This is a genomic window from Streptococcus suis, from assembly GCF_002960625.1.
Classification (GTDB): Bacteria; Bacillota; Bacilli; order Lactobacillales; family Streptococcaceae; genus Streptococcus; species Streptococcus suis_T.
The window spans coordinates 1-115,343 of record NZ_POJH01000030.1 but is presented as its reverse complement, the minus strand read 5'-3'; the positions used below and the strand labels follow the sequence as shown (position 1 = coordinate 115,343).

The 115,343-nt window shown below is 40.8% G+C and carries 112 protein-coding genes, 4 tRNA genes, 1 other RNA gene, 2 pseudogenes and 1 other annotated feature; of the genes and pseudogenes, 38 read left to right on the top strand and 81 right to left on the bottom strand.

What is annotated here, in order from left to right:
• Positions 1–442: 442 nt before the first annotated feature.
• The 11 genes from C1G49_RS11090 to C1G49_RS06500 all read right to left on the bottom strand — a co-directional run bounded on the left by C1G49_RS11090 (position 443) and on the right by C1G49_RS06500 (position 7,649).
• A complete protein-coding gene (locus tag C1G49_RS11090) occupies positions 443–616 on the bottom strand; it encodes a hypothetical protein (protein ID WP_161942096.1) in 174 nt (57 codons plus the stop codon).
• Positions 617–629: 13 nt separating this feature from the next.
• Complete coding sequence (locus tag C1G49_RS11085; RefSeq protein WP_153597537.1) at positions 630–791, bottom strand: hypothetical protein; 162 nt, start codon at positions 789–791, stop codon at positions 630–632.
• A gap of 110 nt (positions 792–901) precedes the next feature.
• Positions 902–1,105: a hypothetical protein gene (locus tag C1G49_RS06540; RefSeq protein ID WP_238595855.1), complete on the bottom strand. Its 204-nt coding sequence runs from the start codon at positions 1,103–1,105 to the stop codon at positions 902–904.
• Positions 1,102–1,269: a hypothetical protein gene (locus C1G49_RS11080; RefSeq protein WP_153309456.1), complete on the bottom strand. Its 168-nt coding sequence runs from the start codon at positions 1,267–1,269 to the stop codon at positions 1,102–1,104. The genes C1G49_RS06540 and C1G49_RS11080 overlap by 4 nt, the downstream gene beginning before the upstream one ends.
• 73 nt (positions 1,270–1,342) lie before the next feature.
• Positions 1,343–1,504: a hypothetical protein gene (locus tag C1G49_RS11075; RefSeq protein WP_002942006.1), complete on the bottom strand. Its 162-nt coding sequence runs from the start codon at positions 1,502–1,504 to the stop codon at positions 1,343–1,345.
• Positions 1,505–1,544: 40 nt separating this feature from the next.
• Positions 1,545–1,703 carry a hypothetical protein gene (locus tag C1G49_RS06535; RefSeq protein ID WP_002942002.1) on the bottom strand — a complete coding sequence of 53 codons (159 nt, stop codon included), beginning with the start codon at positions 1,701–1,703 and terminating at the stop codon, positions 1,545–1,547.
• A 163-nt stretch (positions 1,704–1,866) separates the two neighbouring features.
• Entirely contained in the window at positions 1,867–3,207 is a 1,341-nt protein-coding gene (locus tag C1G49_RS06530; protein ID WP_105125051.1) for a sensor histidine kinase, read from the bottom strand.
• On the bottom strand, positions 3,207–3,944 hold the full coding sequence (locus C1G49_RS06525; protein WP_105125050.1) for a response regulator transcription factor: 738 nt from the start codon (positions 3,942–3,944) through the stop codon (positions 3,207–3,209). Before C1G49_RS06525 ends, C1G49_RS06530 begins: the two co-directional genes overlap by 1 nt.
• Before the next feature lie 811 nt (positions 3,945–4,755).
• Entirely contained in the window at positions 4,756–4,941 is a 186-nt protein-coding gene (locus C1G49_RS06510) for a hypothetical protein (protein ID WP_024379357.1), read from the bottom strand.
• 61 nt (positions 4,942–5,002) lie between these two features.
• Complete coding sequence (gene dtd, locus C1G49_RS06505) at positions 5,003–5,446, bottom strand: D-aminoacyl-tRNA deacylase (RefSeq protein WP_105125049.1); 444 nt, start codon at positions 5,444–5,446, stop codon at positions 5,003–5,005.
• A gap of 1 nt (position 5,447) precedes the next feature.
• Positions 5,448–7,649 (bottom strand): RelA/SpoT family protein, encoded by a 2,202-nt coding sequence (locus tag C1G49_RS06500; RefSeq protein ID WP_105125048.1) that lies wholly within the window; start codon positions 7,647–7,649, stop codon positions 5,448–5,450.
• A gap of 252 nt (positions 7,650–7,901) precedes the next feature.
• Here C1G49_RS06500 and C1G49_RS06495 point away from each other — a divergent pair, with 252 nt between their 5' ends.
• Positions 7,902–10,409 (top strand): bifunctional 2',3'-cyclic-nucleotide 2'-phosphodiesterase/3'-nucleotidase, encoded by a 2,508-nt coding sequence (locus C1G49_RS06495; RefSeq protein ID WP_105125047.1) that lies wholly within the window; start codon positions 7,902–7,904, stop codon positions 10,407–10,409.
• 12 nt (positions 10,410–10,421) lie between these two features.
• Positions 10,422–10,940 carry a GNAT family N-acetyltransferase gene (locus C1G49_RS06490; RefSeq protein ID WP_105125046.1) on the top strand — a complete coding sequence of 173 codons (519 nt, stop codon included), beginning with the start codon at positions 10,422–10,424 and terminating at the stop codon, positions 10,938–10,940.
• A gap of 26 nt (positions 10,941–10,966) precedes the next feature.
• Here C1G49_RS06490 and C1G49_RS06485 read toward each other — a convergent pair whose 3' ends face one another.
• From C1G49_RS06485 to C1G49_RS06455, 7 genes are all read right to left on the bottom strand, one after another.
• The gene (locus tag C1G49_RS06485; protein WP_105125045.1) at positions 10,967–11,683 is read right to left on the bottom strand and encodes a DUF554 domain-containing protein; all 717 of its coding nucleotides are present in this window, start codon (positions 11,681–11,683) and stop codon (positions 10,967–10,969) included.
• Between the two features lie 9 nt (positions 11,684–11,692).
• Positions 11,693–12,955 (bottom strand): hypothetical protein, encoded by a 1,263-nt coding sequence (locus C1G49_RS06480; protein WP_105125044.1) that lies wholly within the window; start codon positions 12,953–12,955, stop codon positions 11,693–11,695.
• A 13-nt stretch (positions 12,956–12,968) separates the two neighbouring features.
• Entirely contained in the window at positions 12,969–13,715 is a 747-nt protein-coding gene (locus tag C1G49_RS06475; RefSeq protein WP_105125043.1) for a 16S rRNA (uracil(1498)-N(3))-methyltransferase, read from the bottom strand.
• Position 13,716: 1 nt separating this feature from the next.
• Positions 13,717–14,670, bottom strand: coding sequence for a 50S ribosomal protein L11 methyltransferase (gene prmA / locus C1G49_RS06470; protein ID WP_105118651.1), 954 nt, complete (start codon positions 14,668–14,670; stop codon positions 13,717–13,719).
• A gap of 50 nt (positions 14,671–14,720) precedes the next feature.
• Positions 14,721–15,080: a VOC family protein gene (locus C1G49_RS06465; RefSeq protein WP_105118652.1), complete on the bottom strand. Its 360-nt coding sequence runs from the start codon at positions 15,078–15,080 to the stop codon at positions 14,721–14,723.
• A gap of 1 nt (position 15,081) precedes the next feature.
• Positions 15,082–15,552, bottom strand: coding sequence for a DUF3013 family protein (locus C1G49_RS06460; protein ID WP_105118653.1), 471 nt, complete (start codon positions 15,550–15,552; stop codon positions 15,082–15,084).
• Between the two features lie 111 nt (positions 15,553–15,663).
• Positions 15,664–15,993: a MazG nucleotide pyrophosphohydrolase domain-containing protein gene (locus tag C1G49_RS06455; protein ID WP_105125042.1), complete on the bottom strand. Its 330-nt coding sequence runs from the start codon at positions 15,991–15,993 to the stop codon at positions 15,664–15,666.
• Positions 15,994–16,062: 69 nt separating this feature from the next.
• Here C1G49_RS06455 and C1G49_RS06450 point away from each other — a divergent pair, with 69 nt between their 5' ends.
• From C1G49_RS06450 to C1G49_RS06440, 3 genes are all read left to right on the top strand, one after another.
• Positions 16,063–17,346: a replication-associated recombination protein A gene (locus C1G49_RS06450; protein WP_105125041.1), complete on the top strand. Its 1,284-nt coding sequence runs from the start codon at positions 16,063–16,065 to the stop codon at positions 17,344–17,346.
• A gap of 71 nt (positions 17,347–17,417) precedes the next feature.
• Positions 17,418–17,611: non-coding RNA, 6S RNA (gene ssrS, locus C1G49_RS06445), on the top strand.
• 7 nt (positions 17,612–17,618) lie between these two features.
• Positions 17,619–17,691: transfer RNA gene (locus C1G49_RS06440), tRNA-Lys, on the top strand.
• 212 nt (positions 17,692–17,903) lie between these two features.
• Here C1G49_RS06440 and C1G49_RS06435 read toward each other — a convergent pair.
• From C1G49_RS06435 to argR, 13 genes are all read right to left on the bottom strand, one after another.
• Positions 17,904–18,986 (bottom strand): hypothetical protein, encoded by a 1,083-nt coding sequence (locus tag C1G49_RS06435; RefSeq protein ID WP_105125040.1) that lies wholly within the window; start codon positions 18,984–18,986, stop codon positions 17,904–17,906.
• Positions 18,977–20,209 (bottom strand): hypothetical protein, encoded by a 1,233-nt coding sequence (locus C1G49_RS06430; RefSeq protein ID WP_153048227.1) that lies wholly within the window; start codon positions 20,207–20,209, stop codon positions 18,977–18,979. Before C1G49_RS06430 ends, C1G49_RS06435 begins: the two co-directional genes overlap by 10 nt.
• Before the next feature lie 2 nt (positions 20,210–20,211).
• Complete coding sequence (locus C1G49_RS06425; RefSeq protein ID WP_105125038.1) at positions 20,212–21,114, bottom strand: ABC transporter ATP-binding protein; 903 nt, start codon at positions 21,112–21,114, stop codon at positions 20,212–20,214.
• A gap of 166 nt (positions 21,115–21,280) precedes the next feature.
• A complete protein-coding gene (gene nrdG, locus C1G49_RS06420) occupies positions 21,281–21,853 on the bottom strand; it encodes an anaerobic ribonucleoside-triphosphate reductase activating protein (RefSeq protein WP_105125037.1) in 573 nt (190 codons plus the stop codon).
• 15 nt (positions 21,854–21,868) lie between these two features.
• Positions 21,869–22,360, bottom strand: a complete 492-nt coding sequence (locus C1G49_RS06415) for a GNAT family N-acetyltransferase (protein ID WP_105125036.1) — start codon at positions 22,358–22,360, stop codon at positions 21,869–21,871.
• Position 22,361: 1 nt separating this feature from the next.
• Positions 22,362–23,708, bottom strand: a complete 1,347-nt coding sequence (locus tag C1G49_RS06410; RefSeq protein WP_105125035.1) for a bifunctional metallophosphatase/5'-nucleotidase — start codon at positions 23,706–23,708, stop codon at positions 22,362–22,364.
• A gap of 1 nt (position 23,709) precedes the next feature.
• The gene (locus C1G49_RS11375) at positions 23,710–23,844 is read right to left on the bottom strand and encodes a hypothetical protein (RefSeq protein WP_014638808.1); all 135 of its coding nucleotides are present in this window, start codon (positions 23,842–23,844) and stop codon (positions 23,710–23,712) included.
• A 102-nt stretch (positions 23,845–23,946) separates the two neighbouring features.
• Positions 23,947–26,118 (bottom strand): anaerobic ribonucleoside-triphosphate reductase, encoded by a 2,172-nt coding sequence (gene nrdD / locus C1G49_RS06400; RefSeq protein WP_105118665.1) that lies wholly within the window; start codon positions 26,116–26,118, stop codon positions 23,947–23,949.
• Positions 26,119–26,258: 140 nt separating this feature from the next.
• The gene (locus C1G49_RS11170) at positions 26,259–26,432 is read right to left on the bottom strand and encodes a hypothetical protein (RefSeq protein ID WP_009910995.1); all 174 of its coding nucleotides are present in this window, start codon (positions 26,430–26,432) and stop codon (positions 26,259–26,261) included.
• A gap of 33 nt (positions 26,433–26,465) precedes the next feature.
• A complete protein-coding gene (locus C1G49_RS06390; RefSeq protein WP_105118666.1) occupies positions 26,466–26,906 on the bottom strand; it encodes a DUF3021 domain-containing protein in 441 nt (146 codons plus the stop codon).
• The gene (locus tag C1G49_RS06385; RefSeq protein WP_044773079.1) at positions 26,903–27,346 is read right to left on the bottom strand and encodes a LytTR family DNA-binding domain-containing protein; all 444 of its coding nucleotides are present in this window, start codon (positions 27,344–27,346) and stop codon (positions 26,903–26,905) included. Before C1G49_RS06385 ends, C1G49_RS06390 begins: the two co-directional genes overlap by 4 nt.
• 283 nt (positions 27,347–27,629) lie before the next feature.
• Positions 27,630–30,170 (bottom strand): DNA mismatch repair protein MutS, encoded by a 2,541-nt coding sequence (gene mutS, locus C1G49_RS06380; protein ID WP_105125034.1) that lies wholly within the window; start codon positions 30,168–30,170, stop codon positions 27,630–27,632.
• Between the two features lie 14 nt (positions 30,171–30,184).
• Entirely contained in the window at positions 30,185–30,625 is a 441-nt protein-coding gene (gene argR, locus C1G49_RS06375; RefSeq protein WP_105125098.1) for an arginine repressor, read from the bottom strand.
• Between the two features lie 106 nt (positions 30,626–30,731).
• Between argR and argS the strand changes: the two genes are divergently transcribed.
• Both argS and C1G49_RS11280 read left to right on the top strand, forming a co-directional pair.
• Positions 30,732–32,420: an arginine--tRNA ligase gene (argS, locus tag C1G49_RS06370; protein ID WP_105125033.1), complete on the top strand. Its 1,689-nt coding sequence runs from the start codon at positions 30,732–30,734 to the stop codon at positions 32,418–32,420.
• Positions 32,421–32,559: 139 nt separating this feature from the next.
• Positions 32,560–34,368 (top strand): SH3 domain-containing protein, encoded by a 1,809-nt coding sequence (locus tag C1G49_RS11280; RefSeq protein WP_105125032.1) that lies wholly within the window; start codon positions 32,560–32,562, stop codon positions 34,366–34,368.
• Between the two features lie 49 nt (positions 34,369–34,417).
• Here the strand turns inward: C1G49_RS11280 and C1G49_RS06360 are convergent, their stop codons facing one another.
• The gene (locus C1G49_RS06360; protein WP_105125031.1) at positions 34,418–34,939 is read right to left on the bottom strand and encodes an MFS transporter; all 522 of its coding nucleotides are present in this window, start codon (positions 34,937–34,939) and stop codon (positions 34,418–34,420) included.
• 128 nt (positions 34,940–35,067) lie between these two features.
• Between C1G49_RS06360 and C1G49_RS06355 the strand changes: the two genes are divergently transcribed.
• A complete protein-coding gene (locus C1G49_RS06355) occupies positions 35,068–35,262 on the top strand; it encodes a hypothetical protein (RefSeq protein ID WP_105125030.1) in 195 nt (64 codons plus the stop codon).
• Positions 35,263–35,409: 147 nt separating this feature from the next.
• Here the strand turns inward: C1G49_RS06355 and malQ are convergent, their stop codons facing one another.
• Positions 35,410–36,948: a 4-alpha-glucanotransferase gene (malQ, locus tag C1G49_RS06350; protein WP_105125029.1), complete on the bottom strand. Its 1,539-nt coding sequence runs from the start codon at positions 36,946–36,948 to the stop codon at positions 35,410–35,412.
• Positions 36,949–37,262: 314 nt separating this feature from the next.
• Here malQ and C1G49_RS06345 point away from each other — a divergent pair, with 314 nt between their 5' ends.
• The 6 genes from C1G49_RS06345 (at position 37,263) to pulA (ending at position 44,661) form a co-directional block, all read left to right on the top strand.
• Complete coding sequence (locus C1G49_RS06345) at positions 37,263–38,519, top strand: extracellular solute-binding protein (RefSeq protein ID WP_105125028.1); 1,257 nt, start codon at positions 37,263–37,265, stop codon at positions 38,517–38,519.
• 101 nt (positions 38,520–38,620) lie between these two features.
• Positions 38,621–39,910, top strand: a complete 1,290-nt coding sequence (locus C1G49_RS06340; protein WP_105125027.1) for a sugar ABC transporter permease — start codon at positions 38,621–38,623, stop codon at positions 39,908–39,910.
• A gap of 1 nt (position 39,911) precedes the next feature.
• Positions 39,912–40,751, top strand: coding sequence for a sugar ABC transporter permease (locus C1G49_RS06335; protein WP_105118824.1), 840 nt, complete (start codon positions 39,912–39,914; stop codon positions 40,749–40,751).
• Positions 40,752–40,882: 131 nt separating this feature from the next.
• Entirely contained in the window at positions 40,883–41,593 is a 711-nt protein-coding gene (locus C1G49_RS06330) for a DUF1189 family protein (RefSeq protein ID WP_238595854.1), read from the top strand.
• Positions 41,594–41,602: 9 nt separating this feature from the next.
• Positions 41,603–42,586 carry a LacI family DNA-binding transcriptional regulator gene (locus C1G49_RS06325; protein ID WP_105125025.1) on the top strand — a complete coding sequence of 328 codons (984 nt, stop codon included), beginning with the start codon at positions 41,603–41,605 and terminating at the stop codon, positions 42,584–42,586.
• Positions 42,587–42,609: 23 nt separating this feature from the next.
• Positions 42,610–44,661: a type I pullulanase gene (gene pulA / locus C1G49_RS06320; protein WP_105125024.1), complete on the top strand. Its 2,052-nt coding sequence runs from the start codon at positions 42,610–42,612 to the stop codon at positions 44,659–44,661.
• Between the two features lie 163 nt (positions 44,662–44,824).
• On the opposite strand, the gene C1G49_RS06315 is transcribed toward pulA, so the two are convergent.
• The gene (locus tag C1G49_RS06315) at positions 44,825–49,795 is read right to left on the bottom strand and encodes a G5 domain-containing protein (RefSeq protein ID WP_105125023.1); all 4,971 of its coding nucleotides are present in this window, start codon (positions 49,793–49,795) and stop codon (positions 44,825–44,827) included.
• A 183-nt stretch (positions 49,796–49,978) separates the two neighbouring features.
• On the opposite strand from C1G49_RS06315, the pseudogene C1G49_RS11460 reads away from it, so the two are divergent.
• Positions 49,979–50,258, top strand: a pseudogene (locus C1G49_RS11460) (type II toxin-antitoxin system RelE/ParE family toxin); the annotation flags it as partial.
• A gap of 64 nt (positions 50,259–50,322) precedes the next feature.
• Here C1G49_RS11460 and nrdI read toward each other — a convergent pair.
• From nrdI to C1G49_RS06185, 24 genes are all read right to left on the bottom strand, one after another.
• Positions 50,323–50,775, bottom strand: coding sequence for a class Ib ribonucleoside-diphosphate reductase assembly flavoprotein NrdI (gene nrdI / locus C1G49_RS06305; RefSeq protein ID WP_105125022.1), 453 nt, complete (start codon positions 50,773–50,775; stop codon positions 50,323–50,325).
• Between the two features lies 1 nt (position 50,776).
• A complete protein-coding gene (locus C1G49_RS06300) occupies positions 50,777–51,715 on the bottom strand; it encodes a YitT family protein (protein WP_105125021.1) in 939 nt (312 codons plus the stop codon).
• Complete coding sequence (gene aspS, locus C1G49_RS06295) at positions 51,702–53,453, bottom strand: aspartate--tRNA ligase (protein ID WP_105125020.1); 1,752 nt, start codon at positions 53,451–53,453, stop codon at positions 51,702–51,704. The genes C1G49_RS06300 and aspS overlap by 14 nt, the downstream gene beginning before the upstream one ends.
• Before the next feature lie 95 nt (positions 53,454–53,548).
• Positions 53,549–54,001, bottom strand: coding sequence for a GNAT family N-acetyltransferase (locus tag C1G49_RS06290; protein WP_105125019.1), 453 nt, complete (start codon positions 53,999–54,001; stop codon positions 53,549–53,551).
• Between the two features lie 9 nt (positions 54,002–54,010).
• Positions 54,011–54,922, bottom strand: coding sequence for an aldo/keto reductase (locus C1G49_RS06285; protein ID WP_105125018.1), 912 nt, complete (start codon positions 54,920–54,922; stop codon positions 54,011–54,013).
• 66 nt (positions 54,923–54,988) lie between these two features.
• Positions 54,989–55,675 (bottom strand): DUF4956 domain-containing protein, encoded by a 687-nt coding sequence (locus C1G49_RS06280; protein WP_238595853.1) that lies wholly within the window; start codon positions 55,673–55,675, stop codon positions 54,989–54,991.
• A complete protein-coding gene (locus tag C1G49_RS06275) occupies positions 55,656–56,399 on the bottom strand; it encodes a polyphosphate polymerase domain-containing protein (protein WP_105125017.1) in 744 nt (247 codons plus the stop codon). Before C1G49_RS06275 ends, C1G49_RS06280 begins: the two co-directional genes overlap by 20 nt.
• A 75-nt stretch (positions 56,400–56,474) precedes the next feature.
• The gene (locus tag C1G49_RS06270; RefSeq protein WP_161942094.1) at positions 56,475–57,281 is read right to left on the bottom strand and encodes a PepSY domain-containing protein; all 807 of its coding nucleotides are present in this window, start codon (positions 57,279–57,281) and stop codon (positions 56,475–56,477) included.
• A 215-nt stretch (positions 57,282–57,496) separates the two neighbouring features.
• On the bottom strand, positions 57,497–59,068 hold the full coding sequence (locus tag C1G49_RS06265) for a M56 family metallopeptidase (RefSeq protein WP_105125015.1): 1,572 nt from the start codon (positions 59,066–59,068) through the stop codon (positions 57,497–57,499).
• Positions 59,069–59,088: 20 nt separating this feature from the next.
• The gene (locus C1G49_RS06260) at positions 59,089–59,457 is read right to left on the bottom strand and encodes a BlaI/MecI/CopY family transcriptional regulator (protein ID WP_105109261.1); all 369 of its coding nucleotides are present in this window, start codon (positions 59,455–59,457) and stop codon (positions 59,089–59,091) included.
• A gap of 120 nt (positions 59,458–59,577) precedes the next feature.
• A complete protein-coding gene (locus C1G49_RS06255) occupies positions 59,578–60,591 on the bottom strand; it encodes a glycosyltransferase family 2 protein (protein WP_161942093.1) in 1,014 nt (337 codons plus the stop codon).
• A 165-nt stretch (positions 60,592–60,756) separates the two neighbouring features.
• Positions 60,757–61,227 (bottom strand): sigma-70 family RNA polymerase sigma factor, encoded by a 471-nt coding sequence (locus C1G49_RS06250; RefSeq protein ID WP_105125096.1) that lies wholly within the window; start codon positions 61,225–61,227, stop codon positions 60,757–60,759.
• Positions 61,228–61,429: 202 nt separating this feature from the next.
• Positions 61,430–62,041 (bottom strand): 30S ribosomal protein S4, encoded by a 612-nt coding sequence (gene rpsD / locus C1G49_RS06245; RefSeq protein WP_024407736.1) that lies wholly within the window; start codon positions 62,039–62,041, stop codon positions 61,430–61,432.
• A 208-nt stretch (positions 62,042–62,249) separates the two neighbouring features.
• Entirely contained in the window at positions 62,250–62,813 is a 564-nt protein-coding gene (locus C1G49_RS06235; protein ID WP_105125012.1) for a TlpA family protein disulfide reductase, read from the bottom strand.
• 18 nt (positions 62,814–62,831) lie between these two features.
• Positions 62,832–63,527 (bottom strand): cytochrome c biogenesis CcdA family protein, encoded by a 696-nt coding sequence (locus C1G49_RS06230; protein WP_105125011.1) that lies wholly within the window; start codon positions 63,525–63,527, stop codon positions 62,832–62,834.
• Positions 63,528–63,666: 139 nt separating this feature from the next.
• Complete coding sequence (locus C1G49_RS06225) at positions 63,667–63,918, bottom strand: Veg family protein (protein WP_105114079.1); 252 nt, start codon at positions 63,916–63,918, stop codon at positions 63,667–63,669.
• A 3-nt stretch (positions 63,919–63,921) separates the two neighbouring features.
• Positions 63,922–65,277 (bottom strand): replicative DNA helicase, encoded by a 1,356-nt coding sequence (gene dnaB / locus C1G49_RS06220; protein WP_105125010.1) that lies wholly within the window; start codon positions 65,275–65,277, stop codon positions 63,922–63,924.
• Between the two features lie 33 nt (positions 65,278–65,310).
• Positions 65,311–65,763, bottom strand: a complete 453-nt coding sequence (rplI, locus tag C1G49_RS06215) for a 50S ribosomal protein L9 (RefSeq protein WP_105125009.1) — start codon at positions 65,761–65,763, stop codon at positions 65,311–65,313.
• Between the two features lie 9 nt (positions 65,764–65,772).
• A complete protein-coding gene (locus tag C1G49_RS06210; RefSeq protein ID WP_105125008.1) occupies positions 65,773–67,734 on the bottom strand; it encodes a DHH family phosphoesterase in 1,962 nt (653 codons plus the stop codon).
• 80 nt (positions 67,735–67,814) lie between these two features.
• On the bottom strand, positions 67,815–69,731 hold the full coding sequence (gene mnmG / locus C1G49_RS06205) for a tRNA uridine-5-carboxymethylaminomethyl(34) synthesis enzyme MnmG (protein ID WP_105125007.1): 1,917 nt from the start codon (positions 69,729–69,731) through the stop codon (positions 67,815–67,817).
• Positions 69,728–70,189 carry an NUDIX hydrolase gene (locus C1G49_RS06200; protein ID WP_105125006.1) on the bottom strand — a complete coding sequence of 154 codons (462 nt, stop codon included), beginning with the start codon at positions 70,187–70,189 and terminating at the stop codon, positions 69,728–69,730. Before C1G49_RS06200 ends, mnmG begins: the two co-directional genes overlap by 4 nt.
• Positions 70,179–70,610 (bottom strand): NUDIX hydrolase, encoded by a 432-nt coding sequence (locus C1G49_RS06195; RefSeq protein ID WP_105125005.1) that lies wholly within the window; start codon positions 70,608–70,610, stop codon positions 70,179–70,181. The genes C1G49_RS06200 and C1G49_RS06195 overlap by 11 nt, the downstream gene beginning before the upstream one ends.
• A gap of 15 nt (positions 70,611–70,625) precedes the next feature.
• Positions 70,626–71,078 carry an NUDIX hydrolase gene (locus tag C1G49_RS06190; RefSeq protein WP_105125004.1) on the bottom strand — a complete coding sequence of 151 codons (453 nt, stop codon included), beginning with the start codon at positions 71,076–71,078 and terminating at the stop codon, positions 70,626–70,628.
• 140 nt (positions 71,079–71,218) lie between these two features.
• Positions 71,219–71,545 (bottom strand): winged helix-turn-helix transcriptional regulator, encoded by a 327-nt coding sequence (locus C1G49_RS06185; RefSeq protein ID WP_002938209.1) that lies wholly within the window; start codon positions 71,543–71,545, stop codon positions 71,219–71,221.
• Between the two features lie 125 nt (positions 71,546–71,670).
• On the opposite strand from C1G49_RS06185, the gene C1G49_RS06180 reads away from it, so the two are divergent.
• Positions 71,671–72,060, top strand: coding sequence for a nuclear transport factor 2 family protein (locus C1G49_RS06180; protein WP_018375151.1), 390 nt, complete (start codon positions 71,671–71,673; stop codon positions 72,058–72,060).
• A gap of 140 nt (positions 72,061–72,200) precedes the next feature.
• Here the strand turns inward: C1G49_RS06180 and C1G49_RS06175 are convergent.
• From C1G49_RS06175 to mnmA, 3 genes and pseudogenes are all read right to left on the bottom strand, one after another.
• Positions 72,201–72,317, bottom strand: a pseudogene (locus C1G49_RS06175) (DNA mismatch repair protein MutT); the annotation flags it as partial.
• 131 nt (positions 72,318–72,448) lie between these two features.
• Complete coding sequence (locus C1G49_RS06170; RefSeq protein ID WP_153048226.1) at positions 72,449–73,288, bottom strand: hypothetical protein; 840 nt, start codon at positions 73,286–73,288, stop codon at positions 72,449–72,451.
• 20 nt (positions 73,289–73,308) lie between these two features.
• On the bottom strand, positions 73,309–74,433 hold the full coding sequence (gene mnmA, locus C1G49_RS06165) for a tRNA 2-thiouridine(34) synthase MnmA (protein ID WP_044753768.1): 1,125 nt from the start codon (positions 74,431–74,433) through the stop codon (positions 73,309–73,311).
• 215 nt (positions 74,434–74,648) lie between these two features.
• Here mnmA and sdaAB point away from each other — a divergent pair, with 215 nt between their 5' ends.
• Positions 74,649–75,320 carry an L-serine ammonia-lyase, iron-sulfur-dependent subunit beta gene (sdaAB, locus tag C1G49_RS06160; protein ID WP_024379555.1) on the top strand — a complete coding sequence of 224 codons (672 nt, stop codon included), beginning with the start codon at positions 74,649–74,651 and terminating at the stop codon, positions 75,318–75,320.
• A gap of 12 nt (positions 75,321–75,332) precedes the next feature.
• Complete coding sequence (sdaAA, locus tag C1G49_RS06155; protein WP_044767841.1) at positions 75,333–76,205, top strand: L-serine ammonia-lyase, iron-sulfur-dependent, subunit alpha; 873 nt, start codon at positions 75,333–75,335, stop codon at positions 76,203–76,205.
• Positions 76,206–76,397: 192 nt separating this feature from the next.
• Here the strand turns inward: sdaAA and C1G49_RS06145 are convergent, their stop codons facing one another.
• The 12 genes from C1G49_RS06145 to yfmF all read right to left on the bottom strand — a co-directional run bounded on the left by C1G49_RS06145 (position 76,398) and on the right by yfmF (position 87,460).
• Positions 76,398–77,063 (bottom strand): DUF3642 domain-containing protein, encoded by a 666-nt coding sequence (locus tag C1G49_RS06145; RefSeq protein WP_105125002.1) that lies wholly within the window; start codon positions 77,061–77,063, stop codon positions 76,398–76,400.
• A 113-nt stretch (positions 77,064–77,176) separates the two neighbouring features.
• Positions 77,177–77,845, bottom strand: a complete 669-nt coding sequence (locus C1G49_RS06140) for a response regulator transcription factor (RefSeq protein ID WP_105125001.1) — start codon at positions 77,843–77,845, stop codon at positions 77,177–77,179.
• Entirely contained in the window at positions 77,842–79,224 is a 1,383-nt protein-coding gene (locus C1G49_RS06135; RefSeq protein WP_105125000.1) for a HAMP domain-containing sensor histidine kinase, read from the bottom strand. Before C1G49_RS06135 ends, C1G49_RS06140 begins: the two co-directional genes overlap by 4 nt.
• A 114-nt stretch (positions 79,225–79,338) precedes the next feature.
• Entirely contained in the window at positions 79,339–79,908 is a 570-nt protein-coding gene (locus C1G49_RS06130) for a LysM peptidoglycan-binding domain-containing protein (protein WP_105124999.1), read from the bottom strand.
• 289 nt (positions 79,909–80,197) lie between these two features.
• Positions 80,198–80,905, bottom strand: a complete 708-nt coding sequence (locus C1G49_RS11275; RefSeq protein WP_238595851.1) for a hypothetical protein — start codon at positions 80,903–80,905, stop codon at positions 80,198–80,200.
• A 106-nt stretch (positions 80,906–81,011) separates the two neighbouring features.
• Positions 81,012–81,809, bottom strand: coding sequence for an energy-coupling factor transporter transmembrane component T family protein (locus C1G49_RS06120; RefSeq protein WP_105124998.1), 798 nt, complete (start codon positions 81,807–81,809; stop codon positions 81,012–81,014).
• Positions 81,802–82,644 (bottom strand): energy-coupling factor transporter ATPase, encoded by an 843-nt coding sequence (locus C1G49_RS06115; protein WP_105124997.1) that lies wholly within the window; start codon positions 82,642–82,644, stop codon positions 81,802–81,804. Before C1G49_RS06115 ends, C1G49_RS06120 begins: the two co-directional genes overlap by 8 nt.
• Positions 82,620–83,456 carry an energy-coupling factor ABC transporter ATP-binding protein gene (locus C1G49_RS06110; protein WP_105124996.1) on the bottom strand — a complete coding sequence of 279 codons (837 nt, stop codon included), beginning with the start codon at positions 83,454–83,456 and terminating at the stop codon, positions 82,620–82,622. The genes C1G49_RS06115 and C1G49_RS06110 overlap by 25 nt, the downstream gene beginning before the upstream one ends.
• A complete protein-coding gene (pgsA, locus tag C1G49_RS06105) occupies positions 83,456–83,995 on the bottom strand; it encodes a CDP-diacylglycerol--glycerol-3-phosphate 3-phosphatidyltransferase (protein WP_105118855.1) in 540 nt (179 codons plus the stop codon). The genes C1G49_RS06110 and pgsA overlap by 1 nt, the downstream gene beginning before the upstream one ends.
• 12 nt (positions 83,996–84,007) lie before the next feature.
• Positions 84,008–84,844 carry a helix-turn-helix domain-containing protein gene (locus tag C1G49_RS06100; RefSeq protein ID WP_105124995.1) on the bottom strand — a complete coding sequence of 279 codons (837 nt, stop codon included), beginning with the start codon at positions 84,842–84,844 and terminating at the stop codon, positions 84,008–84,010.
• Positions 84,845–84,926: 82 nt separating this feature from the next.
• Positions 84,927–86,210, bottom strand: a complete 1,284-nt coding sequence (gene yfmH / locus C1G49_RS06095; RefSeq protein WP_105124994.1) for an EF-P 5-aminopentanol modification-associated protein YfmH — start codon at positions 86,208–86,210, stop codon at positions 84,927–84,929.
• Complete coding sequence (gene yfmF / locus C1G49_RS06090) at positions 86,207–87,460, bottom strand: EF-P 5-aminopentanol modification-associated protein YfmF (RefSeq protein WP_105124993.1); 1,254 nt, start codon at positions 87,458–87,460, stop codon at positions 86,207–86,209. Before yfmF ends, yfmH begins: the two co-directional genes overlap by 4 nt.
• Positions 87,461–87,536: 76 nt before the next feature.
• Here yfmF and yaaA point away from each other — a divergent pair, with 76 nt between their 5' ends.
• Together yaaA and recF are read left to right on the top strand one after the other, a co-directional pair.
• Entirely contained in the window at positions 87,537–87,920 is a 384-nt protein-coding gene (yaaA, locus tag C1G49_RS06085; protein ID WP_105124992.1) for a S4 domain-containing protein YaaA, read from the top strand.
• 2 nt (positions 87,921–87,922) lie between these two features.
• Positions 87,923–89,017, top strand: a complete 1,095-nt coding sequence (gene recF, locus C1G49_RS06080; protein WP_105124991.1) for a DNA replication/repair protein RecF — start codon at positions 87,923–87,925, stop codon at positions 89,015–89,017.
• A 154-nt stretch (positions 89,018–89,171) separates the two neighbouring features.
• Here recF and guaB read toward each other — a convergent pair whose 3' ends face one another.
• Together guaB and trpS are read right to left on the bottom strand one after the other, a co-directional pair.
• Entirely contained in the window at positions 89,172–90,653 is a 1,482-nt protein-coding gene (guaB, locus tag C1G49_RS06075) for an IMP dehydrogenase (protein ID WP_105124990.1), read from the bottom strand.
• 229 nt (positions 90,654–90,882) lie between these two features.
• Complete coding sequence (trpS, locus tag C1G49_RS06070) at positions 90,883–91,908, bottom strand: tryptophan--tRNA ligase (protein WP_105124989.1); 1,026 nt, start codon at positions 91,906–91,908, stop codon at positions 90,883–90,885.
• Positions 91,909–91,962: 54 nt separating this feature from the next.
• Positions 91,963–92,166: a binding site (T-box leader), on the bottom strand.
• 102 nt (positions 92,167–92,268) lie between these two features.
• Between trpS and C1G49_RS06065 the strand changes: the two genes are divergently transcribed.
• From C1G49_RS06065 to C1G49_RS06055, 3 genes are all read left to right on the top strand, one after another.
• A complete protein-coding gene (locus C1G49_RS06065; RefSeq protein ID WP_105124988.1) occupies positions 92,269–93,141 on the top strand; it encodes a YitT family protein in 873 nt (290 codons plus the stop codon).
• A gap of 64 nt (positions 93,142–93,205) precedes the next feature.
• Positions 93,206–94,828, top strand: coding sequence for an ABC-F family ATP-binding cassette domain-containing protein (locus C1G49_RS06060; protein WP_105124987.1), 1,623 nt, complete (start codon positions 93,206–93,208; stop codon positions 94,826–94,828).
• Between the two features lie 36 nt (positions 94,829–94,864).
• Positions 94,865–97,432, top strand: coding sequence for a YfhO family protein (locus tag C1G49_RS06055; protein WP_105124986.1), 2,568 nt, complete (start codon positions 94,865–94,867; stop codon positions 97,430–97,432).
• A gap of 483 nt (positions 97,433–97,915) precedes the next feature.
• On the opposite strand, the gene C1G49_RS06050 is transcribed toward C1G49_RS06055, so the two are convergent.
• Positions 97,916–100,540, bottom strand: coding sequence for an SEC10/PgrA surface exclusion domain-containing protein (locus C1G49_RS06050; RefSeq protein ID WP_105124985.1), 2,625 nt, complete (start codon positions 100,538–100,540; stop codon positions 97,916–97,918).
• 146 nt (positions 100,541–100,686) lie between these two features.
• Between C1G49_RS06050 and C1G49_RS06045 the strand changes: the two genes are divergently transcribed.
• Positions 100,687–101,022 carry a helix-turn-helix transcriptional regulator gene (locus tag C1G49_RS06045; protein WP_330847373.1) on the top strand — a complete coding sequence of 112 codons (336 nt, stop codon included), beginning with the start codon at positions 100,687–100,689 and terminating at the stop codon, positions 101,020–101,022.
• A 66-nt stretch (positions 101,023–101,088) separates the two neighbouring features.
• Here the strand turns inward: C1G49_RS06045 and C1G49_RS06040 are convergent, their stop codons facing one another.
• The gene (locus tag C1G49_RS06040; RefSeq protein WP_105124984.1) at positions 101,089–102,021 is read right to left on the bottom strand and encodes a hypothetical protein; all 933 of its coding nucleotides are present in this window, start codon (positions 102,019–102,021) and stop codon (positions 101,089–101,091) included.
• A gap of 264 nt (positions 102,022–102,285) precedes the next feature.
• On the opposite strand from C1G49_RS06040, the gene C1G49_RS06035 reads away from it, so the two are divergent.
• The 6 genes from C1G49_RS06035 (at position 102,286) to C1G49_RS06010 (ending at position 106,815) form a co-directional block, all read left to right on the top strand.
• Positions 102,286–102,573, top strand: a complete 288-nt coding sequence (locus C1G49_RS06035; RefSeq protein ID WP_105124983.1) for a hypothetical protein — start codon at positions 102,286–102,288, stop codon at positions 102,571–102,573.
• A 50-nt stretch (positions 102,574–102,623) separates the two neighbouring features.
• A complete protein-coding gene (locus tag C1G49_RS06030; protein ID WP_105124982.1) occupies positions 102,624–103,118 on the top strand; it encodes a hypothetical protein in 495 nt (164 codons plus the stop codon).
• Positions 103,115–103,882, top strand: coding sequence for a type IV secretory system conjugative DNA transfer family protein (locus C1G49_RS06025; RefSeq protein WP_105124981.1), 768 nt, complete (start codon positions 103,115–103,117; stop codon positions 103,880–103,882). The genes C1G49_RS06030 and C1G49_RS06025 overlap by 4 nt, the downstream gene beginning before the upstream one ends.
• Before the next feature lie 114 nt (positions 103,883–103,996).
• Complete coding sequence (locus C1G49_RS06020; protein ID WP_105124980.1) at positions 103,997–105,235, top strand: replication initiation factor domain-containing protein; 1,239 nt, start codon at positions 103,997–103,999, stop codon at positions 105,233–105,235.
• Positions 105,236–105,292: 57 nt separating this feature from the next.
• Positions 105,293–105,631 (top strand): DUF771 domain-containing protein, encoded by a 339-nt coding sequence (locus C1G49_RS06015; RefSeq protein ID WP_105124979.1) that lies wholly within the window; start codon positions 105,293–105,295, stop codon positions 105,629–105,631.
• A gap of 62 nt (positions 105,632–105,693) precedes the next feature.
• Positions 105,694–106,815 carry a site-specific integrase gene (locus C1G49_RS06010; RefSeq protein ID WP_105124978.1) on the top strand — a complete coding sequence of 374 codons (1,122 nt, stop codon included), beginning with the start codon at positions 105,694–105,696 and terminating at the stop codon, positions 106,813–106,815.
• 172 nt (positions 106,816–106,987) lie between these two features.
• Here C1G49_RS06010 and C1G49_RS06005 read toward each other — a convergent pair.
• Positions 106,988–107,060: transfer RNA gene (locus C1G49_RS06005), tRNA-Asn, on the bottom strand.
• Positions 107,061–107,065: 5 nt separating this feature from the next.
• Positions 107,066–107,137 (bottom strand) — tRNA-Glu (locus C1G49_RS06000).
• Positions 107,138–107,251: 114 nt separating this feature from the next.
• Between C1G49_RS06000 and C1G49_RS05995 the strand changes: the two genes are divergently transcribed.
• Positions 107,252–107,325 (top strand) — tRNA-Arg (locus tag C1G49_RS05995).
• A gap of 7 nt (positions 107,326–107,332) precedes the next feature.
• On the opposite strand, the gene C1G49_RS05990 is transcribed toward C1G49_RS05995, so the two are convergent.
• Both C1G49_RS05990 and rlmH read right to left on the bottom strand, forming a co-directional pair.
• The gene (locus tag C1G49_RS05990; RefSeq protein ID WP_105124977.1) at positions 107,333–108,007 is read right to left on the bottom strand and encodes a YoaK family protein; all 675 of its coding nucleotides are present in this window, start codon (positions 108,005–108,007) and stop codon (positions 107,333–107,335) included.
• Between the two features lie 24 nt (positions 108,008–108,031).
• Entirely contained in the window at positions 108,032–108,511 is a 480-nt protein-coding gene (gene rlmH, locus C1G49_RS05985; protein WP_105124976.1) for a 23S rRNA (pseudouridine(1915)-N(3))-methyltransferase RlmH, read from the bottom strand.
• A 192-nt stretch (positions 108,512–108,703) separates the two neighbouring features.
• Here rlmH and C1G49_RS05980 point away from each other — a divergent pair, with 192 nt between their 5' ends.
• From C1G49_RS05980 to C1G49_RS05950, 7 genes are all read left to right on the top strand, one after another.
• On the top strand, positions 108,704–109,879 hold the full coding sequence (locus tag C1G49_RS05980) for a S1C family serine protease (RefSeq protein WP_105124975.1): 1,176 nt from the start codon (positions 108,704–108,706) through the stop codon (positions 109,877–109,879).
• Between the two features lie 65 nt (positions 109,880–109,944).
• Positions 109,945–110,703, top strand: coding sequence for a ParB/RepB/Spo0J family partition protein (locus C1G49_RS05975; RefSeq protein ID WP_105124974.1), 759 nt, complete (start codon positions 109,945–109,947; stop codon positions 110,701–110,703).
• A gap of 202 nt (positions 110,704–110,905) precedes the next feature.
• Entirely contained in the window at positions 110,906–112,273 is a 1,368-nt protein-coding gene (gene dnaA / locus C1G49_RS05970; RefSeq protein ID WP_105124973.1) for a chromosomal replication initiator protein DnaA, read from the top strand.
• A 153-nt stretch (positions 112,274–112,426) separates the two neighbouring features.
• Positions 112,427–113,563 carry a DNA polymerase III subunit beta gene (gene dnaN, locus C1G49_RS05965; RefSeq protein ID WP_105124972.1) on the top strand — a complete coding sequence of 379 codons (1,137 nt, stop codon included), beginning with the start codon at positions 112,427–112,429 and terminating at the stop codon, positions 113,561–113,563.
• 69 nt (positions 113,564–113,632) lie between these two features.
• The gene (locus C1G49_RS05960; RefSeq protein ID WP_024387288.1) at positions 113,633–113,836 is read left to right on the top strand and encodes a DUF951 domain-containing protein; all 204 of its coding nucleotides are present in this window, start codon (positions 113,633–113,635) and stop codon (positions 113,834–113,836) included.
• A gap of 103 nt (positions 113,837–113,939) precedes the next feature.
• Positions 113,940–114,290 (top strand): helix-turn-helix domain-containing protein, encoded by a 351-nt coding sequence (locus C1G49_RS05955; protein ID WP_105124971.1) that lies wholly within the window; start codon positions 113,940–113,942, stop codon positions 114,288–114,290.
• Between the two features lie 48 nt (positions 114,291–114,338).
• Positions 114,339–115,136, top strand: a complete 798-nt coding sequence (locus C1G49_RS05950) for a hypothetical protein (protein WP_105124970.1) — start codon at positions 114,339–114,341, stop codon at positions 115,134–115,136.
• Positions 115,137–115,343: the final 207 nt, after the last annotated feature.

The window sequence follows — 115,343 nt, the reverse complement described above, 5'->3', positions numbered from 1 at the left end:
ACACCCCAAATGACTATTCGAGGTGTCATCCTATGAACCTAATTAACAGTAGTATTGTTGACCAATCTCGCAATAGGACAAACCAATACCAGGCATCCATTGATTAGCAAAAGAAATAATCTGCTCACTTCTCCCATTATCATAGACTCCATAAATAGTATAGCAGATGCAAGAGCTACCCCTAAAATGAGGTATCTTTGATGTACAGGCATCCTGTACGACATGCCACGTTTCTTTAAAAAATAGTAGCTTGTCCCTATCACCAAAGCGTGAAGCAATGTTAATATCAGCATGATTGGCAATAAAACCTTTCCGTCAGATCTAACTGAAACCAACTACATCAAAAAAACGAATAGGTCAATTGCAATACTGGCATAATTTCCGATTTTAATTATTTTTAGATCATCCATAACCAGTTTCCTTTCAAGCCAGCCAGTCAACCTCAGTGTACTGGCTTGTGTACCTGATAGTTACGTTTGAGTAACATCACTAGAAGCAAAAAGTTTGGAACGGATAGAGCCCAGTAACCAAGGCTACCAAAGCCAAGCCACTCTCTCATTGCATAGTCTAAACAAAAATAGAATAGTACAGCTAAAATAGTTTTCATCATTTTCATTTTATTTTCCTCCTTATTTTTTAACCACAGAACTCAACCCTCTAATGACAAGGTAACTGAGTAGGTAAATCATTCCATAATACACTCCCCATAGACCAATGATAGCTCCTGCTCCGAGTCCTACAAGTAGGGAGTGGAAATGCCGGTGTTTAGCAATTGTTTTTAAAGTATTCATGTTCGTGTCTCCTTTTTTGTTTTCTTTACACATTCAGTATAAGCTAACTCAGCCCTATTTTCTCATCCATGTCATGAACTGTCGTTATTTTGTAATGAATGACCATTTTTTCATTTAGTCGTTTTCTTACTTCTCTTTTTTTCAATCATCGATAGAACGATGACTGAAAACAGCGGTGGAACCAAATAACTAATTTCGCTAAAATGAATAACAAATCCTATAACAGACAACCATTTAAGAAAAAGCATATTTAAGACAAATAAGGCAAGGAAAAGTGTCCCGAGTTTCAACATCTTTTTCAGCTCTTTACTCATACTTCATCCCCACCTTTCCCATATTTATCCACTAAATGGGACACAATGACGGAAATGACCGCAACCGTGAATCCATTTAAGTAATGGTTGTGAAAAGGCTGTAAAATACTTGTTACAGGAATGGAAATTACAACAACCAATAGAAGTTTAATAAGCCAAATCATAAAATTATTCCTCTTACGATACGCGTATAAAATGCACCAACAAACACATTCCGTAAAATCATCTCATCATTTACTAAAACCAAAGTGCAAGAGCCTGACCAAATTCATAACCAATTTGATATAGGGTATCAATGAGAGATGGAATATCAATCACACTAACCAAAAGTAACAAGAGCAAAACTTTTTCACGCTCTGACCACGGTTGACTATCCTTAACAGTTTTCATTTTTTTCATCGCTTTCTCTCCTTTAAAATTTCCTATCCTATCTACATATTTACGGTAAAACTGCATTCACAAAACTACGCCCAAAATCTCTACCTGCTTGGTAAATGGTTTGAAAAATAGGCGGATAAATGGTCAATAAGCCAACAATAATCAACACCATGTAGATTGTTTTTTTATTTCCTTTGAAGTATGTTTTTAAAGTATTCATGTTCGTGCCTCCTTTTTTGTTTTCTTTACACTCTTAGTATAGACTAATACATCACCATTTTTTCATCCATGTCATGAAATGTCGTTATTTTGTAATGAATGACCATTTTTTCGAGAAGATGCAAAAAAATCCAGCCTTTCGACTGGACTTACATCTATAAATCTTATTCCAAAAACACCAACTCCTGAACAAATCGATGATTGCTACTGTTCGTTGATATAGAAAATTTAGGATAGTTATCTAAAATAGCTTTTATATTGGCCAAGCCAATTCCTCGATTATCTCCTTTTGTAGAATGACCATATTCAAAAATATGACTTGTTAATACTTTATCCTCGACAGTAGTATTTTCTACAACCACAATTTTTCGGTCATATTCCTGGAAGTAGGCAAATACAATATTTCCATTTGTACACTGCTCTGCAGCATCGATAGCATTATCTAATAAAATAGACAGAATCGTTATGAATTCTATCAACTCTAAAGCAGGTGGTTCAATTTCAGCATCTACTTCCACAGAAATTGCAATCCCCTTTTTTTGTGCCTCCAACATCTTAGATGATAGTAAACTCTTCACTGCAGGATTTTGTATATTGGATAATCTAGCTATATCATATTTTCCATCATAGAATTTTCTATCAGAATCTGCAATAACCTCACTATAAATCGTTCGAATCGCAACAATGTCTCCCTCTTTTATAGCCTCATTCAAACTAACGAGAATATTTGTATAGTCATGTCGGAAACTTCGAATTTCTTTATAAAGTGATTCAACATGACGGCTATAACGACCTAAATCAGCTAATTGTTTGTCCTTCAATTCCTGGATTTCTTTTTCTTGCTTTTCTTTCTTCTGATAGTTTAAATACAACATACTAACTGTAAATAGAATAAAGTATAATAGTAGTATATTAGTTCTAATAAAATAAGTATCTATCTTAATATCCACTATTCCTTTATCCATCAATACTTCCAAAAATAAATTACCTCTTATTAAAAGAAAATAAGTAATAAATAGAATATTTAATCCCAAAAATATACCGCTAAATTTTTTGTCCAAAGTATCAACTTGAAGATATTTCGATTCTATTCGTAATCCCTTGAAAAATCCATAATAAAAAGGAATTAATAAAATAGACAATAAGATTTCAAACATAACACTAGCATTTGCATATACAATATCTACATCAAAAATAAAACGTAAATAAAGGCTGATGATACGTTGAAACATATCCCCTATCACAAATGGTAATAATCCATAAAATATTTTTTGAGTTCTATTCCAATTTGTTTTAAAAAATGGTATAACAATCAGAAAAGAAAATGGTTCTAATAGTAAGTAAATATCATAAAGAATTATTTGACAGACAGTTAAGCAAGAAGCTATAAAACATTTTTTCTTCTTGCTTAAAAATAAACCGCTAATTTGTTGAAGAATCATCAAACGAATCAGCATGTCAATAAAGAAAATAGTATCATAAAATGGAGATATAAAAATATTCATCAGTCAATCTCCAGTAAATCTGCAAGCTCCTTCTGCTTCATCCGAGAAACAAAACAAGAATCTCCATTCTCAAAATAGGCAATATGGTTTGTTCTGTCCAATCTCGTTATATTTAATGGATTCACTACACAAGAACGATGTGCCTGGTAAAGTCGTTCATCTGCTTTCGCTATATCGGATACTTTCCCGTAAAACTCAGTCTGACCTGTTTTGGTTTTTAAAATGACTTTATGAATCGTTGATGATGTTTCAAAATAAAGGATGTCACTAAAAGGGACTTGAATATGAGCAGTTTCAGTTTTGTATATAAAAGAATTTTCAGCTATAGTATGATCAATATTTTCAAAAGCATGCACTAACACATCTGATACTGCCTTTTGAAAGTCACTATCCTCCAGGCCTTTATCTATAAAATCTAAAGCAGAAACCCGATAACGATACGTTACCGGCATAAATTCTGAGTGAGTTGTTACAAAGACAATAACAGCATAAGGATCTCGAGCACGGATTTCTTTAGCGATTTCCATGCCTTTCTTTTCTTCGCCTTTAATTTCAATATCTAAAAAGAAAAATTGGTGATTCCCTGCTTCCTCAATTGATTCCAATAACTGATTTGGTTTACCAAAAACTTCTAGGAATTTATATCTTACTGACGTTTCTTCAACACACTGCCTAATAGCATTTTCTAGCCTGCTCTGCTGAAAAAAGTCATCTTCTAATACAAAAATATTAAGCATAGAAATCTCCTACATTTTTTGTAAGTAATAATCATTATTATAGCATATTTAGACAAAAGATAAATGTCCAACTTGACTTGATAGACCTGCCGATGTATAATAAACATAGAAAAAGGTAGTTGCGGGAAACAACTACCCATTGCAGAACCGTTTAAGACGGTGGCTGTTTACAAATTATTTAAAAAATAACCGTGAACTCGCCAAAGTTACAGACGGTTATTTTTTTGTCGATTTTACCAATTCAAGCACTAACATCACGAGAGCGATAAAAGATAATAGTCACCCAGTTTACTTTTAGTACTAGGCAACGAGCTGCAGACAGCTTGTACAGTCGAGTGACTGTACAAGGTTGTAGAAAGCACTTGCGAAAGCAAGTTACCCCTGCAGAGTACGGCAAAGCGAGTTCAAAGACTCCAGTGGTGTCTTTGAAGTTGGAAATAAGGAAACGATGTTTCCTCGCTCGTCGAAGTAATAAAAGAAAAACTGGATGACTGTACCAGCTACAAACATGAGTGTTAGCCTCTCAAAGGTTGACAAGCTAAGACTTTCGACGTGAGAGTTTTGAAACGATATTTTTCAAAACTCGAGCTAGTGCGAGCCCTAGACAAATCTTATAGGATTTGTCGTTGCCAGATGAGTAAGTTCACTTACCAGCTGGCTTGGGCTAGCCCTTCTGTTAGATTTTGATGATTTGCCCATAGGCACCACCTACCTTTCAGAAATTAGAGCCACCGTCTTTACTTTTCTGCAAAAACTATTATAGCATATTTAATAAAGAATTGTAGTCCAATTTATACATCAAAAAACCAGCCTACTTGGGCTGGTCTTCTTGTAGTCGCTCTTTGAGGCGACGACGGTATAAAATCTGCGAGGGAATGAAATAGAGAAAACTTGCTAAGATAATCCAACGTTTATCCAAATCACTGAAATAAATCGCTAAGATTAGTACAAAAGCAAGGATTAAATAAAAGAAATGATTGGTTAATAACTTTTTCATCCGACACCTCCACATTTTCTTGATATTAGTATATCAAATAAACCTATAAAAGTATAGAGGTCTAGCGATTTTTGGTATCTAACACAATGGTCACCGGACCATCATTGACTAGACTGACCGCCATGTCCGCCCCAAAAACGCCCACTTCAACCGGCACAAAGGCCGACAAGGCCTGATTAAAAGCATCATAGAGTTGGCTGGCTAGGGCAGGAGCTGCCGCTCCTGTAAAAGCAGGGCGATTGCCTTTTTTGGTATCCGCAAAAAGGGTAAATTGGGAAATGGATAAAATCTTGCCCGCCACATCTTGGACAGACTTATTCATCTTACCTGCCTCATCTGCAAATATACGCATATTGACAATTTTACGAACAGCATAGTCCAGATCTTCCTGGCTGTCATCTGGCCCCACACCGACTAGGAGCAAAAGCCCCTGTTCAATTTGCCCATGAATGCTTCCTTCGATAGTCACACTGGCCTGCGATACACGTTGTAATACAATTTTCATCTTATCCGTTGGTCCTTTTCACTGAGTAAACTTCTGGCACCGACTTGATCTTATCCACCAGACTGGTCAAGGTTGCCAGGTTGGAAATACCAAAGGAAACATGGATAGTCGCAAACTTCATATCCTTGGTTGGCTGGGCATTGACTGACGAAATATTCTTGCTGGCATTGGTCAAGACCTTGAGGACATCATTGAGGAGACCTGAACGGTTGAGCCCGTAGATGTCAATGTTTGCCATGTATTCCTTGGTCGAATTTTCATCCTCCCAACCGACATCAATTAGGCGAACATCGTAGTTTTCCTGGCTCTTGAGATTCATACAGTCCACACGGTGAACCGCAACCCCACGCCCCTTGGTGATGTAGCCGACAATCTCATCGCCAGGTACTGGATTACAACATTTGGCAATCCGAATCAGCAAACCTGACGCCCCTTCAATGACCACGCCACCTTCGTGACGGATTTTCAAACTATCTTTGTTGTCGTGTTTGACTTCGCCACCGTTGACCAATTCATCCGCGACAGCTTTGGCCTTAGCCCGCTCGGCTTCTCGACGTTCTTTCTCTGTCAGACGATTAAAGACGGACACGGCAGAGATTTCCCCAAAACCAACCGCTGCATAGAGAGCCTCATCGGTTTTATAGCTGGTCTTTTGTAGGACTTCGTCCATGTGGCGACGGTCCAGGTATTGGTTAGGAACGTAGCCGTTTTCTTGGAGGAGATTCTGGAGCATTTCACGCCCTTTGGAAACAGACAATTCCTTGTCCTGGTTTTTGAAGAACTGCTTGATTTTATTGCGAGCCTTGTGGGTCTTTACAAGATTGACCCAGTCACGACTGGGACCGAAAGAGTTGGCAGAGGTGATGATTTCCACCTGGTCGCCCGTCTTGAGCTTGGTCGTCAGAGGCACCATACGGCCGTTGACCTTGGCACCTGTCGCCCGCTCACCGACCTTGGTATGAATTTCATAGGCGAAGTCAATCGGTACGGAGTCCTTAGGCAATTCACGCACCGCACCATCTGGCGTAAAGACGTAAATCCGCTCAGTGAAGATGTCCTCTTTGACCGAATCAACGAAGGATTGGGCATCTCCTGCCCCCTCTTGAAGTTCAATCAGGTTGTTGATCCAACGCAGCTCTTTTTCAGAAGCAGTTGCCTTGCCACCACGCTTGTAGGCCCAGTGAGCCGCCACCCCGTATTCTGCAACCTGATGCATTTCCACCGTCCGAATTTGGAACTCGATTGGACCTTTTGGTCCATAAACTGTCGTATGGATGGACTGGTAGCCATTGGCCTTTGGACTGGCAATGTAATCCTTGAACCGACCTGGCATAGGTTTCCATAGTTCATGGATGTAGCCAAGCATAGCATAGACATCGCTTGGAGTATCCATCAAGCAGCGAATAGCTGTCAGATCATAGAGCTGGTCGAAGCGTTTTTTCTTATCGTGCATCTTCCGATAGATAGAGTAGATATGCTTGGGACGACCATAAATCTGTCCAATCAGATTGCGCTCCTCTGTGTATTCCCTCAACTTGTCGACGACTTCATTGACCAAATCTTCCCGTTCACGACGCTTCTCGCTCATCATGCGAGTAATCTTGTAGAACTCAACTTCATTGAGGTAACGGAAAGACATGTCTTCCAATTCCCACTTGATAGAAGAAATACCTAGACGGTGGGCAAGCGGTGCATAGATTTCCATTGTTTCACGTGAAATACGTTCCTGCTTGTCCTTGCGCAAGTGCTTGAGGGTCCGCATGTTGTGGAGACGGTCTGCCAGCTTCACCAGAATCACCCGCATATCTTGGGACATGGCAATCAGCATGTTGCGGTGGTTTTCAGCCAGCTGCTCCTCATGTGACTTGTACTCGACCTTACCCAGCTTGGTCACACCACCGACAATATGGCGAACCTCTGGTCCAAATTCAGCCTCCATCTCATCCAAGGTAACCTCCGTATCCTCAACCACATCATGCAAGAAGCCACAGGCAACAGTAACAGCATCAAGCTTAAGTCCTGCCAAAATTCCCGCTACTTGAATGGGGTGAACGATATAAGGTTCTCCTGATTTACGAAATTGTGGCTTATGAGCTTCCGTCGCAAAATCCAAGGCCTTCTGAACAAAAGCAACATCTTCGGCTGGAAGGTAAGTGGCAGTCAGCCCAACGACCTCTTCTCCTGTAAAATTGATTTCCTTCATCTGTTTCTCTCCCTAACTATTTCCTATTATTTTACCATTTTCACTGGAAAAGAAAAAGGAAAGCGGTAATTCCTCCCGGCTTCACTTTTAAAAACTATGACAAAACAAGATCGTTCACTCAACCATCGTTCGCTTTTTATGAAATTTTCTGGAATTTTCTCTTTGTTTTTCTTTTTATTTTTACAAAACACCTTGCTGTTTTCGCTTTCAATCGGTATAATATTCTTGAGATTATATCAAATGGAGGTTCTCATGAAATTTCGTTTTAGTAAATGTGCCCTAGCCCTCAGCCTAGCTTTACTGGCTGGCACCAACACCGCCCTTGTCTCCGCTGAAGAAACCAGCACAGAGACCCCTGTCTTAACGACTGAAACAGGACAAACAGAAACAAGTAGCTCCGCAGCCACAACTGGAACTGCTTCTTCTGAAGTAGCTACCTCAACAGTGGCTGAGCCTGTACCTGCTACAGAAACTCCTGCAAGCTCTGAAACAGTAACCGAAGGCACTAGCACCCCAGCTAGTGACACAGCAACTAGCGAGGAGACAATAACCAGCCCTGCAACTGAAACACGCGCAGCAACGACCGAGACAACAACTCCTGTTGAAGGCCAGTCCGTCGACGTCCGTATCCTAGCAACAACAGACCTCCATACCAACCTGGTCAACTATGACTATTACCAAGACAAGCCTGTGGAGACACTCGGTCTGGCTAAAACAGCTGTCCTAATTGAAGAAGCTAAGGCTGAAAACTCAAACGTCGTTCTGGTTGATAATGGCGATACCATCCAAGGAACACCTCTTGGAAACTACAAATCCATCATCGACCCAATCGAAGAAGGCGAGCAGCACCCAATGTACACTGCCTTGGATACACTTGGCTTTGATGCAGGTACCCTCGGCAACCATGAATTCAACTACGGATTAGACTATCTCCGCAAGGTCATTGCTACGGCTGGTATGCCCCTTGTCAATGCCAACGTTCTCAACCCTGTGACCAAAGAATTCGCCTATCAACCCTATACCATCATTGACAAGACCTTTACAGATACAAGCGGTAAAGCTGTCGGCTTGAAGATTGGAATTACTGGTATCGTTCCACCACAAATCCTCAACTGGGACAAGGCCTATTTGGAAGGTAAGGTCATCGTTCGCGATGCGGTCGAAGCAGTCCGTGACATTGTTCCTGTTATTCGCGAAAATGGTGCAGACATCGTTCTAGTTCTTTCTCACTCAGGTATCGGTGATGACCAGTATGAAGTCGGCGAAGAAAATGTCGGTTACCAAATCGCCAGCCTGTCTGGAATTGATGCGGTCATCACAGGTCACTCCCACGCAGAATTCCCAGGAACAGCTGAAAAACCAAGCTCTTACGCTAAATATGCTGGCGTGGACGACACAAATGGTAAAATCAACGGCACTCCTGTCACCATGGCTGGTAAATACGGTGACCACCTTGGGGTGATCGACCTAAACTTGACTTATACTGACGGTAAATGGACCACAACTTCTAGCAAGGCTGCCATCCGCAAGATTAACACGAAATCAACTGTGGCAGACAGCCGTATCGTTGACCTTGCCAAAGAAGCCCATACCGAAACCATCAACTACGTCCGCCAGCAAGTCGGTGAAACAACTGCACCAATCAACAGCTTCTTCGCCTTGGTGCAAGATGACCCATCTGTTCAAATCGTCAACAATGCTCAAATCTGGTATGCCAAACAGCAACTAGCAGGAACGCCTGAAGCTAACCTGCCAATCCTTTCTGCAGCGGCCCCATTCAAGGCTGGAACCCGTGGCGACGCGACTGCCTATACCGATATTCCTGCTGGACCAATCGCTATCAAGAACGTAGCAGACCTCTACCTCTACGATAATGTCGCGGCTATTTTGAAGGTCAACGGTGCCCAACTAAAAGAATGGTTGGAAATGTCTGCAGGTCAGTTCAATCAAGTAGATCCAAACTCTACAGAACCACAAAATCTCATCAATACGGACTATCGTACCTACAACTTCGATGTCATTGACGGCGTAACCTACCAATACGACATCACCCAGCCAAACAAGTATGACCGCAGCGGTAAGGTGGTCAACGAAACAGCCAGCCGTGTCCGCAACCTTCAGTACAATGGACAGGCTGTTACAGATGAGCAAGAATTCATCGTAGTGACCAACAACTACCGTGCTAGCGGTACCTTCCCAGGTGTCAAAGACGCCTCTGTCAACTATTTGCTCAATCTGGAAAACCGTCAAGCTATCATCAACTACATCATCGCTGAAAAGGTCATCAACCCAACTGCAGACAATAACTGGACCTTTACAGATAGCATCAAAGGTCTGGACCTCCGCTTCTTGACAGCTGATCGTGCAAAAGAATTGTTGGCTAATCAAGAAGGTCTGGTTTACCTCCAAGCTTCTACTGCAAGCGAAGGATTTGGCGAGTTCAAGTTTGTCTACACTGAGCCAAAAGTCGTGACACCTCCAACTAACCAAACAGATACCAATACGAACACATCAACTGGTCAAACTGGTGTTCAAATCACACTGCCATCTGGTCAGATCATTACCCTTCCAGCAGACAAGCCAGCGACACCAGCACCAAAACACAAACTTGCTACTACAGCTAAGACAAGCACCTCCTCCTCAACAAATCAAACAGGGCAGAAAACACTCCCTGCAACTGGTGAGGCAAGTTCTATGCTTAGCCTGATTGGCTTTAGTTTGATGGGCCTTGTCGGTGCTTTCCGCAAGAAAAAAGAATAGTAAAAATATGTAATTCAAACCTTCCCTACTCTAAAATCTACCTCCTTCCAACTTCGGAAAATCGAGGAAACAGACCTCGATGACCTGTGGGAAATCTATTCCAATCCCATTCACTTTCAGATGACACCCAACACTTCCACTCAAAACAAAGAAACCCTCCGAAAACGCATTGGGCATTTCCAGAGGGATTTCAATAAGAAGAAATGCTTATTCTTGGGCTTGGAACATCAAGGGAGATTGATTGGCGTTTTGGAAGTTTTCGACCACAAGAAACGGTCTGCGTCGGTAACCATTGGCTATCGGATCCATCATGCCTTCTGGAATCAGGGTCTAGCTAGTCAGGCAGTCAGCCTGCTCTGCCATTTCCTAATAGAAGAATGTCAGATAAAAGCAATCATTGCCTTTGTCCTGCCAGAAAACCGAGCCTCTCAGAAGGTGCTACTGAAAAATGGTTTTCAACAGAGTGGGCAAATCGAGGAGGTCTGGAAGGGCTTGGGGCAAGTCAGTCTGTTAGAATTTGAACGAAAATAGCAAAAACCAGGAAATCCTGGTTTTTCTTATGCAAAGTAGCTCCAAATAACCGCGATAAGAATAGCAGGCAACATATTGGCCACGCGAATCTTTTTGTCCCAGATGATATTGACACCGACGCAGAAGATGAGGGCGGAGCCGATAAAGGAAAGGTTGGCAAGCGCCTGAGCTGTCATCAACGGCTCAATCAAACGTGCCAAGAGGGTAATAAACCCTTGAAAGAGAAAGACTGGCACTGCTGAAAAGCCTGCTCCCTTGCCCAAACTCGAGGTCATAATCAAAATGATAATAAAGTCCAAAATACTCTTAACGGCCAACAAGCGATAATCACCCGTCAATCCATCTTGGATGGCTCCTAGTATGGCCATAGCACCGATACAAACGGTCAAAGAAGCTGTCAGGAAAGCATCTAAGAATCGCCCATCTTGACTGTTTCCTGATTTTTCACGGAGCCAAACACCCAGCCTTTCAAACCAGCCTTCGATATGGAGTACTTCCCCAATCAAAGTCCCCAAGGCTAAACTAAGGACCAAAAGCATGCTATTTTGACTTTTGAGTTGACCGTCAACTACTGTCAGCAGTCCTTCTAAACTACCTGAGATTCCTAGAAATAAGACAGCTAGCCCGCTCGCCACCGTTAAACCTGATTGATGGCGTTCTTTTAGTAAATGCCCAAACCAAGACCCTAGTACACCTGCTAGGGCAATGGCCACCGTATTGATAATGGTTCCTAATGCGAACATGATCCTCCTTTATGATTCACTATCATCTGGCAATAGATAATAAACTTTTCCATCTTCAACCAACAATTTCACATTCTCCCCATAATTGTTAACAGACAATCGCTTACTAGATTGATAGGAAACAGTTTCTTGTTCTGAAATTAGCTTAACTGTCCGTTTTCGAACATCAATGTAACGAATGGCCTTATTTAGCTCTCCAGCCGCTTTACCAATTCCAAAACCTGCTGCTGCACCGACAAGGCCTCCAAGAAAGCCTACTCCAGCAGCAACATGGGCATTCTTATCCAACTCTTTTGCAATATCTGCAACTACTTTCATAGGACCCTCTTGGGTACGTCTATTGCGCTTAGTGTCAATTTGGAAAAATTTTATCTTATCTTTGTGCCAATTGGCTATCTTTTCACCTAGACTATTACAATTGTTTAGATAGTACTCATACACATAGTAACTACTATCCTCTGACGCCACTCCTTGCGAGAAGACTAGATCTAGCTTACTAAGTTCCGCTAATAATCTCAACAAGGTTTGTTGATAGAATAAATTAGTACTTAACTTATCAATTAACTGTTCATACTTTTCAAAAGATAATCCTTTTCCCTTAGTGATACTCTCTTCAATAGCTAGATTGACCTGTTCTAGTAACTTGGTTACTTCAGCACGGAAGTTAGCACACTCCATCAACTTTAGTCTTACAAGTTCAGCATTTTCGACATAGTCTGCTGAAAATTTTGATAGTTGAGAAATATTAACTATCAAAGCGCGAACAGTCCCTTTAAATTCCCTTACTTGAAAATCCTTAACATCGTTCAACGTTTCTTTCATTGAATCAAGCTGACCATTGATTTCAGCCATATAATACTGACCAACTACCATAGCAGCGACCTGCATAGCTCCTGAAACAGCAGCTGCAGCTTTTGCTCCTTTTGCAATTTCCACTTGAGCAGGAGTTAGTATTGCATGAGCCTTAAATTTTCCTTCCGCACCTTTAACAAAAGCACGATACTTATCCGTTTCCCCTTTGATTTTGTGCAAATCGCCTATCGGCAAATCCACTTTAAACAATCCCTTAGGAATATTAGGCTGTCCGGCTTTCTTAAGATGATGTTTAAGTGCTGGTTGAACTATCTTTTCAACATGAGCCAAAATATTCGGATTCGTAATTTCATATCTCTGATATGCTGATGAATCCAACTCACTCATTTTCTGAATGAGAGCAAAGCAATCATCCGAAACAATCAATTCTCGGTGTTCCTTTTGTTCTAATTCACTCATCTCCCGATTCTCCTTATCTCAACAATTCCGTTGCGTAGCTAATGGCAGAAAGGGCGTAGAGTGGAGCCGTTTCTGCTCGGAGAATGCGAGGACCTAGGCCTGTCTTGACAGCTCCTGCTCCTTCAAATGCGGCTACTTCCTCAGGCGATACACCACCTTCTGGACCGACGATGACCAGGACTGATTGCCCGATTTCTAAGCCAGACAAGATTTTCACCAGGTTGGCTTGTTCGCCCTCTTTTGCAGCCTCTTCGTAGGCTAAGATAATCTGGTCAAATCCTGCTAGTTGGGCTAGGAAATCCGCTTTTTTCTCAAACAAGCGAACAGCTGGAATGCGATTGCGTTTGCTTTGCTCGGCTGCGCCTTGGGCGATTTTTTCTAGCTTTTCTGCTTTTTTGGCTAATTTTTTGCCGTCCCATTTGACCACAGACCAGTCAGCTGGAAAGGCCCAGAGGGCTGTCATGCCTAATTCCGTTGCCTTTTGGGCGACAAATTCGAGCTTATCTCCCTTGGGAAAGCCCATGGCAATGGTAACGGAAACGGGTAATTCAACATTATCTACCAGTTCTTCGATGATTTCAACAGATTGGTTCTGGCTGTCCACTACACGCGCCAAGCGTTTAATCCCATCGTCAAAGACCAGGACAATCTGATCATCTGCCTGCAAGCGCATGACAGAAAACATATGCTTGGCAGTGTCCTTATCGCTTATCTGGAAAATGCCCTGCGGTGCTCTGCCATTGACAAAATACTGCTGCATCCTAGCCTCCAATCACACCTGAGCGGTCAGCCGTCTTCTTAAAGACACAGCAATTCCACTCGCCCTGCATCATGTGAGTCTCAAGGAAGAAACCAGCCGCCTCCGCAGATGCTCGCACCATATCCCACTTGTCCGCGATGATACCGCTCATAATCAGGTAGCCCTCGTCCTTGACCAGACGGTAGGCATCCTCGGTCAGATGGATGAGAATATCCGCCAAGATGTTGGCAACGATGACTTCTGCTTTAATATCAACGCCACGAAGCAAATCGCCCGCTGCGACATGAATATTGCTAGTATTGGCGTTAAGGTCAATATTTTCCTGAGCTACACGCACCGCCACCTCATCCAAGTCATAGGCGTAAATCTCCTTGGCACCTAGGAGGGAGCTAGCAATGGAAAGGACACCTGAGCCTGTTCCGACGTCGATGACCGTTTCTCCACCACGCAGGACCTGAGAAAGAGCAAAGAGGCTCATCTTAGTGGTCGGGTGAGTTCCTGTACCGAAAGCCATACCTGGATCTAAGCGGATAATCTTCTCACCAGCAATCGCCTCGTAGTCGGTCCAAGACGGTACAATGGTCAAATCGTGGGTAATACGGGCTGGCTCATAGTACTTCTTCCAGTTGTCCGCCCAGTCTTCCTCTGCCAATTCCTGACTTTCTAAACTAATCTGACCTGTTTCTAAGCCAAAGCCTGTCAAATCCGCCAAGCGAGTCGCCAAATCTGCCTTGATTTCCTCAATATCCAAAGTGTCAGGATAGTAGGCCGTAATGGCAATCATATCTGACTGCTCCACCTCGGGATAGAGTTCGCCGAAACGGTCCTCCTGTCCCACATAGTCAGCCGAGTCGCTAATGGCCACTCCCTGACTGCCCGTTTCAATCATGAGATTCGAAACTGCTTCTTCTGCATCACGATGCACGTGAATCGTTAATTCTTGCCATGAGTTCATATTTGTTTTAACCTTTCTTACTACGAATCAATCTATTATTTTTTTGAATTTCATCCTACTAAACTCCACTTATATCCATCTGGGTCAAACGCTACGACACAACCATTCCAACTATAAGGATAGCTGGCCTTTTCAAAAGGCCCTATGGCATATTGATAACCACGTCCAACATTTAAAACAAATTCAGCCCCTTGACCAAGTGGTGCAGCCATTTTCTCCAGTTCTTCCTTTGTTCCCTGACGAATCCGTAAAATAATGGTATTATTGGAGCCAAAAGCATAACAGACAAGACCTTGCTCGAACGATTCGTAAACAACTGTCAATTGTAGTAGATTTTCGTAAAAAACTCGTGATCGATTCAGTTCTGAGACAAGTAGCAGCGGAGCAATATTTCCAATTTCATATACCATCTCAATACCTCGGATATGGGTAAAATTCCCCTTCCACCAAGTCTGCTCTGCCTTTTTCAAAAGCCCCGCTATCCCAAGCAATCGCAAATTCTTGGGCCTCTGGATCCGCCAAAAAGTCCATGAGGTCATCTAAACCTTGGTCGGCAGTGTCCTTGAGAAAACCTGCGAAGTAGGTCAGAAACTCTGCTGAAAAGCCCTTCTTGGCGTCAAATGGCAGAGCGACCAGGTAGTCTTCCTCGTCAAAGCGGGACTTGTCCTGGTTGTAGAAAAGAACATACTCCTCCAAGAAAATATCCTCCGCAGAGGCATTGCCTTCGTCGTCCACCGTTTCTATCCCAGCCGTATTTTGTGCTTCCAAGATAAAAGCCAACTCAACAGCATGGTTTTTCTTGTCCCAGTTGAGCTCGTAATCATAGGTAAAATGTTTGTCCAGTGCTGCTTCCAGCACATCTAAAAAGCCATGTTTTGCCATTCTATTTCCTCTTTTCTATATAGTCTTTTAGTTTACTTTTAGTACTAGGCAACGAGCTGTAGGCTGTACTGAAGTACGGCAAAGCGAGTTAACGACGTAATAAAAGAAAAACTAAATGACGATAAATTCCAATAAATTTATTTCTCGACCATATTTGACGGAAGCCCGCTCGTCTTTCTCCAAAATGGACTTGGTTAAATCTAGTTGATTTACCGCTGCCAAGGCTACAGCATAGTGAATAACGTCAGCTAATTCTTCTGCCAAACGAGCAGAGCTGTCGCCTTCGCTATCCATCATCTTGCGGCCTGCACGTTGATTCAGTAGCTCTGCCACTTCACCAATCTCTTCCGCTAATTTCATAAAGAGACTTTGCTCTGGAACTGTCGTCCCATAGTGGTCACGCAAGTATTCTTCCAAAACACTCACCGTCAACTCCGCCATCTTCGTTTCTCTCCAAATCCTAAAATTGTAGTATAATGATTATACCATAAATGTACTGAAAGGAAGCCTATGCCAGCCAATCTCGCCCTTCGTATGCGGCCCAAATCCATTGATGACGTCATCGGTCAGGAACACCTGGTCGGTCCTGGAAAGATTATCCGTCGCATGATTGATGCCAATATGCTGTCGTCCATGATTCTCTACGGTCCGCCAGGGATTGGCAAGACCTCGATCGCCTCTGCCATTGCTGGCACGACCAAATATGCCTTTCGAACCTTTAATGCCACGACCGACAACCAAAAACGACTGCAGGAAATCGCTGAGGAGGCTAAATTTTCTGGCGGCCTGGTGCTCATGCTCGATGAAATCCACCGCCTCAACAAGACCAAGCAGGACTTCCTGCTTCCTCTCTTGGAAAACGGCAATATCATCATGATTGGAGCAACGACGGAAAATCCATTTTTCTCAATCCTGCCCGCCATTCGTAGTCGGGTGCAGATTTTTGAATTGCAGCCATTGGAAACCATCCATATCCGACAGGCCTTGGAGCTGGCTCTGACAGACAGTGAACGTGGTTTTGACTTCCCAGTCACCATTGAGCCTGAGGCTCTGGACTTTCTGGCAAATGCGACAAACGGTGACCTGCGAGCTGCCTATAATTCGCTAGAATTGGCTGTGCTTTCGACCAAGGAAAGTGACGACGGCAGTCGCCACATTGATCTGGATGCTGTGGAAAATAGCCTGCAGAAATCCTACATCAGCATGGACAAGAACGGCGATGCCCACTACGATATCCTCTCCGCCCTACAAAAATCCATTCGGGGTAGCGATGTCAATGCCAGCCTCCACTACGCCGCTCGTTTGATTGAGGCAGAAGACCTACCTAGTCTGGCCCGTCGCTTGACGGTCATTGCCTACGAAGACATCGGCTTGGCCAATCCAGAGGCACAAATTCATACGGTGACCGCCCTTGAAGCTGCCCAGAAAATCGGCTTTCCAGAGGCACGGATTTTGATTGCCAATGTGGTCATTGATTTGGCTCTTTCTCCCAAATCCAATTCTGCCTATCTGGCTATGGATGCAGCTCTAGCTGATTTGCGGAAAAATGGTCACCTACCTATACCAAATCATCTTCGGGACGGTCACTATGCCGGTAGTAAGGAGCTGGGAAATGCTATTGGCTACCAGTATCCGCATGCCTATCCTGAAAAATGGGTGGACCAGCAATACCTGCCCGATAAGTTATTGGCTGCGGACTACTTCACTGCCAACGACACCGGCAAATACGAGCGTGCCTTGGGCATGACCCAAGAAAAAATCAAGCAACTAAAACAAAACAAGAAAAAAAGTTGATAACGTTTTCATTTTTTGCCGATTTTCTCTTGATTTTTTTAAAAAATGTGGTAATATTAAATCATAAATAAGAACTGCTGTGGTATACGAATTCATACCTTTGTGTTGACCGACTATTTTTGTATTACTAGGGAGACAAAGATCTTTTGGCAGTATGCAGGCTGGTACACCCAGAAGCAACTAAGTCAGAAACACGTCACCCACCTGCTTCTAGCGTGCGGGATCAATACAATTCATGAATAACCGGTACCAATACAGCATTTTTATTTTGCCCTTCCTTAGCTCAGCTGGCAGAGCAGCGGACTCTTAATCCGTGGGTCGTAGGTTCGATCCCTACAGGGAGGATTGGTTGATATGAGGAAAGTCTTGATTTATCAAGGCTTTTTCTCGTTTTTTGAGTGAATTTGTTCTACATTTGGTTAAAAAATACCAGCTATCCATGCAAAGAGGATAGCTGGTTTTTAGTGTTTGCTTTTAACTCCAACTATCTGGGAGATCGCTGGAGGTTAGAAACAGTGCAGTCAAAATACTCCCGCTAGAATAGCCTAGACGCTATACTAGTTTGGAAAGAGGAATGACCTAACCGACAAATATTCTCTCCCTATAAGCAAAACAAGAGTCGTTATCAAAAGAATTACAAGGCTTAGCCACATATTTGTATCCGACTGTAAAATCGGCAAGGGAAACATGTGGAACAAGGGTGACCAAAAGTGTTTATTCCATATGGACAGTAGTGAAATAGCATAAATTATAATGGTAGTCACCGTACTATCTTTCATCCACCCGATTAAATAATCTTGTAAAATATAAATAAGTAAACAAGATAGAAATGGAAATAAGAGATAGGTGATAGAAAGTTCAGCCATGGACAATAATACTTGTCCTTCGGTCCTCATTTGATAGACGGGATAGGTAAACAGATTGGTCTTAGCTATGAAAATGGAGTACAGCCCAGCATACAAAAAAATTAAGGATGTCGGAAATAGATAAAACAATACGATTGTGTAAGGGAGTTCTATAAGAACTTCTCTTTTTCTCGTGACAGGAAGAATTTCCAACAAAGTATAATGAGCATATTTTCTCTGAAAATAGGAGCCAGTCAATAAAGTAAAAATCAGCAGACTGCCCCCATAACCCAAAAAGATCAAGAGTTTTTCAAAGAAGGGACCATAGAGCTTATAAATTGTATAATCTTGATGACGCTTAACAAGAAATTGCACCACCATAAATTCTTGCTCTACATATTTCTTATCTGGCAAATATTCTTGATAATATTCTGGAAATAGTTGTTCATACTCCTCCAGTAATGTCATGCGCTCTTCAAAGATTGGGACTAATTTTTCAACCGAATCATTTGAAACATATACCATATCTTCTTGGGCATAATTTTGAAAAATACGGTTGGTTTGTTTTCTTATTTCTTCCTTTCTTTCAGCAGTCAGCTCCGTGTCGCTTTTATAAATGGTCACTAAACTATCCATTACTTTGAATTGGCGATCAACTAAGTCCCGAGGCCTTGGACTTGGGAAAAAAAGACTAAAGCCTACAAATAGCAAAAATAAGAAGCCGATTGATAACATTGCCTTTAAAATAAAATTTTTTGAACACAAGAAATTCCAATCTATCTTTGTTATCCCCATATTCTCCCTCTTTCCTGTCGAAACCTTTCCCTTACAAGAACACTAAGATACATCATTGTAAATAGAACAAGCGTCCAAAGAGATAGAACAATCCATCCTTTTTCAACCGAAAAATCTCCTCTATAGAAAAAATAATCTTTCACACCATGTAAGACTGGACCAAAACTAATGTAATAACTAGGGAGAAGATCTTGCCCCAAAAAGTTTATCTGCAAAAAACGCAAAAGTGGTTCTAAAAATAGGACAAGTCCACTTAGACAGACCGTCAGGGGCTTGTTGGAGAAAATCTTATTGCAAGAAGCCAAACATGTAATCAGAAAAAAATTGATTAAAAGGAAAAATAGAACTGCTTTTCCATAAAACTCCATTGAAGAAATCTGCACTTCTTCTTGCCCCACGAAGGTCAAAATGCCTAGCGTCCAATCGCCAGCTCCAAACCTGCTACTGATAGCAAAAAGAATGATGGCTAGCAAGAAGATTTCAAAACCGCTGATCAGCAACCAGTAACTAATGATTTTATCAAATAAATACTTCAATTGACTAAGCGGTTTTACTTCCAAGAGGCTCTCATGTTGCTTATCATCTAAAAAAATGGGACTTGAAAACAAAAGTGTCAGCAGGAAAAATAGGGGCAGATACAAAACCTCAGGGCCTGCGTGACCCAACCAGCGATAAAATTGCCCTCTGGCAGTAATACCAACAAGTTCATTGATTGTAACCTCCTTGGTAGAAGCTAGCATTCCTTCGAAAATGGCCACTCTTTGCCTAGCAAAATTGCTGTTTAAAGTAGATCGCTTAACATCATCAAAGGCCATATTTGTTCCATAATGAAGTGCAGGAAATTGACTTTCCGTTATATTGTAGCCTCTCACCTTCTGGAGGGAGAAATATAATTTCCAGCTATTGACTGCTTCTTGTAGATAACTGACATACTGTCCCTTTGCAAAATACTCTGCCTTTTGTACCACCATACTATCTAACTGGATTTCTCTTGCATGTTTTTCTTGCAAGGACGCATCATAGGTCCTTTTCATCCACTCTATATCTTCTTGCGCATATTCACTCTGTCTAGCTACATCTTCAGCATACTGAATCGACTGATTTTCCAAAGAGCTAAAAAGGAACAAGATCAACATTGGCAAGCAGAGAAGCATTCCGATAGCCTGCATCTTCAATAAACGATTGTTGATGATGAGCAGGAATTGTGTTTTCAAAGTCCGCACCACTAGCCTCCCTCCTCCTCGGTCCCATATAATTCCTTATATATGAGATAACTACCTTTTCGACCGACCTTTATCTCTCTCACATCATCTAGGTTGCGACTTGCCCAATCCAAAAAATCAGAAAGACTTCCCCCCAGCTCATCCAGTTGAATAGTGACTTGACATTCCTCATTATTCACACAAGTAAAGTGCGGCTTTAAGGCTAAAAATTCCTGCACTACATTTTTAGATGAAAAGGAAAGCAATACGGTTTCCAAAGCCTGCTCCTGGGGGTGGTAGACAACTGAAAAATGACCATCCTTGATAAAGTAAATACTGTCAGCAATACTGTCTAAATTATCTAACAAGTGAGAAGCAATAAGCATGGTCTTTCCCTGGGCCCGCAAGTCTTTCAATAAACTTGAAATCATTTCTACATTGTCTGGGTCCAAACCATTCATGACTTCATCTAAGAGCATGTAGCTAGCCTGGGTCACTACTACCAAAGCAAAACACAAGCGCTGACGCATTCCCAATGAATAGGTCCCAACTTTTTTATGAATATAGGTCCCCATATTTAAGACCGTCACTATTTCTTGTGGATAAGTGACATCTACTCCCCACATGGCAGCGTAAAATTCCAAGTGCTGTAAGCCAGTTAGTTCGTCGTACAAATCTGCCTGGTCAGGCATTTTTACAATTTGTTGACGCATATATTGCTTGTCCTTTTGATAGCTCTTTCCATGATAGTTCACTTCTATCCCTGATCCAGTAATATGCCCAGAAATAATTCGAACCAAGGTTGACTTCCCTGTCCCGTTAGGTGCAACCAGACCGATGATTTTCGAGGACGGGACTTCCATATGAATATCTTTGAAAATGAGCTTTTTACCGTAAGAAAACTGGTCAATTTTCACCACTAACATAGATTGCCTCACTTTCTCAATATAATGTATTTTGAATATTATTATAATCTTTTTTTGCAGAAAGGCAAGTAAAAAGAGGCAGCCGCCTCCCTAGAACTATGCTTTTATTTACCTTAATTTTGCTACTCACTCCAAGTATCTGGGAAATAAATGAAATGAATACCCATCATTTCTCCAACCTCTCCCAAATAACCACCTGTCCTTGTTTGAGGGACTGCTGCACATCAATAATGCGTTGGTTGGATGAGCCTCTAAATTGCAACATGAGGTTGCGTTTGTTTTTGTCATAGCGGCCATCTACGAGAATGTCCAAATAGTTGAGCAACTCCAATTTGTCTGGCGTTTCCTGCATCAATTCTTCCCATGTGTAGCCTGTCCAGGACCAAATATCCTTGTCTGGCAATTCCTCCCGAACTCGCTTGACGAGTGGGAGGACCGTACCTGTATTAAGAAAGGGTTCGCCACCCAAGAGGGTCAGGCCCTGCACATAGGGCTGGGCCAAGTCTGCTAAGATGCGGTCTTCCAGCTCCTTGGTGTAGGGAATGCCGGCCTTGAAGGACCAGGTGGCCACGTTGTAGCAACCGGGGCAGTGAAAGAGGCAGCCGCTGACATAGAGGGAACACCGCACCCCTTCGCCGTCCACAAAATTAAAGGCCTTGTAGTCCATAATCCGTCCCTGACTGAGTTCCTCACTCTTCCACTCGCCTGGTTTGGGATTGTTCCAGGTCTGCTCCGTCATAGCTGCCTCCTTCTTTTAGCCAATCCAGTAACGTTCTACTCCTTCGCGGGTGTCTTCTAGGCTACCGCCACAAGCCAGAATCGTGCGGCGACTGGCTTGATTGTCTGTCGAGCAGGTCACAAGGACCTTGGTGATATTTTTACTAGCAGCTTCCTGCAAACCAAGTCGCAGTTGTTCCTTTGCATAGCCCTTGCCACGCTCGGACGGTCGAATGGAATATCCGATATGACCGCCTTTATTGAGCAGGAAATCGTTGAGCCGTAGGCGTAGACTGAGAAATCCAAGGGCTCGACCTGTCTGGTCAAATGACACATATTGAATAGAGGGAACAAATCCTTCTGGCAGGTTGATGCCTGCCTCATAGTCTTGGTTTCTCAAAATCCAGTCTTCAAAGTCCATATCTTTGGAGATAAAGCCTCCGTCCATAGCTGAGCCTGCTTTTTCAAATTCTGCCAGCATCTCCAAAATCGTATCCTTATCCGCTATAGTCGGTCTTCTTAATTCCATACTAGCCTCCATATTGTCTCTTGAAAAATTCGCTGATGATGTCAATATCCAGTCCTAAATCCTGCACAATTTCTGCCTTGTGGAAATCGTCGTAATTGTCCTTGCCACTCCAAACAAAAGAATTGGTCACAATATAATAGACCCTATCTAGCTCGACAGCTCTGCCATTGACCATAAAATCCTCACCGTCCGAAACAATGCCCCACATCTGAGGGTGGAGGCCTGTCTGTAGACTGGAGAGCAAGTCTCTGCCCTTGATAGCAACCAAGAGCACACGCTTAGAAAAGGGCAGGACCTTGACCAAGTCCGAATAAAAGATTGGTCCCGCCGACAAGGAAGCCCGAATGCCGAAACCGTTGATGACCGCACCGTCCGCCTGCAAGCCCAGCTGGCCAGCCCGCTCAAAAAGAGCCTGACAGATGACAGGAGCTAGACTGGACACACCTTGACGAATGCTCTCTCGCTCCCCGTCTAGTGCCTGCGGCAGAGTCGCTATCGGTTGGGAAAAAGCTGCGTCCCGTTCCGACCTCATCTGGTCGATAATGGCCTTGACCCCCTTGTCTTCTTGGGTCAGTTTTTCCACCTCAATCAAGTCATAAGCCAGGACTTCATGTCGCCCGTCTGCAAAACACCGCAGGGACAGATGTCCGACAAAGCGACCATATTGACCAGCTTGGCAAATGCTGACGCCACCCACTTGACTTGGCTCCCTCAAAATCGTGTGAGTGTGTCCACCCAAGATGACATTAACTTCTGGAAAGTCCTGGGCAAAGGCAAGATCTTCATCGTAGCCCAGATGACTGAGTAAAACCAAATGAGCCTGTGGATTCTTGGCAAGAACCTGATCCACCAGTCGTCGTAGAGCCTTCCGAGGATCCTCAAAAAGCACCTTGTCTGACGGCGAAGCAACCTCCTGGGTTTCCAAGGTGGTCAAACCCAAAACATACAAGGACTGACCATTCATATCAAACTCGAGAACATCCTCCAGCGGCACCAATTCATCCGCCACCTCACCATCACGATAACGAAGATTGGAGGACACAATTGGAAACTGGGCAAAGTCATCCAGGCGACTGAGCAACTCATCTCCGTGGTCAAATTCATGATTGCCCAAGGTCATAGCCTGACAACCAATTTGATTCATTAACTCGATTTCCTTGATTCCACGGTACATATTGAAAAAGATATTGCCCGAAAACAGATCCCCGCTATCAAAGACAAAAGTCGGCACACCCTCTTTTTCATTCCTAGCCCGAATGTCCGCAATCAGCTGAGCTTTCTTTGGAAAATTCTCCATGTAAGAATGCATATCATTGGTATGGAGAATGCTGATATCTGTAAAATCCATATTATTTTTTCTTATTCTTGGCTTGCTTGAGCAATTCCTGCACACGCGCCTTCTTGTCCTGTTTCACATTGGAATTCTTCTCATGATAACGCGCCACCAAGGCCTTGCCCTTGTCGTCTAATTGGTATTTTCCCATTGTTTTCTCCTTTTTTGAACATAGCAGAGCTATTACATTTTTCTCCCTATTATAACAAACTTCCGTAGTTCCTCAAAACCACGGAAGCCCTCATGTCCTTCTTTATAAACTAGACCCATTCATGTTTTTGACACGGGAAATAATTTCCTTGTGGCGTCCGTTGACCATGGGTCTGGCCTGCGGATTGCCTAGGTAACCACAGGTCCGCTTGACCACATCAACTGTTTTAGGGTCGCTATTGCCACAGTTTGGACACTTGAAACCACGCTCCGTTGGCTCAAAATCCCCTTCAAAATCACAGGCATAGCAATGGTCAATCGGGGTATTGGTCCCCAGATAGCCTACACGGTCATAGGCATAGTCCCAAACAGCCTCCAAGGCCTTGGGATTTTGTTGCAAAACAGGATATTCGCAGTAGTGGATAAAGCCACCGCTGGCACCTGCCTCCACATAGACCTTTTCAAAATCTAGTTTTTCAAAGGGAGTCGGATTTTTCCGCACATCATAGTGGAAGGAATTGGTGTAATACTGCTTGTCGGTGATATTTTCCACCAGACCAAACTTCTCCGTATCCATTCGGCAGAAGCGGTCTGTCAGACTTTCAGACGGGGTTGAATAAACAGAGAAATGATAGCCGTATTGGTCAGACCAAGCATCTGTCAATTCCTTCATTCGTTTGATAATGGCAATCGTGAAATCCTTGGCTTCTGGATTGTCCTCCCAGTGACCACCGTAGAAAACTGTTGCGACTTCATAGAGTCCGATATAGCCCAACGAAATGGTCGCTCTGCGATTTTTGAAAACCTCATCCACCGCATCGGTCTTGGCCAGTCGCTTGCCAAAAGCCCCATACTGATACAAAATCGGTGCATTGGCAGGTGTCGCCTCCTTGACCCGCTCCACACGATAAACCAAGGCATCCTTAGCAATGGCCATGCGTTCTGCAAAGATTTCCCAGAATTTGTCCATGTCGCCCGCTGATTCCATAGCAATCCGTGGCAGATTGACGGTCACAACACCCAAGTTCATCCGCCCAGATGTCACATCCTGACCGTTTTCATCCTGCCAACCTTGGAGGAAAGAACGGCAACCCATTGGCACCTTGAAGGAGCCGGTCAACTCAACAATCTTGTCATAAGACAGCATATCTGGGTACATCCGCTTGGTTGCACATTCCACCGCCAGCTGCTTGATGTCATAGTTGGGCGAATCAGGCTCCAAGTTCAAGCCTCGTTTAACTGTAAAAATCAGCTTGGGAAAAATGGCCGTCCGACCTTCCCGTCCCAGACCCTTGATACGAATGTTGAGAATGGCCTTTTGAATCTCCCGTTCAAACCAGGAAATTCCCAAACCAAAACCAAGCGAAGTAAAAGGCGTTTGTCCATTGGAAGTAAAAAGGGTATTGATTTCATACTCCAAGGATTGCATGGCATCGTAGATATCCTTTTGGGTCTTGGCACGGGCGTAGTCTTCCTGTTTGTCTGGCAAGACCCAGTCTTTCGCTTCCTTCAAATGCTTCTGATAATTGAGTTCCGCATAGGGAGCCAAAACCTCATCGATACGGTCAGCCGAGCAACCCCCATACTGGCTAGATGCCACATTGGCAATAATCTGCGAAATCTGTGCCGTAGCCGTCTGAATCGACTTGGGACTTTCCACATCCGCATTACCAATCTTAAAGCCCTGAGCTAACATGCCCTTGAAATCAATCAAGCAGCAGTTGGTCATGGGAGTATAAGGACTATAATCCAAGTCGTGGTAATGAATGTCACCTTTTTGGTGGGCATTAGCTACATGGGCAGGCAAGAGCTTGAGACCGATAGACTTACCAACGATACCTGCCGTCAAATCCCGCTGAGTATTGAAAACATCCGCATCCTTATTGGCATTCTCATTGACCAAGGCCTGATCCTTGCTCAGCAACTTGTGGATTTCAAAGTTAATATCGGTCGCCTGATGACGTCGAAAATCCCGCTGGGTCCGATATTGGATATAGCGCTCTGCTAGCTCATACAAATGAGCCTTGAGCAACTCCTGCTCCACAATGGTCTGAATTTCATAAATCTGAATGTCGTCTGTAAAACGACGACCAATCTCTTGCAGGCTTGCCCCTAAAACCAGCTGCAGACCAGCCTCTGACACAGGGTGTTCCAATTCCTGATTGGCCCGCGAAAGAGCAGAAAAAATCTTTTGCTCATCAAAGGACACCGTCCGACCGTCCCGTTTCAAGACGACTAAATTCAGTTTTTCTACATCATTTTCTCGCTTCTTCATCTGACTGGCCTCCATTTTTCACTGCTACTAGTGTAACATTTCACAAATTAAAAATCAATATCTTGTGTTAAAAAATATAAAAGTGATAAATTTACACAAAATATAGATTCTATTTCTGAAAAACAAATGAAAACAAGAGCCTATTCTGACTCTTGTTTTCTGGTCCATAAGAAGTACAAATTGATGGCACAGGCCACTAAAATCACAGCAGGCCAAAGCAAGTTGATGACAGGAATTCTGCCAACATTCACCGCAAGAAAGAGGATATTCCACACCACTCCCAAGCTATAGACAATCGTCAAAATAATTTTCATAAAACACTCCAACAAAATGATAGTGCTATTATACTACAAACGACCGTTAATGTCCTTGATTTGCCGCTCCATTTTCCGATGGTTTAGGAAAAATAGCAGAGCGTATACCAAGACAAAGATGAGCCAGAAAAAGAGAAGGGCCCCAAGTTTCACGGGAAACCAGCCAGCCAAAATACCCAGCGGTGTAAAGCCTAAAACCGTGATGCCAAAATGCGTTGCCGTCATTCGCAAAAGGCTCCAGTCCTGTTCAAAAATTTTGTCTGCCAACTGAAACAAAATCCCGATTGCCGCCCAAATGACTACACAAATCAGCATGACAGTTACTTGACTAAAGTTGCTCAGGTAGTAAGCACCCATGGTTGAAAAGGGATTGAGAGGAAGGTAGGTTCCCTGTCCGAAGACAGCTGATGTGATAATGGAGATAATGGTTCCGATAGCGATGCCTAAACTGGCTGATAAGATATATTTTTTCATAGTCCTAACCTTTCTTTGATAACTTTTAGATAGCGACGGGATGAGTAGGTGACTGAGCCATTTTTCATGACCAGTTTGACCAGACCGTTGGCGGTCAGCTTGAGGTGGTCCAGTTGCTTGATGTGAATGATTTCCGACTGGGAGATTTGTAAGAAGTTTGCCGGCAAGTCCTCCTTAACCTGATATAAGCGTAGGTTGGAAGTATAGACATTTTCTACGGTTTCCACTTGCAAGAGCCTATCTTCTAGATATAGCCTGACAATCTCATCATGTTCCACAAGATAAACTTGTTCCCCTTTTTTGACGGTTAGACTGGACCTCTGCTTATCCAAGTTTTGAATATAGGTCATCAAGTGACTAACCTGCTCAGACATAGCCTGTGCTTCAATAGTCACCAAATCTTCCAAAATTTCTGGTGAAATAGCTAATTTTACTTTCATCTTCTCTCCCTTCTCTTTCTGACCCTATTAAACACCATTTCTGTACTGGTTTCAAGGGGTTTTGGCTATGTGGTCGTTTTCCAGCGCTAAACGGCAAAAAAGGGAGTGGGACAAAAATCGGTAACCCGCAGGGTTCGATTTTGTCGTCCCACCCCCGCACAGTTGAGTAGGGCTGTAAAAGCTGATAAAATCAGCTAATTAGAGCCCACTCAACCACTGCGTCAAGTTTAACTATTGAAAAAACAAGGAGGCCAGGACTTTTGTCCAAGCCTCTTCAATCATCTTATAATTTCTTCTTCAACTCCGCCACCGCCATCATGACTTCCATAGGGGTCATATTGTAGACGTCCAGTTTTGCCAGTTCATCGAGGACTGGGTGAGAAGGTGTGTCTGCGAAGAGGTCGAGTTGACCTGACGGCTCTTCCACAACTGTCGGAGCTGGTTTTGCTGGTGCAGTAGGGGCTTGGTTTTCAAGCGTCTGCAAAATCCTGTCCGCCCGCTGCAATAACTCCTCTGGCATTCCCGCAATCTTAGCCACATGAATCCCGTAGGACTTATCGGCTGGGCCTGGAGCAATCTTGTGGAGGAAGGTCACTTGTCCGTCCTCCTCCCAGGTCGATACATGGACATTTTCAAGGCCTGACAGGGTCTGGCTTAGCTCGGTCAACTCGTGGTAGTGGGTAGCAAAGAGGGTCTTGGCCCCAATCTTGTCATGGATGTACTCAATAATAGACTGGGCTAGAGCCATACCATCGTAGGTGGCTGTCCCCCGCCCCAGCTCATCAAAGAGAATGAGCGACTGGTCTGTTGCCAGACGGACTGCCTTGTTGGCCTCCATCATCTCCACCATAAAGGTCGATTGACCGCTGACCAGGTCATCTGCCGCCCCAATACGGGTGAAAATAGCATCAAAGACTGGCAGGGTTGCCTGGTCTGCTGGTACATAGGAACCCATCTGCGCCAAAATGACGATAACCGCCAGCTGACGCATATAGGTCGATTTACCACTCATGTTAGGCCCTGTAATCAGCTGCATGGTCGTCGCCTGATCCAGCTGGATAGAGTTGGGAATATAGGTCTGCTTGCCCATGACCTTCTCGACCACCGCGTGCCGTCCGCACTCAATGTCCAACAGCTTATCCGCATTGAACTGTGGGCAGACCCAGTGTTGCTGCTCCGCGACAACTGCAAAGGCCTGCAAGACATCGATGGTTGCAATGGTCCGAGCCAACTTCTGCAGGCGGCTGATGTATTTTTCAACCTCTTGGCGAATCCGCATGAAAATCTCGTACTCCAAGTTAGACGACTTATCACGCGCCTCCAACATCTGCCCTTCGATCTTAGCCAACTCTTCCGTTCCATAGCGCTCCGAGTTTTTCAAGGTCGCCTTACGGAAAAAATGGTCCGGAACATTGCCCAGATTAGAATTGGTCACATGGAAGTAGTACCCGTCTTTTTTATTGTAATCAATCTTGAGATTGTTGATACCAGACGCTTCACGCTCCTTGGCCTCAATCTCCGCAATCCAGCCCGCCCCCTCACGCATGACCAGACGGTACTGATCCAGCGTTTCGTCAAAGCCCGTACGGATGATATTTCCATCTGTAATAGCCCCTTGGGCTTCTGGGTCAATAGCAGAGCTGATGAGAGCATGCAGTTCTGGAATTGGGTCCAGACCAGCTACCAAGCTAGCCAGAGCAGACTGGTCCATTTGTAGCAAGATATTCTTGATAGCAGGGACATTTCCAAGGGTCTGAGAAAGTTGCAAGAGATCCTTGGGCAAGGTCTTACCAAAGGATACCCGACTGGCCAAGCGTTCGATGTCATAGACACCCTTCAAGGCCTCCACCAAGTCACTCCGCTCAAAGAAGTAATCCAGAAAAACCTGTACCACAGCCTGCCGACTTTCAATCCGCTTGAGGTCAATCAGTGGTCTGTCAATCCAAGCTCGCAAAAGCCGCATACCCATAGCTGTCTTAGTTTCATCCAACAGCCAGTACAAGCTACCATGTTTCTTGCCTGTCCGTCCATTTTCAAGCAAGTCCAGACTGGACTTGGTAGCGTAGTCCATTTGCAGATAGTCCTTGATTTCATAGTGGACCACCTTCTGCAAGTGGCTCAGATCTCGCATTTGAGTTCGATGTAGGTAGCTGAGGAGTTTACCTGCCGCAGCTTTTTCCAAGTCTGTCAGGGAGTTGTCAATCAGCTGGACATCTGCCGTCACCTCATCCTCAAAAGAGAGCAGGAGGTTCATCTGGTTCGAAAAGACCTGCTCTTCTTCCTCCGACAGAGCATAGCCGATAACCAATTCACGCGCCCGCAAGTTACGGATTTCACCGCAAAGACTGGTAAAATCATCTAGGCTAGTCACGAAAAACTGACCGGTTGACACGTCCATGTAAGAAAGAGCAAATTGCACGCCATGACGGTCAATGGTGACCAGGTAGTTGCTGTCGGCTCCCATTTTTGAGGAATCCGTAACTGTACCAGGTGTGATGACTTGCACCACTTCCCGCTTGACCACACCAACTGCCTGCTTAGGATCTTCCATCTGCTCGGCAATGGCTACCTTGTGCCCCAGTTCAACAAGGGTATCAATATACTGCTGGGCTGCATGATAGGGAACACCTGCCATAGGAATGGGATTTTCCGCATTTTTATTCCGACTGGTCAAGGATAGTTCCAAAATCTGTGCAGCCTCTACTGCATCCTCGTAAAACAATTCATAAAAGTCACCCATGCGAAAGAGCAAAAAAGCATCTGGATAGTTTGCTTTGATATCCAGATACTGCTGCATGCCTGGAGAAATTTTCTCTACTGCCATTCTTCCTCTCAATTCTACTCCAAATAATGATTGATCTCAGCTTCGACCTGCTGGGCTGCCTCTTCATCACGACAGATAACCAACAGAGTATCTGCACCAGCCAAGGTTCCCAAAATAGACGACGGCTTCTCTGCGTCAATAATATTAGCCATCAAGGCCGCTTCACCCAAGTCAGAATGAAGGACCAAAATAAAACTCGCCCGCTCAACCTTATAAGCATATTGTGCCAATAATTCAACGAAATTCACTCCCTCTTCTTCAATCGCTAAAGAATAGAAGGAACGACCATTCTCATGAATTTTGATGACACCCAATTCACGCAAATCACGGGACAAGGTTGTCTGAGTTACAATAATCCCCTGACTCTCAAGCCTTTTCTGAATATCCGTTTGGCGTCCAATCTTCTCTTGATGAATCATGTTTTTTATCAATTCATGTCGCCCTGCTTTATTCATCATCTTACCTCAGAATGTATATTTATAAAAATATTATAACACTTTTCACCGCTATTGGCCTAGAAATGTGATAAAATAGAATCAATAACGTTGGAGGAAATCCTATATGAATCAAAAACAAGTGATTGCAGAAAGACTAGCTGCCATCCTTCCGAGTTTGGAAGTAGAAGCTATCTACAATCTGCTAGAAAAACCGAAATCATCAGAAATGGGTGACATCGCCTTCCCTGCCTTCTCACTTGCCAAAGTAGAACGAAAGGCTCCACAGGCTATCGCCACAGACATCGTTGAAAAACTAGACACTACTGGCTTTGAGAAGGTTGTAGCTACCGGCCCTTACGTCAACTTCTTCTTGGACAAGGCTGCTATCTCCCACCAAGTCTTGACAGATGTTATTACTGAAAAAGACCAATACGGTAAACTCAACATTGGTCAAGGACGCAATGTAACCATCGACATGTCTAGCCCAAACATTGCCAAACCATTCTCAGTTGGACATTTGCGTTCAACCGTTATCGGAGATGCCCTTGCCAACATCCACGAAAAACTAGGCTACAAGCCAATCCGTATCAACCACTTGGGTGACTGGGGCAAACAATTTGGTATGTTGATTGTTGCCTACAAACTCTGGGGTGACAAGGCTGCGGTCGAAGCTGACCCAATCTCAGAACTTCTTAAACTCTATGTCCGTATCAATGCTGAGGCAGAAGAAAAACCTGAGTTGGACGACGAAGCACGCCAATGGTTCAAAAAATTGGAAGACGGCGACCCAGAAGCGCATGAATTGTGGCAATGGTTCCGTGATGAGAGCTTGGTCGAATTTAACCGCATCTACGACAAACTTGATGTAACATTCGACAGCTATAACGGCGAAGCCTTCTACAACGATAAGATGGACGAAGGCATCCAAATCTTAGAAGAAAAAGGACTTCTTCAAGAGTCTAAAGGTGCCAAAATCGTTGACCTTGAAAGCTACAATCTTCCACCAGCCCTTATCATGAAGACAGATGGCGCTACCCTCTACATCACGCGCGATATGGCAACAGCTATGTACCGCAAGCGCACCTATGACTTCGTGAAAAGCATCTATGTCGTTGGTCAGGAGCAAATCAACCACTTCAAGCAACTCAAAGCCGTTTTGAAGGAAATGGATTTCGACTGGAGCGACGATATGACCCACATCACCTTCGGTCTAGTGACCAAGGACAAGAAAAAGCTCTCTACTCGTAAAGGAAACATCATCCTGCTCGAGCCAACACTTGACGAAGCTATTTCACGCGCCCTTACTCAAATCGAAGCTAAAAACCCTGACCTTGAAAACAAGGAAGAAGTGGCACACGCAGTTGGTGTCGGCGCTGTGAAGTTCTACGACCTCAAGACCGACCGTGACAACGGCTACGACTTCGACTTGGAAGCTATGGTTTCCTTCGAGGGTGAAACAGGTCCTTATGTACAATACGCATACGCCCGCATCCAGTCTATCCTACGCAAGGCAAACTTTGTACCAAACGCAGAAAATGACTACAAACTGGCTGACGCAGAAAGCTGGGACATCATCAAGCACATCCAAAACTTCTCAAACGTTGTAGAACGTGCTGGTGACAAATTTGACCCATCCCTCATCGCTAAATACGCTATTAACCTAGCTCAAGCCTTCAACAAATACTACGCCCACACGCGTATCTTGGATGAAAGCCCAGAGCGTGACAGCCGCTTGGCACTTGCCTACGCAACTGGTGTCGTCCTAAAAGAAGCCCTTCGTCTTCTTGGCGTAAAAGCCCCAGAGAAAATGTAATACTAAACTATCCTCAATCCTATTGGTTGAGGATTTTTTATCATCAGCGACAAAAAAATTCTCAAAAATTATCAGACAAGTGCGAATAGATGTAGCGAGGGGGAATAACCCCCTACAAAAAATCATCAAAGGAGTCTGAATGACACAACAAGCACTTTCAACAAACCAACCACGCTTTTCTATCCGCACCTATTCTCTAGGCGCTACCTCCGTCCTACTAGCCTACGCTTGTTTGGCAACGGGACCCGTCGCTAGTGCCAACACAGGAACAGAAACAAGTACAAGCGCAGGCTTAGCTACCGTCCAGACCTCGACAAGTAGTTCTACAGGACAGGAAATACCTACACAAATCACTCAGCCAACTACCCCACAAACAGGAACTGAACAAACAACCACAAGCACTACAACTAACCCAAGCAACTCTGGGCAAACCGACCAAACTTCTCAGGAAAAGATTGAAACAGGAACAAGCACATCAGCCGGTCAACAAACACAGCTGACTATTCCCGAAACTAATCAAGCTAAGACAGCAAGTTCCCAAACAAGTTCCCCACAAACAACACCTACAACTAAGGACAACCAGACATCGACTGTCCCTGCAAGCAGTAGCCATCCCCAGACAAGTACGCCATCAACAAGTAGCTCTGCCATTTCCCAAAAAACAAACACCCAAACACAAACCAACACCACCAGAACTCGACCGACTACCCAAACTCGTACTGCCAGCACACGTTCTAGCTCCACCAGTGCCTTGGGGGATGATTATCCTTATACAGCGGTTGACGCTATTGACCCCTGGAGGCTCTACACCCGTCAATGTACTTCTTTTGTAGCCTTTCGCCTCAGTAAAGTCAACGGTTTTGAAATCCCACCAGCTTACGGTAATGCGGATGTCTGGGGATACCGAGCGCAGCGTGAAGGTTACCGCGTGGATATGAACCCTGCCGTGGGAGCAGTAGCTTGGTGGACCTCCCCTATGCACGTTGCCTGGGTATCTAGCATCCAAGGGGACATGGTAGAAATCGAAGAATACAACTACAGTCCTCGCTTCACTTACAGTAGACGACTGATTCATAAAAACTCTGTCAGTGGCTATATTCACTTCAAGGACCTAGCTGGCTCGCCTGTCAGTCAGACCAGTCCTGCACCTACTCAGACGCACACATCTGGCTTAGCAAACAGCGGTACCTATACCTTTACCCAGCAAGCACCAATCAAGGCTCAAGCCAAGCAATCTAGTACAACCTTAGATTACTATTATGCTGGCGAAAGCGTTCGCTACGACAGGGTTCTAACAGCTGACGGCTACCAGTGGCTTAGCTACCTCAGCTACAGTGGACAAAGACGCTACATTCCTATCAAACAAGTACAGTCCTCCCCTGCACCACAGCAGCCAATTGTATCAACTCCTACAAAACCTCAAGGAACAATCCACATTACAAATATCAATCAAGCAGAGGGTAGTTTTGAAGTTATCATCACCAATGTAAAATCTCCCAAAACTATCAAATCAGTATCTATTCCAATTTGGTCAGATAATAATGGGCAAGATGATATCATCTGGTATCCTGCTCAGCGACAAAACGATGGCAGCTACAAGGTAAACGTTCAAGCAAGTAAACATAAAAATGACCGAGGACTCTACCACATCCATGTCTATTACACAGATTCCTCAAACAAACTCGAATTCATTACTGGAACTACAACTCAACTAACAGCAATATCTCAACAAACCAATCAAACAAACAGTAATTTACCAGCATCGGGTACCTATTATTTCAAGAGCAAAGCCATTGTCCGCAATCGCCCTAGCCAGTCCGCAAGTGAAATCACCTACTACGGTGCTGGTTCTTCTGTCCGCTATGATCGGGTCGTCACAGCCGAGGGCCGCCAGTGGATTAGCTATATCAGCTATTCAGGAGCTCGTCGTTACATTGCTATCCCATAAAATAAAAGAAACTGCAGGGTCAATATGAACCATGCAGTTTTTTGGATTTTTAAATATCAGTAGAATTGATAGCTGTACTTGGTTTCTCTTTTGGCTTACGCAGATGGAAGAAAATGGTCACACCAAAGTAAATGGCAAATAGGACAATGTTAAGGATGTAAGCCCCTAGCATGCCTGCTGCTGTCACATCACGCACGCCTGCATCTGAGTAGAGGTTGGCAATCCCTTTACTTGCTAGGTAGTTATAGGTATTCAGCAACAAGGTTGAAAAGAGATAGCCAATGTAAAGATAAGAAGCCAGCTCATTTTTCTTCTTGAAGAGGAAAACAATGACCGCAATCAATAGACCAAACAGGACTAGGGCTGCAATCTTTTGAAGAATACTATTCTGAAGATTGGCTGTTTCGCGCGAAACAAGAATTAACTCTTCCACATCAATCCCAACAGCTCCCTGCATAGCTGTGCGAAGTTGCTCCTCGTTAAATGTCTTAACAAAGGCACTGAACAGCCTTAAAATACAGGCAATACTGGATAGTATCACAAAAATATACAGATGAATTGGTCTTTTCATATAAGCACCTCCTAATTTTAGTCTTATTCTACTCCAAAAAACATGCTTTGTCAATGTGATTTTGTGAACAAATTGAAAAATATATATTAAAATGCTATAACAAAGAAAAGTAGCAAGGAGGAAAAGTGATGAAACATTTCAAAAAATACTACTGGCTATACTTATATCTCTACCTACTCTTTTATCATTTTTTAAAATTACTCTTCCCTGACCTCACTGATATCCTAGCTGCTATCGGTTTTTGGAGCCTTGTTGTCGCCCTGCTCTATACCATCTACTACTGGATTTCCTACTGGCTCTATGTCCGTAAACAGAAGAAATAAGAACAATCTCCTCTAAGTTAGACCTAGGGGAGATGATTTTTATCTAGAGGCAAGATTTTGGAAAAGTTGAAAAGACAAATCAATAATGGCGACTATCTAATCTTCAATCTCTATACCCATCACCAACCTTTACAAAAAACCACCAGCCTAGACTGATGGTTCTGTCATTTCTTCTTTTTTAGCCTTGACAATGGCGTTCTCACGGCGGTAGGTCACTGTCAAATCAAGCAAGTCTGCCTCAATGGCAGGAGTGAGCTGGTCGGCAGTCATCCGCCAAGTCCAGTTACCACCAAGGGTGTTTGGCAGGTTCATACGAGCTGACCCATCCAGACCAAGCAAGTCCTGCATGGTAGCCACGGCCATAAAGGCAGGTGAGCCGAACAGCAAACGGAACAGAGCATGGCTAACCCTTTCATCCTCACGGCGATTGCTATACTTGTCTAAGAATTCCTTGCCCTCGTCAGACAGTTCATTCTCATACCAACCCAGAATGGTATCATTATCATGGGTGCCAGTATAGGCTACGACATTGTTGCGGTGGTTGTGCGGCATTTCAATGCTGTCACCCTCAGGGTCAAAGGCAAACTGCAAGACTTTCATGCCTGGGAACCCAGTCCTTTCACGCAATTGAATGACCTTATCTGTCACTGTTCCCAAATCTTCCGCGATAATATTCAAATCGCCCAAGTGGTACTTGATGGTTTCAAAGAGTTCGAAACCTGGTGCTTCCACACGGTAGCCATTGACCGCTGTTTCTTCCCCTGCTGGAATTTCCCAGAAAGAAGCAAAACCGATAAAGTGGTCGATCCGTACCATGTCATAAATCTTGAAGGATTCACGCAAACGAGCCACCCACCAAGTAAATCCATCCTGCTTCATAGCTTCCCAGTCATAAATTGGATTGCCCCAGAGCTGACCGATTTCTGAAAAGGCATCTGGTGGACAGCCGGCAACCACACTTGGCTTGCCTTCTTCGTCTGTCTTGAAGAAGTGTGGATTGGCCCACATATCCGCAGAATCAGCCGCGATATAAATCGGCATATCCCCAACAAACTCAACACCTTTGGCATTGGCGTAAGCCTTCAAAGCATGCCACTGACTGAAGAACAAATACTGGGTGATGCGATGGTAATCCATCTGCTCCGCTAAGAGCTGACGGTAATACTCTAATGTATCATGATAGCGCAGGCGAGCTCCTTGATCCTCCCAATCAATCCAGGGCTTATTATCAAAATGCTCTTTGATAGCCATGTACTCTGCAAAAGTGTGCAACCAAAAGCCATTTTCCTCAGCAAAAGACCAGTAATCCTCTGGCAACCCCTCTGCCTTTATCGCTTTCACAGCCTTTTCCAAGACAGGACGCCGACCATAAAATACCTTGGCATAATCCACTTCTGTATCCTTGTCGCCAAAGTCAATTCCAGCTAGATCCTCCTCGGTCAACCAACCCTTTTCAATCAGAAAATCAAAATCGATAAAGTGAGTATTGCCCGCAAAGGCAGAGAAAGACTGGTAAGGCGAGTCACCATAACTAGTCGTTCCCAAAGGCAAAATCTGCCAGTAGCGTTGCTTAGTTCTTTCTAAAAAATCAACAAAATCATAGGCAGCCTGTCCCATAGAACCAATGCCGTATTTTCCAGGTAAAGATGAAATGTGCATGAGCACTCCACTTTGGCGTTCTTTCATAAAATCTTCCCCATATCTTTCTAGATAATCATAAATAAGATGCAAACGATTGCTTTTTATCATTATATAATGAAAACGGTAACAAATCAAGCTTTTTCACAATTATATCAGTCAATTTCAGCAATTTTTTCATGTTTCTACATTATATAACAAAAGTTTATCCGACATTTTATATTGACCTAAAAAATTTTTTAAAAATTTTTATAAAAACGCTTGCAAACGGATTCATAATAGTGTATAATAAAGTCAACTTAGGAAAACGTTTGCGCTAGTGGACGTTTCACAATAAACCATTTATTCTTGGAGGGAAGAATATGAAACACAAACTTCTTAAGAGCGTTGCTCTTCTAGCTGCATCTACTGCTGTCTTGGCTGCTTGCTCAAGCTCATCATCCACTTCAAGCTCTTCTGCTGAAGGCGGAAAAGAGTTGACAATCTACGTTGATGGTCAATACGAAGCATACATCAACGAAGCAAAAGCTGCCTTTGAAAAAGAAAATGAAGGCGTAACTGTTACAGTGAAGACTGGTGATGCTCTTACAGGTTTGGACAACTTGTCACTTGACAACCAATCAGGTTCAGCTCCAGACGTGATGATGGCACCATACGACCGTGTAGGTAGCCTTGGGGCAGAAGGTCAGCTTTCAGAAGTGAAATTGGCTGAAACAAGCAATACAGATGACACTACTGAAACATTGGTAACTTCTGGCGGTAAAGTTTATGGTTCACCTGCCGTTATCGAAACATTGGTTGCTTACTACAACAAAGACCTTGTTTCTGCAGCACCAAAAACATTTGCTGAATTGGAAGAATTGGCAAAAGACAGCAAATACGCATTTGCTGGTGAAGAAGGTAAAACTTCAGCCTTCCTAGCTGACTGGACAAACTTCTACTATGCATATGGACTTCTTTCTGGTTACGGTGGTTATGTATTCGGTGAAAATGGTACAGATCCAAAAGACATCGGTCTTGCCAACGACGGTGCTATTAAAGCTATCGAATACGCTAAAACTTGGTATGAAAAATGGCCTCAAGGTCTTCAAGACGCATCTGCCGCTGGTAACTTGATCCAAACTCAATTTACTGAAGGCAAAACAGCTGTTATCATCGATGGTCCATGGAAAGCTTCTGCTTTGAAAGATGCTGGTGTCAACTACGGCGTTGCTACTATCCCTACACTTGCTGACGGCAAAGCATACTCAGCATTCGGTGGTGGTAAGGCTTGGGTTATCCCTGCAGGTTCTAAAAACCCTGACTTGGCTCAAAAATTCGTTGACCACTTGACTTCTACTGAACAACAAAAAGCATTCTACGATGCTACAAACGAAGTTCCAGCTAACACTGAAGCTCGTGAGTATGCAGTAAGTAAGAACGATGAATTGACAACTGCTGTTGTAGAGCAATTTGCTTCTGCACAACCAATGCCAAACATCTCAGAAATGAGCACAGTTTGGGAACCAGCTGCCAACATGCTCTTTGAAGCAGTAAGCGGTAAGAAAGATCCTAAAACTGCTGCTACTGACGCTGTGAAATTGATTGAAGACACAATCGCACAAAAATACGGCAACTAGTCATTCTTAAGTAGGACTGGGATTTCTTCCCAGTCTACTTTGTTAATAAGAAACTAAAAAGTATATTGATATTTAGGACTGACCTAAAGGAGATTACAACTATGAAACAAAATCCAAATAAGGCACTCCTTTTGTCCCTGATTCCTGGTCTTGGACAAATCTATAACAAGCAAAAAGCAAAAGGCTACATTTTTCTTGGCGTAACGCTGGCTTTCCTGATTTACTTTATTGTAATCGCAGCTGGTGAAATCGGAAACTTGATTACTCTGGGTAGCCAACGTGGTCGTGACAACTCTCTCTTCATGCTGATTCGTGGTTCCTTCCACCTCATCATTACAGTTGTCTATCTTGCTTTTTATGCCCTCAACTTGAAGGATGCCCGCGATACAGCCAAACGAATCAATAATGGCATTCCTGTAGCCGTTACATTGCAAGATATGGTAAAAGGTATCTATGAGAATGGTTTCCCTTATCTCTTGATTATCCCTTCTTACATTGCCATGACCTTTGCCATAATTTTCCCGGTTGTGGTGACTCTCTTCATCGCCTTTACCAACTACGATTTCCAACACCTACCTCCTGGTGCTCTTCTAGATTGGATTGGCTTTACTAACTTTACCAATATCTGGAAACTCAGCACCTTCCGTGCAGCCTTTGGTTCTGTCTTAGGCTGGACAATCATCTGGGCCTTGGCTGCGTCAACTGCACAGATTGTTATCGGTATCCTGACAGCCATCATTGCTAACCAGCCATTTATCAAAGGAAAACGCATCTTCGGTGTTATCTTCTTGCTCCCATGGGCTGTTCCAGCCTTCGTGACTATCTTGACCTTCAGTAACATGTTCAACGATAGTGTCGGTGCCATTAACACACAAGTATTGCCATTCCTAAGCAAATTCTTGCCATTTATCGACAACTTCCTTATTCCATGGAAAACAGATCCATTCTGGACTAAGGTTGCCCTGATCATGATGCAGGCTTGGCTTGGTTTCCCATATATCTACGTCTTGACCTTGGGTATTTTGCAATCTATTCCAAACGATTTGTACGAGGCTGCCTACATTGATGGGGCAAGTGCCATTCAAAAATTCCGTAGCATTACCTTGCCAATGATCTTGGCAGTGGCTGCTCCTACTCTGATCAGTCAGTACACCTTCAACTTCAACAACTTCTCTATCATCTACCTCTTCAATAACGGTGGACCTGGTAGCGTCGGTGGTGGTGCTGGTTCGACTGACATCTTGATTTCATGGATTTACAAATTGACAACTGGTACTGCTCCTCAGTATTCAATGGCAGCTGCGGTTACCTTGATTATCTCTATGATTGTCATCAGTATCTCTATGATTGCCTTCAAGAAATTAAACGCCTTTGAAATGGAGGATGTATAAGATGAAAGTATCTGTGAAAACTAGACGCATACTCAATCAGACTTTTACCTATCTCTATCTGATTGCCCTGTCTATCATCATTATCTACCCTCTATTGATTACCATCATGACAGCCTTTAAATCAGGCAACGTGGTAGCTTTCAAGCTGGAACCAATCCAGTTTACTTTGGACAATTTCAAAGGACTATTTAGCGAAACTCTCTACGGTACCTGGTATCTCAATACGCTCATTATCGCAATCTTGACAATGCTTATCCAAACCAGTATAGTGGTATTAGCTGGTTATGCTTATAGCCGTTATAACTTCATCGCTCGTAAACAGAGTTTGGTCTTCTTCTTGATTATTCAAATGGTGCCAACAATGGCTGCCCTTACAGCCTTCTTCGTTATGGCCCTCATGCTCAATGCCCTCAACCAAAGCTGGTTCCTCATCTTCCTTTATGTTGGTGGTGGTATCCCAATGAATGCATGGCTCATGAAAGGTTATTTCGATACAGTGCCAATTTCTCTCGATGAATCTGCAAAACTAGACGGTGCTGGTCACTTCAGACGTTTCTGGCAAATCGTTCTTCCACTTGTTCGTCCAATGATTGCTGTACAGGCACTCTGGGCCTTCATGGGACCTTTTGGAGATTACATCCTATCCAAATTCTTGCTTCGTGAAAAAGAATTTTATACTGTAGCAGTCGGTCTTCAAACCTTCATCTCTGATGTAAAAAACTTGAAGATTGCCTACTTCGCGGCAGGTGCTATCCTCATCGCCCTCCCAATCAGTATCCTATTCTTCTTCCTACAAAAGAACTTTGTATCTGGTTTAACAAGTGGTGGTGACAAGGGGTAACCCTGTCCCACCTTTTCCCTTTTTAGACAGAGCCAAAATTTTTATGAAAGGTACAACACATGATTCCCTACCCATTCTCTTATTTTTCCAGTATTTTTTCTCCTAGAAAAATGTTTGCCAACCGCGGATGGATGAAAGTCTGGCAAGGTCTATTTACTACGCTCTTTTTAGTGTCCCTCCTAGTCATTCCCAGCTCACTCCAAACGGTCAGCTTGGAAACCTATCCGCTGGAAAACTTTGTAGAAGGAGTGTATCAACCGCTCAATGAGGATGTCATGAATGACCTTAGCCAACATGTAGCTATTGAAAATGGACAATTCACCTATACAGGAAATAGTAGCTGGGAGCAGGTTACCTTTGGTGAAACAGTGCCTACAAGTTCTGATTTCTCCTACCAATTTGGCCAACAAAGTCTGACCATTCGAAAAGGGCAGGATATCCTAACCCAGCTCAGCTACGATGGACTGACAAATGCTGATTTTTCGAGTAAGGAAAGATTGACCACCGCCCTTTCAAAGAATTGGTACCAAGCCAATCGGGCAATAGTTGGGCTGAGCATTACCTTGGTATCAACCATGATTTTGGCCACCAATCTCCTCTTTATTCTACTGGGTGCAAGTGGCTTTCTCTACCTGACTAAAAAATCCCGTTTCTTCCATTTTCATACCTTTAAAGAATGTTTCAATTTCTCCCTACATTGCTTAGGACTACCAACCATTTTAGCCTGCTTGATTGGGATTTTTGGGCAGCCTGTTACAACTGTTTTGACTGTTCAAAATATCCTCTTTGTGATAGTATTGATTTGGGTATTTTTCAAAACCAAATTCAGAGATGAGATTTAGGAGGTTCCTATGCGTGCTACCATTAAAGACGTCGCTAAGTTAGCAGGTGTTTCACCTTCTACCGTTACCCGCGTCATTCAGAACAGCTCTGCTATTAGTCAAAAAACCAAAGACCTAGTTAGAAAGGCTATGGCGGATCTAAACTACCACCCCAATCTCAATGCTCGTAGTCTGGTTTCTAGCTACACACAGGTGATTGGCTTGGTACTTCCTGAAGATTCTGATATCTTCTACCAAAACCCTTTCTTCCCAACAGCCCTGCGTGGTATTTCACAGGTTGCTGCTGACCACAATTATGCGATCCAAATTTCTACTGGAAAAAATGAAGAACAGCGATTGGAAGCTATTTCTCAGATGGTCTATGGAAAACGGGTTGATGGTTTAATTTTCCTTTATTCCAAGCCAGATGATCCACTGGTCCAGCTAGCCATTCAGCATAAGTTTCCCTTCCTCATTCTCGGTAAGGCAGATTCTCCATTTATCTCCCTAGTCGATAATGACAATATCCAGGCTGGATTTGAAGCGACCAATTACTTTATCAATAAGGGCTACAAGAATATTGCCTTTGTCGCTGGTAACAAGGAACTGGTCGTTTCCCAAGACCGTTATTCCGGCTATAAAAACGCCCTCAAATCTCATAATATCCCCCTTGACGAAAACAAGGTCAAGTTTGTTTCAGGCTTCCTATTGGAAGACAGTTCCTACAAGATTTCCAAAAAATTACTCAAACAAGAGATTGATGCTATCGTCACAACCGATACTATGGTGGCAGAAGGGATTGTCAAATACCTCAACGAATTCGGTACAAAACTCCCTATCATCTCCTTTGACTCTGTCAAACCAAAATTGGATATTGAAGCCTATGTCGATGTCCACGCTATCAAACTAGGACGTGTGGCCTTCAATACCCTTCACCAAATCATCAGCGACAACAAGGAAGACAAGCAGGTCTGCTACCGCCGTGTCATTCCGCATACGATTACTGAACTTTAACCTAGAAAGGAGCCGTTCGGCTCATGGCATTACGACAATTTCAAGCATTTCTAGATGATGTAGCTACTATTCGCTTGGTTATGGAAAAACGATTTGATACCGAACACATGAGTTTTTCCCTCGAGTCCGACGATGCCACATCTCAACTTTTCATTCATTCCTGTCTAGAGGTAGAAAACCTGGTTCTCTACTATCTGACCAGCCTACACGCCTTAAATTTGGACAAGGACTATGCCATTTACGATCAAGACCGCAATAAAACAGAGCTAGGCTATGGTCATATTGTCCGCTCTGCTATTTTCGAACAAAACTATACCTATGATGGCAGTGATTTGGGGGCAACTTATAGCCCTCAGTCCACAATCTTCAAACTCTGGGCACCTATCTCCAAGCAGGTATTTTTAGTCCTTGAGGGAACACCGTATGCCATGACAAGGGGTTCAAAAGGTGTCTGGCAGGTCACAGTAGAGGGTGATTTGGACAGTCAAAGCTACCACTATCTCCACAAAGTCAATGGCGAGTGGATTTCTGTTCATGACCCCTATGCCCTTTCTTCCAAGGCTAATTCTGGCGATAGCTACGTCATCAACCCAAGTAAGCTCCACAAGGTTCGTCGTGCCAAGACTCAACGCCCTATCTCTCAGGCTATTGTCTATGAAATGAGCGTCCGTGATTTCTCCTGGCAGACAGAAGCAGGCTTCAAACACCGTAGCCAATTCCTGGGTCTAACCGAATCTCCTATCTTAGACGGTATGCAGCTTGGCATGGACTATATCAAAAACTTGGGCGTTACCCATATTCAACTCTTACCAGTGTATGATTTTGGCAGTGTAGATGAAAACAAACCCCAAGCTGTTTACAACTGGGGGTACGACCCTATGCAGTACAATCTGCCTGAAGGATCCTTCTCCAGCCTGCCAAACGACCCCTATGCTCGCATTCTAGAACTCCAAGAGGCCATTCAAGCCTATCACGATGCCGATATTTCCGTCAATATGGACGTTGTTTACAACCATGTTTATCATGCTGAGAAATACGCATTTGAACTGATTGTCCCTGGTTATTTCTACCGTTACAACGAGCATGGTATGCGGACGGATGGTACTTTCTGTGGCAACGATGTCGCTAGCGAACGCAGCATGGTCCGTAACTACATCAAGCAATCCCTCCGCCAATGGACCAGTATCTATGGTTTTGATGGCTTCCGTTTCGACTTGATGGGGATTTTGGACAGCCAAACCATCAACCAAATCCAAGAGGAATTATCAGCCATTCATCCAAATATCTATCTCTATGGCGAAGGTTGGAAGATGGCAACTGGTCTAGACTATGAAAAACTGGCACACCAGTACAATGCTGACCAGCTTCCAGAAGTGAGTTTCTTCAACGATGACTATCGGGATACCTTCAAGAAACTCTTGCTCAACCCTACCCGTCTAGTTGACAAACAACTACACGAAAAAGTGCAACATCTCCTGACTGGAAGCCGCTACAGCCACTTCATCACACCGCAACAGTCACTTAACTATATTGAGTGTCATGATAATGCAACGGCCTTTGATTACTTCCATATTGAACATCCAGACTGGACACCTCAGCAACAAAAACGGGCTGCTAGCTTTGGGCTACAATTGGTCCTCATTTCCCAAGGGATGGCCTTTATTCATAGCGGACAAGAATTCTTCCGTACCAAGGATGAAATTGATAATACTTACAATATTCCGGATAGAATCAATCGCCTAGACTGGACACGGGCTGTTCACTATAAGGAACATATTGAATTTATCCAAGAATTGATTGCCTTCCGTAAAAACAATCCAATTCTAAGTCAGGACAGCTATGAAACCATTCAAGAAACCTGTGATTTCTACTGGCTGACCGAATACGTCCTCCGCTATCAAGTCACAAATGGCGACAAGACTATCCAGTTCATTATCAACTTTGCGGATAGCGATTTTGTTTTCGAAAACGAAAAAGAGCAAACCATTCGCTTCAGCTTCCCACCAGTTGACGATAAAAAAGCCCAGCAAATTACCCTTGCTGGACAAAGTATTTGTATTTTGGAAGATAAATAGGACCTAAGACGGATGTTAGCGAAAGAAATATAGGCTATACTATAGTCACTCCTAAATATTTTTCATAAATCTCCTTAGAACTCATCAGTCATGCTGGTGAGTTTTTTGTGTACCAAAAAACAACCCAGCATAAAGCTGAGTTGTTTAGACTATGGTTGACAAATTAATAAAGATTAACTCGATTAGCCACCTTCATCCAATCATTTTTAGAAGGAATCAGTTTCTCTAGTTCCCCGATAGCATTCTGTCTATAGGTAGCAACTAACGAATTTATATTTTTATCAGCACCTGCCGCCTGCATGTTTGGCGTACTATGATTTGCTCTAACTTCAAAGATTGTCAACCCGTCTTCTTTGCGAGTTTGAACTTGGTAATCATAAACATCAAATCTCGTTTCTTTCTCTGTTCTAAGATAAGTTCTTACTACCCAATTTTTTAGAGATCGATCTTGTCGCTCTTTATCTAAGAATCGAACAGAATCAACATAGTGTTTAGATTTCTCCTTACCTCCAGAATAGTCCTTATTATTAGGTTTTATAGCAAATTCTTGCATATTTACACGCTGCTCACCATTCATATAGTAAGTTGGAATAATTACAGTATCCCCCTTCAATTTCCACTCTGATTGAGGAGCAATAATGATTGGCGGGATATACCCTCCACGACCACCAACATATGCAAATAATAATGTTTTATCTTTTGCAAGGTAAATCCACCTTGTACGAATATTATGTTCTGTAAATAAGTTGATAAAACTTGATGTATCGTAATCTAACAATGATTTATCAATGCTAATAGCATCCAACTCTATCAGTACATCTTGTAATTGATAGGTGGTTGGCTGATAAGTATTATAGGAATCAATGACAGAATCTAAATCATATTGAACAATTTGCCCAAAACTCTCCTGCTTCCCTGGAATACGAGTCCAGTCCATTACCAGTTTAAATGTTTTACTTGATGATAGTGAAAGAACATCCACAGGCGCTTCATCAATCACCTTCCTAATTCCATCAAAATCAAAGAATCTAGAAATAAATGTCGCCTTATTAGTAACATTATACAGTATATAATCTACCAACGTATCATCAATAATGCTATTTCTAGCTTCTAACTGAACTATTTCTTCGAGATCTGATTTCTTGGCTCCTGGTAGATATAGAATAAATTCTTTCTTCTCTTTAGCATCATAAGTGTCCTTATTATGTACACCGTATGGATAGGATGATTCTAATTTTACTCCATCCTTATATTCTACCTTACCAACAGGATCATAACTCAATTCCAACAATGTCATTTTGTATTTATTGTTACCGATCAATTCAGGATTCGTAAATCTACCTTTAAAATTAGAATAGAAGCGTTGTCCGTTTGGTGACTTTTCATCCTGAATACCATAATTACTGTCATGGAAGCTACCTTCAAAATGACCATTTGATTGCAATTTCAAACCAGTACCCCATGCTCCTGCACCACTTGAGAATGTGAATGGATTGGTAATGCGATCAAGAAGTAAATCATTCCCAGTTACTATGGACGTTTTATCTACATTTTCCGTTTTATCTACGTTCTCCGTTTTATTCTTGCTATCACTCTCCGCAGTAGCAGTAGTTTCTTTAGAATATGTTAGAAAAATATCTCTAATATCTAGTAGAGTCACCTCGCTCTCAAGTTCCAGTTTTCTAATTTTTTCAGCAAGCCATGGAAACTTTTCTTTAAGAGCTTTAATAATATCTATTTCCGCACCAATATTTATGAATCTATATATACTGAACTTGCCTTCGATATCTTTCCAAATAGATTTTAATACTTCTTTATCACTAATGTCCTCTATTAAATCACTTAACTTTATACTACCTTCGCCTTCAATACCAAGACCTCCCCATGGTTTAAGAGATAAAATATCTATTTGTAAAATTTCAGCAGTAATATCCATAGATGGACCGACTTGTAGCGTTGCTTCAAATTCTAAATTGCCAAGAGAAGGTTTTCCAGAACTTTCTGGTTTATTAAATTTAGGAATCCAGTTTTGCATTTCAAACTTTACTTTATTTTGAAGCTCATAACCTACTGTAATTGAAATAGAACCATCAATTGAATACTCTATAAATAATGGAATTTCAACGCTACCGACTCCAGTTGCAATTGGCAATTCCAATTTTCCTAATTCAATCGTAACAGTTCCTAAGTCTTTAAGCTTACCTGTTTTTTCGTTGCCAAACGTTAACCCTCCTGAAAGTTTTATATTTTTCTCGAACTCTAAATCTAAGTTAGCTATATCTACCGTCGGGAACCAACTATTTAATGATATAGCTTTTGAAGTAAATTTTCCTCCAACTTCAAGTTCAATTTTACCCTTCAGTTTTTCTATTTCTTTTGATAGGACCACTTCCCGACTAATTTCAATAGTTCGCAACGTACTTTCGTTACTCTCGCTCCTATTAACTACCTTTACTCCATCACTTGGGATAAAAACAGCTTCTGAAAGATCAAACTCAAATTTGTCAATATCAATATCTTTAATTACTTCAAAAATATTAGGCTGTTCATATAAGACTGTAGCTTGACCATTCTGATTAATGACTTTAGTAACTTTAATAGCCTTCAAAGTTTCATAAATCTTAGTAGGAGGGATGACTATTACATCGCCTACCTGTACGTCTAGCTCATTAGACAGTACAACTGACAATCCATTATCTTCAAGAGTTTGATAATAGGCATCATTTAGGTAGATTATCTGAGGATTCAACTGCACTCGTCCAGTTTCATCTGCAATCCGTTTACCAAGTAAAAATTGACCTTGTTCATTGATAACAAGTGGATCAGTGCCACTAATAGCCATCACTTGTGATTTAAACTGTCCCGATTCCAGAGTATAAACTTTATTAGGTACTAAATGAGTGTAGGTATAACCCTCTACATCTGTTTTAATAGTATCTACCAATTTACCATCTAAAACAACACGCACTTCATTCTCTTCTAAAGCTAGCCCTTCTTGATTATAAACATATCCAGAAACAGCAATTTTCTCGATTGGTTTACCTGTTCTATCTATTGCTTGAGTTCCAATTTTATAAACTTTTGTAATAACAGGCAATTCTCGAGTATATACTAGCTCCGTCGTATCAGCATTGTCTTCACCTTCTTGTTTTTTACGAATATTTAAAGTGACATAGGCTGCTTGAATGGATTCTAGCTGACGAGTTCCCGCCTGTAAGCTAGAATCATAAATATCTACAATTTTTACTTGAGAGAGATTAGGATTTGAAAGATTTGCCAAGTTTATGTATCGACTATCAACTTCAACTAAACGGACGATTTCTTCTTGTGGAACCTCCTTATCAAGAATTATTTCGTTAATTTCAATAGAATACGTTTCTTGAACACCAGTCGTAACTTGTTCTGCAACAGAAGGTTTATCAATAACTTCAGTTAATACTTGATGATTTTTTTCTGTTGGTCCAGTTGAAGCTGATTCACTAGATGATACCGATGTATCATTTTTTATAACAGAACTCCCTGTTCCAACCCTGATAATATGGTTCTTCGGAGCTCGCTCTTCATTTTCAGAAATAAGGTTACGTTCCGTTTCAACTCCATCAACCAAACGAATTTCCTGAACTGTAATCCGTTGTCCCATTTGACCTTCCTGCTCCACTACCGTTTGATTTGCAGGAAGTGTTGTGTCCTCTTTCAATACTACTTCAAACGGAATTTCCTCCGTCAAACGAACAGTACGTACAGTAGTATGTATCTCGACTGTTTTTAACACTTTCTCTGTTTCTGGTAAAATTGGAGTCGTGCTTGGCTGAACTCCTTCGCTTTGGCTATTTCCATCCGTTTTATTACCAGTTTCAATATCTGTTGCATTGGTGTTCGAATCGCCAATATTGGCAGCGGTTGCACCTGAAACCTGCCCATTTTCTGTGCTATCAACTCCTTCTTCAACAGAAATGCCTAAGGTAGTTGTGACTGAGGAAGAAACTTCTACACTCTCCTCCACCTGTTGCTCGCTCACAATGATTTCCTCAGAAATAACTTCCTCATTTACCGTCGGAACACTCATAGTTGCAGATGTGATTGTGGCAAAATCAAACTCACTGACTTCGTTCAAAGTTGTCTCAGCCTTCTTATAGATTTCCGTCACTGTATAGACTGTCTGTAAAATATTATCTACTGTTCGTTCTGACTTAACAGGATTACTTGTAGATACCAAAACATAGCCAGTTATATCCGTAAGTAACTGCCCCTGCTCATCAACTTTTATAGTTTCTGTTACCGTTTCCTTATTAAGATAAGTCTTCTCAGCTTCTGCTACTTCCGTAGGTTGTTCCACTATTGAGTCCGTATTAACAGAACCTTCCTTTACATCTACAGCTGGCGGAGTTGTTTGCTCTACTTGAGTAGTCGCTTCATCTACAGGATGGTCTACCACAATCTTTTCCACAGTCGATTGCTCAATCACTGCCGGAAGCGAAGTTGCTTTTGTTACTTGTTCATTTTTTTCTTCCGCTTTCTCTCTATCTTCTTGTAGGACTACTTTTTCTTCAGACTGGACAATATTCTCAGAATCTCCTAAATAACCTACAAAATTATAACCGGCTATAGTAATTTTTCCGTCTGGTAAGCTGGAACCAACTTCTAAGATACGAGTCTGGCTGTACTTGGCTAAAGTCGCCACGGTCACAGCAGATGCAGAAGTCACAACCAGGCTACCACCTACTATTGTCAGAAACATGGCAGAGCGAACAGCCTTCTTATTCTTGCGACCGACAGCTATAGCGATAATCAAAAGACCAGCACCGACAGCACCTGTCAAAAGCGAGGATACTGTACCTGTCTTAGGAAGAACATCCGAACCTGCCTTGCGATAAACCAAATAATAAGTAGCATCCGCTGTCACTTCTTTTGGCAATTCACTAACAAGCGCCTGCTTTTCTGCCTCAGTTAACTCATCCGTTGTCACATAATCGTAGCGAACAGTCGCAGTTCCACTCTCTGCCAGGACTGGTACAGCTGACACAAGACCGACTCCTAAAAGTGCAGATGCTACTCCTAAACCAGAAAACTTACGAACCCCATACCGAAAGCGCTTTCTTTCTTGTGTTCCAAAACGCTTAAAGCCATATTTCATATACAATCTCCTATATTTTTAATTTTAAATCAATTTCATTTTATACATAAAAATATTAGATGTCAAGATAGATATATGCTATTTTAGTAAAAATCGAACATTTTAAGAATTATATAATATTAAACAGAAAAACATTATTTTTATTGGGTCTTTTAAAACTAGACACATAATGTATTAGAGTAACTTCGTACCCTCAAGTCTTATATTGAAAATACTTATTTCTCAAAAAGAACTGGTGATAATACTATAAATAATATCCTGTATGATTTACAAAGACTAGAGATTTTTCCTGAAGATGATTTTAATGTCGATGAAAGAGTGGAGTCTACTATCATATCCCCATATACCACTCGTTGCATAATGCTAGTTGACTATCTTGTCTTTTACCATATATTATAAGGTAGCCGAACCATTTTTGTATCTCAGTGAACAAGATTATCTAAGACTCTTCAAGAAAAAATAAATGAATGTATAGTAAGCTTCCTTTACAGACTTATTATACATTCATTTTTGTTATCTATTGCATTTCACATCAATTCCATGATTCTCCGACCAATGCGTTCAATATCATTCTGCATACCACGCAATTCAAAGGTATCAATAACAGGGAATCCAAAGCGCTCAGAATACTGCTTGGCAGTCAGACAATATTGGTTGTTGAAATTCCGATTGCCTGAGCCAACAACCCCCAGACAGAGCTCTGCATTTGTGCCCAAAGCGATGAAATCTCCAAGGGGATTTGTTAAAATCTCCACATCTCCATTGTCCACTCCATTTCCACCTTCTAAATAAGTTGGTAGAAAAGCCACAAATGGCGCATCTAGCTGATAGAAAGGAATATCCTGCTTGACCAGGTCCTTGACATGAACCAGTTCAAGGTCCCAATCTGTCTGAAATTGGAAAAATGACTTCAAACGTTTTACAAAACTTTCCGTATTGCCACTCAAACTGATATATACCAGATAGATTTTTTTCTTCATCCTACTCACTCTCCACAAAATGCCCGATAATATTGACATTGTCCGCGACAGATACAAAAGCTCTTGGGTCTGCTTTTTTCATAATTTGCTTAAATTCACTAAACTCCGCACGAGTAATAATGGTAATCAGTACCGTTTTTTGCTCATGATTGTAGGCACCCTCCGCACCATTGATGATAGTCACACCACGATTGAGTTTCTTGTGAATTTGTTTAATAACTCGGTCTGGCTGATTGGTAATAATCATGGCCTGCATTCGCTTCTGCTTGACAAAAATAGCATCTGTCATCCGACTAGAGATGAAAAGTGCAACCATGGAATACAAGGCATACTTCCAGCCAAATGTCATCCCCGCTATCAGCATAATCATAATATTAACAATCAGGGAAATGGAGCCAACTTGCCGTCCCGTCTTTTGCCGAATGATGATGGAAACAATATCAGTACCACCACTGGATACATTATTCCTAAGTGCAAAGCCAATCCCTGTTCCTAGCATAAGTCCACCAAAAATAGCATTGACCAGAGGATCAGTTGTCAATGTGACCGGAGGCATAAACTGAATAAACAAGGAGCTAAGAGATACGGTAATAAAGGTAAAGATGGTAAACTTGTAGCCAATTTTATACCAGGCTATGACGAGCAAGGGAATATTGAGGGCATAATATACCACAGCGATTGGTAGATTCCAACCCGCATAAGAAGCAGCTAAGGCAGAAACTATCTGAGCTATACCAGTCACTCCCGATGAATAGACATTACCTGGTCGAAAGAAAAAATTGACTGCAATACTAGATAGGAGTCCATAAATAATGGACCCCGATATCCGTTCTGCATATTTTTCTCGAGAAATTCCTGAGATAACTGACCAAAACTTATTCTTTCTGGCCTTTCTTAAAAAGCCTACACGCAGTTTTCTGAAAAATTTATTCATTTTCAAGTGTGATATCTAAAGCTAATTCCTCTAATTGAGCTGATGCAACTGTGCTTGGAGCCTGTGTCATTGGATCAGATGCCTTGTTGTTCTTCGGAAAGGCAATGACTTCACGGATGTTGTCCTCACCAGCCAAGAGCATGACAAAACGGTCCAAACCGATAGCCAATCCTCCATGTGGTGGGAAACCATAGTCCATAGCTTCTAGCAAGAAACCAAACTGCTCATGGGCATCCTCTGCAGAGAAGCCAAGTGCCTTGAACATCTGCTCCTGCACCTCTTTTTGGTTGATACGAAGGCTACCGCCGCCAAGCTCATATCCATTTAGAACAATGTCATAGGCAACCGCACGTACTTGTGCCAAATCACCATCCAAATGATGAGCTGTGTCTGCTGTTGGCAAGGTGAATGGGTGGTGGGCACTCATGTAGCGTCCTTCTTCTTCTGACCACTCAAACATTGGCCAGTCCACAATCCAAAGGAAGTTGAACTTACTTTCGTCAATCAAACCTTGCTCTTTTGCCAAGCGATTACGCAAAGCACCCAAGGTATTGTTGGCAACTTCCAATTCATCTGCCACAAAGAGAACTAAGTCCTTGTCTTCCAGTTGTAAACTTGCTGTCAAGTCAGCAGTAATAGCTGTCAAGAATTTGGCAACTGGACCCGCTAGTTCCCCCTGGTCAACCTTAACCCAAGCTAATCCCTTGGCACCAAATTGTTTGGCGTACTCTGTTAATTTATCAATATCCTTACGAGAGTAGCTGTCCGCCGCACCTTTGACTACAATAGCCTTTACAACAGGTGCTTCTGAGAAGACTTTGAAGTCAACTTCCTTGACAACCTCTGTCAAGTCTTGTAAAAGCATGTCAAAACGAGTATCTGGCTTGTCTGAACCGTAGAAATTCATAGCATGGTCATAGGACATACGTGGGAATGGCAAGGTCACGTCGATCCCTTTGGTATCTTTCAAGACCTTAGCAATCAAGCCTTCTACGATGTCTTGGATTTCAACTTCATTCAAGAATGAAGTTTCTAAGTCAACCTGTGTAAACTCAGGTTGACGGTCCCCACGCAAATCTTCGTCACGGAAACACTTAACGATTTGGTAATAACGGTCAAAACCAGCATTCATCAATAGCTGCTTAGTAATCTGTGGGCTTTGTGGAAGGGCATAGAAGTGACCTTTTGACACACGAGAAGGTACCAAGTAATCACGCGCACCTTCTGGCGTTGACTTGGTCAACATTGGCGTTTCCACATCGATAAATTCAAGCTCGTCTAAGTAGTTACGAATGCTGTGGGTTACAGCTGCACGCAACTTGAAGTTGTTAAGCATTTCTGGACGACGAAGATCCAAATAGCGATAGCGCAAACGTGTATCGTCACTGGCTTCAATGCCATCCTTGATTTCAAATGGAGTTGTCTTAGCCGTGTTGAGCACTGTCAAGCTGGTTACTTGCAGTTCAACCGCTCCTGTTGGAATATTGTCGTTTGCTTGTTCGCGCTCCACAACCGTTCCCGTCACTTCGATAACGAATTCACTACGGAGGCTTTCAGCAGTTGTCATGAGATCTTGATCTACAAGTTCTGGATTGATGACCAATTGCATAATACCTTCGCGGTCACGCAAATCAATGAAAATCAAGCCACCCAAGTCACGACGGCGGCCAACCCAACCTTTCAAAGTAATTTCCTGTCCGACATGTTCCTTACGAACACGTCCAGCGTACATAGAACGTTTCATATTCTTCCTCTTTTACTGATTTTATACTTATTCATTCTACCATAAAATAGCTGATTTTTGGGGGAAATTGCCGAGAAAAAATCGAAAAACCAGCCCTAGTTGACTGGTTTGCTGTATAGCATATCCAAATGCGGAATATCATCCTCCAAATATACTTCAGAAACTGGCTTAAAGCCAAGCGATTGATAGAATTTTTCTAAATAGGCTTGGGCACCGATTTTAATCTGATTTTCTTTCCATTCATTTGTAATGTAATGGATAGCTTGCTCCATCATTGGCCGACCCAAGCCTTTACCACGATGACTTGGCTTGATGACCACACGACCGATGGAAACTTCATCATAGCTCAGACCAGCCGGTAAAATTCTCAAGTATGCAACCAACTCCCCGTTGTCTGTGCCTAAAAGATGAAGACAGTTTGGATCCTTTCCATCAACTTCAGGATAGGGACAGGCTTGTTCTACAACAAACACATTGGTCCGAAGTGTCAAGATGGTGTAAAGTTCCTGTAAACTAAGTTGGTCAAATGCTTTTATTTCCCACTGCATACATTCCTCCTAGGGCAGAATGTTGCCTGCACTTTTATAGATTTCATACCATTCTGGTCGAGTGAGTGTAATCTGACTTGCTTGTGCAATCTTGGTCAAACGTTCTGGATTCATGGACCCAACAATGGTTTGAATATTTGCTGGATGACGCAAAATCCAAGCAACGACAATTGTTTCATGTGAAACATGGTAGCGCTCTGCTATTTCCCTAAGGGTCTGATTCAGAGAAGCATAGTCAGGATGGTTGGCGAAAATCCCCTGCTGCAAATCAATCAGAAAGGGTGACCAAGCCTGAATAGTGATTTTTTTGAGCTGGCAATAATCAATCAAACCTCCATCCCGCATGGTCGCAGCATCGTCTTTCATATTGACATGGAGCCCTGCATCAATCAAAGGAGTATGGGCAGGCGAAAGTTGGAGCTGATTGACCGCTAGGGGCTGATCCAGATAGGACTGGAGCAATTCCATTTGGTAGATGTTCTGGTTGCTGACACCGAAATGTCGCACCTTACCAGCCTGCTTCAAGAGATGAAAGGCCTCTGCGACTTCTTCTGCTTCCATGAGAGCATCTGGACGGTGGAGGGCCAAAACATCAAGATATTCTGTATCCAGGCGCTTGAGAATACCATCCACTGACTCCAAGATGTAGTCTTTAGAAAAATCAAAATAGCCCTTACGAATACCGCATTTTGATTGGAGGAAAATATCCTCTCGCTTCAGTCCTGCCAATTTTGCCCCCTGGGCAAAACGAATTTCAGATTCTCCCTTACCATAAATATCCGCATGATCGAAAAAGTTGATACCTTGTTCAAGGACTGTTTTCAAGACCTGGGCTGTTTCCTTCTCGCTCAAACTTGCCATTCGCATACAACCTAGACCAATTCGTGGAACTTCTAATCCTGTTTGTCCTAATCTTTGCATCTCTGGGCCTCCTATTCTGACTTCATTATATACAAAAAAAGAGATTGTTGCCAATCTCTCACCCTCCTACAAGGTTTTCTTTTTCTGTGCCAGCTTGCTAATGCTGATCTCAATCGAATCATTGATACTGAGCAAGGTATCAATCACCTGTTTGTCCGATAAATTCGAATCTAAATCAACATTATAGACCAGCTCCAAGCTATTGCTTTTTTTAATGTTCTTAATGCTGACCAATTCTACATACTTACAGGCATTGATAAAAGTAGCTTCAAATAGTAGTTCGTAATCCAACTCCCTAGGAACTCGAATGGTGATATTCCTTCTGGTTTGACTAACTGCTGCAAAGGAAGAATTTTCCAAGAATAGCAAGACTAGACAAACAAAGAGTGTAAAAATGGTTGCTAGGATAATAAAGCCCATACCGCAAGCCAGGCCAATACCCGTTGCGATAAAGACCATCAAGAGTTCCTTAGCCCCACCTGCCGCAGAGCGAAACCGAATCATCCCGAAGGTTCCCGCAATGGCCACACTGGTTCCCAAGTTTCCGTTGACCATAAATATAATCATGGTCATAAGAACCGGAAGAACGGTCAAAGTAATCACAAATTCCTTGGAATATAGGGTCTTGTATTTATAAACTACTGCAATAATCAGCCCCAGAATCAGGCTAACGACTAAACTGGTTGCTAGCATAGACGGTTCTGCGGGGCCTGTATTGGTTTCAAAGATACTTTTAAACAATTGCTCTTTCAAAAATTATTTCCTCTTCTTGACTTTCTACTAACTTACGGTGGGCTGTCCCATATTTAGAGAAGGACACGCGCTCTAAACCGTACTTATCAATAATGGCTTGAAGCCATTCTGGGTAGGTTTCAGGCACCTTAATTTCCATAATTACTTGATCATCTTCTAATAAAGGATAGCCATACTTTCCTGCAAACAAATCCACATCGTAATGACGATAAAGGATATTTTGGTCAATAGTGATACGAACCTTCTTATCCTCAATCCCTTTCATTGAAAAACGATCATAGTAAATGTACATCATGGGCTCAATCTTGCCGTAACGCTCTCGAAGCTCTGCCATTGTTTCCAAAAGCACTGGATTGTTGATGGTTTCATCAACTAGGTTATGGCTCATAAATTTCAAGACCGATGCTGGCTTTGAGGTCAAGCGATCCTTCAAGCCAACGCCATTTTCTTTTTTCTTGATTTCTAAAAAGACCTGGCTATCTGCATGTGGATGAGCATCGTAGGTCCGCATACGGATTTTCTCACGCTTCCACAGACGCTCCGCAGAATCTTGAATCATTCGATATTCATTTGTATCAAAATATATATTGGTAATGGTTGAAGTTGGGTAATCATCTTTGACTACATGAGCCTGAAGCTCTGCCATAACCGCTGCTAGTTGATGGCGATCAAGGATATATTTTGTTTCGATTCGTTTAAATTTGGTCTGTACTGTTTCTTTCATCTTACTCTCTTTTTCTACATTTGTCGTTCTAAGGGGTTAAGGGAAGAGTGGCTCACTTCCCACTCTCCCTATCTATTACCAGCTTTTCTTTGCTTCTACTTTTTTCTTGATAATTTGACCTGTTGTACCGTTAATCTTGTAGTCAAATTCAGAGTTGTTGGCAAGGGCTTCAACCTCATAGATGCCTTTCTCAAGGTCAATCTCTTTAAAGCGAACTTTAGCTGCTGCCAAGCCTAAATCTTTCAAGACAATAGTCTTCACTTGTTCTACTGAAAGCGTTGGCACTACTGCCACTTTCTTAGGCTGTGTAACTACAACTGGTTTTTTCTGCGGAGTTGCTGGTTTTACAGCGACTGCTTTTGTCTTTTTCTTGATAATCTTGCCTGTTAAACCATTGATATCATATTCATATTCAAGGTTATTTGCCACAAAATCCACTTCATAAACGCCCTTCTCAAGATCTACTTCTTTGAAGCGAACCTTATTAGCTGTCAAACCTGCATCCTTCAGGGCAATTGTTTTTGCCTGCTCTGTTGAAATCGTTACGGCAACAGTTGTTTTCTTCGCTTGAGTTGGTTGAGCTGGTTTTACAGTAGTCTTTGTAGGTGTTAGAGTTTTAGACTTTTTCTTAATAATTTTTCCTGTGCTAGCTTGGACATCGTAGTCGTACTCCACATTGTTGGCAACTAGATCAATCTCATAGATTCCTTTTTCAAAATCTAGATCCTTGAATCGTACTTGACTAGCATTCAAACTAAGATCTTTTAATACGATTGATTTTGCTGCATCCATTGTTTTGATTTGATTGGCCGATACTGTTTGCTGCAAACCAAGAGTAGCGGCTACTAGTGCTGTAAATGTCAATGTTTTTAACTGTTTCATAATAAACTCCATGATTGTTTTTCTACATTTGTAGTATTTTGTTTTTTAGAATAGAGTGGACGCCCACTCATTCTTCTACAATTGTAGTATAATTACATTCTACACTTGTCGTTTTAAATTGTCAAGCTTAAAAACTCAAAAAAGTAAAAAAATTTTACAAGTATGTTCCTATAGTAGAGGACCTAAAAAACACCTCTAATCAGAGGTGCATAGCACTAGTCATCAGAATCATCTGTATCATCACTGGTATCCACATCATCTGTATCATCGCTGACATCTACATCATCACTGGTAGCTACAGGCGGTGTATAAATCGTCGTTGGTGTAGATGTTGTAGCTGGAGTATAGCTTGATGTCGGCGTTTCAGTAACCACTGGCGTTTCTACTGTACTTGAGGCTGGTGCTTGACCATTAGTAACTGCAGAACCATTTGCGCTTTCTCCAGCATTACCAGCATTTGTTGTAGTTGTTGTAGCAACTGTGGTGGAGCTTGCTGTGCTGGTTGCTGTTGAAGATGGTTTTGTTGTCGTTGCAGTTGTTGATGAAGATTTTGTCGTTGAGGAAGACGATACGACTTTCAAGGTTTCTTTTTCCACTTTTCTTACCTGTTTGGTCAACTTATCGACTTGGATATGGTAACGTGTTTCCCCCTTAGAAAATTCAACCAAACAGTAATCCGATGCCTCTGTCACTTTCACATCCTTGACATCTGTCTGCTTAAGTTTTTGATCTTTTAGTGCCGCTTCTAAGGCTTGCTTATCGGTCAAACCTTCCTCTTGAATGACCTGATTGACTTGATCTTCCGTCATTGCCACAACGAAAATAGAACCTGAAAAGACCAAGGCCATGGTCATAAAGGTTGTGACCAATAAACCAAGTGAACGCATAGGAATACGGTTGTCCATAATCGCAATAATACGACGCTTGAGATTAAACTTATTTGAATAGAAACAGCTAGAAAGCAGGACTGGCTGCTGACTCTTATGAATCATGGTGATAATGGTTTCACCATAAAAAGAACGGTAGGCTTGATCACGTTGACTGAGAACGCTGTGGTCACAGTAACTCTCTGCAGCTTCCTGTACTTCCTTGCAGGCAAAGGCCACAATCGGATTAAACCAGTGGGCAGCCTTCACAAGTAGAACCAATAAATTGGCATATATATCCCTATGCTTATAGTGGGTCAGTTCATGTTCAAAAATAAGATCCAGTTCCTCATCTGTATAGTCTGTCGCTGGTAAAAGCACAATTGGATGACGCAGTCCAAAAATCATGGGACTGGAAACCTGTGGGTAGTGAAATAAACGAATGTCCTTCTTGATGCCAAACTCTTCTTTGATAATATGAAAATTCTCTAAAATCCTTAAGTCAGAAATAGGTGCTCCCCATCTCTTCAAAAGGTTACTGAATTTCACATAAGCAAAAATTGAACGACCCAGTACTACCGTAAAACCTAGAAACCAGATAAACAAGAAAATCTGTAACCAGGGTAAGCCAAGGACAAAATCCACCAAGTTGGGTTGACTAGTGGTTGCTGAGCTAGCTACAGTGCCTGTCGTTTCAATAGCAGTCGATACTACCTTAGGACTGTGCTCAATAGTGACCAAACCCGAACCAAAACGAGGTCTAAAAGGAAAAATCAGACTAGCCAACAAGGCCAACCAGGTCAGATAACGAACCCTAGCGGAAACCCTATTTTTTAATAAGATGAACAAGCCACTGACTACCAAAATCAATGCCGATTTATATAAACTCATTAGGAAAAAGCGCAAGATGAGTGATGACATTTCAAATCTCCAACTATATATTATTTATTCAACAAGCTCCTTAACTCATCCAGTTCATCGGCTGACAAAGCATTGGAGGAGAAGAGGGTTTTGACCAGACCACCAAGCGAGTTCCCTTGGTAACGATCTAAAAAATTTGATGTTTCAACCGCCATATATTCTTCTTCAGACACAATGGCTGTATAGTGACGCTCTCGGCCACTTCGCTCACTCTTCAAAAAACCTTTTTCAGTCAAGCGTGCAAGAATGGTCAATAAGGTTTGGGGCTTCCAGTGATTTTCTTCTCCCAAGTTACTAATAATTTGAGCAGAGGTCACTGGGTTTGGCAAGTGCCAAATGGTTCTTAAGACTGTAAATTCTGTATCGGGTAGACGTTTTAAATCATTCATACTTGATATCCTCTTTTCTTTCTCTATTATTCTACACTTGTCGTTTTAAAATGTCAACTATCCTCACTTGCTATTAACAAAGTATTCTGAACAAGAGAAAAACTCAGCCGAAACTGAGTTTTAGTTAAAACCATAAATTCTTTTAGCGATTTTATAGACGGCATTGGAAATTTTTCGCCCTGGGTAACCGTAAAGATTGGTCAACTGCCCGAGTAATCCTTTGCGGACAATCTTAAAGAGTGCAGGATTATTATCTCGAATATAGTGCCATAATTCCTGTTTTTTCATCATGTGTTCAGCTGTTCCTGCACGATTAAGAAGGGCACAAGAGATAATGGTGGTAATTTCCACATGATTGAGTAGATAACTCCGTAAATCAGGATTGTCAATGGCCTCCAAGTCTAAATTATCTACCAAAATTCGATTGACTTTTAACTGCTGGTCAATTCGTTTAATCATGACGGACTCATTGACAGACTGGTCATTTCGCCCAATAAAGTAACGATAAAAATCTACTGGCAGATAGAACATGGTTTTCACTGCCTGCAAAGGAGTAAATACGAAAATATTATCCACATAGAAGGTGTGCTCTGGCAGAACCAGACCAACCTCCCGTAGCAAATCTGTCCTGTAAATCAAGGAATGCATCATCATATATTGCCCCTTGGAAAAGGCACCCACATCCTCCCAACCGAAAATTCGATTTGCTGGCAGAACATCCTGATAGGACATGGTTTTCTTCCGAGATTGTCCCTCTTTTTCGTAAACAAAGTTGGAAATGAAGGCATCAACAGGTGTGTTTTCATCTTCTAAAGCCTGTAAACTTTCCAAAATCTTCAGATAGGCTCTGCTATCGACCCAGTCATCTGAATCCACTACCTTAAAATACTTTCCTTTGGCCTCATGAATTCCTGTATTAACAGCTCCGCCATGGCCCTTATTCTCTTGATAGATAGCTCGCACATTTGAAAATTGATTGGCAAGTTCCTCTGCGATTTCCTGAGTTCGGTCTATTGAACCATCGTTAATAATCAGAATTTCAACCTTGTCCCCACCCATTACAAGGGAATGAACACAGTAATGAAGGTAGGCCTCCGAATTATAACTCGGTATGGCAATGCTTAGTAAGGTCATCTTTCTCTCCATTTGACACAATTTGTTACTATTTTATCATATTTTCAGGAAAGGTGCAGAGGATAATTATTTTTCAAGGCCAACTTATTCACAACTTGTGGATAAGTTGTGGATTTCTAGAATGTTCTGTGGATAACTTTTGTAACCCCCAGCATCGTATCTTCTTCAACAAAAATCCTTTAAATGTTCTTGCAAATCCCGAAGCATATTCTTGCGACCATTGAAACTCTGACCACTGATGAGTTTTTCATAATTTTCCAATTGGTCCATAGACAAATTTTTCCGATAATCTCTCAAGGCACCTCTCAACATCAATAGCTCGTCATTAACCAAACCAGGTGATTGGATGAGATGTGATAGGTCGTGAATGTCTTCATGAGGCAAACGGTCAAACTTGCGCTTCTGACTTTCCTGTCTGCGAACTCGATCCTTAACCCGATTTCGGAATTTAACCTTGAAATAACAATACAGCTGAGCTCTTTCCTCAATCAACCAAGGCTGCTCTTCCAATAGTTCGAACAAAGTCATCATGCCTTCCTGTTCCCAATCATCTCTGTCCCATAACTTGATGTAAAACTCTTTTCGAGCCTTGTTGACAATCCCTTTTACGCTATCATACACCTTTTCAAATTCCATCATCCTATCTCCTTTGTTTGATGGTTTAAGTTTATCGAAAAGGGAGTTCTTTATACAGGACATTTTTGTCCAACTGACAGTACTTAGATTATTCCACTATCTCCATAGAGGTAGCAAAAAGGGGAGCAAACCCAGAAATCAACGTTTTAAGACAAAGCAAAAAGCCCACTGCTGTAGGCTTCTTACTATATAAAGTCTTATCTTAAAGCATTTTGTTATAGAATTCTACGACAAGAGCTTCGTTGATTTCTGGGTTGATTTCGTCGCGTTCTGGCAAGCGAGTCAATGAACCTTCAAGCTTTTCAGCATCGAATGATACGAAAGCTGGACGGCCAAGAGTTGCTTCAACAGCTTCAAGGATAGCTGGAACTTTGATTGACTTCTCACGAACTGAGATAACTTGACCAACTTCAACGCGGAATGATGGGATATCAACACGTTTGCCATCAACAAGGATGTGACCGTGGTTTACGAATTGACGCGCTTGACGACGAGTAGTTGCCAAACCAAGACGGTAAACGACGTTATCCAAACGACGCTCCAAAAGAAGCATGAAGTTGAAACCAAGAGTACCTTGTTTGATTTTAGTAGCTTGTACGAACAAGTTACGGAATTGTTTTTCACCCAAACCGTAAGAGAAACGCAATTTTTGTTTCTCAGCCAATTGCAAACCGTATTCTGACAATTTAGAACGGTTGTTTGGTCCGTGTTGACCTGGTACGTAGTTACGACGTGCCAATTCTTTACCTGTACCTGTCAATGACAAGCCAAGACGACGAGCTTGTTTCCAAGATGGTCCTGTATAACGTGACATGAATTATGTCCTCCTAAAATAAAAAATATTATTGTAGGAAATAACGTTTTAAGCAAACCTGATTCGTGCAGGAGGCCTTCATCGAAACAGCAACGATTACTCTTCTTGCTGACCTTCTGTTGACGAGCTTCATTTTGCTCTGCTGTTATTTCGCACAAAGGTTAGTATAACACAAAAAAAAGGCTCTGTAAAGCCTTTTTCATCCTTCTTATTGCATTTCTTCCAATAGTTGGACCAATTTATCCTTTTGAACCTGTCCTGCAAAGGAAACCTTGAGGGTTCCATCACTATTGATGAGGATATGAGTCGGAAAAGCAGCAATGCCAAACTGTGTCATCGCCTGATCTTTTGTGTCAAACAAGACAGGATAGGTCGCACCTAGCTCACTAGCCTTCTCTAAAATCTCAGCCTTGCTCACATCCGCAGGATTGGTATTCGCAAACTCAGTATCCTCAGGTGACGTAATCGACAAAAAGACAAAATCTTCCTTATCCTTATACTCTTGATAGACCTCCTCCAATTCTGGGATTTCTCTCTGACAAGGACCACACCAGGTCGCCCAAACATTGATATAAATCTTTTTCCCCTTGTAATCTGCCAGATTGACATCATTTCCATCCTTATCCTTTAGGGAAAAATCTAGCGTGACAGGTTGATTAGCCTGTAAAGTTGACTCCGTAGAAGACGGACTTACCAATGGTAACAAGGAACAAGCCGTCAACACAAAACAGGAAGCAAGTAAGCAAGCGATAATAGATAGCAACTTTTTCATAAACAAATCCTTTCTATCCTACTGGAAAAAACGAACAAGATGCTGGAAGAAACCTGTTAAAATACTCAAGCCAATCAAGAGCAATAAATAACCTGAAATACGCTTGGTCCAAGCCAAATAGTGCCGATTGTTCTTGAAGAAAGCCAACATTTTCTGAGAAAAAAAGGCAACCAAAATAAAGGGAAGAATAAAACCAAGACAATAAACCAACAGCAAGATACCACTCAACCAGCCCTCCTGACTGCTAGCATAGATAAATACAGAAGCCAGAATCGGACCGATACATGGTGTCCAAGAAAAACTAAAGGTAAAGCCCATCAAAAAAGCTAAAAAAGGAGTGACCTGTTTCCCTGCCTGATAGACCTTGTTTTTCGCAGAAAATTCACGCTCCAACATGGGAATATTGAACCAGCCCAACTGCAAAATCCCCATGAGAATAATCAGCAGACCACTGATGATTTGCAAGACTTGAGCATTGGCTTGTAAGACCCTGCTCAGTAAACTAGAGGCAAATCCCAATAAGAAGAAGGTCACCGCAATCCCAACTACAAAACTTAGCGTATTGATGAGAACCTTCTTCTCTCCCTCTTTCCCTTCAGCTCCACCTGCCAACAAACCAATGTAGATAGGGAGAATGGGCAGAACACAAGGAGAAAGAAAGGACAAAATCCCCTCCACAAACAGAGTCAAAAAGGTAAACCATTGCAAGTCCATACCAAACTCCTTTTTATCTAGCACAAAAATGATTTTGAAAACGTTTTATGTACTAATATTATAACACACTACTTCACCTTGGTCAATATATCGTTTGGTTAAACCATACAAAAAAGCCTGCAAATACAGGCTTCCATTTCTAGTCCAAGTAATGAATTAAGATTTTCTCCGTCAATACATCCGAGTAGGTATAAGATTCTACAAAAGTATTGTTTGGATCTTCAAATTCAACGATAAACAAAGACTGATAAACTTCTGTAATCCGACCTTGCTTATTTTTCTCACGCTTCCGACCATTTTCAAGGGTCAACTCGACAATTTGTCCCTCGTGGTCTTTAATATCTTGTTTGATTTGCTTCATCTTAGCAACATCTGTAAATGCATCACTCATTCTCTATCCATCCTCTCTCTTGGAAATACTTGCAAATTTATTGTATTCTTTTTGGAACATCAATTCCACGGTACCACGCGCACCGGAACGGTTTTTCTCGATGATGACTTCAACCGTATTGTTAGGAATAGCACCCTCTTCCTGCTCACCACGCTCATAGTAATCATCACGATATAAGAAGGCAACGATATCCGCATCCTGCTCGATAGACCCAGATTCACGAATATCGGACAAGACGGGACGCTTGTCCTGACGTTGTTCCACACCACGCGACAACTGACTAAGGGCGATAACTGGAACTTTCAATTCCTTAGCCAAAATCTTCAACTGACGGGAAATCTCCGAAACCTCTTGTTGCCGGTTTTCACGACCTGTTCCTGTAATCAACTGGAGATAGTCAATCAAAATCAAGCCCAGATTTCCAGTTTCCTGAGCCAACTTCCGTGACCGCGAACGGATCTCCGTAATCTTAATACCGGGCGTATCATCAATGTAAATGCTAGCCCGTGCCAAATTAGCCTGAGCTACCATATACTTATTCCACTCTTCCTGTGTCAAATGACCCGTACGAATGGCACGCGAATTGATAACTCCCTCAGAAGCCAACATACGGTCCACCAAGCTCTCCGCACCCATCTCCAAAGAAAAGATGGCGACGGTCAAGCCTAACTTTGTACCAATATTCTGAGCAATATTGAGAGCGAAGGCCGTCTTACCAACCGCAGGACGAGCCGCAAGAATAATCAGCTCTTCCTCATGCAAACCCGTTGTCATAGCATCGAGGGCAGGATAGCCAGTCGCAATACCTGTAATGTCCGAAGTCTGCTTGGCACGGGTTTCAAGGTTGTCAAAGTTGATATTCAAAACATCATCAATCCGCTTGAAACCACTTCGACTGGCACCTTCACTGACATCAATTAGGGCTTTTTCAGCATTGGCGATAATGTCATCTGAACCGTCCGCCCCCTCATAAGCCTGATTAACTGCATCCGTCAAACGAGCAATCAGCTTACGAAGGTTGGATTTTTCCGCGACAATCTTGGCATAGAATTCCGCATTGGCTGCCGTCGGTACGGAACTAATGATTTCCGCCAAGTAAGCCAAACCACCGATATTCTCCAAATCACCATGATTGACCAGGTAGTTGCGCATGGTGGTCGCATCAATAGCCTCATTCTTATCAGAAAGGGCAATCATGGCCTTGAAAATCAGCTTATGGGCATGCTTGAAAAAATCCTCTGCCTCGATATATTCACGAACAAAGACCAACTTGCCTTCATCCAGGAAAATAGCTCCCAAGACCGACTGTTCAGCCAGAATATCCTGCGGTTGCACCCGCAATTCATCTAAGTCTGCCAAGATTTCACCTCCTCACTGATAATGTTAATTCTTCTAAGCTTCCTTAATGCTCAAATTGATGACACCTGTCACATCTTGATAGATTTTGACAGGAACATCAATCAAACCAAGGGCACGAATTGGATGGTCCAATTGGATATGACGTTTGTCAATCTTAATACCAAATTGTTTTTCCAATTCTTCAGCAATCTTCTTGCTAGTAATCGAACCAAAAGTCCGACCGTCTGGACCAACTTTTTCGACAAATTTCACCAAAGTAGCCTCTTCTGCCAACTTCGCCTTGATAGCCTCTGCTTCAGCAATCATTTCCGCATGAGCTTTAGCTTTAGACTTTTCTTGACCACGTAGGGCACTAATTGCTTGTGTTGTAGCTTCCTTAGCCAAATTTTTCTTAATCAAGAAGTTTTGGGCATAACCTGTTGGAACTTCCTTGATTTCGCCTTTTTTTCCCTGACCTTTTACATCTGCCAAAAAGATAACTTTCATTTGCTTCACCTAACTTTCTTTTATTTCCTCATAAATTTTACTGATGAGGTTTTCCTTAACTTGTTCAAGGGTTTGGTCATAGACCTGGGCTGCAGCCAAATTGAAATGACCTCCGCCCCCCATTTCTTCCATGATACGCTGAACATTGACCTTGCTGTGACTTCTAGCGGAAATTGCTATGTAACCTTTGGCATTTTTGGTAACTACAAAGACTGCCTCAATGCCAGCCATATCCAATATGGTATTAGCCGCCTTACTAGGAACAATCGTGTCATACTCCAAGTTTTCATCACCACAAGCAATCACAATATGGGGCTCCAGCTTCTCCCCACGCAAAATCAATTCATTGATTTGACGATAGGCATCGAAATCTGTCGCTGAAATCTGCTGAATTTCAAGACTATCACTGCCACGAGTCCGCAAATAGCTAGCCACATCAAAGGTCCGACTGGTTACACGAGAAGTGAAATTCTTGGTATCTAGCATAATCCCAGCCATCAACAGACTGGATTGCAAACGATTGAGCTTATGGCGTTTATCGTTTTGGAATTGCACCAACTCCGTCACCAATTCGCTGGCTGAGCTAGCCCCACTTTCGATATAAGTCAGCACAGCATTGCTTGGAAAATCGGTATCCCTACGATGATGGTCCACAATCACAACCTGACTGAATTGCTCATAGAGTTCCTTGTCCAAGGTCAAACCAATCTTGGAATGGTCAACCATGATTAACAAGGATTGGAAGGTAACCATTTTCTTGGCTTCCTCAACAGTAATCAGATTAGAACAATTTTCATCACGCAACTTTTTAATGGCCCGTGCAATATCTGGTGCCATCTCGTCAGGATTATAAACCGTATAGGCATTGTTCATGATATTTTGGGCAAAATATTGCATCCCAACTGCTGAACCCAGAGCATCCATATCCAAATTACGGTGTCCAACAACAAAGACAGCATCCACTGATTTTAGCTTATCAGATACGGCTGTCATCATAGCACGCGTTCGAGTGCGGGTTCGTTTTACTGATGAGGCTGAGCCACCTCCAAAGAAAAGCGGTTGCTTGCTCTCGTCATTTTCCTTGACCACAACCTGATCTCCTCCACGAACCTCAGCCATGTTGAGATTTTGAAGAGCTATCTGTCCAATCTGATAATGGTTGCCATCACCGTAGGCCAGACCCATACTAAGTGTTAAACCCAATTCCAATTTTTTAGCTTCTTCACGGAACTTATCAATAACGGAGAACTTATTTTCAATCAGCATCTCCAAGACTGCATAATCCGTGAAAAAGTAGAAACGATCCATGGTACCACGGCGGTAGTAGATACCATAGTCGTGGCAAAAATCAGAAACAAACTGAGCCAAAAATGAATTGACCTGACTAATCTGTGAATCCGTCACCGTATCCTCGAGTTCATCATAATTATCAACAGAAATAATTCCGATAACCGGTCGACTACCGATTAAGCTATTTGTCGCTGAGTACTCTGATGAAGCATCAAAGAAGTAAAACAAACCATGATCGAAATCAACGTTAACCAGGTATCTTTTCCCAGAAAAATTGGCATAGACACGGTCCTCATCCAGACCCACATCAATAATTTCACGCAGCTTCTTCTGGTCAAATTCCCCGTTTTCCTGAGCAAAAATAAGCTCTGCAAAGGGATTAAACCACTCCACTTGATTGCTATCTGGCCGAACCTTAATCACTCCGACCGGCATCTTATCCAGAAGCATCATCAAGCCCGAATTGGCCTGATGATTGAGATATTCAATTTGTTCTAACTCACTAAATTCGTAAGAATGTTTTTGATAGATAAATAAGGCAACCAATACGCTTAAGCTCACTAACAGAGCAAAGATAGTAAAGGCACTTGTTGGAGAAAATTGATGGATCAGTGCCACCAATCCAAACAAGATAACGCCTATCATGACAAAATGAATTGTCGAAAACCGAAATTTTTTCATCACTAACCTCTGCCTGCCATTTTACCACAAACCATTAGAAATTGCTAGTTTTCGCTAGCATGCACAAGAAAAGAACAGCCTTAGTGACTGTCCTTTGATTTGTTTTTAGAAATGGAACGACTGCGTCCTTCCAAGTAGACCATGAGAATAGAGATGTCCGCTGGATTGACACCGGAAATCCGACTGGCCTGGCCGATGGTTTCTGGTGAAATCAGCTTGAACTTCTGACGGGCTTCAGTTGCTATGGAGTCAATGTCATCCCAGTCAATGTCGGCTGGAATACGTTTTTCTTCCATGCGTTTCATTTTCTCTACTTGGTCCAAGGCCTTGGCAATGTAACCTTCATACTTGACCTCTGTTTCAATCAATTCAATAGTCTTGGCATCCAACTCCTCTGCCGCAGGACCGATAAAGGCTACCGCATCTGCGTAAGTCACATCTGGACGACGCATGAATTCTTTGGCAGTCAGAGCGTCTGTCAAGGGCTTGAAGCCCATTGCAACAACTTTTTCATTGGTTTCTTTGATTGGCTTGAGTTTGATAGACTCCAAGCGTTTCATTTCGTTGTCAAACTGGTTTTTATGAATTTGGAAAACCTGCCAGCGTTCATCATCCACCAAGCCCACCTGACGACCAATCTCCGTCAGACGCATATCGGCATTGTCATGACGCAAAATCAAGCGGTATTCTGCCCGACTGGTCAAGAGGCGGTAAGGCTCCACCGTTCCCTTGGTTACCAGGTCATCAATCATAACACCAATGTAGCCGTCGCTTCGTTTCAAAATCAACTCAGGCTTGCCCTGTACCTTGAGGGCGGCATTGATCCCAGCGATAATTCCCTGACCAGCTGCTTCTTCATAACCTGACGTTCCGTTGGTCTGACCTGCGGTAAAGAGCCCTGAAATCTTCTTGGTTTCCAGCGTCGCCCGCAACTGGTGCGGCATGACCATATCGTACTCGATAGCATAGCCAGTCCGCATCATCTGGGCATTTTCTAAACCTTTGATGGAGTGAATCAAGTCCTGCTGCACATCTTCTGGCAGACTGGTTGACAAGCCTTGGACATAGATTTCGTCGGTGTTTCGACCCTCTGGCTCTAAGAAGAGCTGATGGCGTTCCTTGTCGGCAAAACGGACAATCTTGTCCTCGATTGACGGACAATAACGGGGACCAATCCCCTTGACAATGCCTGAAAACATAGGTGCTCGGTGAAGATTGCTGTTGATGATCTCATGGCTGGTCGCATTGGTATAGGTCAACCAGCAAGGAATCTGATCCTGTAAATAATCCTCGTCCTTGGATAAGAATGAAAAATGATTTGGCTTTTCATCGCCTGGTTGAATTTCCGTTTCTTCGTAGTTAATGGTACGAGCGTTAACACGCGGTGGCGTTCCTGTCTTGAAACGACCGATTTCAAGTCCCAGTTCTTTCAGGTTATCCGCTAGCGTTATAGAAGCCAGACTATTGTTAGGCCCTGACGAATACTTGAGGTCACCAATGATAATCTCACCACGCAAGGCTGTACCCGTCGTCACCACAACTGCCTTGGCTGAAAATTTCTGGTTGGTAGCCGTGCGGACACCGATAGCCTTGCCGTCTTCCACTAAAATCTCATCAATCATGGTTTGACGCAGGGTCAGATTTTCCTGACGCTCCACCGTCCGCTTCATCTCTGCTGCGTACTCTGCCTTATCTGCCTGAGCCCGCAAGGCACGAACAGCCGGTCCCTTGCCCATATTGAGCATCTTCATCTGGATATAGGTCTTGTCAATGTTGCGACCCATTTCGCCACCCAGGGCATCAATTTCTCTTACCACAATCCCCTTGGCAGAGCCACCAATGGAGGGATTACAAGGCATAAAGGCCACCATATCCAAGTTAATGGTCGCAAGCAGGGTCTTACAGCCCATACGACTGGCTGCCAAGCCAGCTTCTACACCCGCATGCCCCGCACCGATCACGATGACATCATAGTTTTCTGCAAATGTGTATGTCATGTTATTTTCTCCTTCATGTTCATAATGTGTTTAACTTGTCCATTCCAGTTTGGCAATTCCTCTGCCAGAAAAACTGGTACGACATCTAAGTTGACAAGGTTGTCAACGTCTATCCATTCACAAGTTTGTTTCAAGTTATCTTCAATCATCTCCTCAGGTATTTCTCCAATAAGCTCCACGATAAAATGAAGCTCGATATTGTGAAAGTCTATACCCTCATGTGTAAACTGATTTTCAACGACAAAAGCCAGTTGATTGACACGACTGTCAACCCCTAATTCTTCTTTGACTTCTCGAACAGCCGCATCTTGTGCAGTTTCGTTGACTGCAATCGCACCGCCAATGGTATAATAACGCCCCTTAGAGTCCTTCGTGAGAAATATTTTCCCGTCTTTTATAAGCAATGCAGTCGCACGAACACCAAAAAGCTGATTGTCAATTCTGGTCCTAAAATCCATTCTTCCTTTTCTTTTCTAAAATCTCTTCTAGATATGGAACTAAGTTGCTCTTGTTTTCATTGTTATAGGTTAACCATAGAAAGTCAGTATGCTCTTCTGGGTCAAGAAGGATTGTTTTGGGCTGCTCAAGAAGCTTCACTTCATAGACCAGCCTCGTAAATACAGTCTGCTTCTCTTCATCAAACTGACTATCTTCATGGATAATGGTCAGATTTTCCTTTTCTATCAAAATACCTGTTTCTTCAAAACACTCTCTCACTGCGGCATCACGGGGCAATTCATTCTCCTCGACACGACCGCCTGGAATGTCCCAATATCGAGGAAAAACATTGGGCTTGCAACGCTTAATCTGCGAACGCTGAATAATCAAGTGACTGTCTGCAACAGTCAGTAAAACATGGGCAATCAATTTAACAGGCATGGTTCCTCCGCTACTTTAGTTATCTTTGTTCATAAGATGCTTTAGTTGTCCGTCCCAGTTGGCTAACTCGGTCGTAAGAAAGGCTGGATTGAGATTCAGTTTCTCTAAGTCCGCAAAAGCAACCCATTCACACTGGCGAACAGAATTCCCTTCTTCCAGATTGGTAGCTGGATTAGACAGTGGGGTAACTATATAGAGAAATTCAATCTGATGATAGGATTTCTCCTGTAAGGTAAACTGATTTTCAACGATAAATGCTAGTGGTCCAACCTCCACATCAATTCCGATTTCTTCTTTCATTTCCCGCAGGACAGCCTCTTCCGTCGTTTCACCAAGCTGAATAGCTCCACCTAAGGTGTAATATTTCCCCTCAGGCGATTTAACAAGATATAACTTCTCATCTTGTACCACCAAGCCCGTCGCACGAACACCGAAGATTTGATTGTCGTGTCTCGTTCTGAAATCCATCTTCTCTCCCCAATCACAAAAATAGCCAAAACTCTCGAAAATTGCAGGACAAAAAAGCCTACAATTCCCATGAGCTTTGACCATCATGATAATTGTTACTCTTATTCTATCAAAAGATTTGTAGAATTTCAAATCTGGTGTTACGTTAACGTTTCAATATATTCTAAGCCCCAAGCCTCAACAGCATCCAGTACCGAACGAAATTTTTCGCCCATTTCAGTCAAGCTATACTCTACACGAGGGGGGACTTCTGCATAGACCGTGCGACTAATAATGCGATCCTCCTCCAATTGTCTAAGGTGCCTTGTTAACATGGTTTGAGTAATACCTGGAATTAGTCGTTGCAATTCATTGAAGCGTTTCGTTCCTGTACTGAGTTGGTAGATAATCACCAATCCCCACTTACCAGTCAAGACTTTTTGCGTTGTTGCAAAAGGGCAAATACCATATTCACTAACTTTTTTCAAAAAAATTCTCCTTTATTTATCACAATAGTATCACTTTTGATACCAACCAATACAAAAGTACCTACTTGCATAATTGATTGATTGGACTATAATTGTACTATATCAAAAAAATTGGAGGACATCAAATGTCAACAAACTTGGAAATTTTTAATGCCTATAACAATGCTCTCATCGCTGGTGATTTTGCAGCTCTTTTTGAAACAATGGCTGACGACATTATCTGGCATCAACCCGGAAATCATTCAACATCTGGTGCTAAAATTGGTAAAGAAGTACTCGGAGCACATCTAGCAACTTTCGCCGAAAAAACAAATGGAACTTTCAAAGTAGTGACAAACTGGGTGTCAGATAATGATACTCTTGTTGCCGCTAATGTAACATTCCTCGGTACTCGAACAGATGGTGAAGAACTAAACATGAATGGTATCGATCTTTTCCGTATGGAAGAGGGCAAAATCAAGGAAGTTTGGCTCTTCTCAGCCGACCAAAAAGCCGAAGATGCTTTCTGGGGATAAGATAAAAAGCTCAGCACGAGGGTGCTAAGCTCAGACTGAAGACAAAGTCGTTAGAATTGTATTTCTAACGGCTTTTTCATATGTAAAGTAGTATAATAGAGATAGGAATACTAGTTAATATGAAGAGGGAGAATCGCTAGAATATCCCAATGCTGCGGAAATACGTTCGGTTCTCCACGCTCAATTTGCGAACGCTGAATGATCAAGTAACTGTCTGCAACAGTCAGTAAAACATGGGCAATCAGTTTGACAGGCATGGTTCCTCCTAATCTCACAAAAAACAGCCAAAACTCTCGAAAATTGTAGGACAAAAAAGCCTACAATTCCCATGAGCTTTGACCATCATGATAACGCGACCAGTTAGCCTAGCATAATCTTCTTATTAACTTCAATTTAATTTAAATTTTTCAGTTTGTTGATTTATTGTATTTAATATGGTCAGCATTTCTTCACTATTAAATTCTTGAGATGCTTCATTAGCATAATCATCAAGTCCATCACGATAATATAAAATATCTCGAACAATATTTTTAGTTTCGATTTCACCCAAAGATTTTCCGAACATCGGTTCAACATTTTTAAAAAAATACCTATAGTATGAAATTATAGATATTATCGTAGTGATGGTGATAATTAAAGAAGTTATTGTAATAATACTATCTATATTTATATCATCTCTTGAAATAATAGCAAAAAATGGAGATAAGACTGCTACTGTATTTACCTGTATTATTCCAGAAAGAACAAATTGTCTTTTTTTGTGAAAGTCATCGTCATTACTATTGATTTCACAGAGTAAATTTTCCAATCGTAGGTGAACATCTGCTGGATAAACGCATTGCGAAATATTTCGTTTAATTTTGTACAGATGCCTTTTGTACTCTAATTTACTATATTTACTATCTTGAATATTCCACAAAGGATCTAGGGTAAATCTTTTTATAATGTATATAATTACCAATAGAAATACGATAGGAATAACGTTCTTCCAGCCATCAAAAAATGGGAGTTGTCGTGAAGTATTTGTAATAGAACCATAAACAAACTTTTGAAATTGAGCCACAATAACTAGGAATGGAATTATAGCTATAAAAGATAAAATAAAATAAGACTTAGAATGTTTATCAAACTTTTCTTGCTGAAATTCTTTATTAATTATTTCAAATACTTCATTATAAAACTTACTAGCTAAATTATTATAAACTTTATACTTTTCCTCTACTGACATAAAAGCAAAATCCTTTCGTTCTAAATATACTGACAAGCCTCTCCATCTTTATAGGCCATATCAATCATACCACCGCCCAAGCATTCTTGTCCGTCGTAGAAAACTACAGCTTGTCCTGGTGTGATGGCCCGCTGTGGCTCTGCAAAGATGACTTCTGCCTGGTCACCTTTTACCTTGACAGTTACTTGACTGTCTGGTTGACGGTAGCGGAATTTAGCTGTGCACTCAAGCGTGAATTCTTCGGGCATGTCACGTGTAAAGTGGACTTGACTAGCCTGTAAAGAAGTTGACATCAAGGACTCATGATAGAAGCCTTGACCGACATAGAGGATATTTTGGGATAGGTCTTTTCCGACAACAAACCAAGGCTCATTATCCCCACCGATTTGTCCTCCGATACCAAGCCCGCCCCGCTGACCAATGGTATAGTACATGAGGCCTGTATGCTCTCCCATGTCACGACCGTCAACGGTCATCATCCGACCGGGCTGGGCTGGCAAATACTGCCCTAAAAATTCTTTGAAGTTCTTTTCACCGATAAAGCAGATACCTGTCGAATCTTTCTTTTTAGCGGTCGCCAAGCCTGCTCGCTCTGCTATTTCCCTAACCTGAGGCTTTTGTAAATGGCCGAGCGGAAACATGGTTTTCTGCAATTGTTCCTGTGATAGTTGGCTGAGGAAGTAGGTCTGGTCCTTGCCATTGTCTGCCCCACGTAGCATATGGACGGTGCCGTCCTCGTCGCGTGACACCTGAGCATAATGCCCCGTCGCCACATAGTCCGCACCCAAGTTCATAGCGTAATCCAAGAAAGCCTTGAACTTGATTTCCTTGTTACACATGACATCTGGATTGGGTGTGCGGCCTGCCCGATACTCTGCTAGGAAGTACTCAAATACGCGGTCCCAATACTCTTTTTCAAAGTTGACAGAGTAGTAAGGAATGCCGATTTGGTCTGCCACTGCAGCCACATCCTTATAATCTTCTGTTGCTGTACAGAAGCCATTTTCATCCGTGTCATCCCAGTTTTTCATGAAGATGCCGATCACATCGTAGCCCTGCTCCTTGAGCAAGAGAGCCGTAACCGATGAATCCACACCGCCACTCATACCGACAACAACACGGGTTTTCGAATTGTCTATTGACATCATCTTCTCCCATCTTTTCGTTGAAATAACGATTTGAAGGTCGTATTCCAAAATTTTTTCAAAAAACGATTTGAAGGTCGATTTTGAACAACTTGTATTATACCACACAAAAGGGAGAAGAAACAGGAATTTGGTATTGAAACCCCATTCATCTAGGCATTCTATCCAAATCAAAAATTTGATATAATAGTATTAAGAAAAACGTGAGGATAATTATGACAAATTTAAAATTTCAATCGGTCTTTGATATTATCGGGCCAGTTATGATTGGACCTTCTTCCAGCCATACAGCTGGGGCAGTCCGCATTGGGAAAATTGTGTCTTCCATCTTTGGTGATGAACCAACCGAGGTCGAATTCCAACTTTACAACTCTTTTGCCAAGACCTATCGTGGACACGGTACAGATGTGGCCTTGGTAGCAGGCATTTTAGGCATGGATACAGACGACCCACGCATTCCTGACTCTCTAGATATTGCTCGAGAACGTGGCATCAAGGTTTACTGGCGTGTCAACAAGGACAGCAATACCCCCCATCCCAATACCACCCGAATTATCATTAAAAATGACAAAAAGTCTATATCAGCAACGGGCGTTTCCATTGGCGGAGGCAATATTCAAGTAACGGAGCTCAACGGCTTTTCTGTCAACCTGAATATGAATACTCCGACAATTATCATCGTTCACCAAGATGTTCCAGGTATGATTGCCAAGGTAACTGACATCTTATCAAAATACAATATCAACATTGCCCAAATGAACGTGACCCGTGAACAAGCTGGCGAAAAAGCTATTATGATTATCGAAGTGGATGCTCGCCAGTGTGAAAATTCTATTGCAGAAATCGAAAAAATTCCCCATCTGCACAATGTTACCTTCTTCAACTAGAAAGAGAAAGACATGTTTTATACTATCGAAGAATTAGTTCAGCAAGCCGAACAGTTTTCTGGCAATGTAGCTGAACTCATGATTGCGACTGAAATTGAGTTGACCGGTCGTAGCCGCGAAGAAATATTGACAATTATGTCAAGAAACTTGACAGTTATGAAAGCGTCGATTGTTGACGGATTAACAGAAAGCAAGTCCGTTTCTGGATTGACAGGTGGTGATGCTGCCAAGTTAGATGCTTATATGAAAAAGGGCAAGACACTGTCTGATTCCTCTATCCTATCCGCAGCAAGAAATGCTATGGCTGTCAACGAGTTAAACGCCAAAATGGGCTTGGTCTGTGCCACACCAACTGCTGGCTCTGCTGGTTGCTTGCCTGCCGTTCTTGGTGTTGCTATTGACAAGTTAAACTTGACAGAAGAGCAACAACTTGACTTCCTCTTTACAGCTGGGGCATTTGGTCTGGTCATTGCCAACAATGCCTCCATCTCAGGTGCAGAAGGAGGCTGTCAGGCAGAAGTTGGCTCTGCCTCTGCTATGTCCGCAGCGGCACTAACCCTTGCTGCTGGAGGAAGTCCCTACCAAGCCAGCCAAGCCATCTGCTTTGTCATCAAAAATATGTTAGGCCTCATCTGTGATCCCGTTGCAGGTCTGGTAGAAGTCCCATGTGTCAAACGAAACGCCATGGGAGCAAGCTATGCCATGGTGGCTGCAGATATGGCACTGGCAGGAATTGAATCAAAAATTCCTGTAGATGAGGTTATCAATGCCATGTACCAAGTAGGCTCTGCCCTACCAACCGCCTTCCGTGAAACTGCCGAAGGAGGTCTGGCTGCCACACCAACTGGTCGCCGATTGGCACAAGAAATCTTCGGCGAAAATTGACAAGGTTGTAAATGAAAGAGGCTGGGTAAAAAGCCCAGCACCGCTTCTCAACGTTAGTGTCAACATCTCAGCGCAGTGGTTGATTGGCAGATTTGTTCGTGTTTTACACTCCAAATCTGACCTAATCAACTGTGCGGGGGTGGGAAGACGAACTCTTCTATGAATGGTCGAGTTCTTTCCCACTCCCTTTTCTTATTGTTTGGTGAAAGTGAGTTTATCTAGAGTTGTATCATTGGCATCAATTTCTGTCAAGGTTAGAGTAGTACCATTCAGGGCATATGTATCTGCTTCCCCGTCAATATAGGCAAGTTTTTTATCTAAGTCAAAAATCACTTGTTCAATATCCTGGTCCCCATCATTGTCAAGTTCTGTCAATGTAGCCTGATTTCCTTTTACAGTCAATGTATAGGTATCATTGCCAGATGTTGCTGTATAAGTGCCATCTAATTCAGAAGTGTCAACTAACTTTACACCGTAACTTGACGCAAGTTGACTAGCTGAAGCTGCATTTGTTACAGCTGTCGCAGCGTTTGTTGTAGCTGTTGATGAACTTACTGTAGATGATGAGCTTGCAGTTGCTACTACCTGCTGGTTATCGTCATCATAATCAACGATTCCAACCTGTTGCTCAATTTGGTTTTCCAAAACCTCAAGTTTGTTTTCATACACCTCAAGTTTGTTTTCATACACCTCTGCAGCGACAAAGCCAATCGTAGTAAGTGCCAAGGCACCAACTGATAATAAGATAATCGATTTCTTGCTCATGCCTGCAACCTTATTTCTCACAGATTCCCATGCACCTGTTTTTTTATTCTCTACCACTTGGATAATTTCTTGTTGTTGATGTTTGTTTTCCATTTTGTATTCCTCTGATTAAATCTATTTCTCAGCTCCTGCTGATAAGTCTATTATAGAGAACAATCTTGAACACTTTAGGGAAACTTTATAAACAAATCTTAAACACTTTTAAATTAAGCATTAAGACGATAACCTGCTCCCCATACCGTTTCAATTAAATCGGCTCCCAGTTTATCTCGCAGACGATTAATGTGGACGGTCACTGTCGCACTATCTCCTACATAATCATAACCCCAAATGGTTTCAAACAGATGGTCTTTCGAGAAAACACGATTGGGGTGTTTGGCTAGGTAAACAAGCAGTTCAAATTCACGATTGGGTAGTTTTATTTCCTGACCATCCAAGGTTACCTTCCAATTGTCCAAGAATATGGTCACATTACCGACAGTCAGTTCATTACTGCTATCATCCTTTGTCAACCGTTGATAACGAGCCAAATGAGCCTTAACACGCGCCACCAGTTCCATAGGATCAAAAGGCTTGCTGATATAGTCATCTGCTCCCAAGCCCAATCCTCTGACCACGTCCATGGTTTCCTGCTTGGAAGTAACCATCAAAATAGGGAAATCAACCTTATCCCGTAGGTCGCGACAAAGATCATAGCCAGTTTTATTTGGAAGCATAACATCTAACATGAGGAGAGCATAATCCTCTTTTTTGAGTTGTTCCTCAACTAAACCACCATCATGTACCAAGTCTACTTGGTAACCCTGCATTTCCAGATAATCTCTTTCCAAATAAGCGATTTCGACATCATCTTCCGCAATTAAAATCCGTGTCATTTTGTATCCTTTCTAGGTAGGCTAAAGATAAATCGAAGTCCTGGAGTTGCCTCAACAGACACTCGACCTCCCAAGCGTTCGATAATATTTTTTACAATGGCTAGACCTAAACCATGTCCTTCTACCTGCTGGCGAGTGTCATCTTCCCTGTAAAACTCTTCAAAAATCAAGTTCAGCTTATCCGTTGCAGTCCCTTTTCCATTATCTGTAAAGGTCCAGACGATTTCTTGCTCTTGGACAGAACCTGCAATAGCTAGTTTCAATGGACTAACATCTGCGTATTTTCTAGCATTATCAACTAGATTATCTAAAATACGGCGGAATTGGATAGGGTCAATCTCAACCGGCAGGTTTTCAGCTACATCCAACTGGAACAGAATAGCCTCATCGGCTAACTCGGCTGATTTCTCTCTGACATAGGTCTGCAAAAAGGTTGCCAAATCAAGCTGCACATTATCAAACGGCATTTTATCTGTTTGTAATTGTGAAAAGGCAAATAATTTTTCCAGTAATTTCTCCATCACCTGAGATTTTTGGTAAATAACCGTTAGATACTGATTGCGTTTTTCCTCCGTGTTAGCAATGCCATCCAAAATCCCCTTGGAATAGCCTTTGATCGAAGTCAAGGGTGTTCGCAAATCATGTGAAATATCCGCAACCATCTGGGTTCGTTTTTGCTCATACAGTCGATTTTTCTCACGGGCATCCAACAAGGAAGTCTGCATCTGATTGAACCCTTTGGTCAATTCCTCAAATTCCTTATCCCCCTGATAGGTCAAAGGCACTGTATAATCTCCCTGCTGGATACGGTCTACACCGCTGTGCAATTCATCCAAAGGACGCATGACCACACCTAGAAGACGACGAGTAAAGAAGAAATTAAGCACCACTATGATGACAATACCTGCCCCACCAACCAAGAAAAGTTGCAATAGAAAGGCTTGAAAATCTTGGCTGTCCTGTTGCTCCTCTAAATCTTCTAGAATGGCATACAAATAATATATTTGACCGTTTGCTGCAATCTTTCGACTAATGACAACTTCACCATCAGCATAGGAAGTACGGGTCGTAGATGAAACGGTCACTTCTGACAACTCATCAGCATCATCAGTAAGGTTTGAAAATAAAATCTCCCCATTACTTTCTACATACAGTTGGGCTCCATGCAAGGATAAAGCTTCTGCTAAACTTGCAAAATCTGTACCCATAAACTTCTCTAGACTTTGTTGACTTGCTGCTGTCTTCTGACTGGTGGACTGCCAGGTTCCTTGGTTACGGTAAATACTATTCACCACATAGACACTGACGCCCAGCATGGCTATCAATGACAGGACCAGCATCATCATATTCAAGCGAAATATTCGTTTCTGTAAATTCATTGTTCTTCTCTTCTAGTCAATTTTTCCACATTATAAGCAAATTAACAGCATTTGTAAAGTTTAGAAACTTATATAACTAAAAAAGCCTAGCAAAACTAGACTTTCATAAATTTATTAATACCAGCCGTTTGCCAACCAGAAGGCTTTGGCTGCTGACCATGAACCGTAGCGCTCTGCTACATAGGCATCAGCCACACGCTCTTGGTTTTCTGGTGAATAATCACCGTTCAAGTATGTATTAGTCAACTGATAACGACCGATATAGATACCATTTTGTGCATCATAGCTACCGCTTGATTCCTTCATAGCAATCCATTCTTTAGCTGCTGCATCTTCTGCACTCAAGTTTGAAGTATATGAACTCGTGGTAGTGGTTGTCGCTTCACTTGTTGTAACTGTTTCAGCTACCGGAGCTTGCTCCGCTGTTTTTTCTTCTGTAGCAGTAGAAGCTGTTTCACCAACTTCAATAGCCTGTCCAACATGGATTAGATTTGGATTGGAAATTTTATTTTGTTCTGCCAATTTCTCTACACTTGTATTGTATTTTGAGGCGATTGCTGATAAGGTATCACCAGATTGTACAGTATAGGTTTCCGCGCTAACAACACCAGCAGTCAATAAGGTTGCCCCTGCTACCAAGCCAGCGATTGTTGTTTTCAAGTTTTTCTTCAATGTAATATTCATAATAGTCACATTCCTTTCTTTTGTGTATCTATCATACCTTCTTACTGTTACTTATTCTTTGTAAATCTATTACAAATATTACAATGACATTGTGTTTACACTATAAAAGGTCTATTTTCGGGATTTTGGGACCCTTTTTATCAACATCATTTACAACATACTTTACAGAAATCCCTATCTTTTTGACAGTAGCTGTAAATAAAAAGGTCACAGTGGACCTTCTTTATCATGGGCACGGAAGTGAGAAAACAAATGAATGCCTAGGCTAAACCTAGACATCTCATTCCTATCAATACCAACCATTTGCCAACCAAAACTGATAGGCTGCTGACCATGAACCATAGCGTTGCAGTACATAGGCATCTGCTACACGCTCTTGGTTTTCTGGTGAATGATCACCATTCAAGTAGGCGTTGCTTAATTGGTAACGTCCAATGTAAATACCATTAGTAACTGTATAGCTACCACCTGATTCTTTTTGAGCAATCCATTCTTTAGCAGTTGCATCGTCAACTGCTGCACCAGTTGAAACCGTAGCTACTTGAACCTGAGCTTGAGGAGTTGAAGTAACTTCAATTATGGATTCTTCCCTAGAGCTATCATAATATGTTTCGGTAACATCTGCCTGCTCAACATCTTTCGTCTCATCTACTGATGTTGATGTTGTTACATCTGAGGATTCAATAATTTGCGGTACTTCAGAGGTAATTTCTATGGCTTCTACTTGTAGCGGTTGAGAGTCTGTTTCCGATTTTAACAATTTATCGTATCCTAACTCAAAAACAGGACTGACAGCAACGTATTCTGTTGTAGACCCAGATCCACTTCCAATCTTACTGATAGCATTAACCACATTATAGGGCGCATTTGACACTGCTCTTACAAGCTTGGTATAAGAATAGTTACCTGTCAACATCAGACCACATAAAACAAGAACTGAAATAATAATAACCCCTACTATACCTTTGATAAACTTACTTATAAAACTCTTTTTCATCAAAAAGAACTATCCTCTATCTGATTATTATAACCATTCCTATCATACTACCAAATTATTACTTTTTATTTAAAAAAATATTACAATTCAGTAAAACGCTTACTTATTAGGAACTTTTTAATAAATATAGAGCAACCGCTAAAGAAATCATTAGAAGAATAGCCACAGTATCTGCCCATTTCCAAGCTAAAATACGGTACTTGGTTCTACCTTCTCCTCCCTGATAACCACGAGCCTCCATTGCCGTTGCCAGAGCATCAGCCCTTTTAAAGCTTGATGCAAATAACGGAATTAAAATTGGAATAAGGGATTTTACCTTCTGAATAAGATTACCTTCATTAAAGTCCACTCCACGCGCCCTCTGCGCATTCATAATACGAGTAGTATCATCCATCAAAGTAGGCACAAAACGCAGGCTCATAGACAGCATCAGTCCAATCTCATGCACAGGAACCTTAAATCGCTTTAAGGGTGCCAGACCTGATTCAATACCATCTGCTAAACTGAGCGGTGTTGTCGTCAGGGTTAATAGGGTTGAGAAGAAAATAATCAAAACAAAGCGAACAAAAATAATACCCGCTTGTTGCAAACTTTCTAAGGATACTTTAAAAATCCAAATCTCCCACAGAATTGTCGCCCCGGGTGTAAAGAAAACCTGGAAAAAGGTTGTAAAGAGAATAATCCCAATCATTGGTTTTAAACCATTGATAAAGAAAGACAAACGGATACGTGATAAAACAACCAAGCCTAATACGAAAACAATCAATAACGCATTTGTTACTAGATTATTGGCCCAGAAAATCATTAAGAGAAAGCCAAACATGGCTAAGAGTTTACTTCTCGGATCCAAGCGATGAAGAATGGAATTCCCTGGAATATAGCGACCCAAAATCAATTTATCCATGCGTCACCATCCCTGTAAATTCTTCGATCGTAATCGGAAGACGTTCAAATACAAAACCTCTTCTCTCCAGATTAGCCGCAAACTTTGTAATCTTAGGCACTCCCAGTTGAATACTCTCCAAAAAATCAACCTCTTGAAAAATATCTGTTGGTTTACCAGAACCAATCAACTTTCCTTTCTCCATAATATAAACAAAATCAGCGTAATTAGCCACATCATCCATCAAATGAGTGACCAAAACAATGGTCATCCCAGACATATGAAGGGTCTTGAAAATAGACATTAATTCTTGACGACCAGCAGGATCCAGACCAGCTGTTGGCTCATCCAAGACCAAAACGCTTGGCTCCATGGCTAGGATACCGGCAATAGCTACCCGACGCATTTGACCACCTGATAACTCAAAGGGACTACGTTCAAACAAGCTCTCATCAATTCCAACCAAGGCCAGCTTTTCACGAGCAATCTGCTCAGCCTCTTTCTGAGAAACTCCAAAATTTTGCGGACCAAAAGCAACATCTTTTAAGACTGTTTCATCAAAGACTTGGCTTTCAGGAAATTGGAAAACAAGGCCAACTTTCTTCCTTACTTGCTTAATATCCTTATTTTCTGACGTCGCTGTAATCACAAAGTCATCAATAACCACTCTTCCCTCTGTCGGTACGTTCAATCCATTCAAAAGTTGCAAAATCGTTGATTTCCCCGAACCCGTATGCCCAATAAGCGCCGTATAAGAGCCGTCAACAATCTCCAAATCCACACCAAATAGCGCACGTCCCTCAAAAGGCGTAGCAGCTTGATAGGTGTAGCTTACTTCTTGGAGAGCAATTCCCATAAAGTTTCCTCTAATTCTTCCTCTGTAAAATAGCGAAGCGGTAAATCAAATCCAGCCTGACGCAAAGATGTAGCCAGTTCTGTCGTGAAAGGTCTATCTAAATCCAAGTCTGCTAAATCCTCCCGCATAAAAAGCTCCGTCGGAGTGCTGACTGACTCAACCTGACCTCGTTTCATCACAATAACACGATCACTTAAAGCCACCTCATCTAAATCATGCGTGATAGAGATAACCGTCATCCCATGCCGATCCTTAATCTCCTGAACAATTTTAATCAAATCAAGACGACCTTCTGGATCCAGCATGGATGTAGCCTCATCCAAAATGATAATTTTAGGGCGCAAGGCCACCACTCCAGCAATAGCTACCCGTTGCTTCTGACCACCAGATAAACGAGCAGGCTCACGGGTTTTAAAATCAGCCATTCCAACCAATTCCAAGGCTTCATCTACCCGTTTCCGCATCTCTTCCAAGGCTATTCCTTGGTTTTCCAAACCAAAAGCAACATCATCTTCAACTGTAGCGCCTACAAATTGATTGTCTGGATTTTGAAATACCATACCAATCAAACGTCGCTTATCCCAGACATTATCAACTGTTAGGACATCACCATCAATGATAATATCTCCAGACTCAGCTTCCAATAATCCATCAATCAAACGAACAGTTGTTGATTTCCCTGAACCATTATGACCGATGATGGACAACCATTCACCCTGTTTCACGTGAAACGAAACATCGTTTAAGGTATAATCCTCATCATCTTGACTATATTTATACTTAAGATTTTTTACTTCAATAATATTTGTCATCACTTAAACGTATCTTTGAATAAGAAAGATGCACCCTTGAAATAGTCATAACCTGAATAAAGGGTAAAGAAAAGTGCAATATAAAGCGTAATCTGACCCAACAGACTCCAATGCAAGAGCAGAAAAATCACCGCAAACATCTGGGAGAATGTCTTAATTTTACCTGGCATAGCTGCTGCCAAAACGGTTCCACCATTTTCAACCAAGAGCAAACGAAGACCTGTCACTGCCAATTCACGACAGATAATAATGGCCACCACCCATGCTGGAGCAAAACCAAGTTCCACCAACATAATGAAGGCAGACATAACCAAAATCTTATCAGCCATCGGATCTGCAAACTTACCAAAGTTTGTCACTACCTGCCACTTACGAGCCAAATAACCATCCAGATAATCCGTAATACTTGCTAGGGCAAAAATGACTGCCGCTAAAATATGGCTAATAGCTGACTGCCAGACAGTAAGAAGAAGGATAAAGATTGGAATAATCAAAATCCGTCCGACTGTCAAAGCGTTTGGAATATTTTCTTTTTTCATTGTGTTTCCTTTTTATTCAAATACTAGTCCAATAGAACCTGTATCACTCGTTAATGCTTTCGTATCCAATTGTTGACCGGCGATAGTAATATCTACCCCTTTCACTACACCTAAAACAAGATAGGCTTCGCTGGTGCCTTCTGGCAGGCTAGTCGTAACCGTCGGATTTTCAGGAGAAAGTACCACTCCCTCTGCCAATTCTGTTCCGGATAGACTGACCCAACTAGTAGCATCTTTAACCGAAAGGGTAACTTCTACTGGATAAACAGTTTCTGTAACAGTCGCTACAATATAATCTCCACTACCTGAAATGCTAATATTCTTAGCAGAAATGCTACTTGACGAAGTTGTGGACTGCTCTGGTGTGCTTGTTTCAGAAGACGTACTTGTAGCAGTTTGCCCAACAACAGAGTAGGATGTTTCCGAAGCAGGCAACACTTGATTTTGCATGCGGCTATATGCTATATAGGTCACAAAAATAATGATGAAAGCTGAAGCAAGCAAGAGATAAATCAAGGGAAGAAAGGATTTATGATCTTTCTTTTTTACCCGATAGCTTCTTTTCAATTCTGCCGCTAAGATTTCCTCCTCGCCTTCTTCACGATACTTTATCAAACTATTGCTATCGTAGGCTTCTAACAGAACATCCGCATCCAATTCTAAGGCATCTGCATAAACCGTTAAGACGTAATCAACATCCTCATCTTCAGAAATAGAATCAAAATCATTGTACTCCAATGCTTGCAAATACCTTGCATGGATTTTCGTCATTCTCTGCAAATCAACAAAGGTCCAACCTCGTGACTCACGCGCTGCTCTAAGTACCTCACCAATACTCTTTTGTCGCACTACTAACTCTCCCCTCTATTCACTAATATACAATACTCTATTCTAACAAAAATCTAAGGAAATTTCGATGAGTTAGGTCCTTTTATTTGGGAATAATCGTAAAATCAGTCATGTCACACTGACCAATAAAACGACGGCCTGCCTCCATAATATCCTCTAAATTTATTTCTTCCACCAATTGTGGCAAATCAAATACATTTTCAACATCCGAATACTGAGCCACAAAGTGACTAGCTGTAAATTCCAAGGAATTCAAGCTACGGATAAAATCGCCATACATTTCATTCTTCAGCAGTTGCAAATGCTCATCATTGATATCCTCATCTCGTTCAAAATTGCGAACAGCCCTCATCAGCATACTCGACAAGGTAATAGGCTCCTGCGTATCACCAGAAATAACCAAATAATGATAGTCTGGAGTAACTTCTAGTTGAAACTGGAATGAGGAATCAATTTTCCCCTGTTCATACAGGTTCTGATAGCGTTTAGAAGTCCAACCGAACAACATGGCAAACAAAAGCTGTAAGCACAGGCGATACTGCTGCATTTCAGAAGGTTCAAATTCATCATTTCCCCGTAAACCAACTGCTAATTTTGGAGTAGATACTTCAAACTCTTCTGTACGATGCTGAAGAATGGGCAGTTTTTCGATTCCCTTCATATGAAAATGAGGTGTTTTTTCATCAAGTTGCGCTGCTTGATAGTTTGAAATCTGCTGCCATACCTGATCCAAATCAAAGTTACCAATGACGAACAAATTCATGTTCGACGGGTGATAAAACAAATCAAAATTCTCATACAAATCATCTGCTGTAATCTGCTCAATCGAAGCAACCGTACCAGCAATATCATGAGCCAAGGGAGTTTGAGGGTAAAGTGACCCTAAAATTCCTGTAAACAATCGATAATCGACATCATCTTGATACATTTCGATTTCTTGCTCGATAATCCCTTGTTCTCGTGCCACGTTTTCATCTGTAAAATAAGGTTGACGAACAAATGATTGTAACAAAGATAGGGCCGGTAACACATCCTGAGTTGTTGAAAATAGATAGCTGGTCTGTCTAAAACTGGTATAAGCATTGGCACTTGCACCAAATTTCGAAAACTCATTCATGACATCTTCTCCATCTTCCGTTTCAAACAACTTATGCTCTAAGAAATGTGCGATACCAGCAGGATAGCTACTAGACCTACCATCTTCAAAAAGAATATGGGTGTGTAAAGCTCCAAAATTTGTCGTTATCACTCCGTAAGTTTCATGAAAATCGGTCTTAGGCAAGAGAATGACTGTCAACCCGTTGTCAAGTTGTGTCTGATAGACAGGTTCTTTCATATACGGATACTTTTTCTCGATTAGTTTCATTCCTCTGTTCCCTCCATAAAGTAAACAGCCTGTAAATTTATCATCTTGCCCACTCGAACAATATCCTCAATTGACACCAACTTTACAGCTTCTATCCATTCTAACCATGTTAAATTACGTTCCCCCATACTTATCTGGTTGTAGGTCTGTTCTATCAAGTTATTCTGTCTATCTTGAGCTAGGGTTGCTGAGTGAATAAGCATATTCTTTGTCAACTCTAATTCATCCTCTGTAAACTTTCCGCGCTTCAAATCAAGAATCTGCTTACTAATCAGTTTCATAACCTTTAGACGGTCTCCACGGCTGATGCCTGCATAAACCTTCATCATTCCAGAAAAAATAGACACCTGACTTCCGATTGTGTAGGCCAAGCTCTCCTTTTCACGAATATTTACAAACAATTTAGAATGTGAAAAGGCACCGAGTAAACCATTAAAAACAACTAAGGCAGGGTAATTTACATCATTGTAAAGGACTTGTAAATGATAAGCCAATTCTAAAATGGATTGTCTTGCCTGTTTGCGTTCGACCTTCTCGCGAGTAACCTTTGAATAATTCTGCTGATATTCTAATTCTAACTTAGGTTTTCTATAAGTAAATTTGAAGGTTTCCAATTTTTCTCGAACCAAGTCCTGATTGACAGTTCCAATGACAAAGATGTCAATCTTATCTACCCGCAACATATTCCGATAGATTTTAAATACCGATTCTGCTGTTTCTGGCTCAACTAAGTCTAGACGACTAACTCGCGGAATTTGTAAGGCCTCATCTTGATAAAATAACCTATTTAATTCGACATCAGCATGGTAGAAATTATCTTCTACCTCCGACTCAAGAAAATTGATTAAATTCTTTTTCTCCACTTCAAAGATTTTCTGATCAAACCCCTGACCTTGCTTGAGAGGACGAAATAGGCAGGCATATAAAAAATCAAGAATTGCTAGGGTAATATCTTCATTATTAGGCAAATAACATGGATTGACGTAAGAAATGGTCAAATCAACTAGATGTACACGACCACGTTTAGCAACAGACGTTGAGAAATGTGCTCCGTATAGCTCTGCCAACCGTCTACGCATCGCCTGAGCCGTTGGATAATCTTGGTTGCCCATTTCCAGAATATTAGCAACTAGCACACGTCCTGCTACAGTTGCCTCATTCATCTCGGCTGCAAAACGCACTTTTATTCTATTTGTAGTAAACTGATCTGTTTCAATAAAATGCAAATCAATTCCTTCTTGTAATTTCATCTTCTTCCTCTTTCAAACATTGTACCTTCCATTATATCATTTTTCTGTGATATAATATTCTATAACGAGGTGACATATGGAATTTAAATTATTTGATGACTACATCACATTACAAGCATTGCTAAAAACAACTGGTATTCTACACTCAGGAGGGGCCATTAAAGGTTTCCTTGAAGAAAATACCATCCTTTTTAACGGAGAAGACGAAAAAAGACGAGGTAAAAAAATCCGCATCGGTGATATTATCACGCTACCTGACCACAACATTAGTATCACAATCGTTGCACCTAGTGCAGAAGAAATACAGCAATACCAAGAAGAACAAGCTGAAAAAGAACGTGTGGCTGCAATCGTTAAAAAGTTAAATCAAGAAAATAAAAAGAATAAGAAACAGGTACAAACTCCTAAAAAAGCAACTAAAAATACTGAAAGAAAACCTGTTCGTTTCCCTGGTATGTAAAAATGTGGCTTGAAACATTAGCATTACGGCACTTTCGCAATTACAGTCAACAAGATATTGAGTTCAACAAGGGGCTTAATGTCTTTTTGGGTGAGAATGCCCAAGGTAAAACCAATATTTTAGAAGCTATCTATTTTTTAGCCTTGACACGCAGCCACCGTACCCGAACAGACAAGGATTTACTACAATTTCAAGAAAAGGAATTGACCATATCCGGTTTACTCCATCGGACAAATGGTAAAGTTCCACTTGACATACAGTTGACAGAAAAGGGACGGATAACCAAGGTCAACCATCTCAAACAAGCCAAGCTTTCCAACTATATCGGCCACATGAATGTTGTTCTCTTCGCCCCTGAAGATTTACAGCTGATTAAAGGTGCCCCTGCTTTGAGAAGAAAGTTCATTGATGTCGAATTAGGGCAAATCAAGCCACTCTATCTTGCTGACTTGACTAACTACAACCATACTCTCAAGCAACGCAATGCCTATCTAAAATCAACTGATAAGATCGACGAAACCTTTCTATCAGTACTTGATCTCCAGCTTGCTGAATTCGGCAGTCGAGTTATTCAACATAGGCTTGATTTCCTTAAAAAACTAGAGGAATTTGGAAATAAAAAAGTTCAGGAAATCTCTGATCAAAAAGAAAAATTAACCATCGAATATCAATCTTCTATACACTTTACAAATACTGACAACTTAATTGACACATTATTGACAGAAATAGAAAAATCCCGTAAACGTGACCTATTCAAAAAAAATACAGGTGTTGGTCCGCATCGTGATGATATTGCCTTCTTCATAAATGGTATGAATGCTCATTATGGTAGCCAGGGACAACATCGTAGTCTTGTTTTGTCGCTCAAACTTGCTGAAATCGAACTGATGAAGGAAATTACTAGAGAATACCCAATTCTACTTTTAGACGATGTTATGAGTGAGCTAGATAACAATCGACAAATCAAACTACTAGAAACCATTACAGATACTATTCAAACCTTTATCACTACAACATCTTTGGACCATTTACATAAGCTACCAGATAGTTTAAAAATCTTTCATATCCAGTCTGGCACTATCGTTGAAAGCAAGTAACTGATTTTATATTCAGTTACTTTTTATTACTTCGTAAACTGGCTTTTCCTAACTCCAATTGTAGTTGCAACTCTTCACATAGAACTAAAAAAATTACAACTTTGTCAACTACGTTTACAAAACAGTAAAGACCCTGTCAATCAGGGTCTTATTCTTATTGTACTGAATAGTTTGGAGCTTCATTTGTAATTTGAACATCGTGTGGATGGCTTTCTTTCAAACCAGCACCCGACATTTCGATGAATTGAGCATTTTCATGTAATTCAGTCAAATTACCCGCACCTACATAGCCCATACCTGAGCGAAGTCCGCCAACCATTTGGAAAATCATATCTGCAACAGATCCTTTATAGGCCACACGTCCTTCAATTCCTTCTGGAACAAGCTTGTTGGCTTCATTGACAGATGCTTGGAAGTAACGGTCTTTTGAACCTTGTTTCATGGCTGCAATAGAGCCCATGCCACGATAGGTCTTGAACTTACGACCTTGGAAGATTTCTGTTTCACCTGGTGCTTCATCCGTTCCAGCGAACATAGAGCCAAGCATGACAGCATGACCACCAGCTGCAAGAGCCTTGACAATGTCACCTGAATACTTGATACCACCATCAGCAATGATGGTTTTACCATATTCACGAGCAACACCTGCCGCATCGTAAATAGCTGTCACTTGCGGTACGCCGACACCTGCGATAACGCGAGTGGTACAGATTGAACCTGGACCAATACCGACCTTGACAACATCAACACCAGCCTCATAAAGGGCACGTGCACCTTCAGCTGTGGCAATGTTGCCGGCAATCAAGGTACGAGTTGGGAAGTGTTCGCGGATTTCTTTGATCTTACGCAAAACACCAGCTGAATGACCATGAGCTGTATCGATGACAATCGCATCTGCACCTGCTTCAAAGAGAGCTTCAGCACGTTCAAAGGTATCAGAAGTAACGCCCACAGCACCCGCAACCAAAAGACGACCAAATTCATCCTTGGCAGCATTTGGGAACTCAATCACTTTTTCAATATCCTTGATAGTAATCAAACCTGACAAACGACCATTTTCATCGATCAGTGGCAATTTTTCAATACGATGTTTGTGAAGAATAGCTTCAGCAGTCGCTAAATCTGTTCCAACTGGCGCTGTTACCAAGCCGTCACTGGTCATATTGGTAGAAATTGGTTGTGAGTAGTCTGAGATAAAGCGCATATCGCGGTTGGTGATAATCCCAACTAACTTACGGTTTTCCATCGTTTCTACAATCGGCACACCTGAAATGCGATAAGTGCCCATCAACTTTTCAGCTTCAGCGATGGTATGCTCTGGAGTTAAGAAGAATGGATCAATAATGACACCATTTTCAGAACGTTTTACCTTACGCACTTCTTCAGCCTGTTCTGCAATAGACATATTCTTATGGATAACACCCAAGCCACCTGCACGTGCCATAGCAATAGCCATTTTGCTATCTGTTACAGTATCCATGGCAGCAGAAATAATCGGAAGATTAAGGGTCAAATTTGGTGCTAATTGCGTTTTTAAATCAATATCATGTGGCAATACATGACTTTCAGCCGGAATAAGTAATACATCATCAAAGGTAAAGCCTTTTTTCAAAAATTTAGTGTCCCAGTTTGACATTTTCTTCCTCTTTTCTTTTTTTGTTACTAGCTATCGCTACAATTATTTTATTTATGATAACATTTTGAAATCATTTGTCAAATATTATTCGCATTAAAACAGGGAATAATAAAAATTCAGAAAATTCTTTACCACTTCCTTTTAGAAATTCGAACGTTTGGTTTTTACTTTATTATAAAACAAATGAAAAAAGCAACGTTTTTTAAACATTGCTCTTCCATCGTTAACCTTATTTAAAGTAGTTAATTCCCATAGCCCCTTTGACTTGATCAAGGGTAGTAGCTGCGACCTGACGAGCTTTTTGGCTGCCTGCTTCTAACATAGCATAGACTTGCCCCATGTCTTTGGCAAACTCGATTCGACGCTCACGGATTGGTCCCAGTTCCCGTTCTAAAATGTCAAGAAGATAGCGTTTGGTTTTCACATCACCCAAGCCACCACGCTGGTAATGCTCCTTCATCGCCTCAATCTCAGCCTTATCTTCTTCACGTCCGAAAACATCAAGATAGTGGAAAACCATATTTCCTTCAATCTTACCTGGGTCTTCTACACGAATGTGGTTTGGATCTGTGTACATGGACATGACTTTCTTTTTGAGTGTATCCATGTCATCTGCCAAGTAAATCCCATTTCCAAGTGACTTAGACATCTTGGCATTACCGTCCAAACCTGGCAAGCGACCAGCTGCCTCATTTTCAGGATAGATGCCCTCTGGCTCCACCAAAATATCCGTCTGATAAGCATGGTTAAAGCTACGAACGATTTCACGGGTCTGCTCAATCATCGGTTTCTGGTCATTTCCAACAGGGACAAAATTTGCCTTAAAGGCTGTAATGTCCGCCGCTTGTGATACAGGATAGACCAAGAAACCAGCTGGAATTCCTTCGCCAAATCCCTTCTGAGCAATCTCCGTCTTCACTGTCGGATTGCGTTCCAAACGAGCAACAGATACCAAGTTCATGTAGTACATTGTCAATTCTGCTAATTCAGGAATTTGACTTTGAATGAAAATAGTTGTCTTAGCTGGATCTAGACCCGCTGCTAGATAGTCTAGTGCCACATTACCAACTGACTCGATAATCTTTTGTGGCTCTTTAGCATGGTCTGTCAGAGCTTGCTGGTCAGCCAAAAATACAAAAAGCTCGTGCTGTCCAGCATTTTGCAGTAGGACACGATTTTTCAAAGAGCCAACATAGTGGCCGATATGGAGTTTACCTGTTGGACGATCTCCTGTCAAAATAATTGGTTTGGTCATCAGTTCACCTCATCTGATAAAGTTCATAGAAAAAGCCCCACACAGAAAAAACTGTGCAAGGGCGTCTTGGACACGGTGCCACCTTACTTAAGAGCAACTGCTCCTATCTTAATGCACATAAGGCCTGCTAGCCGAATCCTTATTGGTTCGAATTCCTTGTAAAATCAGTCCATTCACCAATCACCATTACCTGTTCGCAGCAACCACAAGCTCTCTAAAAATGGAAGATTACCTACTCTTCTGATTGAATACCATTATACCTCTTAAAAATTAGAAAGTCAATACTTCCAAGCCTTGACGATAAGCTAGATTTTAGGGATAATATAAATTGCATTCTATGAAATCAAAGAAGGAGAAATAATGAAAGAACGGATTAAAGATTTTGCTTATGTGACCCTTGGTTCCATCGTTATGGCTATCGGTTTTAACAGTCTATTTTTAGAAAATAATATCGTTTCTGGGGGAGTAGGAGGACTTGCTATCGCTCTCAATGCCCTGTTCGGCTGGAACCCTGCCGATTTTGTCCTCTATTGCAATATTCCCTTACTCATTATTTGTTGGATTTTTCTAGGGAAATCTGTCTTTGTCAAAACCGTTTACGGCTCCTTAATTTATCCGTTTTGCATCAAGTTGACAGCTGGTTTACCAAACTTGACAGATAATCCTTTACTTGCTGCTATTTTTGGTGGGATTATCCTTGGGTTTGGGCTTGGACTTGTCTTTCTTGGAAACTCATCTACCGGTGGTACAGGTATCCTTATTCAATTTATCCATAAATACACTCCTTTGTCGTTGGGAGTAACAATGGCCATTATTGATGGCATCATCGTTGGACTTGGTTTCATCGCTTTTGATCCAGATACTGTCATGCATTCGATTATTGCCCTCATGACTATTACTTACATTGTCAACCGTATGATGTCTGGAAGTCAATCCTCACGGAATGTCATGATTATTTCCCATAAATCTAACCAAATCAAAGACTACATCACAAAGGTGGCAGATCGTGGTGTAACAGAGTTTCCTGTTGTCGGAGGATTTACAGGTGTTGACAAGCGTATGTTGATGACTACCATCTCTATTCCAGAGATGCAAAAATTGGAAACAGCTATACTAGAAATCGATGAAGCTGCTTTTATGGTTGTTATGCCTGCCAGTCAAGTTCGTGGACGTGGTTTTAGCTTACAAAAAGACCATAAACATTACGATGAAGATATTTTAATTCCAATGTAATTCATTGAAAATTCAAGTTCTTTCTAGTACAATTAAACTAATAGACAGAAATAGAGGAGAAACTATGCTTACAGTATCTGATGTGTCGCTTCGCTTTAGCGACCGCAAATTATTTGATGATGTCAATATTAAATTTACAGCTGGAAATACCTACGGTTTAATTGGTGCCAACGGTGCTGGTAAATCTACATTCTTGAAAATCCTTGCAGGTGACATTGAGCCTTCAACAGGCCATATCTCCCTTGGACCAGACGAGCGTCTATCTGTTCTTCGTCAGAACCATTTCGACTACGAAGATGAGCGCGTGATTGACGTCGTTATCATGGGAAATGAGCAACTTTACAGCATCATGAAAGAAAAAGATGCCATCTACATGAAAGAAGATTTTTCTGATGAAGATGGTGTCCGTGCTGCTGAATTAGAAGGTGAATTTGCTGAACTTGGTGGCTGGGAAGCAGAAAGTGAAGCTTCACAATTGCTCCAAAACCTTAATATTTCAGAAGACCTTCACTACCAAAACATGAGCGAATTGACCAACGGTGAGAAGGTTAAAGTTCTCTTGGCTAAGGCCCTCTTTGGTAAACCTGATGTGCTTCTCTTGGACGAGCCGACCAACGGTTTGGACATTCAATCCATCAACTGGTTGGAAGATTTCTTGATTGACTTTGAAAATACAGTTATCGTTGTATCCCACGATCGTCACTTCCTCAACAAAGTATGTACCCATATGGCCGACCTTGACTTCGGTAAAATCAAGATTTTCGTTGGTAACTACGACTTCTGGAAACAATCCAGTGAATTAGCTGCTCGTTTGCAAGCAGACCGTAACGCAAAAGCAGAAGAAAAAATCAAAGAATTGCAAGAATTCGTTGCCCGCTTCTCTGCCAATGCCTCAAAGTCTAAACAAGCAACCTCTCGTAAAAAGATGTTGGATAAAATTGAGTTGGAAGAAATTATCCCTTCTAGCCGTAAATACCCATTTATCAACTTCAAATCTGAACGTGAAATAGGTAATGACCTCTTGACAGTTGAGAACTTAAAAGTTGTCATCGACGGTGAAACCATTTTGGACAATATCAGCTTTATCCTACGTCCAGGTGATAAGACGGCCCTCATTGGCCAAAACGACATCCAAACAACTGCCCTCATTCGTGCTCTTATGGGAGATATCGAATACGAAGGTACTGTCAAGTGGGGTGTCACTACCAGTCAATCTTACCTACCAAAAGACAACAGCCGTGATTTTGACACCAACGAATCCATCCTAGACTGGCTCCGTCAATTTGCTAGCAAGGAAGAAGATGACAATACCTTCTTGCGTGGTTTCTTGGGCCGTATGCTCTTCTCTGGCGATGAAGTGAACAAACCTGTCAATGTCTTGTCAGGAGGCGAAAAGGTGCGCGTGATGCTGTCTAAACTTATGCTCCTCAAATCAAATGTCTTGGTATTGGATGACCCGACCAACCACTTAGACTTGGAATCTATTTCCAGTCTAAACGATGGTTTGAAAGCCTTCAAAGAGTCCATCATCTTTGCCAGCCACGACCATGAATTTATTCAAACTTTAGCAAACCACATCATTGTTATCTCTAAAAATGGCGTGATTGACCGCATTGACGAAACCTATGACGAATTCTTGGAAAATGCTGAAGTACAAGCAAAAGTACAAGAACTTTGGAAAGCATAATAAAAAGGCGATTTACTCGCCTTTTCTTTTAAATATATGAGAAAAATATTTACAAAAAAATCTACCTATTACCTCCTATCTTTTTTGATTCCTCTAGGAATTATTTCCCTTTTCCTAGCTTTTCAAGGCATTTGGTGGGGAAGTGATACAACCATTTTGGCTAGCGATGGCTTCCATCAATATGTCATTTTTAATCAAACGTTACGCAATACTTTACACGGTGATGGTTCTCTTTTTTATACCTTTACAAGTGGATTAGGCCTAAATTTCTATGCCTTATCCTCTTACTATCTAGGTTCCTTTCTATCACCTATTGTGTTCTTCTTTGATTTACAATCCATGCCAGATGCACTCTATCTTGTCACTGTTGTCAAGTTTGGATTGATAGGTTTGTCAACCTATTTTAGCCTGAAAGGGATACATAAAAAACTTGAACCTTCCTGGGCACTTCTTCTTTCCACTTCCTACTCATTGATGAGCTTTTCTACCAGTCAATTAGAAATCAATAGCTGGCTAGATGTCTTTATTCTTATTCCAATCATACTTTTAGGTTTACAACGATTGGTAGAAGGAAAAAATCAGGTTATTTACTATATAGCCTTAACTTGCTTGTTTGTTCAAAACTACTACTTTGGCTATATGGCTGCCATTTTTCTAGCACTGTGGGCACTTGTTCAATTATCTTGGTTAGAAAAAAACAGGATAAAAATATTTATAAACTTTACAGTTGTGTCAATTTTATCAGCACTAAGTAGTATGTTTATGCTACTTCCTACCTATCTAGATTTGAAAACGCACGGTGAAACCTTTACAAAGATTGTCAATCTAAAAACGGAAGACTCCTGGTATTTTGATTTCTTTGCAAAAAATTTAGTCGGTAGTTTTGACACAACAAAATTTGGTTCTATTCCCATGATTTATGTAGGGTTACTGCCACTTTTATTGACTATCCTATTCTTTACTTTGAAAGACATAAGATGGCAAGTAAAATTGTCCTATGGACTGTTGCTAATAACCATCTTAGCCAGTTTCTATTTACAGCCTCTCAATCTATTCTGGCAAGGGATGCATGCTCCAAACATGTTTCTCTATCGTTACGCATGGGTCTTATCGACTATCCTTATCTACCTAGCTGCAGAAACAATTATACGATTAAAGCAAGTTTCTATTAAAAGCCTCTATGGAAGCATCTCGGTTATATTACTAGGTTTTCTACTAACTTATCTATTTAAGCAGAACTATGAATTCTTACAAGATGTAAATTTTTTATTGACAGTTGAATTTCTAATTCTTTACATTGCCCTATTTTGGATCCTTTTGAATCGAAAGCTATCTGCTACTATTTTCCTATTCTTTGGCTTATTTGAAATCGGTATCCATACTCACTATCAAGTACAAGGATTATCTGAGGAATGGCATTTCCCAAGTCGCTCCAACTACGAGGAAAAGTTGACAGATATTGACAAACTTGTCAAGTTAGCAAAGTCTGATAATACTGCTTTCTACAGAACTGAAAGATTGTTACCACAAACAGGCAATGATAGTATGAAGTACAACTACAATGGTATTTCTCAATTCTCTTCTATTCGCAATAGAGCTTCTAGCTCCGTCCTTGATAAATTAGGTTTCCGTTCAGATGGGACCAATCTTAACCTCCGCTATCAAAATAATACCATCATTGCTGATAGTCTGTTTGGCATAAAATACAATCTAGCAACTCTTGATCCAAATAAATTTGGTTTTTCACTTTATAAAAGTTCCGATACAATCAATCTCTATGAAAATAGCTTTAATCAAGGTCTAGCTATTCTCACCAACCAAGTTTACAAGGATGTAAAGTTTACAAACCTCACACTTGATAATCAAACAAATTTCCTCAATCAGCTATCTGGTGTAAACCATAAATATTACTACAGCATTCCAATCACTTCATCTCAATATGCGACTGAATTAGGAAATCGTATCACTGTTAATAAAGCAAATGAGGAAACGAGTGCTAAAGTTAGTTATACATTAACAGTGCCTGCAAATAGTCAAGTCTATCTTAATTTACCAAAAATAACGTTCTCAAATGAGAACCATAAGAAAGTTGTCATCTCTGTCAATAATCAGTCAACTGAGTTTACATTAGATAATGCTTTTTCATTCTTTAATGTTGGTGATTTCCCTGAAGAACAGGTAGTAAAGGTTGACATTCACTTCCCTGAAAATAATCAAGTTTCCTTCGATAAACCACAGTTTTATCGTATCGACTTACTTGCTTTCAAAGAAGCTGCTTCTATTCTAAAAGAAAAGAAAGTCGCAACCAAAACAGAAGGAAACACGGTCACTATTGACTTTGAAACAGAAAATGAAGCTTCGCTTCTTTTAACCCTACCCTACGATAAAGGATGGTCTGCAACAATTGATGGGGAACCAGTAAGTATTCAAAAAGCGCAAAGTGGTTTTATGAAAGTTGATGTCAAACCTGGGCAATCACAAGTAATTCTTACCTTTACACCTCAAGGTTTTTACTTAGGTTTAATAATCTCATTCTCCGCCCTTGGCCTGTTTATTAGCTACCAAATCTTTCGAAATAAGTACAATAAAAACCTCCCAGTATAGATAGATTACTGAGAGGTTTTCATTTACTATAAATTTTGGCTCTTTGTCAACTGTAGTGGGTTGACCCATTTGACAAAGAGTAGCAATGCTACTTTAAAAAAATAAAACCTTGATTTCTCAAGGTTTCCTATGCTTTATCTACTCCGCCAACAGATAATTGTACGTTAAAATAAGTTAAAATAGATAACAAAAATAGCGATAATCAAGGGTTTGTCACTTATCTATGGAGTAATGAAAAGAAGGAATTTGACCAAATTTTGACCACATGAAATTTTATAAAATATTTATGTATCCCCTAAATTATGCAGAATTTTTATAATAATACAGTCTGACCAAGTTTTGACAAAGAAGCATTTCGGAGTAACTAAAAAATTTAAAATTCTATTAACATTCCTAAAAATTGTTAGAATAGCGTAGTCTTTCTGAAATTTTTAGGAATCCAAAAAATCTTCCTACAATATGTAAGAAGATTTTTTAGTTATCTTAATTAAATTGTTCTTTTATTTTTTTACTTAAACCAGCCAAACCAAGTAGACCGATTCCGATATACAACATGATATTTTCAGTTTCTCCTGTAGCAGGTAACGTGTTGTACTCAACTGCAACCTTAGCAGGCTCAGTTTGAGGTGCAACTGCAGGAGCTGGAACAGGAACAGAGCTGTCAACCTTAGTAGTTGTATTAGCAACCACAGGAGCATCAACCTTACCGTCAACCTTAGTATCAACCTTAGTGTCAACCTTAGTGTCAACCTTAGTACCAACCTTACCGTTAACTTTACCGTCAACCTTACCGTCAACTTTACGGTCAACTTTAACTTCAACCTTACCGTCAGCCTCATCTAGCAATTCTTTTGGAATTTCAAGAGCTGGTAACTCGTGGTAAGCAGGCTCACCTTTAGAAGTGATTGGAAGAAGTGACTTCAAGTAGGTAAGATTTGCTTCAGCTTGACCTAGGATACCCTTCAACTCGACCAAACGAGTTTCAGCAACCTCCAAGTCAGCCTTAGCTTGAGCCAACAAGGTACCTGCATTGCGTGCATTGTTCAACTTAGCTTTCAAATCATCACGTACCTTGACGGCTTCAGCGTAGGTAGAGCGTGCTTTGTCCAAGACACCCTGAGCAGTAGCTAACTTGCCCTTAAGAGTTGCAAGAGTAACTTTCTCAGAATCTAAACGAGCAACCGCTTGAGCTTGAGTAACCTCAGCATTCTCAAGAGCCTTTTGAGCGTCAGCCAAGGTTTGTTTAGCTTCTTCTTCTTTTGCTTTCAGGTTGTTGTAGGTAGCTTGAACCTCAACCAATTTTTGACGGCTTGCATTCAATCGAGCTGTTGCATCTGCAAGAGTGCGTTCAGCATCTGCAAGGTTAGAGGTACCTGACTTCAAACGGTCAAGTTCAGCTTTAGCAGAGTTATAAGCAAACTGTGCATTTTGCAACTCAAACTCAACAGCAGTAACCTTTTGACTTGCAGTAGTTTGTTGAGCCAAAGCTGTGTTGTAGGCTGTTTTAGCGTTAGATAAGGCTGTTGCACGTGTGTCAGTTGCAGACGCAGGAGCTGTGCGGACGTTTGTGTCTTGGAGTTTTGCCATGTCTACGCCACGAGCAGAGATGAAGTACACCTTACGTGCTACATCGTAAGCTGGGTTGATAGTGCTGTCAGTGACGCTAACTGTAGTATAGTTAAACTCATCCTTAGTAATGTTCACTGCGTGACCCCAATTAGCGTGTGAGTCATCGTAAAGCATTTGCATAACTTGACCGAAAATGTCACGCTTGAGTGTAGCCATCGTTTCCACACCATCATCTGAAGATGGGAAACCAAGGTTCTCAGACAACCCTCGTAGACCGAACTCTCTAGCAACCTTAAACTGTGCAGACATATCGTGACCATAAATACTTGTATTTACGGAACTTTCATAACGTGAAGCAATCTCATTCATTTTGTCTGAGGTCTTATACTCAGATACCCCTAGAGCTTCACGAATAGGTTTGATAAGAGTAAGGTAATAATCGGTCAACTCAGCACGTTGAGAATCTGTTAGGTTAGCTACGTTAACCTTGCGTGACTTGTCTGAATCTGAAAACTTCAGCACCCAGTCAGTATCTATAAATTTACTGTAGTTACCATCAAAGCTGTTGATGTTAACTCCAAACTGAGCGAAAGCCTCAGCACCCAACTCTTTCAAGCGATTTGAAAGCTCTGTACTACGACTACCACCTGCAATGTACGCTTTAAGAGTGTTTACATACTCGGCAGAAATAGGAATAGTCAACTGAGTTTCCTCGCCTGTAGATTGAGCAGTCAAAGCATCCAATGTAGACTTAGTTTCAGTGACTTTATTTGTTGCAGTAACCAACTCAGACTTAGCTGTAGCAAGAGCTTGAGATTTAGTGTCTACGGTAGACTTAGCTTCAGCAACGATACCCTCTTGAGTGGAGATAGCTTGAGCCTTGTCTTGCTCGGCAACCTTAATAGTATCGACCTGAGTAGTTGCAACCTCAACGGCTTTCTCATCAGCTACAACAGTAGCTTGGGCTTGAGTAAGCGTTTCGTCAATGTTTTTTAACCCATCAACCTCAGCTTGAGCATCAGTTACAGCTTTCTCTGCATTCGCAACAGTTGTATTTACAACCTCAACAGCTTTTTCTGCCTCGGCAACGATACCCTCCTGAGTAGTTACAACCTCTTGAGCTGGAGTAACTGACTGTTCAGCAGTAGCTACATTAGTTTCTGCTTGAACAACTGTTTCTTCAGCCTTAACTGTAGCTGTTTCCAATTCAGCAACGACCTCTGGCGTCACAGCAGACAAATCTTCAACTTGAGCAGAAACCTGAGCAACAACACCCTCTTGAGCTGTCACTTGGTTTGTAAGCTCAGTAACTTGAACTTGAGCCGTGTCAACATCAGCTTGAGTTACCTCAACAGGTTGAGCAACATCTTCTGAAACTACAACAGACTCAGTAGACGTAGCAACTTCTTGAGTAGCAACCTCTTCAGCCGAAACTGCTGAACCAAAAATGACCGAGGTAGCAAGCGTTGAAACCACTGCACCTGTGCGAAGTTTACGGATAGAACCTTTAGTCTGCAATTTATTATTTTGTTTTGTCATAAAACCTCCATATGTAACAAACTAATCTTTTAAGGTTATTATATCGTGTTTTTTAGCTTTTAACAACTAAAACATATAATTAAAAACCTTTTAAGAAGTTTCTTCTTTACTATAAACCTTGTAAGATAATAAATAACGAGGTATTTATGATGGAAAACGCAAGTTTGAGAGAATATATTGGCAAGAGAATTCGCCATTTACGACTAGAAAAAGGTTGGACACAAGACGAATTAGAAGAGAAAGCCGACCTTGGAATGAATTACGCTTACAAGATCGAACAATTAGCCACAAATATTAAAATTGATACGTTTGAAAGAATTTTAGAGGCACTTGAAACAGATATTGAACACTTTTTTGATATCAGCATCAAGGAAAATAGCCCTGAACTCTCACAATTATTAGATTCATTATCAGAACTGCCAAAAGAAAAACAGGAAAAAAGTATAAAAGCTTTTCAAAGTTTGTTGGAACAGATGAAGTAATACTATAAAACACGATACACCAATAATATGATGTATCGTGTTTTTTTATGCTGATTTGTCAAACTTTCAAGACATAATTTTTTCCATATAGTCTGATAAAACCATTACTATTGTATCTTTATCTAGCAAACTCTTTAAAATTAGTGATTTAAACCAATTTGAATCCAATAATTCTTTTAATTCATCATCTAATTTAGATTTTATGTCATTATTCCTATTCTCTAGTTGAAAATAGTTTAAATCTGTTTTTCCTCTAAAAAAGCCTTTTCCATAACCTGTTTTTCCTTTTGTATTCAGTTCCTCAGCATATAGGTAGTTCCTCAAATCTACTACTTTTTTTAACCAAATTGGAGGTAATTTTTTTAGATGATTACTACCTATTACTATCTCATCAATAACGCTCTTTAACGGTTCATAGAAATCTGAACTGTAATACTTTTCTAAAAAAAGCTCAGAATCAGCAAAAACCAACTTATTATTTACATATAGATAATATGCAACAATATAATCAAACAATTTATTTAATTTATTCATATTAAATAATTCTGTATACCTGATATAATAACGACCACTCGTAATCTTTTTTTCATAATTATTAAATTTAGCGATTGATTTGTCTAAAAGATCCCAATCATTTTCACTCATTAAATGCTTAAATTTCATACTGAAGTTATCTATATCGCCATATTCCTCAAAAAAATCTTTGTATCCTTTTCCATTATTATGTTCTTTATAAATTAGAAATAATACTAACTTATTCACAGGCTTGATATCATTTTCAGAGATGTTTGTTGGAATTAATAGCCTTTGAATATCCGATAAAAATTTATTTTTCAAAAATGTATCACTATATAAGTATAGTAAGTGTAAATCTTTTTTTAAATTTTCAAACTGGTATCTAGTTTTTTCTTCTTCAGATAAACTTCTATCTAGTTTTTTTATTTTACTAATAATATTTTCCATCTCACCAACCTCCATATTAACTATAGTTTCAATCATTATAACATCTTCTTGAAGAAAATAATTATAACTTTGTCGAATCATTTTCTTCAAAACAACCCATTATTCATTATGAATTACACAATAATACACCTAAACTTTCAAATCTCTTCGCTCCTTTAATACCATTTTACGAAAATGGTCACGTTTTCGATAGGGATAATTAAAACATAAAAAGTGAAAGGAGTGAGTCCAATGTATAACAAAGATTAAAAGCTTCCACAGCTAACTAAAATATATTAGTGGTAGAAAGGAGAAATATTCATGGAATTTGAAGCTGTAAAAATACGTGGTATGTTGATGGGCGTAGCTTCAGCAACAGACTTCGAATCTAAAGCAGTGGTTGGGGTACAACTTGATGTTGGATACCGCACTGAAACCGGTCGTTTCATGACGAACAATATCAAAGTTCTAGGAGCAAAACAAGCTGATTTCACAAATTTTTTGGATGAAGTTGTTGAAATCCAACTCGAAAACGTTACAGTCACTAGCTATTTAAGAGCAAACCAAGCTTTTCTGTCTATCAAAGCACAAAAAGCTACGGTTTTATAGTTTTTACTCAGGGAGGTATTCCCTCCCTCTTATTTTCTTGGAGGTCCAAAATGGATTTAAAATTTGTACTTATATCTTTTTTCTTATTAATCATCTTAAGCTTGCTAAAATACTTTGATTCAAAAGAACAAAAGCAACTTGCTCAAAGCTTAGTACTCAATGAACAATTGATTCTTGATGACATTGAGAACACCTGCAGAAATGTAGGTAAAGAAATAGGAAACACTATCACATTTTCTCGTAATGATTACTTTTTAGTATCAAGAACATCGACAGATTCAGCAATGAGATATCGATTTCCTTTACTGATTAAAGACGAACTTGAAGATGAAGAATTACTCTATCTCGTTAAAAACTTAGTAATCGAATTAGACAAAAAGATTAAACAAAATTACCGTTTTTATTCACAAACACAGGATGTTTTTGTTTCTTTTATTTTCAATAATCAAGTTACAAAACGTGAACAGCTTAATTATCTAGATTTAGATATCTTCTTTTACCACAACCAAGAAGAATTGAAACAACTCAAAGGGGACAGACCATGAGACTACTATTGGATCATTTACTATTTAAAAAGTCTTCTCAATTTTTAAGAGAAGTTCCGTTCAACACATCTAAACCTCACTTGTTATGCGTAGGTGCAAGCGGAAGCGGAAAGACAATCTGTGCAATCGCTTTACTAGCCAAAGAGATTTATGAATACTATCAACAAGCCAGAGAACCTCCATTTTTGCTCATAGCTGACTATAAAGCTGATAAAGACTTTGAATTTTTAGATGAGTTACCAACCTTCTTTCGCTTTGATGCCGTAGATAAGGCTATTGATTTAGCTTTAAATGTCCTAGAGCAACGACAATCCAAATGGGATAGCTCAAAGAGAAAAGTCATACTATTTATCGATGAATGGGGTTCATACCTATCCAGTAAAGATAATAAGGAAAAGAATGAAGTCATTACCAAGTTATCTAGGTTAATGATGCTTGGACGGTCATTCAATATTCAAGTTTTTATCTGTAACCAACGTGGTGATGCTGAGTATTTTGGGAAAATTAGAGATAATTTTTCATCCATGCTAGTGTTAGGAACACTTTCAAAAGAGACAATCCAAATGTTCTTCTCAGAAGAAAAAGATTGGATTGCCTCTTCGAATCCAAGGGGAGTAGGCTACCTTAAAGTTAGTGGGAAAAAGACTGCAAAAGTTATTGTCCCATATATTTCCCCTGACAAACTGAAAATCTGCCGAAGATGGATTCATTTTGCAGTAACATCTTCCTCACCACTTTTATCGCTCTTTACCAGCACAGACTAGCAGATAACCTGTAAGGTTGTCTAGGTAGGCTGGGCTGGTAAAGAGCCTAGCAATAAACATTCAATCTGGGTACTGTAATAACCCAGATTCCACTTAATTCCAGAAGGAGAAAACATGTATAACTTAACGAATTTACTACATTTTGATAAACAGTCTCTACAAGTCAATACTGATGAGATTTCAATTGTTGTCCAGCCAACAGCTGAAACCATTGGAGAATATCCTAGTTACTGGCAACAAATTGCTCAAGAACTGACAGAAATAATTGTTGAAAAATTGTCACTTCCTACACTTTGCGGATCAATGCAACCAGAAAAAATAGCTCCAAAGGGATATACTACTGCATATAGTTTTGAAAATATGCCCTATTTCTTTAGAATTGCATTCCATGACCACTACATCAATATGGGAATTATTATTAAGTTTTCTGCATCAGCACTCAGTTTTTACCAACAAATTTTTCAAGAGTTCTATAATGAACCGATTGAAGTTTACGATATTCTTCAACGCCTTAATGAACCCTATTGGGATATGCATCTCAGTCGAATAGACTTTTGTGCAGATTACTTTAATTTTCCTTTGTCAGTAAACGACATTTATCAAAATTTAAAAATGAATAAGTTTACAATCGTCAATAGCAAAGGGAAAAAGAGGCATTCAAAAACATCTGCTATTGAAATAAATCGAGAAGCAAAAACTGTGACAATCGGTTCAAGAGGAAAGGGGACAAATAGTTTTCTAAAAATCTATGATAAAAAAGCAGAGCAATTAGAAAATAATGGTCGGTATGCTCAAGTAGCTCAGAATATTTCAAGCTGGATACGGTTTGAGGTAACCTATAAAAAAGAATATGCTAGACAGCTTACTAAACTAATCTTAGAGTTACCCTCCAGAGATTCACTACAACCATTTATTGCAAACAAGATTGTTGAAAAATATTGTCTTGTAGATATTGAATCTAATAGAATTACTGAATATAGTCAATCGCTGTTAGACTTTTCTTCTCACTCACTTCCACTTACATTGCTAAGCCCTAGAAATAATGAACTTATTCAGACCGTTCACTATATGCTAAAAGGTAGTGGCTTCTTTCCCTTATTAAGAAAAGTACAAGAAATATGGGGAGTACATGCAATGACCATTTTAATCAAACGATTATTATTTGAGTATCAATTCAACTATGTGCCAAATCCTGACTTAAATATTTGGCTCAAGAAAAATCTCCTAGAACTCCAAGTACTCGATTTTGAAGAATACTTAGAAAGTATTATTGAGATTTTCTATAAAAAGAACGCCTCTTCTTCTAAAGTAACCGCCAAGAAACCAAGAAGAAAAGACGCCAACAAGTTGTAGAGATAAGGTTAGGCTTATCCCTAGTCATTATCTCATATTAAGAAAGGAATTTCCATAATGAGAATAAATGAAATAAACCTTGAATTTTCAGAAATCACAATTAAACTTCCTGAAGGGTACTCTATCCATTCAGAGGCTGAATATCAAGAACTACAAAAAAAGGCATCTATTGGTCACTATATGACACTTAATGAAGTCCTAGAGATGCTCTCTGTATCTCGTCCATGGCTACTTGAAAATGTCCTATATAAGCCAACCATTCGCAAACAAATTGACATTGACCAAAACCCAAATGGATTTGTAAAATATCCTCAGAATCGAGGAGGACGTTATTACTTTCTAGCTAGCAAAACACGTGATTTTTTTGAACGGAATTTTCTAGAAATTTTCAAATAATTATGCTATGATAACCAAGACAACCCTTGGTTATCTGCTTTTTATGAAAGTGAGGTAACAACATGGCATCTTATAGACAAAGAGGTAAGAAAAAATTATGGGATTATAGGATCTTTGATGATAAAGGAAAAGTCATAGCTTCTAATTCTGGTTTTAGAACTAAAAAAGAAGCTGAACTTGAAGCAATTGAGATTGAGCTTAGACTTCTAAAGGGAGCTAACATTGATAGACAAATTAGTTTACATGAACTTTGGAAAAAATGGTATGAACTACATATCATACCATTAAATAAAAAACAGGCAACACTCAACAAACACATAAAACGTGGCAAACTTATTGAAGAATTTTTTGGAAATATGCCTTTGGTAAATATAAAGGCTAGTCGCTACCAACTCTTTATAAATCAATTTGCCAAAACTAATGGTCGTGATAATGTTGCACGTTTAAATTCTGAAGTTAGGAAAGTTCTAGAATTTGCTAAACAAGACCGACTTGATTTCCATGACTTTACAATAGGTGTAAAGATTACTGGCTTAGAACCAGCAAAATCAAAAGAGGATAAGTATATTCATAGTAAAGCAGATTATAAAAAGTTAGTTAATTATCTTTACAACAATGTAAACTATACTGACAACTTGATTTACTATCTTCTTTACATACAGTTAAAGACTGGTATGAGATTTGGAGAAGTATTAGGTTTAACTTGGGATTGCATACTTTGGAAAACCAAAGAAATCGTAACTTACAGGCGGTACGACTCAACAAAAAATGAGTTTACAGACCCTAAAACAAAAACATCAGTGCGTAATATACCTATTGATGATTCAGTAATAGATGTGCTTGACAAGTTATTGAAAGAACAAGAATCATTAAACTTGAAAAATCCAAATAATCTTTTATTTGTTAATCCTATTTATGGTGTACCGTCAAATAAAACAGTCAACACTTGTCTTAGCGAACTACTTCATCAACTAAATATAACTCCAAAAGTTCTAACCGCTACTGGTATTCGTCATACCTACATCAGTATTTTACTTGCTGAAGGAATCGATATTTGGACACTTTCAAAAATCGTAGGTCATAAGGACACAAAGCAGATTATAGAAACGTACTCTCATCTTATTAAGGAAAAAGAGGAGGAAGAAACTGAAAAAATTAGGAAAATCATGTCAGCAACCATTTGACCGTTTTTTGACCAAATTTTCCTATTGTATGATTATTCATGCCAATTTTTCACTATTTTTTCATTCTTATCCAAGATATGGTAGAAGTTGAAATATTTGTAAGTTCATTGACCAATTTTTGACCAAAACAACAAAAAACCTTGATTTCTCAAGGTTTCCTATGCTTTATTTACTCCGCCAACAGGGCTCGAACCTGTGACATCATGATTAACAGTCATGCGCTCTACCGACTGAGCTATGGCGGAAAGAATAGTCCGTACGGGATTCGAACCCGTGTTACCGCCGTGAAAAGGCGGTGTCTTAACCCCTTGACCAACGGACCATTTTTTCAGAACAATAATTAGTATAATACACCGATAATTTTTTGTCAATACTTTTTTTAAAATTTTTGCACTATTGACAGAGTTAATCGTTTAATGTACAATTAAATAGTTAGGGTTCCATAGCTCAGCTGGATAGAGCATTCGCCTTCTAAGCGAACGGTCGCAGGTTCGAATCCTGCTGGAATCATCTTGGCCTATCGTGAGATAGGTCTTTTTTCTTGCCATAATTGATAGTTGATATAGAGGACTGGTAGGAGAATGCCGATTAAAGCATATTCTTTAAACTGAAATGATAGCTGCGTTGCACTTATAACACCAAGCATAAAACCAATAATCGTAAGTAAAATATTTCTTCCTGTCTTTTTCAGCTCTGCATCCCGTTCAATCATGCCTTTAAACCAGAGATAGGCTGCATTCTTTACATTTCCAGTCATCATGACATTGGCATAGGGAGCACCTCTCAACCTTCTAAAAGTTTCTACCTGAATAGAGGCTACAAAAGCCAAACTAGCGATGGTAAAAGAAGCAGGCATAAGAGGAGATAAAAAAATTGTCAAAAGAATGCAAATCAGCATAATCAAGCTACTCCCAAAGTGCCAGGACCAAGATTGTTTTTCAAAATACCTTCTAGCTAAGTAAGTGAAAAATTGACCAAATACAAAAAATAGAATTGGAATACAAAAGTTTGCTACCTGAACAAAATCCCCCTTGGCCATATAATAGGCAAGAGAAATCACATTGCCAGATTGTACACCAGCAAAACGACCACCTTGGGTCACGTAGGTAAAGGCATTGAGATAACCACTAATAAAGGTCAAGCAACAAGCTACCCGCAAGCCTTCAAAAACACGATAATCTTTCTGCTTCATTCTAACTCCTTGTTTCACGTGAAACTATTTATGGTAGGGACTGCCTTGTTGAATCATAAAGGCGCGATAAATTTGCTCGATAAGAACCAACTTCATTAGTTGGTGAGGGAGGGTCAATTGTCCAAAACTCATCAGTAAATTGGCTCTTTTTTTCACTTGTGGATCCAATCCAAGACTTCCACCGATAATAAAAGTAATATCAGAATAGCCACTCACTGTAATGTCAGCTAGTTTCTTGCTAAATTCTTCAGAGGGAAACTGCTTTCCTTCAATGGCCAGAGCGATGACATAATCTCTTTCACCAATTTTAGTCATAATTCGCTCAGCTTCCTTTTTCAATATCTGCTCATTTTCTGCCTGACTAGCCTTATCTGGCGTCTTCTCGTCAGCCAGTTCAATCAGTTCCAACTTTGTAAAACGACCTAAACGTTTACTATATTCAGCAATACCATCTTTAAGGTATTTTTCTTTCAATTTTCCAACGGTTATCAATTTTATTTTCATAAAAATATTGTAACATATCCACAGGTTTCTGCTAGTAAATAATCCGAAAAAAATCTCAGAATTTCAAAGCAAATTCACATTATTCACATAGTTATCCACAGGTTGTGGATTGATTTTTGAAAACTTTAAGCTATAATTAAGAAAGTAAGAGTAATCTTAAGGAAAATGTAAGAAAGGAAAAGGATCCTCTATATGAAAAAATATTTGAAATTCGCTATTCTATTTGTAGTTGGCTTTGTGGGCGGATTAGCCGGTGCATTGACTGCATCCATCTTTCAACCACAAGTTCAACAAGCAAGCTCTGCCATTACCAGTGTCAGCAATGTTCAATATAATAATGAAACATCGACAACCAAGGCTGTCGAAAAAGTACAGAACGCTGTGGTTTCCGTTATTAACTATCAAACTGCAGCAAGTAATAGCCTGAGTGCGATTTTTGGAAATATTGCCAGTTCCGACGAATTAGCAGTGGCTGGTGAGGGATCTGGGGTTATATATAAGAAAGATGGTAATAATGCCTATATCGTAACCAATACCCACGTAATCAATAATGCTGAAAAAATTGATATCCTTCTTGCTTCTGGAGAAAAAGTAGCTGGTGAATTAGTCGGATCCGATACCTATTCTGACATAGCCGTTATTAAAATCGCTGCAGACAAGGTGACATCAGTAGCTGAATTTGCGGACTCAGACACCATTAAGGTTGGTGAAACAGCTATTGCAATCGGTAGTCCTCTAGGGAGTGTTTACGCAAATACCGTCACACAGGGGATTATCTCCAGCCTCAGTCGTACTGTCACCTCTCAGTCTGAAGATGGGCAAACCATCTCAACCAATGCTATTCAAACAGATACAGCTATTAACCCAGGTAACTCTGGTGGACCACTCATCAATATTCAAGGTCAAGTGATTGGAATTACTTCTAGCAAAATTTCCTCCAGTTCTTTGACTAGTTCTGGTGTTACAGTTGAAGGTATGGGATTTGCAATTCCTTCCAACGATGCGGTGACCATTATCAATCAACTAGAAACAGATGGTAAGGTCAGTCGACCTGCTCTGGGTGTTCACATGGTTAACTTGACAGATTTGTCAACTAGTCAACTTGAAAAAGCAGGACTTTCCAATACTGAATTAACATCTGGTGTCATCGTTGTTTCTACACAAGCAGGCCTACCAGCAGATGGAAAATTTGAAACCTATGATGTTATTACTGAAATTGACGGGGATGTCATCGAAAATAAGAGTGATTTACAAAGTGCACTTTACAAGCATCAGGTCGGAGATACCATTAGCATCACCTATTATAGAAACAATAAGAAAGAAACTGTTGACATCAAGTTGACACACTCTACCGAACAACTTCAATAATAGTAGTATCTAAACTAGACTTTACATGATTGTAAAGTCTGTTTTTTTTTGCTAAAATGAACATTATGGAAGAACTACGTACTATCAATATTTCAGATATCCAGCCAAATCCTTACCAACCAAGAATACATTTTGACCAAAATAAGCTAGAAGAATTAGCTCAGTCTATAAAAGAAAACGGATTGATCCAACCAATCATTGTAAGAAAGTCGTCCATTATTGGTTATGAACTATTAGCAGGTGAGAGAAGATGGAGAGCTAGTCAATTAGCTGGATTAACAGCAATTCCCGCTATCGTCAAAGAATTGAGTGATGATGATTTGCTCTATCAAGCAATCATTGAAAATTTACAGCGTTCAGATTTAAATCCTATCGAAGAAGCAACGTCCTATCAAAAACTACTCAGCAAGGGATTGAAGCATGATGAAATTGCTCAAATCATGGGAAAATCAAGACCTTATATCAGTAACTTACTACGTTTATTAAATCTTTCTAAAGAAACACAGCAAGCAATAAAAGAAGGAAAAATTTCGCAAGGCCACGCGCGTCAGTTAGTTGCATTTTCAGAAGTAAAGCAAGCTACTTGGGTTCAGGAAATCATCGAAAAAGATCTAAGTGTGCGGGCTCTTGAAAAAATTCTATCCAAGAAGAAAAAAATAAAGACACAACCCAAAAATCAATTTCTAAAAGAACAAGAAAACATTCTCAATCAACTTCTAGGAACCTCCACAAAAATTCTTCAGAAAAAAAATGGCAATGGAGAAATTCGAATCAGCTTTAATAGCCTTGAAGAATTTGAGCGAATTATCAACAATTTAAAATAAGCCTGTTTATAGAATATTTTCATAAACACTTTTTTCCACAATTAAAAAGACCGAGAAAGCTAGAATCTACACAGGTTCTAGCTTTTATTCACATCCTGTGGAAAACTTTTATGAACATTGTGGATTTTAAAAAATATCTGTGGAAAACTTTTACTTTTTATGGTACACTATTCTAGCCAATAGAAAATGAGAGGAGGAAAATATGAATAAAGAACAACAATTCTGGCAACGATTTATTGAACTAGTCCAAGCAAGTTTCAAAGCTTCCATTTATGATTTTTACGTTGCAGATGCAAGATTACTAAACCTAGAACAACAAGTAGCCACCATCTTCTTAAATCGCCCATTTAAAAAAGATTTCTGGGAAACAAACTTTGAGGAGCTAATGATTGCGGCTAGTTTTGAAATTTTCGGTGAACCGCTCACTACTCGCTATCAATTTACAGAGGAAGTGACTGAAGTAGTTTCTCCGACTAGAACAACATACAGCCCTTCCACTCCAGCTTCTACAACAGATATAGCAGAGGGAGTACTACAGCCTGTTCATTCTGATATAAAATCCCAATATACCTTTTCAAACTTTGTTCAAGGAGATAACAATCATTGGGCAAAAGCGGCTGCACTAGCTGTTTCTGATAACTTAGGAGAGCTCTATAATCCACTATTTATCTTTGGTGGACCAGGTTTAGGGAAAACTCATATTCTAAATGCAATCGGTAATAAAGTCCTAGCTGACAATCCTCATGCAAAAATAAAGTATGTTTCATCAGAAACTTTTATCAATGAGTTATTGGAACACATGAGATTAAATAAAATGAAGCAGTTCAAAGAAATCTATCGTAATCTTGACCTGCTCCTCATTGATGATATCCAATCCATTCAGAAAAAAGAAACCACGCAAGAAGAATTTTTCCATACTTTCAATGCACTCCATCAAAAAAATAAACAAATAGTCCTGACAAGTGATAGAAACCCTGACTATCTAGACAATCTTGAAGAACGATTAGTCACTCGTTTTAAGTGGGGCTTAACGAGTGAAATCACACCTCCTGACTTTGAAACACGTATTGCTATTTTACGCAATAAATGCGAGGCTTTCCCTTATGATTTCACTAATGATACCCTGTCCTACTTAGCAGGTCAATTTGATTCCAACGTCCGTGATCTTGAGGGAGCATTGAAAGACATTAATCTACTTGCTACCATGCGAAATCTGTCTGAGATAACAGTAGAAGTAGCTGCTGAAGCCATTCGTTCTAGGAAGCAAACAAACCCTCAAAACATGGTCATTCCGATTGAAAAAATCCAAACAGAAGTTGGAAATTTCTATGGAGTTAGCCTCAAAGAAATAAAGGGCTCTAAACGTGTCCAACACATTGTTCACGCGCGCCAGGTTGCTATGTTCTTAGCCCGCGAAATGACAGACAACTCTTTGCCCAAAATTGGTAGAGAATTTGGTAATCGTGACCATACAACAGTCATGCACGCCTATAACAAGATTAAAAGTTTGCTAATGGATGATGATAATTTGGAAATCGAAATAACCAGTATCAAAAATAAAATTCGATGACCTGTGTATAAGTTTTAAAAAATCCATCTACTTTTCCACAAGTTGTGAACAAGCTATTTTTCTTGAAAATTATGGCTTTGATCTACTTTTCCACAGAATACACAGGGCCTACTACTACTACTAACCTTATAAATAATAAATAAAGGAGTTTCCATGATTCAATTTTCAATTAACAAAAATGTATTTCTCCAAGCACTAAATACAACCAAACGAGCAATCAGCACAAAAAATGCTATTCCAATTCTTTCAACTGTTAAAATCACGGTTACTAGTGATGGAATTACTTTAACAGGTTCTAATGGACAGATTTCTATCGAACATTTTATTTCTATCCAGGATGAAAATGCAGGTCTGTTGATAAGCTCTCCTGGCGCTATTCTTTTAGAAGCAGGCTTCTTTATCAATATTGTATCTAGCCTACCTGATGTTGTAGTTGATTTTAATGAAATTGAGCAAAAGCAAGTTGTACTAACAAGTGGTAAGTCTGAAATTACTTTGAAAGGTAAAGATGCGGAACAGTATCCTCGTCTGCAAGAAGTACCGACTTCAAAACCTTTGGTTCTAGAAACAAAAGTACTCAAGAAAACGATCAACGAAACAGCTTTTGCAGCTTCCTTGCAAGAAAGTCGCCCAATCCTAACAGGTGTTCACTTTGTTTTGACAGATAATAAAAATCTTAAGACAGTTGCGACAGATTCACACCGCATGAGCCAACGTAAATTGGTTCTTGAAAAAGCAGGTGATGATTTTAACGTGGTAATTCCAAGCCGTTCTCTTCGCGAATTTACAGTTGTTTTCACAGATGATATTGAAACTGTAGAAGTATTCTTCTCCAACAATCAAATTCTTTTCAGAAGCGAGCATATTAGCTTCTATACACGTTTGCTTGAGGGAACCTATCCAGATACAGACCGCCTGATTCCAACAGAATTCAAAACAGTTGCTGTCTTTGACACAGCTAATCTCCGTCATTCAATGGAACGTGCCCGTCTGCTTTCAAATGCAACTCAGAATGGTACAGTAAAACTTGAGATTGCTAACAATATTGTCACAGCTCATGTAAACTCACCAGAAGTTGGACGTGTAAACGAAGAATTGGATACCTTAGAAGTGACCGGTGAAGACTTGGTAATTAGTTTTAACCCGACTTACTTGATTGAAGCCTTGAAGGCTACCAATAGTGAGCAGGTCAAAATTAGCTTTATCTCCTCTGTTCGTCCATTTACAGTGGTACCAAATAGCGAAGGGGATGACCTCATTCAATTGGTGACACCAGTTCGAACCAACTAATTCCATCATAAACGGCTAGTTTAGCCGTTTTTATGTTATACTGAAAGAAATAGAACTAAAGGAGTATCTATGTATCAATTAGGAACCTTTGTTGAAATGAAAAAGCCCCACGCCTGTGTCATCAAATCGACCGGCAAGAAGGCCAATAAGTGGGAGGTTATCCGTCTAGGAGCGGATATTAAAATCCGCTGCAGTAACTGTGACCATGTTGTTATGATGAGCCGGCATGATTTTGAACGAAAAATGAAACAAGTTCTGCCGAGTGAAGCCTAGTTGACAGTTTGCAACTGCTGGTTGCGAATATTTCCTAAAAAGTGCTAGTCAACTATTCCTTTCTAAGCTATAATAGACTTAGAAAAAAGAGGAGGACAAGACCATGAATCAGTTGGCACAACAAATTAAAAAGTTACGTACTGGTCAAAATTTGTCTCAGGATGACTTAGCAGAGAAACTCTATATTTCCCGTCAAGCTGTTTCCAAGTGGGAAAATGGCGAAGCCACGCCAGATATTGACAAACTGGTCCAGCTGGCAGAAATCTTTGGTGTTAGTCTGGATTATCTGGTTTTAGGAAAAGAGCCTGAGAAGGAAATTGTTGTGGAAAATGATGATTGGGAACCTTGGAAAGTTAGCAATAGTTGGGAATTTCTAGCTCGATTCTGGTGGATACCGATTTTGGCATTTCTATCTTGGTTCCTTCCAACTATTTTACCGAGGATATTTGGTTAAATATTACAATCCTGTAATTTGGCAGGATTTTTTGATAGACTATACTATATGAAAAATAAAAAAAAGAAATTTAGCAAGTCAATTTTTAACTATATTTTAAATTTACTTATTTTAATTAGCACTTTCTTAGGGGTATTTTACTTACTTTACCCTATAGCAGATAATAGAAATTTTTTCGCTCCACTCTATTTGAATATTAGTATCCCTATTCTCACATTCTGGTTTAATATTATAAGTCTAGACAAGGATAGGATGTCCTTTTGGTATGAATATTTCAACATTAACACTTGGACATCAGGGATGATTCTGGTTATGCACGTGACAGTGGGAATTTTTGGTAAGAGACGATTTGGTCCAGTTAGATTTATAACGGGACCTATTTGGACGATACCTCTTCATGAGGGTTTTGCAATTTTGTTGCTGGAAATTTGTATTTTTCTAATCTGGTTTACCTTGTACTATTTCAGTAAAAAGCAAGGTTGGAATTGGAAATTGGTAAAGAAAAAAGCTCGTCCAGTTAAGAAAAAAACTAAAAAAATATCTAAAAAAATATCTAAAAAAGATAAGGTAATCATGAGACTTATATCAACAGATTTATTGCTATTGATAAATGAAAATTTTTTGGGTATTCAAGAAGGAAATCGGACAATTTACCAAAAAGTAAGGCGTGAATTAAAACGGCTGTCTGAAGAAAAAGAGGTGAGGCTTAATCAACGTGATTGTCATTATTTTATTCAATGCTTATTAGAGGATTATGGTCACTTGACAGAGACAAAACTGATACTGGAAAAATGGGAAAAAATCATTGATTTATTAGGTGTCAAAAAAATCGATGACAACTTATAGTAGTATGGATGATTATAACTTTATAACTTTGTCATCAGTTTTATCATGATAAATAACGTAGTCATATTTTCATTGTATTTTCATAAATAAAATTGGTAAATTCTCAAAGTAAGTTCTAGTTCCCGTCCATCTAGAAGTTACTCTGAGAAAACTGCATAAAACCAACAGAATTTAGTCTCAGACTAAGTTCTGTTTTTGCCTAAAATG

Bases quoted from the DNA above. Each gene is read 5' to 3' on its own strand.
- C1G49_RS11090 (WP_161942096.1), bottom strand. From the start codon at position 616: ATGAAAATGATGAAAACTATTTTAGCTGTACTATTCTATTTTTGTTTA.
- C1G49_RS11085 (WP_153597537.1), bottom strand. From the start codon at position 791: ATGAATACTTTAAAAACAATTGCTAAACACCGGCATTTCCACTCCCTA.
- C1G49_RS06540 (WP_238595855.1), bottom strand. From the start codon at position 1,105: ATGAGTAAAGAGCTGAAAAAGATGTTGAAACTCGGGACACTTTTCCTT.
- C1G49_RS11080 (WP_153309456.1), bottom strand. From the start codon at position 1,269: ATGATTTGGCTTATTAAACTTCTATTGGTTGTTGTAATTTCCATTCCT.
- C1G49_RS11075 (WP_002942006.1), bottom strand. From the start codon at position 1,504: ATGAAAAAAATGAAAACTGTTAAGGATAGTCAACCGTGGTCAGAGCGT.
- C1G49_RS06535 (WP_002942002.1), bottom strand. From the start codon at position 1,703: ATGAATACTTTAAAAACATACTTCAAAGGAAATAAAAAAACAATCTAC.
- C1G49_RS06530 (WP_105125051.1), bottom strand. From the start codon at position 3,207: ATGAATATTTTTATATCTCCATTTTATGATACTATTTTCTTTATTGAC.
- C1G49_RS06525 (WP_105125050.1), bottom strand. From the start codon at position 3,944: ATGCTTAATATTTTTGTATTAGAAGATGACTTTTTTCAGCAGAGCAGG.
- C1G49_RS06510 (WP_024379357.1), bottom strand. From the start codon at position 4,941: ATGAAAAAGTTATTAACCAATCATTTCTTTTATTTAATCCTTGCTTTT.
- dtd (WP_105125049.1), bottom strand. From the start codon at position 5,446: ATGAAAATTGTATTACAACGTGTATCGCAGGCCAGTGTGACTATCGAA.
- C1G49_RS06500 (WP_105125048.1), bottom strand. From the start codon at position 7,649: ATGAAGGAAATCAATTTTACAGGAGAAGAGGTCGTTGGGCTGACTGCC.
- C1G49_RS06495 (WP_105125047.1), top strand. From the start codon at position 7,902: ATGAAATTTCGTTTTAGTAAATGTGCCCTAGCCCTCAGCCTAGCTTTA.
- C1G49_RS06485 (WP_105125045.1), bottom strand. From the start codon at position 11,683: ATGTTCGCATTAGGAACCATTATCAATACGGTGGCCATTGCCCTAGCA.
- C1G49_RS06480 (WP_105125044.1), bottom strand. From the start codon at position 12,955: ATGAGTGAATTAGAACAAAAGGAACACCGAGAATTGATTGTTTCGGAT.
- C1G49_RS06475 (WP_105125043.1), bottom strand. From the start codon at position 13,715: ATGCAGCAGTATTTTGTCAATGGCAGAGCACCGCAGGGCATTTTCCAG.
- prmA (WP_105118651.1), bottom strand. From the start codon at position 14,670: ATGAACTCATGGCAAGAATTAACGATTCACGTGCATCGTGATGCAGAA.
- C1G49_RS06465 (WP_105118652.1), bottom strand. From the start codon at position 15,080: ATGGTATATGAAATTGGAAATATTGCTCCGCTGCTACTTGTCTCAGAA.
- C1G49_RS06460 (WP_105118653.1), bottom strand. From the start codon at position 15,552: ATGGCAAAACATGGCTTTTTAGATGTGCTGGAAGCAGCACTGGACAAA.
- C1G49_RS06455 (WP_105125042.1), bottom strand. From the start codon at position 15,993: ATGGCGGAGTTGACGGTGAGTGTTTTGGAAGAATACTTGCGTGACCAC.
- C1G49_RS06450 (WP_105125041.1), top strand. From the start codon at position 16,063: ATGCCAGCCAATCTCGCCCTTCGTATGCGGCCCAAATCCATTGATGAC.
- C1G49_RS06435 (WP_105125040.1), bottom strand. From the start codon at position 18,986: ATGGGGATAACAAAGATAGATTGGAATTTCTTGTGTTCAAAAAATTTT.
- C1G49_RS06425 (WP_105125038.1), bottom strand. From the start codon at position 21,114: ATGTTAGTGGTGAAAATTGACCAGTTTTCTTACGGTAAAAAGCTCATT.
- nrdG (WP_105125037.1), bottom strand. From the start codon at position 21,853: ATGACGGAGCAGACCTGGAACAATCCCAAACCAGGCGAGTGGAAGAGT.
- C1G49_RS06415 (WP_105125036.1), bottom strand. From the start codon at position 22,360: ATGGAATTAAGAAGACCGACTATAGCGGATAAGGATACGATTTTGGAG.
- C1G49_RS06410 (WP_105125035.1), bottom strand. From the start codon at position 23,708: ATGGATTTTACAGATATCAGCATTCTCCATACCAATGATATGCATTCT.
- C1G49_RS11375 (WP_014638808.1), bottom strand. From the start codon at position 23,844: ATGGGAAAATACCAATTAGACGACAAGGGCAAGGCCTTGGTGGCGCGT.
- nrdD (WP_105118665.1), bottom strand. From the start codon at position 26,118: ATGAAGAAGCGAGAAAATGATGTAGAAAAACTGAATTTAGTCGTCTTG.
- C1G49_RS11170 (WP_009910995.1), bottom strand. From the start codon at position 26,432: ATGAAAATTATTTTGACGATTGTCTATAGCTTGGGAGTGGTGTGGAAT.
- C1G49_RS06390 (WP_105118666.1), bottom strand. From the start codon at position 26,906: ATGAAAAAATATATCTTATCAGCCAGTTTAGGCATCGCTATCGGAACC.
- C1G49_RS06385 (WP_044773079.1), bottom strand. From the start codon at position 27,346: ATGAAAGTAAAATTAGCTATTTCACCAGAAATTTTGGAAGATTTGGTG.
- mutS (WP_105125034.1), bottom strand. From the start codon at position 30,170: ATGGCAGTAGAGAAAATTTCTCCAGGCATGCAGCAGTATCTGGATATC.
- argR (WP_105125098.1), bottom strand. From the start codon at position 30,625: ATGAATAAAGCAGGGCGACATGAATTGATAAAAAACATGATTCATCAA.
- argS (WP_105125033.1), top strand. From the start codon at position 30,732: ATGAATCAAAAACAAGTGATTGCAGAAAGACTAGCTGCCATCCTTCCG.
- C1G49_RS11280 (WP_105125032.1), top strand. From the start codon at position 32,560: ATGACACAACAAGCACTTTCAACAAACCAACCACGCTTTTCTATCCGC.
- C1G49_RS06360 (WP_105125031.1), bottom strand. From the start codon at position 34,939: ATGAAAAGACCAATTCATCTGTATATTTTTGTGATACTATCCAGTATT.
- C1G49_RS06355 (WP_105125030.1), top strand. From the start codon at position 35,068: ATGAAACATTTCAAAAAATACTACTGGCTATACTTATATCTCTACCTA.
- malQ (WP_105125029.1), bottom strand. From the start codon at position 36,948: ATGAAAGAACGCCAAAGTGGAGTGCTCATGCACATTTCATCTTTACCT.
- C1G49_RS06345 (WP_105125028.1), top strand. From the start codon at position 37,263: ATGAAACACAAACTTCTTAAGAGCGTTGCTCTTCTAGCTGCATCTACT.
- C1G49_RS06340 (WP_105125027.1), top strand. From the start codon at position 38,621: ATGAAACAAAATCCAAATAAGGCACTCCTTTTGTCCCTGATTCCTGGT.
- C1G49_RS06335 (WP_105118824.1), top strand. From the start codon at position 39,912: ATGAAAGTATCTGTGAAAACTAGACGCATACTCAATCAGACTTTTACC.
- C1G49_RS06330 (WP_238595854.1), top strand. From the start codon at position 40,883: ATGAAAGTCTGGCAAGGTCTATTTACTACGCTCTTTTTAGTGTCCCTC.
- C1G49_RS06325 (WP_105125025.1), top strand. From the start codon at position 41,603: ATGCGTGCTACCATTAAAGACGTCGCTAAGTTAGCAGGTGTTTCACCT.
- pulA (WP_105125024.1), top strand. From the start codon at position 42,610: ATGGCATTACGACAATTTCAAGCATTTCTAGATGATGTAGCTACTATT.
- C1G49_RS06315 (WP_105125023.1), bottom strand. From the start codon at position 49,795: ATGAAATATGGCTTTAAGCGTTTTGGAACACAAGAAAGAAAGCGCTTT.
- nrdI (WP_105125022.1), bottom strand. From the start codon at position 50,775: ATGAAGAAAAAAATCTATCTGGTATATATCAGTTTGAGTGGCAATACG.
- aspS (WP_105125020.1), bottom strand. From the start codon at position 53,453: ATGAAACGTTCTATGTACGCTGGACGTGTTCGTAAGGAACATGTCGGA.
- C1G49_RS06290 (WP_105125019.1), bottom strand. From the start codon at position 54,001: ATGCAGTGGGAAATAAAAGCATTTGACCAACTTAGTTTACAGGAACTT.
- C1G49_RS06285 (WP_105125018.1), bottom strand. From the start codon at position 54,922: ATGCAAAGATTAGGACAAACAGGATTAGAAGTTCCACGAATTGGTCTA.
- C1G49_RS06275 (WP_105125017.1), bottom strand. From the start codon at position 56,399: ATGAAAGAAACAGTACAGACCAAATTTAAACGAATCGAAACAAAATAT.
- C1G49_RS06270 (WP_161942094.1), bottom strand. From the start codon at position 57,281: ATGAAACAGTTAAAAACATTGACATTTACAGCACTAGTAGCCGCTACT.
- C1G49_RS06265 (WP_105125015.1), bottom strand. From the start codon at position 59,068: ATGTCATCACTCATCTTGCGCTTTTTCCTAATGAGTTTATATAAATCG.
- C1G49_RS06260 (WP_105109261.1), bottom strand. From the start codon at position 59,457: ATGAATGATTTAAAACGTCTACCCGATACAGAATTTACAGTCTTAAGA.
- C1G49_RS06255 (WP_161942093.1), bottom strand. From the start codon at position 60,591: ATGACCTTACTAAGCATTGCCATACCGAGTTATAATTCGGAGGCCTAC.
- C1G49_RS06250 (WP_105125096.1), bottom strand. From the start codon at position 61,227: ATGGAATTTGAAAAGGTGTATGATAGCGTAAAAGGGATTGTCAACAAG.
- rpsD (WP_024407736.1), bottom strand. From the start codon at position 62,041: ATGTCACGTTATACAGGACCATCTTGGAAACAAGCTCGTCGTCTTGGC.
- C1G49_RS06235 (WP_105125012.1), bottom strand. From the start codon at position 62,813: ATGAAAAAGTTGCTATCTATTATCGCTTGCTTACTTGCTTCCTGTTTT.
- C1G49_RS06230 (WP_105125011.1), bottom strand. From the start codon at position 63,527: ATGGACTTGCAATGGTTTACCTTTTTGACTCTGTTTGTGGAGGGGATT.
- C1G49_RS06225 (WP_105114079.1), bottom strand. From the start codon at position 63,918: ATGAGTGATGCATTTACAGATGTTGCTAAGATGAAGCAAATCAAACAA.
- rplI (WP_105125009.1), bottom strand. From the start codon at position 65,763: ATGAAAGTTATCTTTTTGGCAGATGTAAAAGGTCAGGGAAAAAAAGGC.
- C1G49_RS06210 (WP_105125008.1), bottom strand. From the start codon at position 67,734: ATGAAAAAATTTCGGTTTTCGACAATTCATTTTGTCATGATAGGCGTT.
- mnmG (WP_105125007.1), bottom strand. From the start codon at position 69,731: ATGACATACACATTTGCAGAAAACTATGATGTCATCGTGATCGGTGCG.
- C1G49_RS06200 (WP_105125006.1), bottom strand. From the start codon at position 70,189: ATGGATTTTAGGACCAGAATTGACAATCAGCTTTTTGGTGTTCGTGCG.
- C1G49_RS06195 (WP_105125005.1), bottom strand. From the start codon at position 70,610: ATGCCTGTTAAATTGATTGCCCATGTTTTACTGACTGTTGCAGACAGT.
- C1G49_RS06190 (WP_105125004.1), bottom strand. From the start codon at position 71,078: ATGGATTTCAGAACGAGACACGACAATCAAATCTTCGGTGTTCGTGCG.
- C1G49_RS06180 (WP_018375151.1), top strand. From the start codon at position 71,671: ATGTCAACAAACTTGGAAATTTTTAATGCCTATAACAATGCTCTCATC.
- C1G49_RS06170 (WP_153048226.1), bottom strand. From the start codon at position 73,288: ATGTCAGTAGAGGAAAAGTATAAAGTTTATAATAATTTAGCTAGTAAG.
- mnmA (WP_044753768.1), bottom strand. From the start codon at position 74,433: ATGTCAATAGACAATTCGAAAACCCGTGTTGTTGTCGGTATGAGTGGC.
- sdaAB (WP_024379555.1), top strand. From the start codon at position 74,649: ATGACAAATTTAAAATTTCAATCGGTCTTTGATATTATCGGGCCAGTT.
- sdaAA (WP_044767841.1), top strand. From the start codon at position 75,333: ATGTTTTATACTATCGAAGAATTAGTTCAGCAAGCCGAACAGTTTTCT.
- C1G49_RS06145 (WP_105125002.1), bottom strand. From the start codon at position 77,063: ATGGAAAACAAACATCAACAACAAGAAATTATCCAAGTGGTAGAGAAT.
- C1G49_RS06140 (WP_105125001.1), bottom strand. From the start codon at position 77,845: ATGACACGGATTTTAATTGCGGAAGATGATGTCGAAATCGCTTATTTG.
- C1G49_RS06135 (WP_105125000.1), bottom strand. From the start codon at position 79,224: ATGAATTTACAGAAACGAATATTTCGCTTGAATATGATGATGCTGGTC.
- C1G49_RS06130 (WP_105124999.1), bottom strand. From the start codon at position 79,908: ATGAATATTACATTGAAGAAAAACTTGAAAACAACAATCGCTGGCTTG.
- C1G49_RS11275 (WP_238595851.1), bottom strand. From the start codon at position 80,905: ATGAAAAAGAGTTTTATAAGTAAGTTTATCAAAGGTATAGTAGGGGTT.
- C1G49_RS06120 (WP_105124998.1), bottom strand. From the start codon at position 81,809: ATGGATAAATTGATTTTGGGTCGCTATATTCCAGGGAATTCCATTCTT.
- C1G49_RS06115 (WP_105124997.1), bottom strand. From the start codon at position 82,644: ATGGGAATTGCTCTCCAAGAAGTAAGCTACACCTATCAAGCTGCTACG.
- C1G49_RS06110 (WP_105124996.1), bottom strand. From the start codon at position 83,456: ATGACAAATATTATTGAAGTAAAAAATCTTAAGTATAAATATAGTCAA.
- pgsA (WP_105118855.1), bottom strand. From the start codon at position 83,995: ATGAAAAAAGAAAATATTCCAAACGCTTTGACAGTCGGACGGATTTTG.
- yfmH (WP_105124994.1), bottom strand. From the start codon at position 86,210: ATGAAACTAATCGAGAAAAAGTATCCGTATATGAAAGAACCTGTCTAT.
- yfmF (WP_105124993.1), bottom strand. From the start codon at position 87,460: ATGAAATTACAAGAAGGAATTGATTTGCATTTTATTGAAACAGATCAG.
- yaaA (WP_105124992.1), top strand. From the start codon at position 87,537: ATGGAATTTAAATTATTTGATGACTACATCACATTACAAGCATTGCTA.
- recF (WP_105124991.1), top strand. From the start codon at position 87,923: ATGTGGCTTGAAACATTAGCATTACGGCACTTTCGCAATTACAGTCAA.
- guaB (WP_105124990.1), bottom strand. From the start codon at position 90,653: ATGTCAAACTGGGACACTAAATTTTTGAAAAAAGGCTTTACCTTTGAT.
- trpS (WP_105124989.1), bottom strand. From the start codon at position 91,908: ATGACCAAACCAATTATTTTGACAGGAGATCGTCCAACAGGTAAACTC.
- C1G49_RS06065 (WP_105124988.1), top strand. From the start codon at position 92,269: ATGAAAGAACGGATTAAAGATTTTGCTTATGTGACCCTTGGTTCCATC.
- C1G49_RS06060 (WP_105124987.1), top strand. From the start codon at position 93,206: ATGCTTACAGTATCTGATGTGTCGCTTCGCTTTAGCGACCGCAAATTA.
- C1G49_RS06055 (WP_105124986.1), top strand. From the start codon at position 94,865: ATGAGAAAAATATTTACAAAAAAATCTACCTATTACCTCCTATCTTTT.
- C1G49_RS06050 (WP_105124985.1), bottom strand. From the start codon at position 100,540: ATGACAAAACAAAATAATAAATTGCAGACTAAAGGTTCTATCCGTAAA.
- C1G49_RS06045 (WP_330847373.1), top strand. From the start codon at position 100,687: ATGATGGAAAACGCAAGTTTGAGAGAATATATTGGCAAGAGAATTCGC.
- C1G49_RS06040 (WP_105124984.1), bottom strand. From the start codon at position 102,021: ATGATTGAAACTATAGTTAATATGGAGGTTGGTGAGATGGAAAATATT.
- C1G49_RS06035 (WP_105124983.1), top strand. From the start codon at position 102,286: ATGGAATTTGAAGCTGTAAAAATACGTGGTATGTTGATGGGCGTAGCT.
- C1G49_RS06030 (WP_105124982.1), top strand. From the start codon at position 102,624: ATGGATTTAAAATTTGTACTTATATCTTTTTTCTTATTAATCATCTTA.
- C1G49_RS06025 (WP_105124981.1), top strand. From the start codon at position 103,115: ATGAGACTACTATTGGATCATTTACTATTTAAAAAGTCTTCTCAATTT.
- C1G49_RS06020 (WP_105124980.1), top strand. From the start codon at position 103,997: ATGTATAACTTAACGAATTTACTACATTTTGATAAACAGTCTCTACAA.
- C1G49_RS06015 (WP_105124979.1), top strand. From the start codon at position 105,293: ATGAGAATAAATGAAATAAACCTTGAATTTTCAGAAATCACAATTAAA.
- C1G49_RS06010 (WP_105124978.1), top strand. From the start codon at position 105,694: ATGGCATCTTATAGACAAAGAGGTAAGAAAAAATTATGGGATTATAGG.
- C1G49_RS05990 (WP_105124977.1), bottom strand. From the start codon at position 108,007: ATGAAGCAGAAAGATTATCGTGTTTTTGAAGGCTTGCGGGTAGCTTGT.
- rlmH (WP_105124976.1), bottom strand. From the start codon at position 108,511: ATGAAAATAAAATTGATAACCGTTGGAAAATTGAAAGAAAAATACCTT.
- C1G49_RS05980 (WP_105124975.1), top strand. From the start codon at position 108,704: ATGAAAAAATATTTGAAATTCGCTATTCTATTTGTAGTTGGCTTTGTG.
- C1G49_RS05975 (WP_105124974.1), top strand. From the start codon at position 109,945: ATGGAAGAACTACGTACTATCAATATTTCAGATATCCAGCCAAATCCT.
- dnaA (WP_105124973.1), top strand. From the start codon at position 110,906: ATGAATAAAGAACAACAATTCTGGCAACGATTTATTGAACTAGTCCAA.
- dnaN (WP_105124972.1), top strand. From the start codon at position 112,427: ATGATTCAATTTTCAATTAACAAAAATGTATTTCTCCAAGCACTAAAT.
- C1G49_RS05960 (WP_024387288.1), top strand. From the start codon at position 113,633: ATGTATCAATTAGGAACCTTTGTTGAAATGAAAAAGCCCCACGCCTGT.
- C1G49_RS05955 (WP_105124971.1), top strand. From the start codon at position 113,940: ATGAATCAGTTGGCACAACAAATTAAAAAGTTACGTACTGGTCAAAAT.
- C1G49_RS05950 (WP_105124970.1), top strand. From the start codon at position 114,339: ATGAAAAATAAAAAAAAGAAATTTAGCAAGTCAATTTTTAACTATATT.